Genomic DNA, 115343 nt, shown 5'->3' on the forward strand with positions numbered 1-115343 from the left:
GTCGAGATCTCCGAATTCGAGACCGCCGATCCGGCCCTGCGTGGCGAAATGACGATGACGACCACCCTCACCGACGCCCCGGGCGGCGGCACCGACGTCCTCGTCACCCACGAGGGAATCCCGTCCGCCGTCTCCCCCGCCGACAACGAACTGGGCACCCGGATGGCTCTGGCGAGTCTGGCGCGGCTGCTCGGGACGAGGCAGTAGCCGGTGGCGGTGGAACAGCGCGTACGGGTGCACCAAGTGCGCCTGGGCGCGCAGGAGTTCAGGGTGATACGGCCTGCCCCGGCACCGGCCCGACTGGTGCTCCGGGACGCACCTCACTGGCTTTCGATGTACGCCGACCGGGAGGGCGCCGAGCGGCTCGTCGCACTGTGGGCACTGGCCGCCCGGTCCGCGCACTCCCTGATCCATCTGCCGCTGCGGGCCAATCCGGCACCCGAGAGGCTCGGGGGCGGAGGCATCGCGGGCGACCCGGCGGTCGGCGCCGGATCGGTCCCGCTGGACCTGGTCCTCGTACACCACAGCCCGCAGTTCCCCACTTCGTCGTGGAAGCAGGTCGGAGCACGTCTCGGGCCCGGCCGGCCGCACACCGGGGCCCCACGGCAGGTACCGGGTGATCTGCACATCGAGTACTGCGACACCTGGCGGCTGTGACGGGCCCATGGCGGGTATCGGTCGGATCGTTTCGCCGACGGGACTTGAAGTTGCCGCTGCGGCAGCTTCTACCGTCCTGGTCAGGGCCGGAAAAGCCGGCCCGGTGAGATGCGGACGAGGGAGTCGTCGATGGACTGGCCGATCGCGGAAGTGGCCCGGATGTCGGGTGTGACGGCCCGGACGCTGCGGCACTACGACGGGATCGGGCTACTGGCGCCCGCGCGGATCGGGTCCAACGGCCACCGTTATTACGGGGAGCGGCAGTTGCTGCGGTTGCAGCAGATCCTCGTGCTGCGGGAACTGGGCCTCGGGCTGCCCGAGATCGGGCAGGTGCTTGCCGCGCAGCTCGACGAGGTGGATGCACTGCGCGGCCACCACCGCCGGCTGCTCGCCGAACGCGACCGGCTGGACGCCCTGGCGACCACCGTCTCCCGCACTCTCACCGATCTGGAGCGATCCAGGAAGGACGGGAAACCCATGAACGGCATCAACCGACCGGAGAACCTCTTCGAGGGCGTGCGCCCCGAGCAGTACGGCGAGAACCTGCGCGACTTCCCCGAGCTGGCCCAGGAGGTCGCCCGGCACACCGGGACGCTGAGCCAGGAGGAGATCGAGGCGGGGCACCGGGCCAGGACCGCGCAGATGGTCAGGTTCGCGGAGCTGATGGCCGCCGGGCTGCCCGCCGACGCCGAGGCCGTGCAGGCCGAGGCCGAGACCCAGTACCGGACACTGAGCGGCATCCGGGAGGTCCCGGCCGAGGAGTACCGCGCGATCGGGCGCTCCTGTGTGGACAACGAGCAGTGGCGGGCGGCTTACGAGGCCGTGGCGCCCGGCCTCGCCGCGTACCAGCGGGACGTGATCGAGGTGTACACGGCGGACCGGCTGAGCTGAGGGCCTGTGCCTGAACCGAGTGGATCCTTCCCGGGGGCGGGGAGTCCCGCCCCCGGGAAGGGCCTCGTCAGGACTTGGTGAGCGGTTCGCGCAACGCGTCGGTCATGGCCGCACGGAGACGGCCGTCGTGGGGGCCCTCCGCTCCGCGAGGACGTTCGCGCCGTGGTAGTCGACGCTGACCACCAGGGTGTCGGGTTCCGAGGCGACGCGGCTGCACCAGGCGTCGTACATGCGGGTGCTGCCCCTCACCAGTTTCCGCAGGCGGGGCAGCGCGCCGGGGCTGCCCCTGCCCGGCCAGTGGGCAGATCGGCGGGCCGGACGGCGGCCGGTATAGCGTCGGTGTACGGCAGGCCGGACGGGGCAGGAGCACCGCGCGTCACTGCTGCGGCGTACCACTGCTGCCGCGTACCCCTTGCTCACGTAACACCTGACCCACCCGATCCACCCGTACCGCCCGCACCACCCCGCGAGAGGAACCACCTTGACCACCGAGCTGAGCCCCGAGACCAGCAGCCCTGCCACCGGCAGTACGGCGTCCGGCGCCCCGAACCCGCTGCTCGACCGGGCGCGTCGGGACTACCAGGACCTCGCCGCGCGCGGACTCAGGCTCGACCTCACCCGGGGCAAGCCCGCACCCGAGCAACTCGACCTGTCCGAAGAACTGTTGAGCCTGCCGGGCGGCCGGTACACCTCCGTCGACGGCACGGACGTACGCAACTACGGCGGGCTCCAGGGGCTGGCCGAGATCCGGGAGATCTTCGCGCCGCTGCTCCAGGTCCCGGCCGGGCAACTGCTCGCGGCGGGGAACTCCAGCCTGGAGCTGATGCACGACTGCCTGGTGCACGCGATGCTCAGCAAGCTGCCGGGCGCCGAGTCGCGGTGGGTGGACCAGGAGCCGATCACGTTCCTGTGCCCGGTACCCGGTTACGACCGGCACTTCGCGCTCTGCGAGCGGTTCGGCATCAACATGATTCCGGTGCCGATGACGGACGCGGGCCCGGACATGGACGAGGTGGAGCGCCTCGTCGCCGAGAACCCGCAGGTCAAGGGCATCTGGTGTGTGCCGAAGTACAGCAACCCGGACGGCGTCTGCTACGACGACGAGACGGTGGCGCGGCTGGCCGCGATGGAGACCGCCGCCCCCGATTTCAGGATCTTCTGGGACAACGCGTACGCGGTCCACCACCTCACCGACGCGCCCGCCGAGCTGGCCGACCTCCTCGGTGCGTGCGAGGCGGCGGGCAACGCGGACCGCGCCTTCGTCTTCGGCTCCACCTCGAAGATCACCGCGGCCGGAGCGGGCGTCGCCTTCTTCGGCTCCTCCCCCGCCAACCTGAAGTGGCTGCTCGCCAACAACTCCAAGCGCTCCATCGGCCCCGACAAGGTCAACCAGCTCCGCCACATCCTCTTCCTCCGTGACACGGAGGGCGTGCGCACCCACATGGAGCGCCAACGCGCCCTGCTGCAGCCGAAGTTCGAGTCCGTCGCGCGTATCCTCCAGGCCGAGCTCGGCGACACCGGGCTGGCGTCCTGGACCTCGCCCCTGGGCGGCTACTTCGTCACCCTCCAGGTGCCGGACGGCTGCGCGCAGGAGGTCGTACGCCGGGCCGCCGACGCGGGCATCGTCCTCACCCCGGCGGGCGCCACCCACCCGTACGGCAAGGACCCGCGCGACTCGGTCATCCGGATCGCCCCCAGCTACCCCGGCCTGTCCGAACTGGAGCAGGCCATCGAGGGGCTCGCGGTGTGCGTGCGCCTGGTGGGTTACGAGCAGCAGGCGGCGGCCCGCACCGCCTGACCGGCCCGCATCGCCTGGTGCCGGCCCTCGCGCGGTTCGGCCCCGCCCCAGCCCCTCACCCGGCCCCGGCCCTCTCACCGCACCCTGCGCCCCAGCTCCTTCGCGGCGCGGGTGACGGTGCGGCCCTCGCGGCGGTGACCATGCCGGGTGAGGTGGTGGCCCAGCCAGTCCAGGGTTTCGGCCAGGCCCGGGATGTCGTTGCCCGCATGCATGTCGGTCAGGCCGGGCAGCAGGTCCAGCGCTTCCATGGTGGGGGCGAGCACCTCGTCGTCCCGGCCGACCCTGGCCAGACGCAGGGCGAGGTTGGACAGGGCGTGCAGATAGCCGGAGAGGTGCTCATCGGCGTCGGCCGCACCGTCCGCCCGTGCGGTTCCCGCCGTACGGGCCTTCGCCTCCGCCCGCAGCCTGCGGTAGAGCGCGACCACCTCCTGCACCGCCGCGAGCGAATCCTGGTGCCGGTCGCACCCGGTGAGCCGAATGCTGAGGTTGTTCAACACCCTTGCCAGCGAAGGAAGTTGACTGGACGGATCCGCCTGTGCCAACTGCCGGTACAGGGCCACGCACTCCTCTGCGGGAACCAGTGCGTCGGCATGGCGGCCGAGGGCGGTGAGGCGCCCGGCAAGGGTGTCGAGTGCCTCCGCGAGCAGCGGACGTATCAGGTCCGGTGCGGCGGAGAGGTTACGCCGGCTCAGGTGGACCGCCTCGTCGGCGGAGGCGAGGGCTTCCGGCTGCTGACCGTTCCAGGACTGCACCAGGCTGAGGTTGTGCAGGGAGCGGGCCAGCGCGAAGGTCATGGCGGGGTTCGTACGGACCGCTTCGCGGCAGAGGTCCACGGCGTCGCGGGCGGTGGAGACGGCGAGGCCGTGGCTGCCGTCGCGGGAGTGGTGCAGGGCCTGCGTGTTGAGCTCCTTCACCCGGGCGAGGAGTTCGGGGGCCACGGGGGCGGAGGGTGGGGGGTCTGTCCGGGTGGGGCGTTCGATGCGTCCGTCGTCGGTGATGGTGAAGCCCTGCCGTCCTACCATGCCCCCGATGAAGGTGCGGAACTCCGGGCTGGTGCGGCCGAGTTGGCGGTAGAGGACGGCCGCCTCGGCGAGGAAGGCCTGCGACTCGTCGGCGCGACCCAGCTGGGCGAGTTCGCGGGCGAGGCCGAAGAGGGCGATCCAGCGCTCGGCGAGTCCGTCGACGGGGTGGGCGGTGGCCAGCCTGCGGTACCGGTCGGTGGCGTCCCTCAGCGCGCCGACGGCCTCCTCCCGCCGCCCCATCTCGCCGAGCTTCATGCCCAACTCCACCAGTGACGAGGCGAGTTCGGGCTCTCCTTCGGCCGGATCACTGGCCGCGAGCCTCCGGCAGACCGCCACCGCCTCACGGATCCGCTCCAGCGCTTCGTGTTGCTGCCCGCGCTCCGCGAGTTGGTTCCCCAGATTGGTCAGCGCACCGGCCAGGGCGGCGAGAAAGACCCCGGGGTGGTCTCCTTCGAGACCCCGGAAGCGACTCACCGCCTCCTCCGCGAGCACATACGCCTCGTCCCTGCGCCCCAGCATCCCGACCAGCCGGGCCCGCTGGTCCAGCACCAGGGCCAGCCCCGGCAGTCCTTCACGCTCCCCCGCGGCGGCGAGGCGCCGGTAGACCTCCGCCGCCTCCGCCAGCACGCCGTCCAACTCCTCGTGCAGGTCCGGCAGCTCGGTCAGCGGCGCAGCGAGCTCCAACAGGCTCTCCCCCAACTCCCCAAGATGCGCCCCGGGCTCCTCCCGCTCCCGCCTCCGGCACTCCTCGACCCGCCTCCGGCACTCCTCGACCCGCCTGCGCGCCTCGTCGGTCATCCCGTCTCCCCCGCCTCACCGTTCAGAGCCTGTGTCAACACCAGTCACAGCAGGACCAGTTGACGCGAAGAACAACACAAGGACAACCACCCCCGGAGCCCCACCGGAACCCGGCCCCTCCCCCGGCGGGCGATCGCACCGGCCCCCTCATGGGCCGGGCCGCCTCCATCTCGGGCCGGGCCGCCTCCACCTCGCGCACGCTCACCATCCACTCGCACATTCGCACACGTGTGCGATATTGCGTGCGGCGGGCACCACCCCGCGAACCGAAAACGCCACCCGCGCACCGGCGGCGGATCAGGAGCAGCGATCATGGGTGCTGCAAGCCGGCCGCGTTTCTCGTACGGCCGGCTGGTTTTTCTCACGATCCGATGGAGGTCCGCATGACCCAGACTGTGAACTTCAAGGGCGGCCCGGTGTCCGTCGACGGCGCGTTCGTGCAGGTCGGCGCCACGGCTCCGGACTTCACCCTGGTGGCCAAGGACCTGAGCGAGGTCACCCTGGCGGACTTCGCCGGGAAGAAGAAGGTCCTCAACATCTTCCCGAGCGTCGACACCGGCGTCTGCGCCGCGTCGGTCCGCGCCTTCAACGAGCGGGCCGCCGGCCTGGAGAACACCGCGGTGCTGTGCATCTCCGCGGACCTCCCGTTCGCCCAGGCCCGCTTCTGCGGCGCCGAGGGCCTGGAGAACGTCACCACGCTCTCCACCTTCCGCACCCCCGGCTTCCGCAAGGACTACGGCGTCGACCTGGTCTCCGGCCCGCTGGCCGGCCTGAACACGCGCGCCGTCCTCGTCCTCGACGAGGACAACAAGGTGCTGTACGGCGAGCTGGTCGCCGAGATCACCGAGGAGCCCGACTACGACGCCGCCCTCACGGCCGTGAAGTAGTCCGGACCGCTCCGCCGCGCCTCCATGACCGAGGCGCCGCACGCCCGGCCGGCCTGTGCACCCACAGGCCGGCCGGGCGTCGCTGTCGGCCCCTGCCCCCTCCGCTGAGCTCCGTTGGACACGGGCTCCTACGGAAGCTCCAGCGCCGAACCCCCGTGCACGGTGATCCGTACCAGGACCAGGGTGGTGGCATCGAGGGAGGGCTCCCCGGTGCCGGAGCCGCGGGCGTAGCGCGGGTGGGCGCCGCCGCTGATCTGGAGCCGGACCCGGTGGCCGACGGCGAAGCGGTGGGCGGTGGAACCCATCGCGATCCCCAAGGGCTCGTCGGCCGTCTCCCCGGGTGCGGTACGGATCGAGGCGATGCCGTCGCAGACATTCACCGAGCGGCCCTTCGCGTCGACGTCGCAGAGCCGTACGAAGACATCGGCGAACCCGGTGTCGGTGGCGATCCGCAGCCGTGCGGAGACCGGACCCAGGACCTCCAGGGGCTCGGTCAGCGCGGGGCCGGTGAAGGTGAGTACGTCGTCCCTGGCTTCCAGCGCGGTGTTGTCGCGCGGCCCGGAGCCCGGGGACAGCACCGCCCCGCCCACGGAAGGGGTCGGGTCGGCCGGGTCGTAACGGAAGGACGCCAGGGGCTCGGTGTCCGTGGCCGCCTGTCGCAGCAGCTGCCCGTCGGGGGCGGGGAACCAGGAACGCGCACCCGGCTCGCCGCCCGGGACCGGCGGCCACTCCTCCAGATCCCGCCACTCCCCCTCCCCAGCGCCTCCGGCCTTCCCACTGCTCCCGGCCTCCCCGCTCCCTCCGACATGCACCCGCACCCCGGTCGGCCGCAGTCCGGAGGGGTCGTCGCACAGGTGGGCCCGCAGCCACCCCAGGGTCTCCGCGAACACCTCGGGCCAGCCCTGCTGCATCGCGGAGTTGTGGGTCCACGGCCCGACCAGCAACGCCGTGTCCACACCGGCCTTCCGCAGCCGGGCATACTGCTCGAAGCCCTGGTCCGCCAGTACGTCGTACCAACCGGAGACCAGACCGACCGGCACCGTCACCCGCTCCGCCGCACCGGCGAGCGAAGCCCCCTCCCAGTACGGGTCCGCCGGGTCCGGGTGGGACATCGCACCGTCGAGCCACGGCACTTGCCCCAGCGCGGCCACATGCGCTCCGCGCAACGGGCGGGCGGCGGTGATCCGGCGCAGCTGCCGCTGGAGGCGCAGCACCGCCCTGCCGAAGGCGACGGCTCCCCGGTGCTGATAGGTGATGCCCGCGCCGCCGACGAGCGCGTACTCCAGATGGAGCGCACTGCCCGTAGGGAAGAGGGCGTGCGGGTCGTGCAGCCCCACCTGTATCGCCATCGCCTTCAGCTCGGGCGGCGGATCGAGCGCCAGCGCCCACTGCGTGTAGCCGAGATAGCTCGGCCCCGCGGTGCCCAACAGCCCGTTGAACCAAGGCTGTTCACGCAACCAGACCACGGCGGCCTGCCCGTCGGCGGGCTCATTGCGCCAGAGGTCGAAGCTGCCGCCGGAGCCGGCGGTACCGCGGCAGCTCTGCAGTACGACGTGGAAGCCCTGCTCGGCGAAGAGCATTCCGTACATGGGCGACCAGGGCACGCCCCGCCCGTACGGGGAGCGCACCAGCAGGGTGGGGAACTCCCCTTCCGCGCGCGGGAAGTAGTGGTCGGTGAGCAGCGGGCTGCCGTCGGCGGCCGGCACGGCGATGCCGCGCTCGCACCCGACGTCGTACGGCCCGGCCGGGAGCTTCTTGCGCCAGGTGGCCCGCATCATCCGCGAGGCCAGGGGCGGCTCGCCGTGGGACAGGTGCGCTCTCATGGTTCTCCTCCGTTATTTTCCGTACGTTGTACGAGAATAACGGATGCTTGGATGGGCCCGATCGGAGAACCTGGCCCGACCAGGAGGAGAACCCGGATAAACCGGTCACCGGGAGGGACCGGAGAGACCGGAGAACCCGGGAGTCCGGAGAACGAGGAGCGAGCAGGCCGTGCCCCACCCCGAAGAACCGAAGAACTCCGCGAAGCCCGCCGCCACCGCCCCGGGCTTCGACCCCCAGCGCCTCTGGCTGGGCACCGGCGCACCCCGCTCCGGCCGGGGCCGCAAACCCGCCTTCACCCGGGAGGCGATCACGGCTGCGGCGGTCGCCCTCGCGGACGCGGAGGGCCTGGAGGCCGTCACCATGCGCCGGGTGGCCGCGGAGGTCGGAGCCGGCGTGATGTCCCTCTACAGCTACGCCCCCGACAAGGAGACCCTCCTGGAGCTGATGGTCGACCACGTCAGCGCCGAACTGAACCCCTCAGCCGACACGACCACACCGGCACCAGCACCTGCCTCATCACCCGCACCAGCATCAACCCCCGCCCTCACACCTGCCCCGCCGCCTCCCCCCACCGGCGACTGGCGCACCGACCTCAAGGTCATCGGCCATCTTCAGCGCGCCCTGATGCTCCGCCACCCCTGGCTGCCGACCGCGCTCACCACACGCCGCTCGCTCGGCCCGCACGCCCTGGCCTTCCTGGAGTACGCACTGGCCGCGCTGCGCCCCACCGCACTGGACGGCGCCGCGAAACTGGAGGTCTTCAGCCAGCTGACCGGCTTCGTCGCCGCGTACGTCGGCCACGAGAACGCCCAGTCCGCCGCCGCCAACCACCCCGACCGCCTCGCCGCCGAGGTCCGCTACCTCACCGCCGTCGCCACCGACGGCCACCACCCGGAACTCGCCGCGGCCCTCGCCGCCCCCGCACGCCCCCAGTCCCCCGACGCCCTGTTCACCCGCTACCTGGACCGCCTGATCGACGGCCTGGACTCCACCAGCTGACCCCGCCCCTCACACCAGCCCCGCCAGTACCTCCGCGAATTCCCGTGGCCTGCTGAAGCAGCCGACGCGGGAAGCGGCCAGCGTGCGGACGTCGAACGGATTGGACGGCGTGACGGCATCGGCCTCCGCGATCATGCGGTCCTGGTCGGCAGCCGGGTGTATCTCCTCCTCGGGTGTGGTGAATCCGGTCGGGCAGGCGGGCCGAACTGCCGTGGCCCGGCAGGTCGATGGCGTACGAGCGGTGACCGGGCAGCGCGGGTTCGTTCTGGAGAGGTCCCCATGCCTGGGCGTTGCTGGAGCCGCCGGGGAGGAAGACGAAGGTGGGGTGTGGGGTCGTGGTGCGGTTCGACTTCACTGCGGATGCCAGTCCCCTTCAGTCCCTTGGCGCGCTCGAAATACGCTGTGACCTGCACTGATCCCGAAGGGACCGAGACAGGGACCGAACCGGGAACGCGCAGGGAACACGCCTGGCGTCGCCGCGGATCCGTCCAACTCGGTCACTCTCGCAGCCACTTCGCCGGGTCCCGTGGTGGCGTCGTTCCGCTGACGCCGCTCGTCGCGTCACCCGCCCGCCTCCACCTTCTCCCACACCGAAACATGCTTCCCGCTCTCGCTGGTGAACGGCGAGCGGTCCCAGTCCTCCCAGCGGTCGCGCAGCCGCATTCCGGCGAGCTGGGCCATCAGGTCGAGTTCGGCGGGCCAGACGTAGCGGAAGGGGATGGAGCGGTAGGAGCCGCGGCCCTCGACGACCTCGATGTAGTTGGAGCTCATCGCCTGGGTGGCGACGTCGTAGCGGTCGAACGACCAGCGGGTCGGGGTGACCTGGAAGGGGACGGCCTCCTGCCCGGGCGGCAGCAGGCGCAGTACGGGGACGCCGACCTCGATCACGAAGGTGCCGCCGGGGGCGAGGTGCTCGGCGGCGTTGCGGAAGCAGGCGACCTGTTCGGCCTGGGTGGTGAGATTGTTGATCGTGTTGAAGACGAGGTACGCAACGGTGAACTTTCCCGGCGCGTAAGGGCCGTCGGCGCGCGCCGACGCGAAGTCGCCGAAGGTGACGGGGATTTCGTCGCCACCGGGCTTGGCGCGAAGCTGGTCCACCATCGCGTGGGAGATGTCGATGCCGTGCACCGGGACGCCGCGGCGGGCGAGCGGGAGGGCGATGCGGCCGGTGCCGATGGCGAATTCGAGGGCGGGGCCGCCGTCGGCGAGTTCGGCGAGGAAGGCGGCGGTGCGGTCCACCGTTTCGGGAGCGAACATGTCCGATTCCGAGGTGTCGTACGTGGAGGCGACCGACGCCCCGAAGTAGCCGTCCTCCGGGGCGTCCGCCGGTTCGGGTTCCTGCGGTGCGTTCTGCTTATCCGGTGAGTGCATCGCAGGACCGTACGACGTCACGTGAGCACCACGCACCCTGTTTTCACGGCACGTCAGTTGAGGGAGCCCGCGCGCGGGTCCAGCGGTGCCAGCACGCCCAGCCGGTCCTCGATCGCCTGTGCCGCGTCCAGGCAGAGGTCCTCGCGGAACGCCCGCCCGACGAGCTGCACCCCGGTCGGCAGCCCGTCGGCCGTCCCGGTCGGCACGGCCACCGCGGGCACTCCGACGAAGCTGGTCGCACTGCACAGCCGCATGCCCGAGGCGACCCGGTCCCGGCCTGCCCGGTCGCGCGACTCAAGCCCCGGTGCGACGGGCGGTTCGGTGAACGGGGGGCCGAGCAACAGTGGGTAGGTGTGCAGGAAATGGGCCCAGGAACGGCGGATGTTCAGCCACGTTCCCATCAGCTTGACCAGTTCGGCGGCGCTCGCGGGCGACACCTGCTCCATCGCCCACGCGATGTACCGGTCGCCGCCCTCCCCGAGCAGCGTCCGCACGGCGGGCCAGCTCGGCGCGAATTCCGTGACGGTCAGCCGCCCGTACGCCTCCAACGTCTCCTCCAGTCTCGGTACGTCGGGCACTTCACACACCTCGTACCCGGCGTCCCGCAGCGCCGCGGCCGCCCGCTCGACGGCGGCACGCACCGAGGGATGCACGCCCTTCCCGCCCGGGTCGGTGACCACGGCCACCTTCACCGGTCCCGGCAGCGGGTCACCGTACAGCGGCACCGGTACGGCGCGGGGGTCGCGCGGATCGGTGCCTGCCAGGGTTTCGTACGCCAGCCGGAGGTCGGCCACGGTGCGGGCCAACGGGCCGTCCACGACAAGAAGTTGGGAGGCGGGACCGGGGTCGTCGGGACCCAGGACACGGTGGTCGGCGGGGAAGCGGCCGGAGGTCGGCTTCAGTGCGGCCACCCCGCAGAACTGGGCGGGGATCCGCACCGATCCACCGGAGTCGTTGCCGAGCCCGAGCGCCGCCATACCGGTGGCGACGGCGACCGCGTCGCCACCGCTGGATCCACCCGGGGTGAGACTCGCGTCCCACGGGTTGACCGTGTCGCCGTACAGCTCGCTGCGGGTGTGCATGCCCGCGAGGATCAGGGTGGGCAGGTTGCTGTGCCCGAGGGGGATGGCCCCGGCGGCGCGCAGCCGGGCGACCGGGGGCGCGTCCGCCGCCGCCACCAGGTCCCGGAACCGGGGTACGCCGAAGGTGGTCGCCACCCCCTCGATCGGAGTGCTCTCCTTCACCGTGAACGGCACGCCCGCCAGTGGCCCCAACTCCGCTTTCGAGGCACGCTGTTGATCGACTCTTGCGGCGGCATCCCGGGCGCTCCCGGCCAGGAGTTGGGTGACCGCGTTCACCCCGGGGTTGACCTCGGCGATGCGCGCCAGATGGCTGTCGATCAGTTCGACGGCCGAGATCTCCCCACCGCGTATCGCCTTCGCCTGGGCCGTTGCCGGCATCTTCCACAGGGCTTCGTCGTGCATGGGGTCGCCTTTCGGATACGTACGGCACCGGCCGCGAACAGGTACTGATGCACTTGCATCGGTACGTGCCCACCGTACCCCCGTAACCGATACACTCGCATCGAATAAGCTGATGGCACTCCAGGACCCGTACTCCGGAAAGGTGACCGGGCATGCCCAAGCAGGTGGACCACGCGGGCCGACGCCGTCTCGTCGCGGAGGCCGTGTGCCGGCTCGCCGACCGGCGCGGCCTGGAAGGCGTGACCCTCCGCGATGTCGCCGCCGAGGCGGAGGTGTCGATGGGAGCGGTCCAGCGGTGCTTCCGCACCAAGGAGGAGATGCTGGTCTTCGCGCTCGGGCAGATCGGCGAACGGATCGGTGAGCGGGTACGGGCCCGGGTCCTCCGGAGCCCCGCCCAGTCGGCCGGAACGGCGCTGGGCCACGCCGTCACCGAGGTGTCACTGCTGCGAGAGGAGCACCGCGCCGAGGCCAGGGTCTGGCTCACCTTCGCCGCCCAGGCAGCGGTCAGCGAACCGCTCGCCAAGTCGCTGCGGGCGAACTACGCGGACCTGGAGGACATGTTCACCGGCCTGATCGCGGAGGCGGGTGCGGGTGCGGATACGGGGGCGAGTGCGAGTGCGAGTGCGAGTGCGGCCGAGGGTGCGGGCACGGCGCCCGGGCCGGCCGCACGCCGCCGCGCTCGCACCCTCCTCGCCCTCGCCGACGGCCTCACCACCCATGTCCTCGTCGGTCACCTCACCGCCCCCGAGGCCCAGGACATCCTGCACACCCATCTGCGTGACCTCTGGGCAGAGCGGCCAGCGCTCTAGCCGGTGCCCAGCCGGTGCCGGAATACGCCCCGGGGGCGCGGCAGTTACTACGATCATGACTCACGACGCCACCGGCTCCCGTTCCTTCCTCTTCGTCCTCGGCAGCTCGCGCACCGACGGCAATACCGAGTTGCTCGCCCGCGCCGCCGCCGCGCAACTGCCGGACGAGCACACGCAGAACTGGGTGGACCTCAGCCGGCTCGACCTGCCCGACTTCCAGGACGACCTGCACGACACCGGCAGCTACACCCCGGGCGCGACCGAGGAGGCGCTGCGCGAAGCCACCCTCGCCGCCACCGACATCGTGCTCGCCTCGCCGCTGTACTGGTACACCCTCTCCGCGCAGACCAAGCGCTACCTCGACTACTGGTCGGGCTGGCTGAACGCCCCCGGCTCGGACTTCAAGGCGCGGATGACCGGACGACGGCTGTGGGCCGTGTCGGTGATGGCGCACTCCGAGCCGGAGGTGGCGGACGGCCTGGTCACCACGCTGCGGAACTCGGCGGCGTACATGGGCATGGGCTTCGGCGGACTGCTGCACGGCAGCGCCGGGCGCCCGGGGCGGATCAAGGCGGACACCGAGGCGCTGATCCGTGCGAAGACGTTCTTCCAGGGCGAGGCACCGCCGGCGCGCTTCCCCTACGAGGAGCAGGCCGCCGCCTGACCGGGCTGAGACACAGGCTCTTACGGAGTCGCCCGCCTCAGCGCTGCGGCTGGTTCAGTGAGCCCACCACCCTGACGCGGCCGATCGACCTGAAGCCCCAGTCCAGGAGGGTGCGTGCCTCGCGGTAGACCGTGAGGCCGTTGCCCTTCTGGGGGTTGAGGACGGTGACGATCAAGGTGCGGTTGCCGCGTGTGGCGGCGGCGATGAGGGTGTTGCCGGCCTTGGTGGTGTACCCGTTCTTGACGCCGATGATGCCGGGGTAGCGGCCGATCCCGTTGGCGCCGGTGAGCAGGCGGTTGGTGTTCTGGATGGGGTACGAGGAAATGTGGCTGCCGTCGGCGCGGGTGGCGCTGGGGAAGCGGGCGTCGGCGGTCGCGGCGTACTTCGCGAACTCGGCGTTCTTGAGCCCGGCGCGGGCGATCAGTGCCAGGTCGTACGCGGTGGAGTACTGGCCCTTGGCGTCGTAGCCGTCGGCGGTGACGACCCGGGTACTGCGGGCGCCCAGGGCCCGGGCCTTGGCCTGCATCTGGGAGACCGACGACTTCCAGCCGCCGTTCATGGCAGCGAGGACGTGGACGGAGTCGTTGCCGGAGCGCAGAAAGGTGCCCCGCCACAGGTCGGCAGCCCGATAGGTCTTACCGGCCTTGACACCGACCACGCTGCTGCCGCTGCCGACCCCGGCCAGGTCGGACTTGCTGACCTTGCGCAGGGCGCCGCCCTTGACCCGGGGCAGGGCGGTGACGGCGAAGAGCGCCTTGAGGGTGCTGGCGGGCGGCAGTTTGCGGTGCACATTGTGCGCGGAGATGATCTCGCCGGTACGGGCGTCGGCGACCAGGTGGGCGAGGGCGGTGAGGGACCGGTTGGCGGCGGCCCCTGGCGCACCGGCGCCGCCCCGCACCTGCTGGGCCGGGGCGACGGAGGCGGGTGCGGTGGTTGCGCCCGACGCGGGCACGGCGAGTGCGGAGGAGCCCGGCAGCAGGAGGAGCAGGGCGGCGGCAGTGGCGGTGGTCGTGGTGACGACCCGACAGGATGCGGCGCCTGCCGCTGAAGTGACGGTCATTCAGTCACGGTAGGGACGAGCCGGGAGTTCGGCCGACCGGAATTGCGCCACCTGGGTCACCCGGGCTGAAAGTAGGACTTTCGACCGTTGTCCCCCGTAACGCCATTACCGCGTGTCTCGGTGGTGGGCCGTGATGTCTCGGTGAGGGGCGCTCACCTGGTGTCGTCCTCGACAGGGCCTCACCGAACTCCTGGATGTGTAAATGGAGTTGGGGGTGGACACGGCACTCTGGTTCACCTACGCCGGGTACGGGAGGAGCGGGCGGAAGGCGGGCAGGGCTAGGCCCCGGCCGGCCGGCCGTCCGCGTTCCCCCGCAGCAGCAGTGCGGCCAGCGCCAGGGCGTTGCCCCGGGCCGAGGCGATGTCGAGGCCGGTGAGTTCGGTGATTCTGGTCAGCCGGTTGTCCACGGTGTTGGGGTGCAGGCCGAGGTGGCGGGCGGTACTGCGCCGGTCGTGCCGGTGTTCGAGGTGGGTGCGGAGGGTCTCGATGAGTTCGGGGCGGTCGCCGACGGGGTCGAGCAGGGCGGCGATGCGGTCGCTGCTCTCGTTGCGGCGGGAGAGGTGGTACTCCAGCAGGACGTCGTCCATCCGGTGCGGGCCGGGGGGCCGTCCACAGGCGCGGGCGACCCGGACGATGTCGGCGGCGGTGCGGGCGGCGGCCGGTACGTCCCCCGCCGTGGCGGCGGTAACGGCGGCCAGCCGGACGGTGTCGCCGCAGACCTGCCGGAGCCGGGTGGCCAGTTCCTCACCGGTGCGGGTGCCGTCCGGGTCGTCGGCCCGCAGCGCGGTGATCACCTGCCCTCCGTCGACGCCCAGCAGGGACACCGCCCCGGAGCCGAACGAGCGGTCCAGGACGGTCTGGACCCGGCGGGCCCGGCGGCGGTCCGCGACGTCCGGGGCCGTGGGGACCTCCTTCGGCGGGACCTGGAGGTGGACCACGAGGGTGGGGCCTTCGAGGCCCAGCTCCTCGAAGGCCCGCAGGGGCGGCAGCGAGCCGTCGAGCAGTCCTCGGACCAGGGAACGGTGGTGTTCGCGGCGTTCGGCGAAGAGGGCAGCCTGCTCGTCCAGGTAGGTCTCGGCGACGGCGCCGATGATGGCCTCGTGTCCGCGCAGGAGGAAGTCGACGAGTTCGATGAGCGCCCCCTCCTCGCCCTCCGTGGCCTCGGCACGGAGGGCCTGCCACAGGACGTAGGCGCCCGCGGAGTGGGTGCGCAGCAGGGTGTGCAGGGGCATTCCCTCGTCGGCACGCTGGGCGGCCCGTTCGCGGAAGAGGCTGAAGTCCCCGGCGCGGCCCTGGGTGTCCCGTACCCGGCGCAGGAAGAGGCGCAGTCCGCTGCGTACCGTCGCGGCTATTTCCACGTCCTTCACGTCCGCGGGCAGATCCGCGTATCCCGGCAGCTCTTCGAAGGTCTCGCGGGCCATGTGGCGGGCGAGCTCGTTGACCCGGCTCTCGCACCGGGCGGCCAGGGCCTGCGCGGCGGGCGACAGCGGCGGGTACGCACCCTGGCGTGGGGCGCTCTGGTCGTTCGGCACCGGGTGGTTCCTCCCCCGAAGGCTGTGACGGATCACAGACTATGCCGCCTCCACCTGTGAAAGCGGAGGGTGTCTCACCGCTTGGATCCGACGCACACTCATGGCCATCAGCGGGCAGCCTCAGCGGACGGCAGAGGTGGCCCCGAGCGTGAGCACGAGGAGCCGGACACTATGACGGAACACAACTCCAGCGGTCAGCCCACATCCGGCGGCCACCACGATTCCAGCGGCTACCTCGGTTACGCGGACCGGGTCTGGACCGGCGAGGATTCGATGCTGGCCCACCTCTCGGGGAAGTTCACCGGCTCCGGTCTGGTGCCCATCGGTGAGCGGACCGGGTTCTTCCCGGCCTTCGCCAATGTGGCGGTGTTCGACACCGGGGACGGCATGGTGCTGGTCGACTCGGGCGATTTCCGTACGGCCGAGCAGTTGCACGAGTCGGTACGCGCCCGCTCGGCGTCGCCGGTGAGCGCGATCGTCTACACCCACGGCCACGTCGATCACGTCTTCGGTGTGTGGCCCTTCGACAAGGAGGCCGCCGAGACCGGCACCGCACGCCCCGAGGTCATCGCGCACGAGGCGGTCGCGGCCCGCTTCGACCGCTACCGGGAGACGGCCGGTTACAACACCTGGATCAACCGCAAGCAGTTCGGGGTGCCCTCCCTGGAGTGGCCCACCGAGTACCGCTACCCGGACACCTCCTACCGCGACCGGCTGACCATGCGCCGGGGCGAGCTGACCTTCGAGCTGGTGCACGCCCGTGGTGAGACGGACGACCACACCTATGTGTGGATCCCGGAACTGCGGACCCTGTGCACGGGCGACCTCTTCATCTGGAACTCGCCCAACGCGGGCAACCCGCAGAAAGTGCAGCGCTACCCGGTGGAGTGGGCCCAAGCACTGCGCGGCATGCAGGAGTTGGGCGCGGAGGTACTCCTTCCTGGGCACGGCGTGCCGATCCTCGGGGCCGACCGCATCAACCAGGCGCTCGGTGACACGGCGGAGCTGCTGGAGTCGCTGTGCACCCAGACCCGCGAGCTGATGAATGCCGGGGCGCGCCTCGACGAGGTGCTGCACGGGGTGAAGGTTCCGGCCGAACTCCTGGCGAAGCCGTACCTCCATCCGGCCTACGACGAGCCCGAGTTCGTCGTACGGAATCTGTGGCGGCTGTGGGGCGGCTGGTACGACCAGAACCCGGCGAACCTCAAGCCCGCCCCGGAGGCGGCGCTGGCAGGCGAGTTCGCCGGGGCGGCGGGCGGCGCGAAGGTGCTGGCGGACCGGGCCGGACAGCTGCTCGCCGTCGGGGAGCTGCGGCTGGCCGCGCACCTGGCCGAGACCGCCGCGCTGGCCGCGCCGGACGACCGCGAGGTGGCACGGATACGGGCCCAGGTCTACGCCGTACGGGCCGAGCACGAGACCTCGACGATGGCGCGTGGCGTCTTCAACTGGGCGTCCGCCGAGTCCGCGGCCGTGGCGGAGGGCACGGACGTCGCCACCGAGCTGACCCGCAGCGACGCGGGGCGGCGCCGGGCCGCCGGGGCGATCAGCGTGGGCGTCGTCGTCGACGACGACAGCTGCGGCTGCGGGGCTGCCCCGGACGGCGCCGAGGAGCTCCCGAAGCCGGGCCTCCCCAGGGACAGCACCGGCACCGGGCAAGGGTCGTGACCGTGGAGGCAGGGGCTGCCCCGACACCGTCTCCGCACAAGACTGCGTCGGCAGGCGGGCGGCAGGCCTGGAACACCACCTGGTTGCTGCTGGTCTTCATGCTGGTGAACTTCGCCGACAAGGCAGTCCTGGGACTGGCCGGGCCCGAGATCATGAAGGAATTCGATCTCACCCGCCAGGAGTTCGGCACCGCCCAGGCCGCGTTCTTCAGCCTGTTCTCGCTGTCCGCGCTGGGAGTGTCGTTCCTGACCCGCAAGGTACGCACCTCGGTGCTGCTGCTCGCGATGGGCCTGCTGTGGTCGGCCACCCAACTCCCCATGGTCTGGGGCGCGGCGGGCTTCGGCACCCTGATCGTGACCAGGGTGCTGCTCGGGTTCGCCGAGGGCCCTGCCGCACCGGTGGCCGTCCACCATGTGCACGGCTGGTTCGTGCAACGGGAACGCACCCTGCCGACCGCCATCCTCATGGTGGGCGCCGCGGCGGGGGTCGCGGTGGCGGCTCCCACTCTCGGTCTGGTGATCTCCCGGTTCGGCTGGCGCTGGGCCTTCGGAGTCGCCGGACTCGCCGGTCTGGCGTGGGCGGTGGCGTGGGCGGTCAAGGGCAAGGAAGGACCGCTGGCCCCGCCCGTGGGGCGCGGTGCCGTGGGGCGCGGTGCGGATGCGGCCGACGGCAGCGGGGAGGTCGACGGCGGCAAAGTGGCCGACGGCGGAGTGGTCGACGGATCCGAGGTCGCGGAAGTGCCGCTGCGCCGCATCTTCCTCTCCGGCACCTTCGTCACCGCCGCGCTGGGCGCGTTCGCGGCGTACTGGGTGATGGGTGCCAAGCTCACCTGGCTGCCGGACTACCTCCGGACGGTCGTCGGCTGGGACCTCGGGCAGGCGAGCGCCGCGGTCGGCGGAGGTGCCGTGGCCAACGGCGTCGTCCTGCTGGCCCACGGGCTGCTGGCCCGGCGGGCCGCCCTGCGCCCCGGCGGGGCACGGCTGCCGGACGGGGTCGGTGGCGGGCTGCTGCTGGTGGCGTCGGCGGTCGCGGTGACCGTGTTCGCCACCGTCGACACCCTGTGGATCAAGATTCCGATGATGTTCGGCCCGATGGCGGTCGCGCTCGTCATGCTCACCGTGGCGCAGACCGCCATCGCCCGGATCACACCGCCGTCCCAGCGGGGCGTCGCACTCGGCGCGCTGGTGGCGGTCTTCGCGCTGGGCGGCATCGTGTCCCCGCTGGTCCTCGGCCGGATCGTGGACGGTGCGGCGACCGCGACCGCCGGCTATCAGCACGGCTGGCTGGTCACGGCCACCCTGTTGCTGGTCACGGGCGTTCTGGCGGCCCTCTTCATGCGCCCGGAGCGGGACGCCCGGCGTTTCGGCGTCCCGGAGTCCCCGACCGCCGGGGTTCCCGTCGCCCACTGAGGCCCGCCGCCGTCAACTCCCTCTCTTGCGGCGGCAGTCCGCGCAGGGCGGGGAGCGGGCGGAAAACAAGGTCGTCGAACGGCGTGTCCTCAGGGGGACTTCGACCGTTCTTCCCTGTGTGCTGCGGCTGGCTGGCCGCAGGAATATTCAGTGAGGAACCCCCATGAGCAAGCTCAACAAGGCCGTTGCCGTCACGATGATCGCCGGTGGCATGATCGCCGCGGGCGCCGGTGCCGCCGCCGCGCACAGCGGTTCGATGGCCGAGGGCAAGGCCGTCCAGTCCCCGGGCGTCGCCTCGGGCAACCTGGTCCAGGCCCCGATCCACGTGCCGGCGAACGTGACCGGCAACTCGGTCAACGTGATCGGCCTGCTGAACCCGACCTTCGGCAACGAGTCGTCGAACGTCTGATTCACCCGTTGACGAAGGAAGAGGGCCCCCCGGCATCCGGCCGGGAGGCCCTCTTCGTCATGGAACCCGTGTCTGTCAGTCCCCGACGACCTCCGCGTCGTAGAAGCAGAAGTGCCCCTTGATGGCGGCGACTTCGGGGATCGGCTGCTGGTACGCCCACACCAGGTCCGCCTTGCCGGGCACCGACCAGTACGACGCGTCCCCCTTGAAGGGACAGCGCGTCGTGGTGTCGGACGCGGTCAGCAGCTCGGTGCGGACGTCCTCGGGCGGCAGGTAGTAGCGGACCGGCAGCCCGGTCTCGCGCAGCAGGAGCGGCCGGCGGCTCTCTGCGAGCAGCTGCCCCTCCCGTACGACACGCACATGATCCGTGCCCTGCTCCACGGTGATCCGGTGGCCCTTGGCCGTTTCGCTGTGAGAGGTCATACCGGGTACAGCGGCCGGGGCGCGCCGTTTCTTCCCCGCCTGCCGCACGATCTGCCGCACGGATCCGGGCGGGGGAGCTCCACCGTCCGGGCCGTCCGGAACCGGCAGTTCCCGCGCGCGTCGCTTCCCGCGCCGGACCCGCCCCGCGACCAGCCGCAGGACCGGCCCCGCCACGACCCGCCGGACCTAGTCGGTGCCGAACTCCATGGCCGCCCGGTCCAGCATCTCCTCGTCGCCGGAGACCTCGCCGCGCGAGGCGATGGCCTCCGCGCCGCCCTCGGGCATGGCGCCGATGAGCCCGGTCGCGGCGGCCTGGGCGGCGCCGATCGCCGGGTTGCTGTTGCCGATCAGACCGAGGCCCGCGTACTGCTCCAGCTTGGCGCGGGAGTCGGCGATGTCCAGGTTGCGCATGGTGAGCTGGCCGATCCGGTCCACCGGGCCGAACGCCGAGTCCTCGGTGCGCTCCATGGAGAGCTTGTCCGGGTGGTACGAGAACGCCGGACCCGTGGTGTTGAGGATCGAGTAGTCCTCGCCGCGCCGCAGCCGCAGGGTGACCTCACCGGTGACGGCCGCGCCGACCCACCGCTGGAGCGACTCGCGGACCATCAGCGCCTGCGGGTCCAGCCAGCGGCCCTCGTACATGAGACGGCCGAGGCGCCGTCCCTCGTTGTGGTACTGGGCGAGGGTGTCCTCGTTGTGGATGGCGTTGACCAGCCGCTCGTACGCCGCGTGCAGCAGCGCCAGGCCGGGGGCCTCGTAGATGCCCCGGCTCTTCGCCTCGATGATCCGGTTCTCGATCTGGTCGGACATGCCCATGCCGTGCCGGCCGCCGATGGCGTTGGCCTCCATCACCAGGTCGACGGGGGAGACGAACTCCTTGCCGTTGATGGTGACCGGACGCCCCTGGTCGAAGCCGATCGTGACGTCCTCGGTGAGGATCTCGACCGACGGGTCCCAGAACCGCACGCCCATGATCGGCTCGACGGTCTCGACCCCGGTGTCGAGGTGTTCGAGGGTCTTGGCCTCGTGGGTGGCGCCCCAGATGTTGGCGTCGGTGGAGTACGCCTTCTCGGTCGAGTCCCGGTACGGCAGCTCGTGGGCGAGCAGCCACTCCGACATCTCCTTGCGGCCGCCGAGTTCGGTGACGAAGTCTGCGTCGAGCCAGGGCTTGTAGATCCGCAGGTGCGGGTTGGCGAGCAGCCCGTAGCGGTAGAACCGCTCGATGTCATTGCCCTTGAAGGTCGAACCGTCGCCCCAGATCTGGACGTTGTCCTCCAGCATCGCCCGCACCAGCAGCGTGCCGGTGACGGCCCGGCCCAGCGGGGTGGTGTTGAAGTACGCCCGGCCACCGGAGCGGATGTGGAACGCGCCGCAGGTCAGCGCGGCCAGCCCTTCCTCGACGAGCGCCGCGCGGCAGTCGACCAGACGCGCGATCTCGGCACCGTACGCCTGTGCGCGGCCGGGCACCGAGGCGATGTCGGGCTCGTCGTACTGGCCGATGTCGGCGGTGTAGGTGCAGGGGACGGCACCCTTGTCGCGCATCCAGGCGACCGCGACGGAGGTGTCGAGACCGCCGGAGAAGGCGATGCCGACGCGCTCGCCGGCCGGAAGGGAAGTAAGGACCTTAGACATAGGAAGAGTATGCATGATCACGCATGGTCATGCAAAGACGGTTCGAGGAGGAACTTCGTTCGGCCCTTCCCCCCACCCCCACCCTCCCCCTTCCCAGCGGCGAACGCGCTGACCGGCGTCAGAACGCGAAAGGTTCCACGCGGACCGGCCCGCCGCACAGTCGGACGCTTGCCTCCCAGAGGGCCTGGCCGGTGGGCAGGTCGGTCACATGGGGCTGGGGGTTTTCGAGGTGCGGCTTGCCGCTGAGGCCGAACCTGCTGGGGCCCCACACCTGGCCGCCTCGTACGTCCGGGTCGAGGGTGGCGCGGACCGCGGGCCAGGCGCCGGCCTCCTTGCCCTGCACGAGCACCTTCGCGGGCAGGGTGAGCAGATGCCGGGTGCCGGAGCGCTGGTGGATGCCGGGGCGCGGTGGGGTGAGGGCGTCCAGGGCGCCGCCCGGGTGGGCGATCACGCTCATGCAGGTGCTGTCGGCAGCGCGCAGCCGACGGTCGAGCTCGAAGGCGAAGGTCATCTGGGCGAGCTTCGAGCGCCCGTAGGTGCGCTTGGGGTCGTAGTCGCGTACGGATTGCAGGTCGTCCAGGTCGAGGCGCTCGGAGCGGGCCGCGAAGCTGCCCATGGTGACGATCCGGGCGGCCGGTGCCCGCTCCAGCCAGGGCGCCAGCCAGTGCACCAGAGCGAAGTGGCCGAGGTGATTGGTGGCGAACATCAGCTCGTGGCCGTGGTGGTTCTGCTCACGGGGCGGGCTGTCGAGCGCGATGCCCGCGTTGAGGACGACGGCGTCGAGGGCATCGGTGTCCAGCTGACCGACGGACGCGCGCAGGGAGGCGGGGTCGGCCAGGTCCAGGGGTATGTGCCGGACGCGGGCCCCGTGGACGCGGGCGGTGACGGCTTCCACGGCGGCGGAGGCCCTCGCCGGGCTGCGGCTGCCGATGATGACGGTCGCTCCGGCGGCGGCGAGCTGCTCGGCGACGAAGTAGCCGATGCCGGCGTTGCCGCCGGTCACCAGCACGGTGGTGCCCTCGGCGCGCGGGGGCTTGTGAACGTTCCAGGCCACGGGGGCTCCTTGAAAGGTGTGACGGGTGGTGCCCGTGGGCGGCGGTGGGGGCGTGCTCAGACTTCGGGCCAGGCCTGCCGGAGGCGGCGGAACGCCTCGTCGAGAGTGACCATGCGGTCGGGGCGGCCCGATGCCAGGTCCGGGGTTTCCAGTACGTAGCGGGCCAGCAGGAAGAGGGACTCGTCGGGCTCGTCCCGGCCGGTGGCTTCGGCGAGCAGGGCGGCGAGCGGGGCCTGGCAGGCCACCCAGACCTGACGCGCGTAGGGCCACAGCGCCGGGGTTTCCATGATCAGCGCCGCCGCGCGCCGGTAGCGCTCGGGCAGGTCCTTCTCGTCGGCGAAAGGGGCCCGGGCGGCGAAGAAGGCGTGCAGGGCCTCCAGGGCCGAACCGCCTTCGGGCCGGTTGCGGACCGCGTCGGCGAGGGCTGCCTCCCGCTCCCCGCTGTCGTCGAGGATCAGTGCTTCCTTCCCCGCGGGGAAGTGCGCGAACAGGGTCGTGGTCGCGGTGTCCGCGGCCTCGGCGATCTGGGCGATCGTCACCTTCTCGTATCCGTGCGCCAGGAAGAGCTCCAGGGCCGCGTCGGCCAGGGCCTTGCGGGTTGCCGCCTTCTTGCGTTCGCGCCTGCCGGGCGTGGCTCCAGTGTTCGTCATACCCGAAAGGTAGCACCACACATTCCAAAATACTACTCATTACAGTTTTGGCCAGTGATGCATTTCATTGTGAATAGGAAATCCCACTCCGTTCACTTATCGACGCGACGGTCACGAACATCGCGGCGCCCACGATCGTGGCGGACATCGGCGGCGGCGCCGGTCTGATCAAATGTTCGGGCCACTCCTGGGCATCGCCACGATCGGCGGACCGGTCCTGGCCGGCTTCCTCATCGACGCCGACTTCGCCGGGCTGTCGTGGCGGCCGATCTTCCTGGTCAACCTGCTCCTGGGCACCATCGGCGTCGTTCTGGCCGCCCGGATCCTGCCCCACGACACCGCCGACCCGGCCGTCACCGTGGACGGCGTCGGCGCGGGCACCCTCGCCCTGGCCATGTTCGGGACGATGTTCGGCCTCATCGAAGGCTCCGAGTCCGACTGGAGCGCCCTCTCACTCGGCGCCCTGGCCCTCGGCGTGGTCTTCCTGTTGCTGTTCGCCCGGCGTCAGCGCACCGCCGCCGCGCCGCTCATCGAGCCCTCCCTGTTCCGCAACAAGGGCTTCACCTCAGGGCTGTTGGTCGGCCTGATGTTCTTCGCCGTCACCAACGGACTGGCCTTCGTCCTCTCCCTCTTCATCCAGCAGGCCCTGGGTGCCGACCCCGGCAGCGCCGCCGTCGGCATGCTCCCGCTGACGCTCGGCATCATCGTGGGCGCCGGCGCCGGGATGGCCCTGGCCAAGAAGCTGGGCCGCGTCCTGATCCTCGCGGGCATGCTGGTCACCCTCGCCGGCGCCGGCTGGCTGCTGGCACTCGTGATCACCAGCGGCACCGACGTCACCCTGCTCGCCCTGGCACCCGCCGGCGTCCTGGCCGGCGTCGGCATGGGCTCCTGCTTCGACACCCTCTTCGACATCACCATCGGCAACACCGACCCCGCGGAAGCCGGCAGCGCGAGCGGCACCCTCACCGCCGTCCAGCAACTCGCCACCGCCCTGGGCTCCGCCACCGTCACCACCGTCTACCTCCATGGCGGCGCCCCCGACCACGCCATGACCCTCGCCGTCATCACCGTCATGGCCGTCACCGTCCTCTGCCTCCCCTTCCTCGGCCTCCTTCCCAAGTCCGCCCCGGCCGGCAACCCGTCCTCTCCCCACTGACGCTCGATCACCCCACCCCACCCGACCGGGCCTCGCACCCGGCTGCACCCCGCCCCGCCCCACCCGGGACACCGTGCGGGCCCACCGACCTGCGATTGCGAGTGACCGTCACCTGACTGAGTGTGATCAATGAGACAGGACCTCATGGACAGATCGGCCGGTCCACCGGCCGCGCACGTCCCATCGCCGCACCACCGGAAGGAACCACCCCATGGTCCACACCGCCGCCCTCTCCGCCTCCGTCACCGTCGCCCTGTGCGGTGCGCTGACCCTGGGCCCCGCAGCCGTCGCCTCACCGGAGGCCCGGACCGCCCCGTCCGCGCCCGCCTCCGCCGCCCAGCCGGCGGACGACGGCACCAAGGACCGCGAGAAGGTCGCGTCGGCCGTCCGTACCGTCACCAAGTTCGGCGCCGCCTCGCAGAAGACGGGGAAGCTCGCCGGTCTGGCCGTCAACGGAGAGAAGGACCCGCAGAAGCTGGCCAAGGCCAAGAAGGAGTCCGACAAGAGCCTCGACAACCTGCTCGCGATCATCCCCGGCGGCTCCCCCGCCAACCCCCACGGCCGCGCCGCCACCGCCCGCGCCGACCTCAAGTCCTCCGTCGCCCTGATCAAGGCCGACACCACAGCGATGATGGAGGCCGCCCTCAAGGCCGACATCGGCGCCGCCATCACGGCAGGTGGCACATTCATCGTCCACTTGGGCCAAATGGCCGTCAGCATCTTCCTGGAGAGCGGCCTCAGCACGGTGAAGGACATCCTCCCGACGCTCCCCGTCGACCCGGCCGGCGTAAAGATCCCGGGCCTCCCGGGCGGAGAGGCGGCGGGCCACCGCTGACCGACCGGCTGTCGTCCGGCTGTCGGCTGCTGTCCGGCTGTCGGCTGCTGTCCGGCTGCCGGCTGCTGTCCGGCTGCCGGCTGCTGTCCGGCTGCCGGCTGTCGCGTACGGGGCCCGGCCCACCCCGGACCCCGTACGCCACCCCACACCTCATCACCGGAAGCTATCCCCCGACGGCATACCCCAACCCGGTCCAGACCTCTTGACCATTGGTCTGGACCTCTCTAGCGTGTGGGCGCACCGCACCCCTACTCCCCCACCGCGTCTCCCGGTCCCCACCCAGGAGGTCCCCCGCATGTCCCCCCGCGCCCGCACCACCCTGAAGGCCACCCTCGCCACCGCCCTGGCCTTACCCCTCACCATCGCCGCGGCCCCCACCGCACCCTCCTCAGCACCCGCCTCCCTCCCCGCCGCCGCCACCTGCCCGGTGAAGTCCAAGCCCACCGGCAAGGTCCTCCAGGGTTACTGGGAGAACTGGGACGGCGCCGCCAACGGCGTGCACCCGCCCTTCGGTTGGACCCCGATCACCGACCCGCGCATCCCCCAGCACGGCTACAACGTCATCAACGCCGCGTTCCCGGTGATCCGTTCGGACGGCACGGCCCTGTGGGAAGACGGCATGGACGCCACCGTCAAGGTCGCCACCCCCACAGAAATGTGCCAGGCCAAGGCCAACGGCCTGACCACCCTGCTCTCGATCGGCGGCGCCACCGCCGGCATCGACCTCAACTCCACCGCCGTGGCCGACAAGTTCATCGCCACCATCGTGCCGATCCTCAAGACCTACAACTTCGACGGAATCGACATCGACATCGAGACCGGCCTCGTCGGCAGCGGCACCGTCACCAAACCCTCCACCTCCCAGGCCAACCTCATCCGCATCATCGACGGCGTCCTCGCCCAGATGCCCCCCAACTTCGGCCTCACCATGGCCCCGGAAACCGCCTACGTCACCGGCGGCAGCGTCGCCTACGGCTCGATCTGGGGCGCCTACCTCCCGATCATCAAGAAGTACGCCGACAACGGCCGCCTCTGGTGGCTCAACATGCAGTACTACAACGGCAGCATGTACGGCTGCTCCGGCGACTCCTACTCCGCCGGCACCGTCCAGGGCTTCACCAAACAGACCGACTGCCTCAACAAGGGCCTCGTCATCCAGGGCACCACCATCAAGGTCCCCTACGACAAACAGGTCCCGGGCCTCCCCGCCCAACCGGGCGCGGGCGGCGGCCACATGTCCCCGTCCCTGGTCTCCCAGGCCTGGAAGAACTACAACAACGGACTGAAGGGCCTGATGACGTGGTCCCTGAACTGGGACGGATCGAAGAACTGGACCTTCGGTGACAACGTCAAGGCACTGCAATCCCGCTGATCAGCCGAATTACCAAACCAGCAGGTCACACGGGTCCGCCCCCTCCAGGGCGGACCCGTTCCGCGTCCCCGTGGCTGGATTTTGGCTGGATGACCTGACGGCTCGTCACCCGTCATTACCTGTCGTTCTCCACACGCTAGCTGGATCGCGGCTGGATGAGGGCGGGCGGGGCAGCCCGGCGGGCCCACGTATAAGTGAACCCCAATCGCCACGAAGAGGAGATCCCGGCCGTGGGTCTGCTGGGGCAGCGTGCGGCAGAGGGCGAGGGTGCGGATACGGATACGGGTGCGGGTGCGGGTGAGACCGGTGCGGTAGGAGTCGGGGAGTTCGCCGCACGCCTGCGCGGCAATCTGGGCGGCTTGTTCGCGGTTGCCGTCGGCTCCATCCGATCCGGACCCGAAGGCGAGCACGCACGGGCAAGACGCGACGCACCACGAGCAGGCGAGCCCCGCAGGACGCAAGCGCGTCCAGGACAGGTTCGACCGGCCGGGCCTGATGTCCCACCTCGGCGCCCTCCTCACCCGCATCGGTCCGGGCCGCGTACACATCGTGCTCCGCCCGCCCCGGGGTCATCCGGCAGCACGGCTACATCCACGCCGGCGCCACCGGCGCCATCGCCCACAGCACCGGCGGACAGGCCGGGCTACGGGTTCGCCTGCGGCCGCAGCAAGCCCCGCATCGCCGGCGAGCGCAGGCTGTGGCTGGGCCTCACCGGCGCCACTTCCGACGATCCCGTCGTGGAGGGGATGCAGCCCGTCCTGGAAACCAGCCTGAGCGAAGGCAGCGCCCACTGCTGCGGGTTCGCCCGGCCCACCGTCGGCCTGCTCACCGACGCGGAGGGGCGCCCGCAGCGCATCGACGCCGAAGGCAATCTTCTGGTCGGCCAAGCGGTCACGGGCGCCGAACGCGAGATGCAGTGCACCGACTTCGACCCCGTGCCGGGGAGTTCACCAACAGGCTCGCCGCCGAGGAACCCGTCGCGGCCCAGTGCCGGCCGGGGGGCGGGGCTTGGTCACGTCAGTCGAGGGCGTTACGCAGCGTCCCGCCCAGAGACTGCGCAGACTGCGCGCGGATGCGCGCCCCGAATGGTCCGCCGGGACCCCGGAGGCGATCATGGCCCCATGTCTGGGGCCCCGGAAGAGGACACGGCGAAATCGGCGGACGCCGCCCGCACGACGAGTACGGCCGGGGCGGCGGACACCACGGACGCGCTCCCCGAACAGGAGCTGACGGTGGAGAGCCGCCACTGGGACGCCTTCGACTCCGAGGTCCGGGCCACCGGGTACTTCACCATGGTGCGTCGGCTGCCCCGGCTGATCGGGCACGGTCTGCGGCTGTCCTGGCAGGCCAGCCGCCGGGACACGGCCGCGGCCCTGGTCGGTGGGGTGAGCGCCGCCGTGCTGACCTCGTTCGGGCTGCTCGCCACCAACGGGGCGCTGGAGTCCCTGCTGACCGGCGGACCCACCCGCGAGCGGGTCCAGGAGGCCGTCCCCTCGCTCGTCTGGCTCGCCGTGATCATCGCGGTGCGGGGGGCTCTGCAACTGGGCGTCGACTGGCTCCAGCAGCGGCTGGTCCCCCAAGTGGAGCAAACTGCCCTGCTCTCCCTCTTCACCGTCGTCGGGCGGGTCGATCTGGTCGCCCTGGACGACCCCGACTTCCACGACCAGGTGCAGCGCGCGCAGGAACGCGGGGCGAGCAGCACCGGCCGGATGGTCAGCGTGACGCTGTCCATCGCGACCTCGCTGTTCGGGATGATCGCGGTGGCGGGCACCCTGGCCCTCCTGCACCCGGTGCTGGTGCCCCTGGTTCTGCTGGCCGCGCTGCCGCCCGCCTGGGCGTCGGTGCGCTCCGCGCGCGAGAGCTACGGGATGTACAGCAGCGTCGCCGCGCTCTACCGTCGCGAGCAGGTCGTACGCCAGCTCCTGGCCGAGCGGGAACCGGCCGCCGAACTGAGGGCCTTCGGGATGCGGGACTTCCTCATGCGGGAGTTCCGCGGCGTGCAGCAGGCGGTGTGCGACCGGCTGCTGCAACTGGCCGGGAAGCAGATCCGTTTCCAGGGCCAGGGGCAGGCGCTGGGCGGCATCGCCACCTTCGCCATCTACCTGGCGCTCGGGCTGCTGCTGATCTCGGGCCGGATCCCCTTCGCCGCCGCGGGCACCGCACTGGTCGCCGTCCGCACGGCCCAGCAGATGCTCACCGGGCTCACCCACTCCGTGAACCTCGCCTACGAGGACGGGCTGTACGTGTCGGACTTCCTCGCCCTGCGGGACGAGGTCGCCCCGCGCCGCATCACCAACGGCACCCGGCCGCTGCCCTCCTCCTTCACGCAGGTCACCGCCCGCGACGTCACCTTCACCTACCCCGCCGCCGACTCCCCCGCCGTGCAGGGCGTCGACCCCGATCTGCGGCGCGGCGAGGTCGTGGCCCTGGTCGGCGAGAACGGCTCGGGCAAGACCACCCTCGCGAAGATCATCGCCGGCCTGTACCTGCCCGACGACGGCGAGGTCCGCTACGACGGCCTCTCCACGGCCGAGGCCGACCGCGACGGCCTGCCCGCCCTCGTCGCTCCCATCCCGCAGGCCTTCGTACGCTGGCCCCTCACCGTGCGCGACAACATCACCCTGGGAGCTCCCGGCGACGAGGCCCGTGTCCGCGAGGCGGCCGGGGAAGCCGGTGCGGACAGCTTCATCGAGACGCTGCCCCGGGGGTACGACACGCTCCTGGACCGGTCGTTCAAGGAGGGCCGCGACCTGTCCGGCGGCCAGTGGCAGCGGCTGGCCATCGCCCGCGGCTTCTACCGCGACACCCCGCTCCTCATCTGCGACGAACCCACGTCCGCCCTGGACGCCCGCGCGGAGCACGCCCTGTTCGAGCGCATCAAGGCACTCGCCCACGGCCGCACCGTACTGCTCATCACGCACCGGCTGGCCAGTGTGCGGATGGCGGACCGCATCTACGTACTCGAACAGGGCCGACTCCACGAACACGGCACGCACACCGAGCTCATGGCCCGTCACGGCCTCTACCACGAGCTCTACACGCTCCAGGCCTCCGCCTACCGGGCCGACTGAACGGTCGCGGACCCGCGGGACCCAACACCCTTCTTCTCGCGTGGATTTGCTCCCCCCTGAGCGTTCGCGGCGGAGCTGTGACCTCTCACTCCATACGATCCGGAAGCTCCCGTTCCGTGAGTTGTGGAGATCGCGAATTAACTTCCGGCGGCCTCCTCCTCCGGCACTTCTGCGCGCATACTTCTCGACGATTCAGACACCACCGCACGGAATCAATCACGTGCGAACACCCCTTTTCAGGAGATGTGTTGCCCAGAAGAGCAAAGAGAGCAGGCGTCGCGACGACCGTCGTGACCGCCGCCCTGGCACTGACCATGGGGACGACCTCCTCGCCGTCGGCAGCCGGGAAGCCCGCCCTGCCGCTCCCCACCCCGCTGCTCAAGGCCGACACCGCCGCACAGCGCTGGGTCACCCTCATCACCGGAGACCGGGTCGCGGTGGACGGCAAGGGAGCCGCCGTCGGCCTGGAGCGGGCCGCCGGGCGCGAGCGGATACCCGTCGAGGTCGAGGAGTTCCAGGGGCACACCCGCGTGGTCCCCGCCGATGCCGAGCGGCTCATCGTCGACGGCACGCTGGATCCCCGGCTGTTCGACGTGACCGAACTGGCCGGGGCCGACTACCGCGAGGTGCACCCCGACGGGCTCGGGCTGATCGTCTCGTACGCGGGCGGCAAGCCGGCGGCCAAGGCCGCGCTGCGCGGGGCCGGCGGCTCCCGGGTCACACGCGGCTTCCAGAAGCTGAACGCCGAGGCCGTCACCGTGCCTGCGAAGGGCGCGGCCCCGGCGTGGCAGGCCCTCACCGACGCCACGAAGTCCGGCGTACGGTCCGCCGCTCCCGGTGTGCGGAAGGTGTGGCTGGACGGCCGGGCCCGGGTCTCCCTGGACGTGAGCGTGCCGCAGATCGGGGCCCCCGACGCCTGGAAGGCGGGTTACGACGGCACGGGCGTCAAGGTCGCCGTGCTCGACACGGGCGTCGACAGCACCCACCCCGACCTCGCCCAACAGGTCCTGGACGCGCAGAACTTCACCTCCGACGCGAGTGCCGTCGACGGCCACGGCCACGGCACGCACGTGGCCTCAACCGTCGCCGGTACGGGCGTCAAGTCCGACGGGAAGTACAAGGGCGTCGCGCCCGGCGCGCAACTCCTCGTGGGCAAGGTCCTCTCCGACACGGGCAGCGGTGCCGACTCCTGGATCCTGGCGGGCATGGAGTGGGCCGCCGAGCAGGGCGCGGACATCGTGTCGATGAGCCTCGGCGCCAATGACAACGTTGGCACCGACCCGCTCGAAGAGGCCGTCGACACCCTCTCGGCCGGCGACGGCCCGCTGTTCGTCGTCGCGGCGGGCAACGCGGGCCCCAACGCGTCCGGCACGATAGGCACGCCCGGCAGCGCGGACGCGGCGCTGACCGTGGGCGCCGTCGACAAGAGCGACCGGATGGCGTCCTTCTCCAGCAGCGGTCCGCGCCTGGGCGACGGCGCGATCAAGCCGGACGTCACCGCCCCGGGTGTGGGCATCGTCGCCGCGCGGGCCGCGGGCACCACCATGGGAACGCCGGGACCGGACGGATACACCGCCGCGAGCGGCACTTCCATGGCCACCCCGCACGTCTCGGGCGCCGCCGCGCTGCTCAAGCAGCAGCACCCCGACTGGACGGGTCAGCAGCTCAAGGCCCTCCTCTCCTCGGCGACCGCCCCGGGCAACTTCCCCGGATACCAACAGGGTTCCGGCCGTATCGACCTCACCAGGGCGATCGCCACGCAGGTCGTCGCGGAGTCCGGCAGCGTCAACTTCGGCACCCAGACCTGGCCGCACGAGGACGACCAACCGGTCGCCCGCAAGATCACCTACCGCAACCTCGGGACGCAGCCGGTCACTCTCGACCTCACGGTCGCGGGCACCGCACCGGGAGGGACTCCGGCTCCGCAGGGGATGTTCGCCCTCGGCTCCCCGAAGCTCACCGTCCCGGCGGGCGGCACCGCCGAGGCGACGGTGACGGCCGACACCAGGCCGGGCGGCACCGTGAACGGCGTCTACGACGCCCGCGTCACCGCGACGGGCGGCGGCCAGGTCCTGCACACCGCGGCAGTCGTGCAGCGTGCCACGGAGTCGTACGAGGTGACGTTCGCGCACCTCGGCCGTGACGGCGGCCCCGCGCAGCAGTTCCGCACCCGCGTCCAGGGTCTCGAAGGGACCTCCTTCGGCGTCTCCGCCGAGCTCACCGAGGCCTCACCCTCGGCCAAGGTCCGCCTGCCCAAGGGCCGTTACTACACCACCCACAGCTTCCAGGTCGTCGAGGACGGCCGGATCACCGGCGTCGACGCACTGTTCCAGCCGGCCCTGAACGTCGACAGGGACCAGACCCTCACCGTCGACTCGCGCGCCGCCAAGCCGGTCGACATCACCGTGCCCGACCCCGCTGCCGCGCCCCAACTGGTGCGCGTCAGCACCGAGTTCCAGTGGCTGCTGCCGCTCCACCACTACATTCTGGCCAACTCCTTCGACCAGATCCGGGTCGGGAACCTCGGCGGAGCCGGCAAGCCGGGCGAGATCCGCCAGGAGTTCCACGGCACCTTCGAGAAGCCGGACCGTACGCAGTACAACGTGGTGTACGGGACCTCGGGCGACCGGGTGTCGGACGGCTTCACCCGGCATCCGGACCAGGACGCCTTCGCCGCGGCCGACGTCCGTGTGGGTTCGCCGGCCGCGGGCAAGAAGGGCGCTCTGGCCGTACGGCCCGACACCGGGATGAGCGTGGGCATGACCTTCACGCCCATCCAGGACATCCCCCGCGACTTCCGGATGTACCTGTCCGCGGACGACGGGCAGCAGTGGAACATCGGACTCCAGCAGCGTGATTCCGCCGGAGCGGTCATCGAGGGCCGGCAGGAGGACGCCACGCGCGGATATCGGGCGGGCACCACGTACCGGCTCGACTACAACATCGGTGTCTTCGGCCCGCAGGCCGACGGCAGGTCGACCGGGGCTGTCCGCTCGGGCAACCTGCTCACCGCCGCGGTGCCGCTGTTCTCCGACAGTGCCGGTCACAGCGGGGCGTCCCTGGTGGACTCCGCGCGTACCAGCCTGTACCGGGGCGGTGAACTGGTGGAGAGCAGGGACCAGATCGGCGGATCCTTCACCATCCCCGCGGAGAAGGCCGGCTACCGGCTGACCTCCACCGCTTCGCGCAGCGGCGTCTGCGACGTGTCGAGCCGGGTCAGCGCCGAGTGGACGTTCTCCTCGCAGAACACCGCGCAGCAGACCTTCCTGCCGCTGTCCGTGGTGCGCTTCGCGCCGAAGCTGGCGCTCGACTCCACCACTCCCGCGCACCGCCTGCTCAGGGTGCCGGTGTCGATCGTGGGCGCGGCCGCCGGGGACAACCTCAGGTCGCTGAAGGTGTACGCGTCGTACGACCGGGGCACGCACTGGATCCGGACGCCCGTGGTGGCCGGGCACGTTCCCGTGCTCAGCCCGGCGGCCGGCAGGAGCGTCTCGCTCAAGGCGGCGGCCACCGACAAGCAGGGCAACACGGTGACCCAGGAGATCACCGACGCCTACCGCGCGAAGTAGGCCCACCGCACGCAGCGGTGGGCCGGCCGGGGGGGGGGGGGGGGGGGGGGGGGGGGGGGGGGGGGGGGGGGGGCCCGCCCCGGCCCCCCCCGCGCGCGGGGGGGGGGGGGGGGGGGGGGGGGGGCGCGGGGGCGGGGGGGGGCCCCCCCCCCCCCCCCCCCCCCCTCTCGCGTCGTCGGACGGTCGTCAGACGCCCGTTGTGCCGGTGCGCAGTCCGGCGAGGGAGCGGCGCTGGATGCCCTGCTCGTCGAAGTTGTCGGGGGCGAGCCAGGCCTGGAAGGCCTGTCTGGCCTCGGGCCATTCGGTGTCGAGGAGGGAGTACCAGGCGGTGTCGCGGTTACGGCCCTTGTAGACGACCGCCTGGCGGAAGATGCCTTCGAAGGTGAAGCCGAGACGTTCGGCCGTGGTGCGCGAGGGGGCGTTGAGGCTGTCGCACTTCCACTCGTAGCGCCGGTAGCCGAGTTCGTCGAAGACGTACGTCATGGCCAGGAACTGGGCCTCGGTCGAGATCGGGCGGCGCTTCATGACCGGCGAGAACATGACGTTGCCGATCTCGACGACTCCGTCGTCCGGGTCCTGCCGCATCAGCGCGAGAGTGCCGACCGCGGTGCCGTCGGCGAGGTCGATCACCGCGTAGTGCCGCGGGTCGCTTCCGGCCGCGGCCGCTTCCGCGTACCGGCGGTAGTCCCGTACGTCCTCGAACGGCCCGGAGAACATGTAGGTCCAGTCCCGCTGGTCACCGCCGCTCCGGTAGGCCGCGTGGAGTTCGGCGGCGTGCCGCTCGGCGTTCAGCGGCTCAAGACGGCAGTACTCGCCCTTGAGCGTGACCTCCGCCGGCAGCGGGCGCGGTGACCAGCCGGGTACCGGCTCGCCGACAGGCTGGTCGTACTCGTTGACGCGGACAGACATGGTGACTCCCGGGTTGCGTGTGGTGCCGGCTCAGCAAAGCACGTGGTCCCCCGGGCTGCCGCCCCTCCCCCGGTCGCGGGGCGGCCCGGGGTGTCCGTTCGGACTCTGCGGGCCGCCCCGTACTCCTCCTGCCCCTCAGGCTCGTCCGCCGCCGGGCGGCGTGCCCGGCCGTCAGGTGCCCGACCTGTCGCGCCTCCGTCGCGTCAGGAACATCAGAGCGCCGCCGAGGAGCGAAGTGCCCGCCGCCACTGCGATCAGCTGTCCGTCGGAGCCGGTCTCCGGGAGCGACGGGCCGGGGTTGCCCGTGGGCTTGTGACCCGTGGGCTTGTGGCCCGTGGGCTTGCCCGGCGGCTGCTTCGGCGGTTCGGGCTTGACCTTGGGCAGGCTTCCCTTGGGGTCGTTGGTGTTGTTGCCCGGGTCTCGGTCCTTGGTGTCGCCGGTGACCTTGGCCTCGTTGCGGATGTCGGTGCCGTTGCCCTTGTAGGACGGAGCCAGCCTGACGGTGAACCGCCAGGACTTCGACTGGCCGGGCAGCAGGGCGGCCACCGGACCGCAGTTCACGGTCCGGCCGGATGCGGTGCACCCGTCGGGCGAGGAGACGAAGCCGACCTGGCTGGGCAGCGGGTCGCTCGCCTTGACGTTGACGGCCGTGGAGGGGCCGTTGTTGGTGACGGTGAGGACGTAGTCGAAAGTGCCGCCCGGCTTGACGGCGCCCCCTGCGGGCATCCGGGCCGACTTCTTCAGGACCAGGTCGGCGTCCGCTTCGGACGTCTGGCCGCCGGGGGGCGGGGTCGGGTCGCTGGGGTTGTTGCCCGGGTCGGGATCGCCGGTGACGGCCTCGACCGAAGCGGTGTTGGCCAGGTCGTCACCGCGACCGAGGTACGAAGGGTCGAGCCTGACCTTGAAGACCCACGCCTTGGACGCGCCGGTGGCGATGTCGTCGGGGCCGCAGGTGACGGTCTGCCCGACCGCGGTACAGCCGTCCGGCGAGGACACGAACGACAGGCCCTCGGGCAACTCGTCGGCGGCCTTGGCGCCCTTGGCCGTCGAGGGACCGTTGTTGGTGGCGGTCACCCGGTAGTCGAAGGTCTCGCCCGGCTTGACCGGCTCGTTCGTGACCGTTTCCTTCTTCGTGGTCAGGTCGGCGCTGGGGTCGCCCGCGCCGCCGCCGGGCAGCCCCGCGACCGCGACGTCGTTGTCCGGGTTGGGGTCGGCGTTGTCCGCGGTGACCTTGGTGGTGTTGAGGATGTCCTTGCCGTCGCCGGTGTAGTCCGCGGCGAGCCTGACCGTCAGCAGGTACTCCTGGCTGCCGCCGACCGGCAGTGGGGTGGGCCGCTTGCAGCTGACCTGCTGGCCCGTGGCGGTGCAGCCCTCGGGCGACGAGGAGACGAACGTCAGTTGCGCGGGCAGGCTGTCGCCGACCTTGACGTTGTACGCGTCGGCGGACGGCCCGTCGTTCGTGACGACGATGCGGTAGTCGAAGGTGGTGCCCGGCGTCGGCCGGGTGTTCCCGACAGGGGTCTTCGTCACCCCGATGTCCGCCTTCGGCAGGGCAGGCCTCCCGCCCGGAAGCGGAGTGCCGGGCCGCGGGTTGGTGTTGTCGTCCGGGTTGTCGTCGTCGGTGTCGGACGTCGCGGTCACCAGGTTCAGCGCGTCCGAACCGTCACCGGTGTAGTCCGGGTCGAGCCGGACCGTGAACGTCCAGGTCTTGGAGGCACCCGGTGCGAGCGTCGCCTCGGGGCCGCAGGTGACGGTCTGTCCCGCGGCGGTGCAGCCGTCGGGCGACGACACGAAGCTCAGCGCGGCGGGCAGCGGGTCGCTCGTGGTGACGTTCACCGCCGTTGAGGGGCCGTTGTTCGTCACGGTGACCCGGTAGTCGAACGTCTCGCCCGGGGAGACCGGCGTGTCCGTGGTGGTGACCTTGGTGGTAGCGAGGTCGGCGTTCGGCTTGGCGACGGTGTCGCCCGGGGGCCGCGCCGGCGGGCTGTCGTTGTTCCCGGGATCGGAGTCGGAGGTGTCCGAGGAGGCACTGGCCACGTTGCCCAGGTCGCTGCCGTCCCCCTCGTACGAGGGGTCGATCCTGACGCGGATCGTCCAGTTCTTCGTGGCACCGGCCGCGAGCGAGGCTTCCGGGCCGCAGGTGACGACCTGGCCCGCCGCCGAGCAGCCGTCCGGCGAGGAGACGAACGTCAGCCCGGTCGGCAGGGTGTCCGACACCTTCACGTTGTCCGCGTCGGAGGGACCGTTGTTCTTGACGGAGACGAGGTAGTCGAACGACTCGCCCGGCCGCTTCGGGGTGGTGCCCACGGCCGTCTTCGTGGTCGCCAGGTCCGCCTGCGGGGTGTACGGGCCGGGCGGCAGGACGGGGTCGGTTCCGTCGTTGCCCGGGTCCGGGTCGTCGGCGTCGGACTTGCCGGTGGTGACGTTGCCCAGGTCGCTGCCGTCGCCCTTGTACGAGGGCTTGATCCGCGCGGTGAAGGCCCATGTCTTGGTCGCACCGACTGCCAGCGTGGGCTCGGGCCCGCAAGTGACGACCTGGCCGGCCGCGGTGCAGCCGTCGGCGGAGGACACGAACTCGATGTTCGCCGGCAGCGTGTCGGTCGACGTCACGTTCCGGGCGGTCGAGGGCCCGTTGTTCTTCGCCGACAGCGTGTACGTGAAGGGCTGGCCCGGCGGCACGGCGCGTCGCGACGAATTCCGGGGGCCGCCGGTCGTGCCGTACGTGAGCTGGGCCTGCCGCGCCTTCGGGAGGTCCTTCGGAGCCACGCCGGCAGTCGTCGTGGGCGTCGGCGCCGCGCCCTTCGCCGGTACCGCGGTCTGGCCGTTCCTCGCGGCCGGGCGGGTCTTCGCCGCCGGGCGGGCGTTCGGAGCCTCCTCACCGGCTCCCGGGGCGGCGAACGCGTGCGCGGGCACCACCGGAAGGGCCGGCAGCAACGCCACGGCCATGGCGCCGGGCGCGATCCAGCGTCGCTTGTTCTTGCTCATGTGTGAAACCGTTTCCTTCGTTGCGAGCGGCCCGTGACGGTGCTCGCCGACCTACCGGGACAGTTGAGGCGCACGCGGACGTCAGATGACTGGTCGTCAGGCGTATTTACGTACAGCGGTGTCCAGTAACGGCTGGCGTGGGCGCGCAACTCGTACGGCAGTCCCAGTCACCTGTAAGGAGTAAGGCGTGCTCGGGAAGTGCGACGCCGTTCCGGTGCGCCGGACTTCGCCGCTCACCAAGCGATCCGCGTGCTCTCGACCCCTGCACAGGAGAGAGCAGGCCCGACGCGCCGACGCGGCAGGTCGCGGCCTCACGTAAAATTCCCCTCCGCACGTGCGGAGACCGCACGTCCACGTGTCGGCCCCGGGCCGGTTCGGGTGGCCGGGAGCGCAGGGCACGAGAGGAGGCTGCGGCCCCCGGCGGGGGCCGCAGCCTCTCGGTTGCTCTTGTTTCCTTCCGGATCAGGAAGGGCGGACCAGCCGGTTCACGAAGCCGTCTTGCCGCTTTCGATGTCCGCCTTGGGGTCGGCGGGGCCGCCGCCCGGCAGTCCGGCGGGATCGTTGGAGTCGTTGTCCGGCGCGGAGTCGCCGGTGTCCGCGGTGGCGGTGGCCACGTTGCCGATGTCGGAGCCGTCACCGGTGTAGGCGGAATCGAGGCGGACGGTGAACCTCCACGTCCTGCTCGCGCCGACGGCCAGCGTCGCCTCGGGACCGCAGGTGACGCGCTGCCCGGTCGCGGTGCAGCCGTCGGGCGAGGAGACGAAGCCCAACGGTGCCGGGAGCGGGTCGCCGGCCTTGACGTTCCTCGCGACGGAGGGGCCGTTGTTCTTGACGGTGAGCTGGTACTCGAAGGTCTCACCGGGCGCCACCTTGGTGGCGTTCGCCGTCCTCTTCGCCATCTCCAGGTCGGCCTCCGGTGCCACCGTCACGTTGTCCGGTGCGCTGGAGGGGTAGTTGGCGTCGGGCGCGTCCGGGTCGACCGGAGTCGCGGTGAAGCTGTTGGGACCGGCCGGGATCGGCGTCGTGGCGGTGCAGGACCAGGTGCTGTCGGGTTGCACCGTGGCGGTGCAGACGGGGCTGTTGTTCTTGTCCCTGACGGTGATCACGGTGCCTGGCTCCCCGGTGCCCGTGATCGTGGGGGTCTCGTCGCCGACGGTGCCGGTCGGCCCCGTGATGGTCGGAGCGGGAAGCGTGAACTGGAGTACGACTTCACCGTTGCCGCCCTTGCCCTGAGCCCCGCCGCCGCCGATCCCGGAGGCCCGCAGGGGGTCGGCTGCTCCGGCCGCCGCACCGCCCGTACCGGGGCCGGCCGCCACACCGCCCGCGGTGGTGGTCGCCGCGCTGACGCCGGCACCGCCGATGTACGCCGATCCGCCGCCACCGCCCGCCCCCTCGGCACCCTGACTCGGGCCGCAGACTCCACCGCCGCCTCCGTACCAGCCGCCGCCACCGCCGCCGCCGCTGTTGGTGGAGGCACCTCCGAAGGGTGCGGAGCCTGCGTTGCCGCCGCGGAACTTGGTGCCCGCAGTGGCGGGTGTCGGGCAGCTCGTGCCGCCTCCGGGCAGACCGCCGGTGCTCTGCTGGCCGGGACCCCCGCGTCCCGGGTCGGCCACCCCGGTGTCCGAAGCGGTCGCGCCACCGCCACCCCCACCCCCGGACCGGGTCGAGGTACCGGCCAACAGCACCGAGCTGCCTCCGCCGCCGCCCGCGATGAGCAACGGCGTCGTGCCGTAGGCCCCGGCCCAGATCGCCGACATGCCGCCACCGCCGCCGCCGAAGTTCTGGCCGGTGCCGCTGAGTCCGCCGCCCCCGTATGCACGGTTCACCGTCTCGGCCGGAACGCCACCGCCGCCGGAGGTGACGGTGAGCTTCTGACCTGCCGTCAGGAGTCCGACGGTGCCCTGGGTGAATCCGCCACCGCCGCCGCCCCGGCTGGACGCGCTGCGTCCGGCGCCGCCGGCTCCCCACAGCTTCGCCCGGACGGGGGACGACCCCTTGGGCACGGTGAAGGTCTGGTCACCACCGCTGAACGTGTAACGGAGGCAGTTGTTGAAGCCTGCTCCCGGGGTGCACTGGGTGGTCGCGGCAACTGCCGGGCCGCCCGTGAAGGCCACCCCGGCTGCCGCTTGCAGGGCAACCATGGCGGTCGCGAGGAAGACGGACGCGAACCGGCGATCACCGGTGCGTCGTGCACCCGTACGCCATGCCGAAGTCCCTGCGGGACAGCAGGGTTCGCCGCCAAGACCCTCGCGCGTCGCCGGGCTCGCTGGCTGATGCATCTCCATCGCACCTCTCTCTCAGGCGGTATGACAATGCGTCACCCGCATGCTCCGTAGCGAAAGGAAGTCGTCACCGGTCGGCACGCAGCCGCTCAGAACCACATCAGCCCATAGATGCCCAGATCACGCGAAGTGTTGATCGCACTTTCAAACTCGCTCCGTATGGCGTACGCCTCGGAGCCGCGGGACGGCGTACGCCCGCAGCACTGGGCCGGCCCGAACAGCGGCGGCGGTCGCTTTCCGCCCCGGAGACCGAGGGGCCGGTGTCGCTCCGTCGTGAGGTGGCGCGCGGTTGGGCAGCACGTGAGCGCATCCACCGAGTCAGGGGGACTCCATTGCTGGCGGACCGCACTTTCTCCGTAGGTGTCGTGCTCCGTTGCGGCACGGGAGCCGTTCGGACCCGTGAGGGGGGCCGCGGAACGCATGCGGAGGCCAAACGGCAGGACCAGGACCGTGCCGAGCGCGACGCGCCCCGGGAAGTGGAACGGAAGAAACGACTGCGGCAGGTGGCGGAGGAACGGACCCGGGCCACCACCGCTGGATCCTGGGCTGGATCCGCCCCGGCCTCACGGCATGCGCGCAGGTAGAAACCCCGCCCCCCCCACGTGCGGTAACAACGTCAAGGCACTGCACGGACGTTGACCGTCCGACGCGGCAGACCGGCAGGTCACACGGGTCCGTCCCCTCCGGGGCGGCCCCGTTCTGCTCCTTCCCGAGCTTCCTGAGGGGGTACGTGGCCTTCCTGAGGGAAAACATGGCCCAGCGTCGGCCGTAGGAGCGGTGCATGGCGGGCCAGGAAGCCCCACAGCTGTTCGGCGACCGGCCCGTGCGGCCGGTCGCGGCGGCGGGCTGCCGAGAGTTCCTCGACCACACCGGGAAAGTGCCGTCCGGCGATGGAGAGCAGGCGTCCGTCACGCAACTCGTTCTCGATCATGAACCGCGGCACGTGTCCCCACGCCATGCGGTGCAGGATCAGCTCCTTCTTCATGAGGTGGTCCGGAACGGAGCTCCGGGGCGCGCCTTCGACCAGAAAATGGCCCTGTTCGGACGGCTGTCGCGCCGAATCCCGGACCACGCACTGGGTGAAGGCCCGCATCCGCTGCGGTGTGATGCCGGTGTCCGGAGCGAAGGGCAGGAACCCGGGCGCCACGACGGGCACCAGAGCGACGCGGCCGAGATCGATCCACTCCATCCGCACATCGCTCTTGGGGACGCGGTGCACGATGAGGTCTGCCTCGTCCTCCAACAGCCGCTCCCAGGGGCCGGTGACCGTCTCGAACTGCAGGTGCAGCCGTGTCTGCGGGCACTGCGCGAAGAAGCGGCTGAGCAATTCCAGCACGGGTGGAAGTGGGCACAGGTCGCCGAGCACGACGCGCAGTTCGGCCTCCTCGCCCATCGCCAACTGGGCGGCGTAGGTCCGCAGTTCCTCGGCGTCGTGCAGCAGGAGACGCACCTTGCGGTGGAAGGCGTGCCCGGCCTCGGTGAGCTGAACCCGATAGCCCGAGCGGTCCAGCAGCTCCAGGCCCAGTTGGCGCTCCAGCTTGGCGACCGCTGCGAACACGGAAGGGTGCGAGCGGTGCAGCCGCTCGGCGGCGGCCTGGAAACCGCCTTCGCGCACAACGGCGTTGAAGCACTGCAACTCGTGGAGCGTGAAGTTCGACATTGTCCAGTCAACGTACAGACCTCGTCCGATCTTTGTAATGGAAGTCTGCAAGGGGCGTTCATAGGCTGAGCGCACAGCCGCTGGATCACTGGATCTCTGGGTCACTGGAGTTGACATGACTTCTCAAGCTCGTACCGCCATCACCGCCATCACCACCGGCGACGGCGTCCGCATCGCCTACCGCTTCGACGGTGACGAGAACAAGCCGGTGCTGCTGCTCTCGAACTCCATCGGTACCGATCTCCACATGTGGGACGGCCAAGTGCCGGTCCTGAGCGAGCACTTCCGGCTGCTGCGCCACGACGCGCGGGGCCACGGTGCCTCCGGTGTTCCGAGCGGCCCGTACTCCCTGGACCGGCTGGGGCGCGATGTGGTGGAGCTGCTGGATGCGCTGGGCCTGCGGCGGGTGCACGTGCTGGGCCTGTCTCTGGGCGGAATAGTCGCGCAGTGGCTGGGGATTCACGTTCCGGAGCGCGTCGACCGTCTGGTGCTCTCCAACACCGCCGCACATCTCGGCCCGGCGAATCAGTGGGACCGGCCGATCGCCGAACTGCTGGCAGCACCCGACATGCAGGCCACCGCGGAGATGTTCCTGCACAACTGGTTCCCGGCCCACATGCTGCGAGGCGACGACGAGATCGTCGAGGGCTTCCGCCGCACTCTGCTCGCCACGCGGCGCGAGGGCGTGGCCGGGAGCTGGGCCGCTGTGCGTGACTACGACCTGCGCCGCACGGCCACGCTCATCGACAACCCGACCCTGGTCATCGCGGGCGAGCACGACACCGTCACGTCCGCCGACCATGGGAGGGAGCTCGCCAGGACCGTCCCCGGCGCGCGGTTCACCCTGCTTCCCACGGTGCACATGGCGAATGTCGAAGGACAGGCGGAGTTCCTGGACGCCGTGGTGGGCTTCCTCAAGGAACAGTCCTGACGGCCGGCGCGGGACGGTCCCCGGGGGGCGCGCCGGCCCCCGACGGCAGGCCGCCCCCCGAGAGCGAGAAGCCCGCGTACGTGTACGTCACCAAGGTCGCCCCCCGCCGACGGCCGCCCCGCGGTGTTCGGCGGCGGCTTCTACGCCTCGCTCGGGTATCCCGGTGCGGACACCTTCGCCGGGCACCAGACCATGAGGGGCGCCGACTTCAGCCGGGTGACCGTGGCACGGCCGGCCGAGCACCTGGACGAGGTCACCGAGGCGCTCCGGGACGCCGGGGGCCGGGCCCAAATCCTCGACGGCAAGCCCCTGTTGATGGTCGACGACGCCGTCCTCGTGCACGACACCCCGGAGGCCGACCCGGGCATCCAACTGGAACGCGTCGGCCCGCCTGGAGGACATCGGCCTCGACGCCCTGCTCTCCGTCGCCCGTACCGTGCGCGCGGTGGCACCGGTCGCGCGGGTCATCGCGGTGGGCGGGCACGCGGACCGAACGACCCGACGATCGCCGTCGGGACTGGCGAACGGGACCCGGATCACGCCGCTGACGAACGGAGCGTGGCGGAAAGGCGCTTGAACTCCCGCGCCGCCCACAACGCGACGGCGATGGGGAGCAGTTGCTCGGGGACCCGGAACCACAGGGGTGAGTGAGGCGGGACAAGTCGCGTGTCGTAGGAGCGACATGTCGTAAGTGCGGCATCGAAAAGGCTGGCGCGGCGATCATGGGGGCCCGAGTCTGGTGCCGCACCGCGTGTCCGTTTCCTTGCCCCCTGGAAAGGTTCCGATGCACAGAAGACTTCGCCCTGCCGCCGTTCTGGCGGCAGGTGCCCTCCTCGCCACCCTGGCCCCCACCTCCTGGGGCGCGAGCGCCGCCCCAGCGCCCGCCACCTCCCAAATGAACGCCGCCGCCCGCCCGCAGGTCACCTCCGTCACGCTGGTGACCGGTGACCGGGTGCGGCTGGAGACCTTCCCCGGCGGCCGGAAGACCGTTTCCGTCGAGCCGGCCCCGGGCGCCTCGGAGGCCGACTTCAGCCAGTTGGAGATCGACAAGCAGCTGTACGTGCTGCCCCGGACCGCGCTCCCGTACCTCTCCTCCGGCAAGCTGGACCGGCAGCTGTTCAACATCACCGCCCTCATCGAGCAGGGATACGACGACGCCCACACCTCCGCCATCCCGCTGATCGCCCGCTACACCAGCAAAACGGACCCCAAGTCCAAGGGTGCGCCCACCGGTTCGCGCAAGGGGCTGGTCATCAAGAGCCTGCGCGGCTCGGCACTCAAGGCGGACAAGAAGCAGGCCGGGCGGTTCTGGAAGGCCATCGACGACGACGCGCTCGCCCCAAGCAGCGCGAAGGGCGCCGGCACGGGAGCTTCTTCCAGGAACGCCGCTTTCGAGGGCGGCGTCGAGAAGCTGTGGCTGGACGCGACGGTGCACGCCTCCCTGGACCGCAGCACCGCGCAGATCGGTGCGCCGGAGGCGTGGCAGGCGGGCTACGACGGCAAGGGCGCGACCGTCGCCGTCCTGGACACCGGCGTCGACGCCACCCACCCCGACCTGGCCGGAAAACTCGGCGAAGTACGCAACTTCACCACCGACCCCACCGCGAACGACGGCCACGGCCACGGCACCCACGTCGCCTCCACCATCGCCGGCAGCGGCGCCGCCTCGGACGGCAAGCGCAAGGGCGTGGCGCCGGGGGCGAAGCTGCTGATCGGCAAGGTGCTCGACGACAAGGGCTCCGGCCCGTACTCCGCCATCCTGGGCGGCATGGACTGGGCCGCCCGCTCGGGCGCGGACATCGTCAGCATGAGCCTGGGCGGCAGTCCCACCGACGGCACGGACGTACTCAGCCAGATCCTCAACGGCCTCAGCGAGGAGACCGGCACCCTCTTCGTCGTCGCGGCGGGCAACACCGGCGCCGACTACACCGTGGGCTCCCCGGGCACCGCGGAGAAGGCCCTGACCGTGGGCGCCGTCGATCGCGACGACAAGCTGGCCGCCTTCTCCAGCCGCGGCCCGCGCGTCGGGGACAACGGCGCCAAGCCCGACCTCACAGCTCCCGGCGTCGGCATCGCCGCCGCCCGCGCCGCCGGTACGTCCATGGGCAGCCCGGTGGACGCGTCCTACACCGCCGCCTCGGGTACGTCCATGGCGACCCCGCACGTGGCGGGCGCGGCGGCGATCCTGGCCGGGCGGCACCCCGGCTGGAGCGCCCAGCAGCTCAAGGACGCGTTGATGAGCACGACGCGTACCGCCGGCGACCGGACGGTCTACGAGCAGGGCACCGGCCGGGTGGACGTGGCCCGTTCGGTGCGCCAGCAGGTGCGCGCCACCGGCACGACCACCTTCGGAATGCTGGCCCCGGACGCGGGCGGGCAGAAGGTGAACGTCACCTACACCAACGACGGCGACGCGCCGGTCCCGCTCTCCCTGGCCACCACCTTCGACAAGGTCTACGGCTCCCCGGCCCCGGCAGCTGCGATAGGCGCCCCCACGCAGGTCACCGTGCCCGCGCACGGCACCGCCGACGTGACCGTGACCCTCGACGCGCCCGCGCTGCCGGAGGGCGTCTACGGCGGACGCCTCACCGCCACCTCGGCCGACGGGCAGTCCGTCGCGCACACCGTCCTCTCAGCGACGAAGGACCCGGTCACCCACAAGGTCACCGTGCGCGGCATCGACCGCGCCGGGCAGTCGGCGACCGTCTCACCGCTGATCATGCTGGGTCCCGCAGGCCGCTTCGACGTCCTCCAGGAGGTGCCTGCGGGGCAGAGCGTGACGGTGAACCTGCCCGAGGGCAACTACTACCTGCACGGCGTCATCACGCAGCACTCGGAGAACAACGTCATCAACAGCCTGGTGGTCGACCCGCAGTTGCGGGTGAGCGGCGCCACCGACCTGGTGCTCGACGCACGCAAGGCCGTCCCCGTGGAGATCCGTACCCCCCAGCGGGCCGAGCAGCAAGGTCCGCTGGTCTTCTCCACCCGCTGGAAGAGGGCCGACCGGGAGTTCGTCAGCTACTTCACCAGCTCGCACAGCGGCGGACAGCCTCTCTACGTCACGCCCACCAAGGAGTTCACCGAGGGAACCTTCGAGTTCTCCTCCCGCTGGCAGCTGGCCGCACCGATGCTCGGCGTACGCGCGCTCTCCGGCAACGCCGCGGCCGGTGTCCCCGTCCGCCTGCTGCACAACTCCCCCGCCGTGGAAGGTGTGCGACGCCTGCGGGTGGTGGACGCCGGTCAGGGACGCGCCGAGGACTACGCGGCGCTGCGCGCACGGGGCGTGGACGTCCGTGGCGCGGCGGTGCTCGTGGAACTGGAAGGGGTGGAGTACGACGACGCGGTGACCGCGGCAGCCGGAGCCGGAGCCGCGGCTGCCGTCACCACCGCGGGCGGCAACAGGTACGCGGCCACGCCCTGGCAGCCGGTGAGCCAGCGGCTGCCGGCCATCGGGCTGTACGCCACCAGCGCCGCGATGCAGCGGCTGCGAGTACCGGGAACCAAGCTGGAGTTGAAGGGGACCCCGGAGAGCCCCTACCTCTACGAGGTCGTACAGCTCTCCGAACAGCGCGTTCCCGAGCGCGTGGTCCACAAGGTCGAGCCGGGGAACACGGCCACCGTGACCTCGCGCTACCCGGACACGGGCGGGGCGCGCCACGTCACGGAGAACCGGGAGTCCTGGCGTCCGTGGGAGGACGCGTCCCTCGCCCTGCGGTCCCGGTACGTGCGCACCGGGCAGATGCGGACGGAGTACCTGAGCGGTCCCGCCGACACCAGGTGGCTGCACTGGGTCAACCCCCGCAACACCTGGGCGTTCCAGGCACTGGGGACGGGCATGTTCGGCCCGCTGCGCACCTACCGGCCCGGTGAACGCGTCACGGAGAGCTGGTACGCCCCCGTGGTGCGCCCGGCGATCCCCCGAGGCGTCGAAGGGCTCGCTCTCCGTAAGGGCGACCAACTGACCATAGGGATACCCGAGTTCACCGACACCGCGTCCGGCCACTACGGCTACGCCCTGCCCCGCAAGGACGCCGCCACTCCGCATCCCGACGAGACCCACGCCGTACTGCGTCGCGACGGCGAGATCCTGGCCGAAGGCCCCCGGGCGTGGGGCACCTTCCCCGCGGGCGGGGACGGCGGCCGCTACCGGTTGGACCTGGACGTGAAGCGCACCAGCCCCGAGGGCACCCTCTCGCGGGCCACCAGCACCGGCTGGTCGTTCACGGCCCCTCGCCCGGGTGAGGGCAAGGAGTCCCTGCTCCCCCTCCTCCAGCTCGACTACGACGTGGCCACCGACCTCCGGGGCGCCGCCCCCGGCTCCGGGTCCTTCACGTTCAAGGTGAGCGCCCGCCACCAGGACGGTCTGAAGGGCCGTTCAGTGAAGGGCATGCAGGTGTCCGTCTCGTACGACGACGGCAAGCACTGGCGGGCGGCGACGGCCTCCGGCCGCGGCGACGGTGCCTATCGGGTCCGGGTCAGCCACCCCACGGCCGCCCGCACCAGCGGGTACGTCACACTGCGGGTCCGCGCCTGGGACGACGCGGGCAATGAGGTGACGCAGCAGATCGAGCGGGCGTACGCGCTGAGGTAGTACGCGAGCTCCGGAAGCCGCGACCGAACCCGGTCGCGGTTTCCGCACGTCCCCTCCGCACGCCCTATGCCTCACGCCTCACGACAGCCAGTTGCGTCTCGCCGCCTGCCACACCAGCTGGGTGCGCGTCGTCGCGCCCGCCCGCTGCATCAGTGCGGTGATCCTGCGCTGCACCGTGCGGTGACTGACACCCAGCTGGGTGGCGATCGCCTTGTCCGCCACGCCCGCCACCACCAGGGAGAGCAGATAGCGCTCGTCGTCGGCGACACTGCCGCCCGGCCCCATGCCGCCGGCGAAGTCGGCCAGCTTCCCCTCCTCCGTGACGTGCAGCGGGGTCCCCGCCGCCCATTGGCTGTCGAACAGGGCGACCAGTGCGTCCAGGAGGCTGCTGCTGCGGATCACGGCGGCGGTCGGCTCACCCGGGGCGGCGGTCGCGCCACCCGGCATCAGCGGGCAGACGGCGACGGAACTGTCCACGATGACCATGCGCACAGGCAGGGTGCTGGTGGCACGGGCGACTTCACCGGCGCGGATGCCCTGGGCAACGTTGTCGACCATGCCGGGCTGTTCCAGGCAGGCCCGTTCGTAGATCGCCTCGTAGCGGATGCCCTGGGCGAGCAGCTCGAACTCCTCGTCGTTGTCCTGGGCGCGCAACGCGACGGGATCGGCCTTGCAGAACCACCGCAGGTCGCTGCGGGCCCCGTAGGCGAGTTGGCGGAGCTGCCGGCGGATGGCACCACTGCCGGTGATCACCTCGACCAGTTGCCCGGCGTCATGGCGCCGGCCGCCCGCCCGGTACTCCTCGGTCAGCTGCTCCACTCCACGCCGCGCCCACTCCAGCGCCTCCTGGCCGCGCGCCAGCATGGGTTGCAGCGCCACGTCCGGCGGGACGGGCACGTACCGCATGCCGCCGTCGGCCGAAGGCCGTTCGACCAGACCCTTGTCGTGCAGGGAGGACAGCAGCAACGCCGCCTCGCGTTCCTGGATGTGGAGCCGTTGGACGATCTCGTCCATACCCGCGTCCCGGACCTCCACCAGGAGGCGGTAGACCCGCTCCTCCGCTGCCCCGATCCCCGCTATCTCCAGCATGCGCCCTCTCCCTCGCCCCAGCCCGCCCCGAGCGGACGCCCACGGTGACCTCCATGATCGAACCGGATGCGAGCGGCCCTGCCAAGCGATCCGGAGACATCGCGGTACCGGGGGGAGGGTCAGGGCTCCGCCGGGGCCCGGGTGTGTGGGACGGGGGCGGGCAGGCTAGGTTGCTCGGGTGAGTCTCCTTGATGATGTGGCCGCGCGCGACGGCTGGCAGTGCTGGGTATGCGACGAACCGGTCGACCCCGACGAGTCGGTGAACGACGCGCGGGGGCCGAGCGTGGACAGCCGGACCGCCGACCGGAAGGCCAAGGTCGTCGAGCGGCTCGCGCACCGCGGGTGCAACTCCCGCAAGGGCGCGGTCAAGGTGGTCATCGCCTGGCCGGACCGCCTGTACGTGGTCGAACCCGCGCCGCTGATCACCGTTGCCGCGAGGCTGGAGCGCAAGGGAGGCCGCGAGATGGTGGGCCGTTGTCCGACCAGGCGGGACGCCCAGGAGGCGGCGGACTGGGTGGTGGACCGGTTCTCCCGACTGGTCCCTGGGCTGCCGGTGACCGCCGGCATCGAGCCGGGCGGCGGCCAGTTCCTCGTCGTCCTCTCCGCCGGCCGCCGCTGACCGGGAATCACCCCCGCGCTGCGATGATCCGGATCGACGACCTCCTCGAAGCCCCTTGCTGATCGCGGCCTCGCACAGGCCCTAGCGGGAAGGGCGGGGTTCCCCCTGTTCCCGTCCGGGCACGTCTTCTTCCCGTACGGGCACGCCTTCTTCCCGCACAGGCCCGGCTGCACCCTCCACCGGCTCCGTGTCGCGCCTGCGGTCGAGGCGGGCGACCACCGGGCCCGAGGTGATGCCGTGCAGGACCACCGATATCAGCACGGTGAAGGTCACCACCGCCCACAACTCGTCCGGCGGTACGGGAAATTCGGTCTGGCCCAGCGCATACGCCAGGTAGTACAGCGAGCCGATGCCGCGGATCCCGTACCCCGCGACCACCCAGCGTTCCCGTCCCCGCAGTCCGCCGCCGAGCAGGCCCGCCCAGCCGGTCAGCGGCCTGATCACCAGCAGGACGGCCAGCGCGGTGAGCGCGCCCTGCCAGGTCAGCGCGGCGAGACCGCCCGTCGCGAGGAAGGCGCCGAGCAGGAACAGCACCGCCGCGGTGAACAGGCGCTCGACCTGCTCCACGAAGTCGTGCAGCACGTTGTGGTACCCGTGTGCACGCTCCGCGGACCGGATCGTGCAGGCGGTGATGAACACGGCGAGGAAGCCGTAGCCGCCGGCCAGTTCGGTGGTCCCGTACGCGAGGAAGGTGGCACCGATCGCGACGAATCCCTCGCGGTGCGCGGACAGCCGCAGGACCGACGAACGGGGGCGGAAGAAGAGCCAGCCGAGGAGTCGTCCGATCAGCAGCCCGCCCACCACGCCGACGACGCCCTTGACGGCGACATCCTCCACCGCCCAGGCGCCCACCCAGCCGGCCGACCAGCCGGCGCCCGCGGCGACGGCCAGGGCCACCGCCGCGTAGACCAGCGGGAAGGCGAGTCCGTCGTTGAGGCCCGCCTCGCTGGTCAGGGCGAACCGGACCTCGTCCTCGTCGTGCTCCTCCGCCGTGGGCTCCCCCACCCGCACCTCGGAGGCGAGCACCGGATCGGTCGGCGCGAGGACGGCCGCGAGCAGCAGGGCGGCGGCCGGCGGCCAGTCCAGCAGCCACCACGCCACCAGCGCGGTGGCCAGCACGGTCAGAGGCATCGTGAGTCCGAGCAGGCGCCAGGTGGTCCCCCAACGGCGCCACCCCACCGGCCTGTTGAGTGCCAGGCCCGCCCCCATCAGCGCGATGACCACGCCGGTCTCGGTGAAGTGCTCGGTCAGCCGCCGGTCCTCCACCGGGTCGATCACCGGCAGCGGCAGGGGAAGCAGATACACGCAGAAGCCGCCCACCAGGAAGATCAGCGGCAGCGACACCGGCCGCCCGGCCACCACACGCGGCAGCATCGCCGCGAGCAGCGCCCCCACTCCCGCACAGGCGAACACTCCGTCGGCGAGGGTCACTTGGCTCCGTCCTTCCTCCTGCTGCGGCCATGGGGCGCGATGCATATGTGCGAATGGAAATCCGCGAACTGTCTCGTACGGGCTGCCCTGTACGAGCTGTCTCATGCGAGCCGTGTCAAGCGACCTGTCCGAAGCGACCTGTCTCATGCGAGCGGATGGGTGACCACGGACTCCAGCGTTCCGATGACCTCCTCGGCGAACAGCAGTCCGGCCAGGCCGTGGCCGTGCTTTTCGCGGCGGACCAGGGAAAGGATGTTGTTGCTGAAGGCCCGGTCGCGAACCGGGCGGAATACCAGAACTCCGCTGTTCCGCTCTTCGGCCATGTCGAATTTGCTGAGAAAGGCGATGGCGTCGCCAAAGACGGCGAGCCGCTTCATTGTTTCGATGGAGTTGGTGCGAAACGCGGGTTCCACTGTGATTCCGGCTTCGCTGAAGGTGTCCGCGATGATTCCGTGGATCACCATGGACCGGTCGGCGAAGATGAGCGGGTGGGCCGCGCAATGAGCCAGCGGAATGGACTCCATCGAGGCCAGCGGGTGCGTCGGCGCGAGGACCGCACCGAGCCGGGTGGCCAGCTGCCAGCAGATCTCCAGCTGGAGGGATGACGGGACGTTGAAGCCCAGTCCGAGATCGGCTTCGCCGTTCAGCACGGCCCGCAGGATGTCGTGGCCGGACATCGCCCGGATCGAGATCCGGACCTCGGGGTACCGGGCGGAGAAGCTGGCCGTGGCGGCAGCGACGAGCCCACTGGCCAGGCCGGTCATGGTGGCGATCACCACCTCCCCGCTCGGCTGCGCGTGCAGGTCGCGCATCGTGGCCACGGCCTCGCGGTAGTCCTGCATGGTCCTGCGCGCGTGCGCCAGGAGGACCTCGCCGGCCGGGGTCAGCCGCATGCCGCGCGGCATGCGCTCGAACAGCTCCTCGCCGAGCTCCTTCTCCAGGAGCAGCAGTTGCCTGTTGATGGCCGACGGTGCGACGTGGAGCCTCGCCCCCGCCGCCCGGATGGACCCGCAGCGGGCCACTTCGTCGATGTACCGCAGCAAACGTGAGTGAAGCATGACGGCCTCCCGGTCCGGACCGTACACAACCTGACCGTGCGCAAAAAGAGAACGGTCCGTGCGAAAACGGCTGCTTGTCAGCAACGGCCGCCTGCAATTCCATGTCCTCAGCGCACAGCAGCGACTGCCGCGCCCAGCCGGGCAGTTGGCAGCGGACAGCGATGGGGCGAGGAATTCATGATCAAGCAAGAGGCGACGAGTCAGGCCGGCACCACTCAATCCGTGCCCGTTCACGACGAGTACGTCCGGACGATTTTCGGCATTCTGCAAGGGGAGCGGACGGCCGATCTGCTGCTGCGGAATCTGAACGTTCTGGATGTGCACAGCGAGACGGTCTTCCAGGGGTCGATACTCGTCCACGGGCAGCGCATCATCGCGCTGGATCCCGATGAGTCGATCGTGCAGGCCCGTGAGGTGTTCGACGGGCAGGGGCTGTACGCCATTCCCGGGCTGATCGACGCACATCTGCACTTCGACGCGCAGTTGGCCCACCCGGCGGCGTTCGGGGAGGCGATCGTTCCGAGCGGTACGACGACCATTTTCGCCGAGACCCTGGATTTCGCGAGTGCGGCCGGTGACGAAGCGATCGAGGCGGCCCACGCCCTGTTCAAGGACTACCAGGAACTGCCGTACCGGATATACGCGTTCGCGCCCGGGAAGAAGACGTCGGTCGAGGTGACCGAGGCCATGCTGAAGATGGACCCGGTGATCGGGCTGGGCGAACTCGCCCACCTGTCGTACATGACGGGCAACGACGACGACTTCCGCAGGTCCGCCCTGGGACGCGCCAACGGTGGCTGGGTGAACAGCCATTGGGGGGTGACGGCACTTTCGGACATGCTGCTGAACTACATGCCGGCGATCGGCGCCCACAACAATCACGATGTCTGGAACGAGGACGACATCGAGAAAAGCGTCCGGTACGGCATGCGGACCCAGATCAAGTTCGGGGTGGGCAGTCCCGAGGTGATCAGGACCATGCTGCGCGCGCTGGTGAAGCGCCGTTGGCCGGCCGAGAACTTCCAGCTCTGCGCGGACAACATTTCGGTCGACCGGGTCCTGAAGAGGGGGCACATCGACTGGGTGATCTCGCTGGCCGTCGAGATGGGGATGAACCCGATCCAGGCGATCAAGATGGGCACGCTGTACGCCGCCAGGTCCTTCGGCATGGACGACGAGTTCGGCTCCCTCGCCCCCGGCCGGTTCGCCGACATCGTACTGACCGACAGCCTTTCCAGGATCAATCCGCGGTACGTCTTCAAGGGCGGCGAGCTCGTCGCCCAGGACCGCAAGCTCCTCAAGGCCGTCGACCTGGACTACTCGGGCATGGTGAAGGAGCCCCGGCCGGGTCTCGCCGATCTGGCACCCGAGCAGTTGGACCTCACCCCGATCGAGGTCTCGGACGACGGGACCCGGGCCAAGGTGCTGCTCTTCGACGTCTACGGGCGCGGCCACCTCAAGTTCGCCCAGGAGGTGTGGGTTCCGTTCCGGGACGGGCGGGTCGTGCCCGAGGTGGACGGCGTCGCGCTGAACCGGATCTCGGTCGTGCAGCGCTATGCGGAGGGTGAGCGCCATGTGGTCAACGGGTTGTTCAAGGGTGTGTCGATCGACCGCGGTGCGGTCTCGACGTTCTGGCCGGCGCCCTTCGCCTATTTCGTGGTCGTCGGCACCGACAGTGCCGAGATGCGTGCCAACCTCCAGCGGCTGGACGCCTCCGTGGGTGGCTGTCTGGTGACCGAGGACCGGCGGACGAAGGCCCAACTGGCCCTGGACATCTACGGTGTCATGGCCGATATGGAGCTGTCCGAGCTGGTCACCGCGACCCGGGAGATCGACGCGGCGCTGGAGAAGCTGGGCAATCGCAACGAGGGCGAACCTGTCGTCAACAAGCTGCTGACGCTCTTCATCTCGCTCGACCGCTTCGGATTCATGGTCTGACGAACGCCTCCCATCCGGTCAGTAGTCAGAGGAGAAGCCCGTGTCGCAGCACGAAGAAGAAATCGGAGTCGTTGATACCGGGAGCCTGGTGCGGCGGTGGATCACCTATGCCGTCGGTATCTACCTGCTGACGCTGGGTGTCAGCCTGGCCATCAAGGCCAGTATCGGAATCTCACCGCAGAGCAGCCTCACCCGCACCATGACCCTGGTGTTCCCCTCGATGAGTCAGGGGACGTTCAACTTCGTCCTCGAACTCATCATGCTTCTGCTGACCTATCTGGTCATGCCGAAGGCCTTCAGGCTCAAGAACTTCCTGTCGTTGGTCCCGGCCTTCGCGCTGGCCACGTTCCTCGACCTGAATCTGAAGCTGACGCACTGGATCGTGGTGGATGCCTACGCCGCGAAGTTCCTGCTCCTGGTTTTCGCGGACGCGACGCTGGCATTCGGCCTGTTCCTGATGATCCGCGCCAATCTGGTGCTGATGCCGATCGACATGTTCGTGCACACCATCTTCAAGCGAACGGGCTGGAAGTGGGGCAACATCAAGACGGCCTTCGACTGCACGTTGCTGGTGACCTCGGCGGCGGTCGGTCTGGTCTCCCTCGGCTCACCGCACTTCATCCGGGAGGGCACCCTCATCAACGGCATCCTCGTCGGACAGTACATAAGGCTCTACTTCTTCCTGTTCAAGCACTTCTCCGGGAAGCGTGAGCGGGCGGGCCTCGGGTGAGCTCGTCCCGTCCACGGCGCGGCCGCGCAGCCAGATGGCGGTGTCCCGCGGTAGCCGGCCCCGGGAGTCGAGCGGGGCACTGCTCAGGAGGACCGTGTGATGGGCGGGCAGTTCCAGTGCGGACTCGGCCAGGTTGACCAGGCACAGGAGGTTGCCGGGGCGGGCGAAGGCGAGGGTTCCGGGTGGGGTGGGGAGCCAGCTCAGGGGGCCGTCGCCGAGGCCGGGTTCGGTGCGGCGCAGGCGCAGGGCCTCGCGGTAGAGGGTGAGCATGGAGTCGGGGGCGGCGCTCTGCCGGTCGACCGCGTAGGCCGGCCAGCCCTCGGGCTGGGGCAGCCAGGGCTCGACGGTGGAGCCGAAGCCGCAGTACGGGGCGTCGGCCGCCCAGGGCAGGGGGACCCGGCAGCCGTCCCTGCCGGGGTCGGTGCCCTGGGAGCGGAAGTGCATGGGGTCCTGGATGCGGTCGCGGGGGATCTCGGCTTCCGGGAGGCCGAGTTCCTCGCCCTGGTAGAGGTACGCCGAGCCGGGGAGGGCCAGCGTCAGCAGGGCGGCGGCGCGGGCGCGGCGGGTGCCGAGGGCCAGGTCGGTGGGGGTGCGGTAGGTCTTGGTGGCGAAGTCGAACGAGGTGTCGCTGCGGCCGTAGCGGGTGACGGTGCGGGTCACGTCGTGGTTGCACAGCACCCAGGTGGCGGGGGCGCCGACGGGGGCGTGCTCGGCGAGTGTGTCGTCGATCGAGCGGCGCAGCCGGTCCGCGTCCCAGGGGCAGGCGAGGAAGCTGAAGTTGAAGGCGGTGTGGAGTTCGTCGGGGCGCAGATAGCGGGCGAACCGCTCGGCGTCGGGGAGCCAGACCTCGCCGACGAACACGCCGTCGTACTCGTCGGCGATCCTGCGCCAGGCACGGTAGATGTCGTGCAGTTCGTCCTGGTCGATGTACGGGTGGGGGTCGACGCCCTCGACGAAGTCGGGCAGTGCCGGGTCCTTGGCGAGGAGGGCGGCGGAGTCGATCCGTACCCCTGCCACTCCTCGCTCGAACCAGAAGCGCAGCACGTCCTCGTGCTCCTGGCGGACGGCCGGGTGGGCCCAGTTGAGGTCGGGCTGCTCGGGGGCGAACAGGTGCAGGTACCACTCGCCGTCGGGTACGCGGGTCCAGGTGGGTCCCGCGAACTGGGAGGGCCAGTCGTTGGGCGGGAGTTCGCCGCGCTCACCGCGTCCGGGGCGGAAGTGGAAGAGCTCGCGCTCGGGGCTGCCGGGGCCCGCCGCGAGTGCGGCCCGGAACCAGGTGTGCTGGTCGGAGACGTGGTTGGGGACGATGTCCACGATCGTCCGGATGCCGAGTCCGTGTGCTTCGGCGATCAGCTTCTCGGCCTCGGCGAGGGTGCCGAAGGCGGGGTCGACGGTGCGGTAGTCGGCGACGTCGTAACCGCCGTCGACCAGCGGGGAGACGTACCAGGGGGTGAACCAGACCGCGTCGACGCCGAGTTCGGCGAGGTACGGGAGTCGGGCCCGGACCCCCGCGAGGTCCCCGGTGCCGTCGCCGTCGCCGTCGGCGAAGCTGCGCGGGTACACCTGGTAGATGACGGCGTCGCGCCACCAGTGGGCGGGGCGGGGCGGGCGGGGCTCAGCCACGTGAAGGTCCTTTCGGGCAGGTCGGATCCCGCTGCGGAGGTCTGGGGGGGGGCGGGGCGGGCGGGCAGGGCGGGCGGGCAGGGCGGGCGGGGCTCAGCCCTTGAGGCCGCCTGCCGTGAGGCCGCTCATGATGTTCCGCTGGAAGATCAGGAAGATCAGGAGGGTCGGGATCGACGCGATGGTGAGGGCGGCGATCAGTACGTTGACCGGGACCCCGTTGGACAGTGAGTAGATGCCGACGTTGAGGGTCTGTTTCGAAGGGTCGGGCAGGGTGAGCAGCGGCCAGAGGAAGTCCTTCCAGACGCCCACCACCGCGAAGATGGACACCACGCCGAGGATCGGCCGGGAGATCGGCAGGACGATCGAGCGCAGGGTGCGCATCGGGCCGGCGCCGTCGATGGAGGCGGCGTCGAGGAGTTCCCCGGGGATGGAGTCGAAGAAGCGCTTCAGCAGGAAGATGTTGAAGGCGTTGGTGACCGACGGCAGCCAGATCGCCCAGGGCGAGTTGAGCAGGTTGCGTTCCACGACGGGCACGTCGAGGACGGTCAGGTACTGCGGTACCACCAGGACCGTGGCCGGGATCATCAGTGTCGCCAGCATCATGCCGAGGACGGCCTTGCCGAAGATCGGCCGGAGCTTGGAGAGCGAGTAGGCGGCGGCGACGTCCAGGACGAGCTGGAAGGCGAGCGCGCCGAAGGCGTAGTAGAGGGTGTTGAAGAGCAGGGTGGCGAGGTCCATGACCTCCCAGGCACGGGTGTAGTTGGCCGCCTCGAAGGAGTGCGGGACCAGCGTGGGCGGGGTCTGGATGACTTCCTGCGGGTCCTTGAAGCCGCTGGAGACGAGCCAGTACAGCGGGCCGAGGAAGACCAGGGTGAAGCCGCCGATCACGACGGCGAACGTCACCCAGTAGAGCAACTTCCCACGGGGCCTGGCGAGTTGGGCGGGCGAGATGAGCGTGCGTGTGGACATGGCGGTCTCTCCGGTCCCTACTCGTCCTCGGCGCGGCTGAGTTTCACGTACGCCGCCGAGAATCCGGCGAGGAGTACGAGCAGCAGCAGGCCGAGGGCCGCGGCGGCGCCGTAGTTGTTGAAGTTGAAGGCGTACTGGTAGATGAGGTGCACGACGGTGGTGGTGGAGCCCTCGGGGCCGGCGCCGCCGGTCAGCAGGAAGGGCTCGACGAAGACCTGCATGGTGGCGATGACCTGCATCAGCAGCATCAGCGACAGGATGAGCCGGGTCTGCGGGACGGTGACGTGCCAGATCTTGCGGAGGATGCCCGCGCCGTCCAGCTCGGCCGCCTCGTAGAGCTCGCCGGGGATGCCCTGGAGCGCGGCGAGGTAGATGAGGGTGGCGCCGCCCATGTTCATCCAGGTGGAGGCGACCACGACGGCGAGCATCGAGAGGTCCGGGTCCTGGAGCCACTGCTGGGCGGGGATGCCGAGGAAGGCGAAGAGTTCGTTGAGGAGGCCGTAGCCCGGGTCGTACAGGTACTTGAAGAGCAGGACCGAGGCGACGGGCGGCAGCATCACCGGCAGATAGACCAGCAGCCGCAGATAGCCCTTGCCGTGCCGGAACTCGTTGATGGTGATCGCGACGAGGAACGGCACCACGAAGCCGAGCAGCAGGGCCAGCGCGGTGAACAGCAGGGTGTTGCGCCAGGCCTGCCAGAACGCCGGGTCCTGGAAGACGGTGCGGAGGTTGTCCAGGCCGACCCAGGTGACCGTGCCGTTCTCGGTCTTCTGGAAGGCCAGCAGGAACTCCCGGATCATCGGGTACCAGGAGAACACCGCGAAGCAGAGCACCGCGCCGATCAGGAAGCCGTGCGCGGTGAGGTTGCGGCGCAGGCTCCTGGCGAGGCGGCCGTCGCCGTCCGCGCGCCGGGGCCGTTGCGGGTGGGGCGCGGGAGTGCGGGGCTTCTCCAGGGGGATGGTGCTGGGGGCCGGCATGGGTGCTCCTCGGGTGCGTTCTGTTGTGCGTGCGCTCCGTACGTGCGCGCGGGGTGTGTGTACGTGCGCGGGGAGGCGGCGGGGACGGGGGTGCGGCCCGTCCCCGCCCGAGGGGCGGTCACTGGGTGGCGAGTACCTGGTTGACCTGGGTCTCGGCGGTGGCGAGCAGCTTGGCGATGTCGGCGTCCTTGTTGGTGAGGAGGCCGGACATCACGTCGTCGAGGACCTTGTAGACCTCCTGCGCCTTGGGTGGCTCGGTCTTGCCGGCGACCGGGTTGTCCATGTACGCCTTGAAGTTGGCGATCGGCATGGTGGCGTGCTGGACGCGGGCCGCGTCATCCTTGGTCTTGGAGGCGTTCAGCCAGAAGTTCGGCTGCGGTACGCCGACGGGGAGGTTGTCCGCCTTGGTGCGGGACCAGTCGAACTGGCCCTTGCCGACGGTGAGGTTCTTGAAGTTGAGCCAGGCGACGGCCGCCTTGACCTTGTCGGCGGAGATGCCCTTCTTCACCATGTAGCTGTTGCCGCCGGCCAGGGTGCTCTTCTCGCCGGGTATCGGGCCCATCCCGAAGTTCTCGTACTTCGCGCCCAGTTGCTGGACCATGTACGCGATGTCGTCGGGCGCGGCGAGGAACATGCCGAGCTTGTCGGTGGCGATCTGCTTCTGGAGGTCGCCCCACTTCAGCAGCTGAGTCTTGCCCATGCTGTCGTCCTGCCAGCGCATCGCGTGCAGGTTGGTGGCGACCTGCTTGCCCAGGTCGTTGTTGAACGCCGCCTTCTTGCCGCTCGCGTCGACGACTTCGCCGCCGATGCTGAACATCTGCGCGGTGAAGTGCCAGCCACCGGTGTTGCCCGCGCTGTACTCGCCGAAGCCCGCGACGCCGTTGCCGAGGCCGGCGATCTTCTTGGCGGCGGACCTCACCTCGTCCCAGGTGCGGGGCGGGGTGTCGGGGTTGAGGCCCGCCTGCTGGAAGAGCTTGCGGTTGACCAGCAGCCCCATCCGGTAGTTACTGGTCGGCAGTCCGTACAACTTGCCGTCCTGCTTGAGGGAGTTGAGGACGTCGGGGTCGATGTCCTTCAGCAACGGCACCGTCTTGTCGGTGACGTACGCGGAGATGTCCTGGGCGCCGTCGTTGTCGAGCACCTGGGGCAGGTCGGTGAAGTACGTGTAGAACACGTCGGGCTGGGACTTGGCCTTGAGCATGGCGGTGAAGCGCGGGGGCTCCAGGCACTGGCCGGCGGTGGAGCGGCCCTGGATGGTGATGTTCGGGTACGTCTTGTTGAACGCGGCGACGTCCTCCTTCCACTCCTTCAGCTCGGCCGCCTTGGCCGTCGGAGGCATGCAGTCGATGGTGAGCGTGACCTTGGTCTTCGGGTCCAGCGGGGCGGCGGGGTCGGAGTTCCCGCTGCCCTGGGAACCGGTGTCCCCGTCGTTGCTGCTGCTCGTGCCGCAGGCGGAGAGGGCGGTGAGCGTCAGGGCGGAGACGAGCGTCAGTGCGCTTGCGGTGCGGGCGCGACGGAACCGAGCACTTCTCATGGGTGGACCCCTTCGGGCATGAACGTGGAAGGCGCCCCACCGCCGATGCGTTGTGGGGCGCCGCTCACTCAACCACCGCGAACATGTGGGCGCAAGATTTCGCGCAGTTTTCGTAATTGATTGACAGACAGCTGGAGTTCAGGAGCAGAGCGGCGTTAAATCGTGACCTCCAGAGGGCCCTTCAAAGGTTCTACTTCGGGGCCGCCGTCACCCCGGAGGGCTGTGCGGTGGAACCCCTGACCACCAGTTCGGGGTCGAAGAGCAGCTCGCTGTGCGGTACGTCGCGGCCCTGGATCTGGAGGATCAGCAGCTCGACGGCCGCCCGCCCCATCGCCTCGATCGGCTGGCGGACCGTGGTCAGCGGCGGTTCGGTGCACGTCATGAACGCCGAGTCGTCGTAACCGACCACGGAGACGTCCCTCGGCACCCGCAGGCCCAGCCGGCGGGCGGCCCGCACCGCCCCGAGGGCCAGCGGGTCGCTCGCGCACACGATGCCGGTCGCGCCGCGCTCCAACAGCTGGGTGGCGGCCGCCTGGCCGCCCTCCAGCGAGAACATCGACCGCTCCACGAACTCCTGCGGCAGCGTGCCGCCCGCGGCCTGCTCGGCGGCCTTCAGCCGGCGCCGGGAGGGCATGTGGTCGGCGGGGCCGAGCACCAGGCCGATCCGCTCGTGGCCCAGCGACTCCAGGTGCCGCCACGACTGCTCGACCGCCACCGCGTCGTCACAGGCCACGCACGGGAAGTCGAGTCCCGCGATGGAGGCGTTCATCAGCACCACGGGGATCTGCCGCTCGGCCAGCAGCCGGTAGTGCTCGTGCGGGGCGTCGGCCTGCGCGAACAGGCCTCCGGCGAACACCACACCGGAGACCTGCTGCTGGAGCAGGAGGTCGACGTAGTCCGCCTCCGAGACGCCCCCCTTGGTCTGCGTGCACAGCACGGGGGTCAGCCCCTGCTGCGCCAGCGCGCTGCCGATGACCTCGGCGAACGCCGGGAAGATCGGGTTCTGCAACTCCGGCAGCACCAGCCCGACCAGCCGCGCCCGTTCCCCGCGCAGTTGGGTCGGGCGCTCGTAGCCCAGCACGTCCAGGGCGGTCAGCACCGACTGCCTGGTCGCCTCGGACACTCCTTGCTTGCCGTTGAGCACCCGGCTGACCGTGGCCTCGCTGACCCCAACCTTTTTCGCTACCTGAGCAAGTCGTCGCGTCATGGACGCAAGAATAGCGCAAGCCCTGCAAGGCGCTTGCGCTATTCGGACAGGCCGGATGCGCTGACCGGACACCTGGAGAGGAGCCGGGCGACCCCTCTCCAGGTGTGCCGTCAGGGGTTGTTGACGATCTTCAGGGTGGACGTGGTGTTACGGATGTCCACCGCGTTGCCGCTGAGCCTGAGCCCGTTGAAGACGACCTCGCCGACGGCCGGCCCCTGGCCCGCCTCCGGCAGCTCGTTGGCCCACAGCCCGAAGCCCGACTTGGCATCGTAGGCGTCGCCGCTCTTGCGTGCCCCGGTGACCGAGACATCCGTGAAGACGGTGTCCTTGATGGGGAACTGCGGTTGCCCGCCCACGTAGTTCGTCTGGAACATGATCCCGCTGTAGGTGGGATCGACGATGTCCACGTGGTTCACCCGGATCCCCTGGAAGACCTTCGAGGCGGAGAACACCCAGATGCCGGGGAAGGTCTGACCGCCCCAGAAGTGTCCGCCGGCCCGGACCACCGAGATGTTCTCGAAGACCGTGGGGTCGGTCCCGAAGCCGTTCATCGGGTACCCGAAGTCCAGCGAGGAGATGGTGATTCCGGAGTAGACCAGGGTGTCGGCGATGTGGATGTTGCGGAAGGTGTTGTGGTACCCGCCGTACACGGCGACTCCCGCCGCCCGCCAGGTCAGCGTCGACGTCAGGTTCTCGTAGACGTTGTTCTTCATGTCGGCGCCGCCCGCGTCGATCGCCGAGAACAGCGCGAAGCTGTCGTCACCGGTGGCCCGGGCGTCGTTGTTGGTGACGAGGTTGTCCGTCGACCCGTTGGTCATGTTGATGCCGTCGGCGAACATGTTGCGGATACGGGAGTTCTTGATGGTCATCGAGTCGGTGTTCGCGCCCCAGTAGAGGCACACCATGTGCTCGTTCCAGATGTTGTCGATGACGATGTCCGACACGTTGGAGAAGTCGAAGACCTTGCCCGGTCCGTCGATCCGCGAGGTGTAGTTCCCGAAGTACGCGAAGTTCGAGAACGACGACCCCTTGGCCGCCGCCTCGGCGCGGAACCCGACGTCCGTGTTCTCCTGCCCGGCGGGCGCGTGGAACTGGGTGTACCAGGGCCCCGCCCCGACGACCTTGACCGCCTTGCCGTACACCTGGAACTTGCTGGACGTCTGGTAGTCGCCGGGCGGCAGGTACACGCCGACCAGCTTCCCCGTCGTGTCCATGCGCACCTTGTCCAGGGCGTTCTGCACGTCCTGGTGGCCGAATCCGGCGGGCACGGCGTACGTCGCCGGGTCCGGGTTCGCCACCGGCGCCACCTGCTCCGTGTTGACGAAGTCGATCGCGTACGTGGAGGTGTTCGCGGCGTCCTTCTGGAGCCGTATCCTCGCGCCCGCCGGAACGGTCTCGCCGAGCAGCAGGTGCGCCTCGTCGTAGATGTGCCGGGGCGCGCCGGACCCCGGCGAGTTGCCGGGCGCGGTCTCGTTCCCGTACAGCCAGGCGTAACGGGAGGTGAGCGGGAACGCCTTCTTCATGACGCCGTTGACATAGACGTTGATCGTCGAGTCGATGCCTCCGCCGCCCGGGGCGTCCGGGATGGAGAAGCGGGTGACCAGGGTGTTCGTGCTGGCCCTGGTGGTGAACTCGACGTACTCGCCGGTCGCGTCCAGGTTCACCGCCTTGCGCCCGGAAGCCTCGCCCGCGATGTCGCCGACGGTGCGGTTGGGGCCGACGACCTGGGCGCCGCCACCGGCGGTGCCGTCCTCCGCCTCGTACATGTCGTACGGCATGTTCGCGCCGCGCCCCACGAAGAGCGGCTGGGTGGAGGTGTTGTTCTCGCGCTTGACCGGGAGCTCGGCCGCGTCAGGAGCGACGGTGATCTTCGCGGTGTACGAGCCGTTGGCGGCCTTCCAGGTGCCGAGCGCGACCGGCACGGTGGTCGCGCCCGCCGCGATGGCTCCGGAGTGGTTGCCGGTCAGCGTCTTGACGACCGCGCCCTTGGCGTCCGTCAGCGTGACGGTGACCGCGTGGTCGCCGCCCGAGGAGGCGACGGTGCCCTGGTTCTTGAGGGCCACCTTGAAGGTGACGTCGTCACCGGCGGCCGGGGAGGACGGTGTGGTGGTCACCGAGGCGGCCACCAGGTCCGCGCTCGCGACGGGCTTGACGACCAGCGGGCTCGGGGTGGTCAGGGTGTTGTTGGACTCGTTCTGCTCCAGCACCTCGTTGCTGTCGTCGGCGACCGCGCTGAGTTCGTAGGAGCCCGCCTCGCGCTGTCCGAGCGAGGCGGTGACCGTGGCCTGCGCGCCCGCTGCGAGGGCGGGGATCTGCGCGGTGGCGACCTTGGTGCCGCCGAGCCGCACTGCGGCCTTGCTGGCGGCAGCAGCGGCAGGACCGCTGTTGCGTACGGTCACCGAGGCGGTGACCGTGTCCGTCTCGACGGGTGCTGCGGGCGATGCCGTCAGTGCGGTGACTTCGAGGTCGGGGTTGGGTGCTGCCACTCCGATCACCTGGAACTCCGCCAACTGGCCTGCTCCGGAACCGGAGTTGGCGGTGAAGCGCAGCTGGACATCGGCGACGCGCCTGCCGACGGGGACCGCGACGGTGTTCTGCCCGCTCCCCGGGTCGAAGACGTACTCCTTGGAGGCGACCAGCGAGGTGACCGCGGACGCACCCTGCTCGCGGCCCAGCACCTCGATGGTCTGGGTGCGCCGGCCCCAGGCGGAGTCGGGGTTGAGCTTGAGGACGAGCCGGTCGACGTCGGCGTTCGCGCCGAGCTTGACCGTGAGGGTCGCGGGGTGGCCGGTGCCCTCCCAGTAGGTGGCCGTGCTGTCGTCGTTGGCGTTCTCCGCGACGAAGGTGTGGATCACGGAGGAGGCGGAGATCGGCTTCCCGACGGCGAGGTTGCTGCCGCCCCCGGAGCCGGTTCCGTTGCGGGTGACGGTGTTGCTGTTCGCCGACTGGTTCCCGGCCGCGTCCTTCGCCCGTACGTAATAACTGACGGTCGCGGACGCCGGACGGTTGTCCGTGTACGTCGTGACGCCCGCGCCCACCGAGGTCAGGAGCGATCCGTTGGCGTAGACGTCGTAGCCCGCCACGCCTGTGTTGTCCGTGGACGCGCCCCAGGCCAGCTTGATCTGGCCGCTCGCGGGCTCGGTGTACGCGAGGTTCGCCGGGGCGGTCGGGGCCTGCGTGTCACCGGTGTCGCCGGTACGGGTGACGGTGTTGCTGTTCGCCGACTGGTTCCCGGCGGCGTCCTTGGCCCGTACGTAATAGCTGACGGTGGCGGAGGCGGGGCGGTTGTCCGTGTACGTCGTGACGCCCGCGCCGAGGGAGGTCAGCAGGGTGCCGTTGGCGTAGACGTCGTAGCCGGTGACGCCGATGTTGTCCGTGGACGCGCCCCAGGTCAGCTTGACCTGACCGGTGGCGGGCTCCGTGTGGGCCAGGTTCGCCGGGGCGGTCGGGGCCTGCGTGTCGCCGGTGGCCGGACCGTAGACCTCCAGCTCGCTCAACTGGGCTGCGTTCTGAACGCTGTTGGCGGTGACCAGGGCGCGGACGTAACGGGTGGTGGTGGCGTCGAAGGTGAGGGTGGTGGAGTTCTGGCCGGACGCGTCGAAGGTGTACGCCTTGGAAGCGGTGAGGTCGGTGAAGTCGGAGCCGTTGGTGCTGCCCTGGAGCTTCAGGGTCTGGGTGCGCGCTCCCCAGCCGTCGGGGAGGCGCAGGACCGCGCGGTTGACGCGCACGGAGGCTCCGAGGTCGGCCTGGAGCCACTGCGGGAGCGCGTTGTTGCGGCTCTCCCAGTAGGTGGCCTTGTTGCCGTCGGCGGCGTTGCCGGGTGCGTACACCTCGGTCTGGCTGCTGGCGGTGAAGGCCTTGCCGCGGGCCAGGTTGACCGAGGACTCCCCCGCGCCGTGCACCTGAAGTTCGGACAACTGCCCAGCCTGCCAGACGGTGTTGGCGCTGATCGCGATCCGTACGAACCGGGTCTGCGTCGCGGGGAAGCCCACCGTGACGGTGTTGCCCGAGCCCGGTGCGAAGGTGTACCCGGCGGACGCCTTGAGGGTGGTGAAGCTGGTGCCGTCGGCGCTGCCCTGCACGGCGAGGGTCTGGTCGCGCTGTTCCCATCCTGCGGGCAGTTTGAGCACCACCTCGTCGACCCGCTGCGAGGTCCCGAGGTCGGTCTGCGCCCACTGCGGGAGTCCGGTGCCCGCACTCTGCCAGTACGTGGACTGGTTGCCGTCGGTGATGTTCGCCGCGCCGTACTCGCTGTGGGAGCTGCTCGCCGAGGCGGGGTCGCCCACGGCGATGTTGGGTCCTTCGGCAGCGGATGCCGAGGTCAGGAGGGGTCCGGCCAGCAGGAGGAGGCTGGTGGCGAGCGTGGCGCTGAGCACGCCTCTCGCCACGCGCTGTCTCGATCTCATGCGTCCCCGATCTCGTGCCGCCGCGCTTGCGGCGGGGCACGTCAGTGGGATGGGTGGGGGGCGGTGCGCCCGGCGGGGAGGCCGGGCGCACCGGTCGTACGGGAGGGTGCTGCGGCGATCAGCGGCGACGGGCCTGCGCGCCCGCCGCACCGTTGATCACGAACTGGGAGCCCGGCTCGATCAGGACGTTGCCCTGGGCCGAGTTGGTGATGGTCACGCCGGTGAGGGTGGCGCTGCCGCGCGCCCCGCTCATGGCGAGGATTCCGGAGCCGTTGACCGACTTGTCGATGGTGACGTTCTTGATCTGCACGCCCGGCATCTCGCCGCCGCCGGTCTTGAACTGGATGCCGTCGTACGTCGAATCATGGATGTCGGTGTCGCGGATGGTGACACCGGGGATCGGCTGGCCCTGGGCGAACAGGGTGATCGCACCGAACTCCTGGTCCTCGTTCCAGAACGCGCCGCCGGTGCGGTACAGGCCGTTGCCCGCGATCAGGGTCTGGCCGGAGAAGGGCAGCGGGTCGTGGTCGGTGGCCAGCATGATGCCCGGGTAGTTCATGGTGTCGGAGATGAGGTTGTTCTCGATGGTGTTGCCGTAACCGCCGTACACCGCGATGCCGTTGGCGCGCCACGGCAGCTGGATGGTGTTGTTGCGGAAGTGGTTGTCGTGGCCGACGTCGACCGAGGTGTCCTTGACGTACTTGCTCGCCCACACCGCCAGCGCGTCGTCGCCGGTGTTGCGGAAGGAGGAGTTGAAGACGGTCGAGTTGCGGGTGCCGTTGGCGAAGTTGACGCCGTCGGCGTAGGTGTTGCGGATGCGGACACCGTTGAATTCGAGGCCGTCGCCCGGTCCCCACAGCTCGGGGATGTTGGAGTAGTCGCGGCCGACCCAGGCGCCGACGTTGGCGTGCTCGATCCAGACGTTGCTGATCTTCGTGTTCTTGCCGAAGCGGCCGTTGAGCGCGACACCGCCCTCGGCGTTGCCGTCGCCGCCCCGGATGGTGCCGGAGCCGAAGATCGCGATGTCGGAGATCTTGGTGTTGTCGTCGATGTCGAAGCCGAAGTTGCCCTCGTGCGGGTGGTTGATGCCGCCCGCGTCCTGCGGGGCGATCAGCGAGTAGAGCTGGGAGTGCCACATGCCGGCGCCGCGGATCGTGACGTCCTTGATTCCGACCTGGTTGAACTGCCCGCGGTTCAGCGGGTCGTCGGTGAGGATCTTCTTCTCCTGCCGCCACTGGCCCGCCGGAATCCATACGCAGGGGATGTCGCCGTTCTGGTCGGCGGTCACCGCGCGCTGGATGGCGTCGGCGTCGTCGATGCCGTCGCCCGGGACGGCTCCGTAGGCGGTGATGGAGGCGCACTCGGCGGGTTTGGCGGCGGGGGCCGCGACCTGCTCCAGGTCGATCAGGTCGACGACGTAGAAGGAGGCGTTGTCGCCCGCGTCGCGCTGGAGACGGAAGACGGTGCCCGCCGGGTAGGTCTGGGTGAGCAGGACGTTCGCCTCGTCGAAGAGGCGGCGGGCGTCACCGCCGGGCTTGTTGGTCAGGCCCTCGGGGTCGTCGGTGCTGCCGTACAGCCAGCTGTGCTTGGAGGACAGGTTGACCTTGCGGACGAACTGGCCGTTGGCGTAGAGGCTCAGCGTCGCCTCCTGGCCGCCGCCCGCCGCCGCGTCCGGGATCGAGTTGCGTACGACGAGGGAGTTGGCGGGGCTGGTGGCGGTGACCTCCACGTACTGGCCGGTGGCGGTCAGCCGGACCGACTTGCGGCCGGAGGACTCGGTGGCGAAGTTGGTGTGGCCGAAGGTGCGCAGGGCGTCGGACTCCAGGAGGGAGCCGTTGTAACGGCCGTCCTCGGCCTCGTACTCGGTGTAGGGCACGGCCGCGCCCCGGCCGACGACCAGGGAGCGGGCGAAGGTGTTGTTGTTCTCGTTGGTCTCGGTGACGACGCCGGTGGCGTCGGCGGTCGCGGTCAGCACGGCGCCGCCGCTGGTGGCGGTCCAGCTGCCGGTGAGGGCGACGGTGGCGGAGCCGCCCGCGGCGATGGCCGGGGTGGTGCCGTTGAGTGTGGTGGAGCCGACGGTGAGGCGCGTGACCGATCCGGACGCGACCGGGCTGGTACCGCGGTTGCGCACCGAGACGGTGAAGCCGACGGGCGAGCCGACGGGCGGGGCGGCGGGGCTGCTGGTGATCCCGGTGACCTCCAGGTCCGCTCCGGGAGCCTGGCCCACGATCAGCTTGGCCGCTGCCGTACGGCCGTTGTTGCTGTTGTCGAGTTCGGCGACCGTGTCGGTCGGGTCGACGACCGCCGACACCGTGTAGCTGCCCGCGGCCCGCTTGCCGATCTGCACGGGGACCTTCGCCGACGCGCCGGGGGCGAGCGCGCCGACCGCGGCGCTGCCCGCGACGGCCCCCTCGACGCCGATGTCGACGGTGCTGGCGGGGGACGCGGCGGTGCCGGTGTTGCGCACGGTGGCGTCCACGGTGACCGGGTCCGACTCGGACGGCGCCGCGGGCGACCAGCTCAGGTCGGCGACGGTGAGGTCCGGGGCGGGTGCGGCCGCGCCGACCACCTGGAACTCGGCGACCTGTCCGCCGCCCGCGCCGGTGTTGCCGAAGAACTGCAGGCGTACGTCGGCGTAGCGGCCGGAGAGGGGGATGTTGACCGTGTTGGTGTTGCCGGACGGACTGAAGGTGTAGTCGGCGCGGGCCTTGAGCGAGGTGAAGCCGGACGCACCGGCCGCGCGTCCCAGCACCTGGAGGTTCTGGGTGCGCGCTCCCCAGGCGGCGTCGGGGTTGACCTTGAGGACGACGCCCGAGAGGTCGGCGTCGGCGCCCAGCTTGACGGTGAGGGTGGAGGAGGCGCCGCCCGCCTCCCAGTAGGTGCTGGTGCTGTCGTCGTTGGCGTTGGCGGGCACGTAGTTCTGGGTGACGGAGGAGGCCTCGATCGGCTTGCGCAGGGCGAGGTTGGTGCCGGTGGGCGGGGTGCCGGGGTCGGTTCCGCCGTCCTTGCCGTACACCTCCAGTTCGCTCAACTGCCCCGCGTCCCAGCCGGTGTTGGCGGTGATCTGGACGCGTACGTAGCGGGCCTTGCCGGTGACGGTGAGCGGCACCCGGTTGCCGGACGCGGACGTGAAGACGCGGCCGGTGGAGGCGGACAGGGTGCTGAAGGCGGCGCCGTCGGCGCTGCCCTGGACACTCAGGGTCTGGGTGCGGGCCTCCCAGGACGCGGGGAGTTTGAGTACCACCTCCGTGACGTCGACGGCACTGCCGAGGTCGATCTGCACCCACTGCGGGAAGGTGCCGGAGCCGCTCTCCCAGTAGGTGGCCTGACTGCCGTCGGTGACATTGCCCGCCGGGTACGCACCGTGCGCGCCGGAGGCGGTGGCGGGGCGGCCGAGCGCGAGGTTGGGGCCTTCCAGCGCACGCGACGGGGCCTGCGCGGCGGCGCGGGCGGTCGGCGGGGTCTGACCGGTGGCGCGGGCGGTCGGCGAGGTCTGCCCGTCGGCGCGGGCGGTCGCGCTGTCCTGCACGTGGTGACGGTCGGCGGCGTACGCCGCCATCGGCAGCAGCCCGCCGGCCAGCAGTCCCGCCGCGGTCAGTCCGGCGAGCAGCCGCCGGTTGCGAGGTCTCTCGGTTCTCTCACTCATGAAGCCCTCTCGATCCCTTCCCTGGGCACCCGGGCGCCGTCCCGCCGCGCGGTTTCCGGGCGCGAGGGACTGCCGAGGGCCTGGTGATATCGGATAGCGAACGCCGAGAATCAAAAAATTGAGTAGATCCGTCAATCTTTTGCAGCGTTGAGCAGACAGGTTTCTACCAGGTATCGATTTTGTCAACGGAGCCCGTGCCACGGAGTGCGGCTTTCCCGTAGCCCCGTGAAGCCGAAGGGAGTTGAATGGGTCCTGCTCCACCACGGCGCGGTCGGCGGTCAGGGGTGGGCCGGTACGAGGTGGCGCAAGCAGCCCCGCGACTCCCTGCGGCTGCGGCAACTCGTCCTGGGAACAAGGGCCCAGGAGCTGTACGACCGGGCCAGGGACGCCCGGGACCTCGCCGTACTGGACGAGAGCATCGCGCTCACCGGGCGGGCGGCCGCCCTCGAACCGCCGGACGGCTCCGCCGTCCACTGGCACGCGGCCCTGGGCCACCAGTTCCGGGACAGGTACGAGTGGACGGGCGAGCCCGGCGATCTCGGCGCAGCCCTCTCGTGGGCCCAACTGGCCGTGCGGTCAGGCTCGTTCGATCCGGCGACGAACTTGGACGCCACGGATCTCCCGGCCACGGCGTATGACCCCCAGCGCCCTTCTCGACGCGCTGCGGCTCCCCGGTCGTACCGCCTCACTTTTGCCCGTCGTCATGTGCGGCGCCTTCCTGCTGCTGGTCCTGGCGTCCGGAGCACCGGGCGCCCCACCCGATGCCGGACGGGCCCGGCGCGCCGTCGAGGGGCTCGGTGCCGGGCCGACCGTCCTGATCCTGAGGGGCCCGCTCCTGGTGGCTCTGCTCCTGGACCCCCTGCAACTGCGTCTCGTCCGCTGGCTGGAAGGGGACTGGCGCCCGGGCCCTGCCTTCCTGACCAGGTGGTTCACGGACCGTCGGCGCAGGCACCGCGCCGAGTTGGCGAGTGCCGTACGGCCCCGGAGCGGTGTGCGTACGGAGGTCCCCGTACGCACACCCGCCGGACGCCTCCTGAGATAGGGATCAGCCGTTACGGAGCGCCTCCGCCACCCGTTGCGCCTGCGCGCCGACGCCCGTGATGCCCGCGGTGATGAAGGAGCCGCCACCGGTGAGGTCCCCGACCACGTGCACGCGTGGGTCGGCGGGGAGCAGGCCGCCGCCCGGGTGCGGTGCGGTCAGGCCGGCGGTGGTGAGGGAGTGGACCAGTTGCCGGGCCGCGTCCGGGACCGCATGCGGCGGCGGGTTCACGGCATTGACGACGACGTCCGCGGTGCGTTCCGTGCCCTGGGTGGTGTGCACCCGGAAGCTTCCGTTCGCCCGGTTGATCGACCGGAGGCCGGGGACGACCGAGAGCTGGCCCGAGTCCATGAGCCGCATCAGGGTGGCCGCGTTCACCGGGACCATCGGTGCGGCCGCGCTGACGGCGAGGCGTGAGTGCTTCCGCAGCCGGGTGCGGTCGGCCTCGGGCAGCAGGCGCCAGGCGTAGGGGCCGACGGCGTGTGCCGCTTCCTGGAGCATCCGGCGCCCTGTCCGCGGGTCGTCCACGGCGGCCAGCTGACCACGGAGCCACTGGGCGGGCGCCTCGGTTCCGGCTGCCGTCAGCTCGGCCGCCAGGACGTCGAAGTCCTCGTCGCCGTCGTCCAGTTCGGCGTGCAGGAGCCCGCAGAGGTCGTCGAGCGTGAGGCTGCCCGAGCGTCGCTGGTGCAGCTCGGTGACCCGCTCCACTGTGAGGTGCCGGGGGCGGCGGTCGAGCGGACGCTGCCAGACGTGGGGCAGGAGCCCGCTGCGGGAGAGCAGCGCGATGCGTCCGGTGTGCCCGCGTGCGGCGAGCGACACCACGACGTCCACGGCGGTCAGTCCGCTGCCGATGACCGCCACGTCATCGGTGACGCGGACGGCTTCGAGGGTGCCGCTCAGCGGGTACGGGTCGGCCGTGTATCCCGGGCTTCCGGCCAGTCCGTACAGGTCGGGCGGCGTCCCACTGCCCACGCACAGCGCCAGGTGGGTGGCCGTGTACGTCCGCCCGTCCGCGCCGCGCAGCGCGAGCCGGCCGCCGGAGCGGGTGGCCCCGGTGATGCGCGCCGCCTCGATCCGCACCCGGCGGCCCGACTCCTCCAGCGCCGCCACCGCCTTCTCGGCGGTGTGCACCAGGTAGTGGCCGTACAGGGCGCGCGGAGCCAGCGGCTGTCCCAGGAGGGGGGCGAGGTGTGCGGCACCCCGCTCGCCCAGCCAGGCCGCGTAGTGGCCGAGGTCTCCGTACCGGACGGACATCAGGCCGGGCGGTGCGTTCACCAGCACCGCGTCCAGGTCGGGGCCGTAGGGGCGTCCCCGCCACAGGTGCGGTGACGGTTCGAAGACCGTGACCGTGCCGGGCTCGGCGTCCCGCGCGGTGGCGAGTGCGTCCAGCAGGGCGACCGCTGCCGCGCCGCCTCCGATGATGGCGATGTCCATGGCTTTGCCTCTCGATGGATCGATGGGTTTGCACTGCTCGCCGGGTCTGCGCCGGTCCGGGATCGCGCTGATCCGGGTGAACTCGACCTTCGCCGTCCGGGGGTGCCCGGCCCCATCCCCCACCTGCGGGCAATCGGCCGGGCGTGACCCCCTCGGATGGGGGGTTGGTGGATGCGCGGGGAACGGGCAGGGTGGGCTTCCGGAGGGGTGCACATGAGGAACGGGGTACTGGCGGCCGCTGAACGGGCCACCGACGCATACGAGTTGTTCGGCCGGGTCTCGGCGGGCCTGGGACGGCAGGTGCCGTTCGACGCGGCGGTGTGGACGGCGGCCGACCCGGAGACGGGTCTGATCACCGCGCCGATGCGGGTGGAGAACCTCGGCACCGGTGAGGGCTGCGCGGAGTACTGGGAGAGCGAGCTCCTGGAGGAGAACGTGCTGCCGTTCCGCGAGCTGGCCAGGGCGACGGTACCCGCGGCCGGGCTGCGTGCGGCGACCGGTGATCTGCCCGCGCGCAGCTCCCGGTTCCGGCGCCTGCTGCTCGGCCTGGGGGTGCACGACGAACTGCGGGCCGTGCTGCGGATCGGAGAGCGGCCGTGGGGGCTGGTGAGCCTGCTCCGTACCGCGCGGACCCCGCAGACCGCGGCGGCGTTCGGCCCGGACGAGGTCGCGCTGGTCGCCGGTCTGTCGCGACCGCTGGCCGAGCGGCTGCGTACGTTCGCGCGGCCGCGCGGGGTCGGGCCCGCGACGGGCCGGCCCGGCCCCGGGCTGATCCTCTTCGACGCGTCGGGCGAGGCCACCTCCATCAACGACGAGGCGCGACAGTTGCTCGCCCTCCTCCCGGACGGGCCGTCCTTCCCCACCCCGCTGGGGCTGCGGCTGCCCATCTGGGTGATCGGCACGGCCTTGCAGGCGCGGGCGGTGGCCGGCGGCCACGACCGCGGCGAGGCCCGGGTGCGCATCCGGACCACCGAGGGCCGGTGGCTGACCTGTCACGCCTCCGCCCTCACTGCGGCCGGCGGCCGGCCGGGCCCGGTCGCGCTGGTCATCGAGCCCGCGGGCCCCGCCGACCTGGGGGTCCTGGTCGCCCAGGCGTACGGACTGACCTCGCGCGAGCTCCAGATCACCCAGCTGGTCGCCCGCGGCACGACCACCACCGAGATCGCCGCGACGCTGTTCATCTCGCCGCACACGGTCCGGGACCACCTGAAGACCGTCTTCACCAAGGCGGACGTCTCCACCCGGGGCGAGCTGACGGCCCGCCTCTTCACCGAGCACTACTGGCCGGTCGCGGTGGCCGGTCGGCGCTCGGCCTGAGAACTCCACTACGTTGGTGCCACCCCCTTGATTCGGAGCCCACCGTGCCGCACCTTTCCCCCCGCCGCCTGGGTGCCGAGTGGGAGAGCCACACGCGTACGTTCATGTCGTGGCCCGCCCTGGTGTCGGTGTGGGAGGACGGCCTGCGCCACGTACGCGAGGACGTCGCCCGTATCGCCCGTGCCCTCGCGGAGTACGAGGACGTCGTGCTGATGGCGCGGCCCGACCAGCTGAAGGCCGCCCAGCAGGCGTGCGGGCGCGAGGTCGAGGTCATCCCGCTGGCCGTCGACGACCTGTGGGCCCGTGACACCGTGCCGGTCTTCGTGGAACAGGACGGCAAGGTCCTGGGGGTCGACTTCCACTTCAACGGGTGGGGCGACAAGCAGGGGCACACCCATGACGGCCGGGTGGGCCTGCACCTGCTCGCCAGGTACGGCATTGCGCGCACCGAGGCCCCGTTGGTGGCCGAGGGCGGTTCGTTCGAGACCGACGGCGAGGGCACGCTCCTGGTCACCGAGAGCTCGCTCGTCAACGACAACCGCAACCGCGGCAAGAGCCGGGAGACGATCGAGGCGGAGCTCAAGCAGACCCTGGGCGTCCAGAAGGTGATCTGGCTGGCCGGTGTGCGCGGCGAGGACATCACCGACGCACACGTGGACAGCCTGGTGCGCTTCACCGAGCCGGGCGTGGTGCTCCTGGACCGGGCGCACCCCGACACCCCGGCCGACTCCTGGTCACGCGCGGCCGACCAGGCGAAGTCCGTCCTGAGCGAGGCGACCGACGCCAGGGGCCGGCCCTTCGAGATCGTCGACCTGCCGCAGCCGGACCTGTACGAGATCACCGGCGAGGGCGACGACTTCGTGGCGACGTACGCGAACTTCTACGTGGCCAACGGCTCGGTCCTCATCCCTCGCTTCGGCGACCGCAAGGCGGACCAGCGGGCCAGGAGCATCCTGCGGGAGCACTTCCCCCAGCGGGATGTGGTGCAGGTCGAGATCGACACCATCGCCTCCGGTGGCGGCGGTATCCACTGCTCGACCCACGACGAGCCCGGCCGTCCGGCGGGTGCTAGCGGGTGGCGGTCCGGTGGTCGTCCTTGAGGTGGGTGAGGAAGAAGTCGCGGATGTCCTCGGCGAGCAGCTCCGGCACCTCCATCGCGGCGAAGTGGCCGCCGCGTTCGAACTCCGACCAGTGCCTGATGTCGTACAGCCGCTCGGCCAGCGGTCGCACCGACTGGGTGATGTCGTGCGCGAAGACCGCGACGCCCATGGGTACCGGGCACGGCTCGCTCCCCCTCGGGGCCTCGTGGTGCAGCCGCGCCGAGGAAGCCGCGGTGGCGGTCAGCCAGTACAGCGAGATGTCGGTGAGCATCCGTTCGTCACTGATCGGCGAGCGAGGGTCCGTCCACTGCGCGAAGCGCTCGGCGATCCAGGCCAGTTGGCCGACCGGTGAGTCGGTCAGCGCGTAGCCGATGGTCTGCGGGGTGGTGGCCTGGAGAGTCTGGTACGGAGGGCGATTGGCCATCAGATGCCGGATCTTGTCCAGTCGCGCCTCATCCGTTGCGGACAGTGCGATGCCTGCGTCCGGATCCGGCCGGGTCGGCAGGTAGTTGACGTGCACCCCGACGACCTGCTCGGGTGCCACCGCGCCGAGCGCCGTGGAGATGCCTGAGCCGAAGTCGCCACCCTGCGCGCCGTAGCGCTCGTACCCGAGACGGCGCATGAGCTCGGCCCAGGCCCGCGCGACCCGGACCATGTCCCAGCCGCGTTCGTGGGTCGGCCCGGAGAAGCCATAACCCGGGAGGGACGGAATCACCAGGTGGAAGTCGCGTGCCAGCGGTTCGATCACGTCGAGGAATTCCAGGAACGAACCGGGCCAGCCGTGGGTGAGGACCAGCGCGAGCGCGTCCGCTTTCGGAGAGCGGACATGGACGAAGTGGATGTTCTGCCCGTCGATCTCGGTGGTGAAGTGCGGAAGTTGGTTCAGCTCGGCCTCATGCGCGCGCCAGTCGTAGCCGGTGCGCCAGTAGGCGGCTAATTCCTTGAGCCGCGCGAGCGGGAAGCCGTAGTCCCACCCGGCGTCGGCGACCTCGTTGGGCCAGCGGGTGCGGGAGAGCCGGTCGGTCAGGTCGTCGAGGGCGGCCTGTGGGATGTCGATGCGGAACGGCTTGATCATGGTCTGCACTCCCTTGAATCGTTCGTCACACTAACGCTGCTCTCGGCGGCGAGGATAGTTTGTTAGTGAGACTAACGCAACGTACGATCGCGGTATGAACAGCGGCATGGACAACAGCACGCCCGGCCCGGCGCGCGCGACCGAACGCCCGGTCACCGCCGCCCGGTTGCGGAATCTGGGGAGCCGGCTGCTGTCGCTGGCCGCGATCCAGTCGGACCGCCTGGTGAACGAGGAGTTGGCGCGCGCGGGCGCCCGTAAGTGGCATTACGCGGCGCTCGCCACGCTGGACGAGTTCGGACCCGCCAGCCAGGCGGAGTTGAGCCGCCGCACGGGGATCTATCGCAGCGACATGGTCACAGTGATCAACGAACTGGCCGATCGCGGACTGGTGGAGCGCTCACCCAACCCAGCCGACCGCCGACGGAACACCATCACGGTCACCCAGCAGGGGCACCGGCAACTGTTGAAGCTGGACAGACTGCTTATCGAGGCGGAAAACGAGGTGCTCGCCCCACTGACCCCGCCGGAACGCGAGGAGTTGACCCGGCTTCTAGCTGCCCTGGTGGATCACCACGGCCAGAGCATGTGAACGGGCCTCCCGTCACGCGGGCGGAGGGGGAAGTTTGGCGGCCACGGCGTCAAGGACCCAGTCCAGGCCGTTCGCGAAGGACGTTTCGGCGTCCACGTCGGTGCCGTCGTGCACGGCCCTGGCCGGGGCCGGGAAGCGGCCCGTGGCCAGCATCTTCGTCAGATGCGGGCCGGAGGCGCGCTGCCAGTCGTGCTTGGAGAGGCCCGTGGCGCGCTCGGCCCGCAGGTTCGTGATCTCGCGGCGGATCGCGCCGTTGAAGTAGGCGCTGACGGTCTCGACGGCACGCATGGCGGTGTCGACGTCGGCGAGGCCGTCGAGGGCGGACAGCGCGGCCTCGGCGACGGCGAGGCCGTTCGGGCCGAAGGCCGGGCGGCCGCCGAGCAGGTCGGCCAGCCATTCGTGCCGGAGCGCGGCCCGCCTGGTGCGGTGGGCGAGGACGCTCAAGGCCTCCCGCCAGTCACCGGGCTGCTCCTCGGGGAGGATCTCGGCCTGGACCTCGTCCACCATGAGGTCGAACAGTTCCTCCTTGGTGGAGATGTATCGGTACAGCCGCATCGGGCCGGCGTCCAGACGGGCGGCGACCTTGCGCAAGGACACCGCCCCCAGCCCGCCCTCATCGGCCAGCGCGACAGCCGCGGCGACGATCCGCTCCCGGTCGAGCGGTACGGGTTGAGTCGGCGGCTCCGGCCGGTCCCACACAGTCATGGTCACACCGTCACCGTCTTCGAACGTGATCCCGGCCCCGATGCCCGCCCCCCGGGCGGCACCTTGGACCTGCAAGAAGGGCTCGGCCAGCGCGCGCTGGACAAGGCGGGGCTGCTGGCGGAATTCCAGGCGCTGTCCCGCCCCGAGGGGCAGGCCATGCGCATCCTGGACACGGACGGGACCGTACTGCGCGACTGGCAGCCTCGGCCGGACGACCGGGCCAAACCCGAGATCGACCGTGGGCAACTCCGTGATCTGCCGCTCGGCCCTCTCGACATTCAGTGGGGCAGGGACGTGACGCAGGTGGTGCCGAGGATCCGGGAGGGCGCACTGGTCCACTTCGCGGACGAGCGGCAGGAGGCATTCGACCTGGTGATCGGCGCTGACGGTGCCCGGTCCCGGGTGCGCCCCGCGGTCTCCTCGACGACACCGGCGTCACCTATGTGGAGACCTCCCTCGACGACATCGACACCCGCCACCCCCGCCTCGCCCAGCTGATCGGCGACGGTTCCGTACCGGTGTACGGCGTGAAGCGCGCGCTCGTCGCCCAGCGCAACAGTGGCGGCCACGTCAAGGTGTACGCCCAGTTCCGCGCGCCGGAGGACTGGCACGCGGACCTGGACCTGGCCGACGTCGAGGCCGTACGAGCGAGACTGCTGGCCCTGTTCGAGGGCTGGGCAACTCCTGTTCTGGAACTCCTCCGCCACGGCACGACGTTCGTCCACCGCCCGCTCTACGTCCTGCCCGTGTCCCACACCTGGGCCCACGTCCCCGGGGTGACGCTCCTGGGCGACGCCGCCCACCTGATGCCCCGCTGGGGGCGGGCGCGAACCTCGCGATGCTGGAGGGCGCCGAACTCGCGGAGTCCCTCGCCACACCGTCAAGCGCGAGAGCACGTTCCGGGCGCTCCTCGGCTACGCCCGGCCCGGGGGCACCGTCCGCTTTCTCCGGGGTGAATGGCTGTGGCGCCCGATTCCCCAGGTCATCTCGTGCCCGTGCGGTCTTCGCTCCGGGCTGGGCGGTCCATCGTCATCAACGCGCGCAGCCCGTCCTTCAGGACCTCGCTCGACGCCTCGCCGAACAGGGCCTGCTGTGCGATGAACCCCTGCGCCACCGCGATCATCGTCCGCGCCACATGGTCCGCCGGTACGTCGTCGGCCATCAGCCCGGCCGCGCGGTAGGCCTCCACCAGCCGCACCCAGGCTCCCCGCATCTCCACGTACCCCTGCCGCAGCAGCGCGGCCAGCCGTTCGTCCCGCAGCGTCTCCGTCCACACCTGGAGCACCAGGCCGGGAAAGGCGGGGCGGCCGTCGACACGCAGACCGTCGCGGGCCGCCATCACCTGGCCGACCACCTGGGCCAGCAGTTCGTCAGGCAGCGGCGGCGGGCTCTGCCGTGCGGCGGCGTCGAAGGCACTGCGGACGTCCCGGAACACCTCTGCCGCGATGGCCGCGATCAACTCGTCCTTGCTGCCGAAGTACCGGTAGACGGCACCCGGCGAGAGGCCGATCTCGCGCAGTACGTCCTGCATGGAAGCGGCGTGGAAGCCCGAGCGGGCGAAGCAGCGCGTCGCACCGTCCAGGATCTGGCGGCGGCGGGCGTCGAGGTGTTCCTGGGATACACGAGCCATGTCCTCAAAGTAAAACGAACATTCCTTCTTGACAAGCGCGCCAGAAGGGTCACCATGGGAATCAGAAAAACGAACGATCCTTCTCTTTAAATTTCCCGGGAACGAGGGACCCCATGTCCACCCCACTCACCCCATCTCGCCGCACACTCGCGGCCCTCCTGCTCGCCCCCGTGGTGGCGGCCCTCGCCCTGTGGGCGTTCGCCTGGCCGGCCGCCCGGATCGCCCCGCACGACCTGCCCCTCGGCATCGCGGGCCCGACCGCCGCTGCCGACCGGCTCCAGCAGGGCTTCACCGAGACCGAGGGCGCCTTCGAGGTGCACCGCTACCCCGACGCCTCCAGCGCCCGTACCGCGATCGAGAACCGGGAGGTGTACGGCGCGCTCGTGGCGTCCCCGCAGGGAGTGGAGGTCCTGACCGCGTCCGCCGCGAGCCCCGTCGTCGCCCAGATGCTGCGGGAGGCCGCGATCTCCCGGGCCCCCGCCGGAACCCCGCCGCGGGTGACGGATGTGGTGGCCGCACCGGCCGGCGACCCCCGGGGCAGCGCGCTGGGCGCGAGCCTCCTGCCGCTGGCCCTCGCGGGAGTGGCCGCCGGAGCCCTGGTGACGCTGCTCCAACTGCGCGGCGCACGCGGCGTCCTCGTCCTGACCGGCGCCTCCGCACTGGTCGGCATCGTGGCCGCCGCACTCGCACACAGCTGGCTCGGCATTCTGGGCGGCAACTGGTGGGCGGTGGCAGCCACCCTCGCACTGACCGTGCTGGCCGTCGGCGCGGCGATCGCGGGCCTGGCCGCACTGCTGGGCCGGGCGGGCCTGGCACTCGGCGGCCTGCTGATGGTGCTGCTCGGCAACCCCTTCTCCGGGGCGACGAGCGCCCCGCAACTGCTGCCCGAACCCGTCGGATTCCTCGGCCAGTTGCTGCCCCCCGGTGCCGGCGGGTCCCTCCTGAGGTCCGTCTCCTCCTTCGACGGCGCGGGCGCGGGCTCCGCCCAGCTCACCCTGACCCTCTGGGCCGGCCTCGGCCTGCTGGCCGTGCTGGTCGCCAAGGGACGTCAGGGGCAGGAGAGGCATGAGGGGCAGGAGGGCCATGAGGAAGCCGAGGGGATCGAGAAGGCCCCGACCGAAACACAGCCTCAGCCACAGGCCCGAACACAGGCACAGGCCGACCTCCTCCCCACCAGGAACTGACGTCGGCCTGCCGCGCGCTTCACGTGCCGGACTTCACATGCCGGACCAGCCACCTCAACAGGTCGTCCAGGTCGGCGGCGGCCGAAAGGACGCGGCCGACCGCCTCGGGTGTGTGCAGCCATTCCCCGCAGCCGAGCGGGCGGGCCGCGGTCAGCGAACGGTGGCGAAGCAGCTCCGTACGGGAGTGACCGGCCGGATGGCCGCGCGGCGGACGTTTCATCACGTCCCCGGAGACGTCGTAGCCCTTCTCCTTCAGCTCCTCCACGAGGAATGCCAGTTCGCGTCCGCTCCCCTCGGCCGCCACGGCTCCGCGGAACGTTTCCACCTGGCCGGGATCCGGGTACCACCAGGCGCCCTGGATCCACAGGCCGTCCAGGGAGAACCGGAGACTGATCTCGATCTTGCGGCCGAGCCGGATCACCGCGCTCTGGTGCTGCCACCACCAGGAGCCCGTGCGGTAGTGCCAGACAGAGAAGTCCTCGTACCGGGGGTCGGTGTCCGCGACACCGTTGAGCAGGTCGATCATCGGCTGCCGGACCAGCCGTTCGCGGTCCGCGCGGCAGCGCTCGCGGACCGCCTGGGCGGGTTCGCCCTGGAGCTGCAACAAAACGTCCATGGCCTGCTCGGGCCAACCGGTGAACTTTCCATGCATGCGCCGAGGTTAGAGCCTGTGTCCACGAGCCTGGTCCACGAGCCTGTGTCCAAGTTCAGGACAGCAGCTCGATGTAACCGTCGGTTCCGTGGACCCGGATCCGTTGGCCGTCGCGGATCAGCCGGGTGGCCTGTTCCACGCCGACGACGGCGGGCAGGCCGTACTCCCGGGCGATCACCGCGCCATGGGTCATCAGGCCGCCGACCTCGGTGACCAGGCCCGCGATGCCGACGAACAGCGGTGACCAGCTGGGGTCGGTGAAGGTGGTGACCAGGATGTCACCCGCTTCGAGGTCGGCCTGGGCCATGTCGAGGATGACGCGGGCCCGGCCCTCGATGGTCCCGGCGGAGACCGGGAGTCCGATCAGGGCGCCGTCCGGTGCGTCACCGCGGCGGTACGCCCCGGTGACGGCCTCGCCGTCCGAGGTGAGTACGCGGGGCGGGGTGAGCGCCCGGTACGCGCGGAAGTCGTCCTTGCGCCGCTGGATGAGTCCGGCGTCCACCCGGTGCGTGCGTACGACGTCGTGGAGTTCCTGGAAGGTGAGGTGGAAGACGTCCTCCCGGTCGGTGAGCACGCCGGCCTCCACCAGACTGTCGGCCTCCCGCATCAGGGCCTGCTTGTAGACGGCGTAGCGGCTGATGATGTTGTACTTCGGGTACTCGCGGTAGCCGATGAAGGTGCGCACCCGTTCGATCATCCTCCGGGTCTCGTCGGCCTTCCGGCCGCCGTCCGGCAGGGCCCGCAGCCGGGCGAGCACCTCCTGTTCCTTCTGCTGCGCCTTCTGCCGCCCCTCCTCGAAGCGCCGTCCTGCGGCACCCGGTTCGAAGATCCTGACGTTGTCGAGGATCACGGGGACGAGGGTGCTGGGGCGCTCGCTCCAGCGCGGCCTGGTGATGTCGATCTCGGCGACGCAGCGCATGCCGTACCGGCCGAGGTACTCCTCGATGGCGTCGCGTGCCTCGGTTCCGCCCGGGAGCTTCGGCAGTTCGTCCAGGAAGCTCCCGTCCGTGACGCCCTGGAGGAAGGCCACCACCTCCGGATGCGGGCGGATCACGTCCGCGACGTCGAGCAGTGCGAGGCCCATCTCCGAGGTGATGTTGTCGGGGGCGGACAGCGTCAGTGTGTCGGCCGCGTTCTTCTCGCCCAGCCACTCCTGGAGCTTCTCGTTGAGCCACCAGGTGGCCTCCATGCCCGCCATGATGGCTTGCAGGCTCAACGGGTCGCTCAGCACCCGCTTGTGCTCCTCGAAGGCCTCCAGCAGGAAGTCGAACAGGGCGGGCCCGCTCTTCGCCCGGATGCCGCGCTCCAGGTCGGCGACGGATGCCTCGCTGCGCTCGATCAGCCCGGTGACCAGCGCCGGATCGTTCTCGATCGGGGCGGGCGCGGCGCCGCGCGGTGGCCCGCCGGGGCCCGCGTCCGGGAGCGGAGGGACGAAGCCCTCGCGGTCGAGGACGGTCTCCAGCGCGTCCCTGACCAGCGGATCGCCCTTCCCCATCATCTCCAGGAGACCGGCCCGGCTCGCGGGCGAGGCCAGCCGCGCGGTGACGTCGACGAACAGCCGTCCGCCCGCCTCGTGCATCGCCACCATGGCCGTCAGCTGCCACATGGAGAACCCGAGGGGCTTCATGGCGTCGGTCATCATCTGCTGGTGGCCCACGGAGACATAGACGTGGTTCTCCGTGTCACCGGGCTCAAGGGCCGGGACCGGGAACAGCGTGGTGACCGGCCTGCTCTGCACGATCCGGAAGTCGCCGTCGACCAGGCACCACTCGATGTCCTGCGGGCACCCGAAGTGCGCCTCGATACGCCGCCCGAGCCCCACCAGCCGTACGGCCTGCGCATCCGTCAGAGCAGGCTCGTCCTGCTCCTTGGCGTCGACCGCCACCGTCTGCGTGCCGCCGTCCGGCAGGGCGTACATGGCGTGTGCCTTGGCGGCGATCACCTTGTCGACGACTTCGCCGTCGCGCACCTTGAGGACGTCCGGGTTCACCAGTCCGGAGACCAGTGCCTCTCCGAGTCCGAACCCGGCGTCGACGGTGGCGACCTTCCGGTTGCCCGTGACGGGGTCGGCGGTGAACAGGATGCCGGACGCCTGCGGGAAGACCATCCGCTGTACGACGACGGCCATGTGGACCGTGCGGTCGTCGATGCCCTGGCGCCGGCGATAGGTCACGGCCCGCTCGGTGAACAGCGAGGCCCAGCAGCGGCTGATGTGCCGGAGGATCTCCGCCGGGCCCACCACGTTCAGATAGGTGTCCTGCTGTCCTGCGAAGGAGGCCGTCGGCAGGTCCTCCGCCGTGGCGCTGGAGCGGACGGCGTAGGCGGCGTGTGCGCCGTGCCGGCCGAGTGCGCGGGTGATCGCGGCCGCGAGGTCGTCGGGGACGGGGATGCCTTCGACGGTCCGGCGGAGCTCCGCGCCGATCGTGCGGATCGCCTCCCGGTCGTCCGGGTCGGTCCCGGCCAGCCGGTCGAGCAGTTCGCCGGCCGCCGGCGCCTGGGCGATCGCCTGCTGGAAGGCGTCCGTCGTCACACAGAAGCCGGCCGGCACCTGAACGCCTTCGATGCGTGAGAGTGCGCCCAGGTGGGCGCCCTTGCCGCCGACGGCCGCGAGCTGCGTCTCGTCAACCTCCGGAAGGTCCCACACGTACTGCTCGATCACTGCGATACCTCCGAGGTACGGAAAGCCTGTGTCTGAACCCCGGCCCGGCGCCCCACCAGCGCCTGCGGCCAGGTCGCACATCTTCCGTCACCACCAGGGCCTTGCCGCAAGCCCCCCGGTGGGCTATAAGTTGAGAAGGGCAGGGAGAGAGATCTTCCTGCCTTTGCTTATGCCCTCAAAAGCCGCTGGGCCCGTTGCTTCTCATGGTCTCGCTCGGGCCCTCACTTACTGATCTGCTGCTGGAACTCGCGCAGGCGCTCGCGCGTGGTGGGCAGGCCGAAGGACCACATCTGTTCGCGGGTCTCCTCGTGCAGGACTTCCTCGTGGCCGCGTCCGTCGCCCGCGGTGCGCAGGGTCTGCTTGGTGCGGCGGACGAGTTCCGGTTCGACGCCGTGGGTGCGGGCGGCCAGGGCGTGTGCGGCGGGCAGCAGTTCGTCGTCGGGTACGCAGCGCAGGGCCAGGCCCGCGGCGGCCGCGGCGGCGCCGTCGAGACGCTCTCCGAAGAGCACCATGGCGGCGGCGGTCTGCGGCCCGACGAGGCGTTCCAGCATCCAGGTGTGGCCGCCACCGGGGTGCAGGCCGATCTTGAGGAAGCGGGTGTCGAACCAGGCGGAGGCGGAGGCGATCCGGACGTCGCAGGCCAGCGCGAGGTTCAGACCGGCGCCGACCGCGGGCCCGTTGACGGCGGCAATGGTCGGCAGCGGGGAACGCGCGACGCGCAGGAAGCCGTCGTAGACCCGCCGTACCCCGGACGCGTCGTCGTCCGTGGCCGCCACCAGGTCCGCCAGGTCGGCCCCGGCACAGAAGGCCGGGCCCGCACCGGTGATGACCACGGCGGTGACAGCGCTCCGGGCCTCCAACTGGTCGAAGGCGTCGACGATGCGGTCGACGAGGGCACCGGAGATGACGTTGCGCCGGGCGGGGTCGTTGAGGGTGAGGGTGGCGGTGCCCTGCTCCACCGTCATGTCGAGGAGGTCGCTCATGGCTTCCTGCTTTCTCCGGTGGGTGCCGGTGCCGTCTGGGTGTCGGAGGTTACTCGGGTGCGTCCGGGGTTACGGAGCCGCGGTCCTCGAAGAGCTTGCGCCGAGGCGCCTTTGCCTTCAGCAGGCCCGGCTCACTCGTGGGGGTGAAGCGGGGAGGCCGGTATTTACTCCGACAGGTCTGCGCATCACGCCCTTTCACCAGGCAGGGTTCCGTAAGTCGGGGGTACGGGGAGGGCTCCGACACGGCCGTTCCCGACAGGGAACTTACGCGGTTGCTTGACTACGTTCTGTGTCCATGGCGGTGCTGTCGGGACATCCTCGCAGCCGCCCCGGGAGCTGGTCCGGGGCGGCTCTTGTGCTTGTGCTGGTGGGGTTTATGCACATGTTGGGGTGTGCGCACGGGCCGGTGGGGTCCGGGGTGGAGCGGATCGATTCGCTGGTGGCGGTGGTCCCGGGGGCGGAGGAGGCGGCCGCCGGGCTGTCGGGGGGTGAGCCGCACGGGGTCGCGGAGTGCTGGGGGGACGATGCGTCGCCGGTGCAGCCGCCCCGGGATGTGGTCGCGCCGGTGGAGGGGGCGCGGGATGTGCCGGGGGTGGTGCGCGAACCGGGCTGTTGGCGCGGTGCTGTTGGGCGCTGCCGGGTGGCCGCGGTGGCGAGGGCGGGAGTGGGGGCGGGGGGCGGTTCCGAGGAGCGGGCCGTGCTGAGCGTGTGGCGGATCTGAGCGGGTCGGTCGTCGAAGTCGCAGTCGAATGCGGATCAGGCCGATCCATTCCCTTCACTTGAAGGCCCGTGGGCCGCCCAGCGGTGTGCGGGTCGGAGGAGCAGTTCGCCATGACGTTTTCTCACTCTGACATCTGTGTGACCCATGTGGCCGAGGGGGCCGATATGGGCGAGGTGACCGAGGTGGGCCGTGTGGGCCATGTGCCGGACTCACCCGCCCTGTTGACGGCCGGGGCCAAGCGGCCGGCGCGTACGGCCGCCGAGCTGGTGGGCGATACGCCCGTGCTCTGGATCGGGGAGCCGTTCACCGCTCCCGGCCGGGGGTACTGGGCCAAGCTGGAGGGGCACAACCCCGGTGGGATCAAGGACCGTACGGCGCTGTACATGGTGCGGGCGGCGCGTGAGCGGGGGCAGTTGGCGCCCGGGGCGCCGATCGTCGAGTCCAGTTCGGGGACGCTGGGGCTCGGACTCGCGCTGGCGGGGACCGTGTTCGGGCATCCGGTCACGGTGGTCACCGATCCGGGGATGGAGCCCCTGATGACGGGGCTGCTCAGGGCGCACGGTGCCGGGGTCGACGTCGTACGGACGCCGCATCCGGCGGGCGGCTGGCAGCGGGCCCGGCAGGAGCGGGTCGCCGAGCTGCTGGCCGCGTCGCCGGGGAGCTGGTGCCCGGACCAGTACAACAATCCGGACAACATCGCGGCGTACCGGCCGCTCGCCCATGAACTCGTCGCGCAGCTCGGGCGGATCGACACCCTGGTGGTGAGTGTCGGCACGGGCGGTCACTCGTCGGGGGTCGCGTCGGTGCTGCGCGGGTTCTTCCCCCGGCTGCGGGTGGTGGGCGTGGACACCCCCGGCTCCACCCTCTTCGGCCAGCCCGCCGCGCCCCGGCTGATGCGCGGCCTGGGCAGCAGCATCCATCCGCGCAACGTCACCCACCATCTCTTCGATGAGGTGCACTGGGTGGCGGCGGCGGAGGCGGTGTGGGCCGCGCGCACCCTGGCCCGCACCTGTTACGCGACCGGCGGCTGGAGCGTGGGCGCCGTCGCGCTGACCGCGCGCTGGCTGGCCCGTACGCTGCCCGCCGAGGACCGTATCGTCGCCGTGTTCCCCGACGGGCCGCAGCGCTATGTCGGGACCGTCTTCGACGACACGTACTGCCGGGAGCACGACCTCCTGGGCCGGGTACCCGCCGAGGACCCGGAGGAGATCGGCGACACCGGGGAGAGGGTCGTGGAGCGCTGGACGCGGTGCACCCGGGTGGCCGGTCCGCTCGCCCGGGACGCCGATCCGCTCGCCCGGGAGGCCGATCCCGTCGCGCCGCACCCGCACCCGCTGACGGGGGCCGGTCGATGAGGAAGCTGTGGCGTCGTACCGCTGAATTTCCTTTTGCGGTGCGACTTCTGATGGTCAATCAGTTCGCCATCAATCTGGCGTTCTACATGCTGATGCCCTATCTGGCCGCCCATCTGGCGGGCACGCTCGGGCTCGCGGCGTGGGCGGTGGGGCTGGTGCTGGGCGTACGCAATCTGTCGCAGCAGGGGCTGTTCCTCGTCGGCGGCACGCTCGCCGACCGGTTCGGCTACAAGGGGCCGATCATGGCCGGCTGTCTGCTGCGGACCGGCGGGTTCGCGCTGCTCGGGTGGGTGGACTCGCTGCCCGCGCTGATCGCGGCGTCCGCGGCCACCGGGTTCGCCGGGGCGCTGTTCAATCCGGCGGTACGGGCCTATCTGGCCGCCGAGGCGGGCGAGCGCCGGGTCGACGCCTTCGCCATCTTCAATGTGTACTACCAGGCGGGGATGTTCCTCGGTCCGCCGGTCGGACTCGCCCTGCTGGCGGCGGACTTCGGGGTGGTCTGCGCGGCCGCCGCGCTGATCTTCGCCGCGCTGACCGTGCTCCAGTGGCGGGCGCTGCCCGCCCGCCGGGGCGACGCGGCTCCGGAGCCCGGCCGGGACGGGGTGCTGGCGCAGTGGCGCACGGTCGTCGCCAACCGGCCTTTCCTGCTGTTCGCGTGCGCGATGGTCGGCTCGTACGTCCTGGGGTTCCAGGTGTACCTGGCGCTGCCGCTGGCCGCCACGGACGCCCTGGGCAGTAGCGGTACGGCTGCCACGAGCGGGTTGTTCGTGGTGTCGGCGGCGGTGGCCGTCGCGGGTCAACTGCGGATCACCGACTGGGTGAAGCGGCGGTGGACCCCGGCGGAGGCGCTGGTGCGCGGGCTGTGCGCGATGGGGCTGGCGTTTCTGCCCGCGGCGCTGGTCCCGGCCCTGTTCCCATCCGGTGCCCCGCTGGTGACGTTCGCTGCGCTGGTGCTGGCCGTGGTGCTGCTCGCGGTGGGGAGTGCCGTGGTCTATCCGTTCGAGATGGACACGGTGGTGGCCCTGTCCGGGGGCCGGCTGGTGGCCACGCATTACGGCTTCTACCACACGGTTTCGGGGCTCGGGATCACCCTGGGGAACCTCGGGGTCGGGGCCCTGTGGGACGTTGCCCGCCGGCACGGCATGCTCTGGCCGGTCTGGGCGACGCTGCTGCTCACCGGGCTGGCCTGCGCGGGGGCGGTCGCGGGGCTGGCCCGGTCGGGGCGGCTCGGGGTGTCCGGGTGCCGGGTGGGGGGTGTGGTCGGGGCGTGAACGTGCGGGGTGAGCAGGGATCCGTGCGGGGCGGGCAGAGATCCGTGCCGGGTGAGCAGGGGTCCGTGCCGGGTCCGGCAGGGAGCCGAACCCCCGCTCCCCCACTCCCCCGCCCCCTCTCCGCACACACCTCAGTGCCCGTGTCCCGGAGCCTCCTCCTCCGGCTGGCCGGTGGGCGGCGCGGTCGTCCCGGCGCCCGCGCCGCTCCCCTGGCCCGCCTCCACCGTGAAGGCCGCCGTGCGCACCTTGCCGTTGTGCTGGAAGTCGAGGAAGAGGCGGTACGTCCCCGAGCTGGGGACCGCGGCGGTGAAGGAGACCTGGGGGCCGGGCTTGGTGGCGCCGTCGCCCGGAGCGCCGTTGGGGTGGACGTGCAGATAGGCGAGGTCGCCGGAGCGGAGGGCCACCAGGTGGCCGTACGCACCGAGGTAGGGCTGGAGGTCGGTGACCGGCTTTCCGTTCCTGGCGACCTTCAGCTTGAGCTCGCTGTTCTTTCCGGGGTTCAGCCCGCCGTCGAGGGTGACCTGGTATCCGTCGACCTCCGCGGTGCGGGCGACCGCGGGGAGGGCGACCGGGTTGTAGTCGCCGGACACCGCGAGGTCGGCCCCGAGGGTCAGCGCCTCGGCGCCCTTCTTCGCGGGCTTGAAGTCGGCGAAGGCCCGGTAGCCACCCGCGGCCGGGAGGTCCGCGGTGGTGCTCCAGGTGCCGTCGGCGGCGCGGGTCGGGTGCAGGTGACGGAAGACGGTCAGATCGCGCGAGGCGACGATGAAGTGCAGCTCCTTGTCGTGCTCGCGGGTGTACGCGGTGACCTTGCGGCCGTCGGCGTCCCTGATGGAGAAGCGGAGCCGGGTACGGTCCCCGGCGTCGACCCGGGGTGTCTCCAGGGCGAGGGTGTAGCCGCTCTCGGAGATCTGGAGGCCGCCGGGGACGGGCGCGGCCCCGCCTCCCCCGCCGCCTGCGGGTTCCTTCGCCCCGTTCGTCGATGGGTGCCCGCCGTGCGCGGCCGCCTTCTCGTCGGCACCGAGGGGGCCGACCCCCTTGCCGACACCGTAGGCCGCTCCGAAGGTGGCGGCGACGGCGGCGGCGTACGCGGTGATCCTGAGTCCCGTGTTCATGACGCTCCTCTGAAGGGTGAGCTGCGGGCAGTGCGGTGACTATGGACTTCACCATACCCCTAGGGGGTATTGCGTCAAGCCTTCGGATCCATGACTTGAATAGGGGTGGGGGGTATGACTGGCCAGGAGTGTGCGAGATCCGGAGGCATCGGCCGCCGGTCTCGGGAAGGATGCGGACACACTGCTCACACTTGGAGGTCCTGATGTCCGTCCGCCGTGTCGTGCCCAACATCCAGTCCCCGGACATGCGGGAGAACCGGGAGTTCTACGGCCTGCTGGGCTTCGAGGAGGTCATGAACCACGGCTGGATCATGACGCTCGCCTCGCCTTCCGCCCCGACCGCCCAGATCAGCGTCATGACGGACGACAGAACCGCGCCGGTGGCCCCGGACCTGAGCGTCGAGGTGGACGACGTGGACGCGGCCTACGCGCTCGTCCGCGACAGCGGCGCGGAGATCGTGCACCCGTTGCAGGACGAGGAGTGGGGGGTACGCCGGTTCTTCGTCCGGGACCCCGGCGGGCGGGTGATCAACGTACTGGGGCACCGCCGGCCGTAATCACCGGCCGTCAGCGCTCGTCGCCCGTCGGGTCGAGGCGCTCCCCCGCCGCGATGCGGGCGACCAGCGTGGTGGCCTCCTCGATGTGCGGGTGGAGCGGGTGCAGTCGCCGCTCACCGGCCGACAGCGACTCCCGGGCCGCCTCCAGCGCCTCCTGGTGGTGGCCCAGGCCGTACAGGGCGGTGGCCGTGGCGATGCCCAGGGCACCGGTCGAGATGACACCTGCTTCCGGCGACTGCTCCGCGACGGCGCGGGCCTCGGTCAGGGCCTCCTGGTATCGGGCCTGGCCGTTCAGGCTGTGCGCCAGGACGAGGCGCAGGAGGGGCGCCATCCCCTTTCCCGCGCGAGGCAGGTTGCCGCGGGCGATGGCCTCGGCGTCCTGGTGCCGTCCCTGCCCGTGCAGGGCTTCCGCCAGGTTGGTCAGGGCCCCGAGCTGCATGATCAAAGCGCGTTTCGGGTACGGGCGGGCGAGCGAGTTCAGGGCACGGAGGTTGCCCTCCGCCTCCGGCTGGGCCTGCGCGTAGTGGCCCTGCTGGAGCAGGATGTCGACCCGGGTGCCCCGCGCCATCTGGTGGAACAGCCGTACGGAGCCGCCGAATTGCCGCAGTTCCGCTATCAGGGCCTCCACCTCGTCCCGCACCTCGCTCCCGCGCCCGTGCTCAACTGCCGCGGTGGTGGCGACGATGCGTCCCACCCAGTTCGTCATCGGCCCCCTGGACCACGGCCGGCCGGGCAGCGCGGCGAACGCCCGCGCGTCGCGCTCGGCCACTTCGTACGCACCGTCCTCCAGCAGCCCGGCGAGACGCCTGAACTCGGCCCCCCGGGCGGGCGACAGCTCATGCTCGGCCCAGCCGGCCCGCACACCCGTCCACGACTTACGCAGAAGCTTCACAGCCGGTGAGGGTACGGGGCCGCGCGCGGCGCCCGCGCGCCGGGGGCGGTGCGTGCGGACATGGGTGGTCGCGGGGGCAGGACCGGCGCGTGATCTGATCATCACGTCCCGTCCGACGAGGTGAGGATGCCGGAATGACCGGAGTGAAGGGGTCTGCGCACCGGGTGCCCCATGCCGATCCGGGGGTGCCCGACCATCGCGGTCCGGCACGTTTCCTGTGGTGGCTGGTCAGGATGCAGCCGGGACGGGTGCTGCTCGGGGCGCTGTGGGGCAGTTCGTGGATGTGTGCGCTGATGTTGCCGCCGTATCTGATGTCCCGGGCGATCGACAGTGGGCTGCGGGCCGGGAACACCGGGGAGTTGGTGCGCTGGGTCGCGCTGATCGTGCTGGTGGGTGCGGTGGTGGCCGTTCTCGGGATCCTGCGGCACCGGACGATGACGCTGCTCCGGGTCGACGCGGCGTACCGCACGGTGCAGGTGGTGGTGCGGCAGGTCGCGCGGCTCGGTTCGGCGCTGGAGGGCAAGGTGTCGGCGGGGGAGCTGACGCACCTTCAGGCCGGGGACACCGCGCGGATCGCGCAGACCCTGACCATCACCGGGCCCGGGGTGGGTGCGGTGATCGCGTACAGCGCGACCGCCGTGCTGCTGTTCCGGATATCCGCCCTGCTGGCGCTGGTGGTGCTGCTGGGGGTGCCGTTGCTGGCGGTGACCGTGGGGCCGCTGCTGGGGAAGCTGCACGGCGCCGAGGGGGCGTACCGGGAGAAGCAGGGGGAACTCACCGCGCAGGCGGTGGATGTGGTCACCGGGCTGGGCGTGCTCAACGGGATCGGCGGGAAGCCGGTGTTCGCCCGCCGCTACCGGGAGCGGTCCCGGGCCCTGGTGTCCGACGGCTACCGGGTCGCCTCGCTGACCAGTTGGGTGCAGTCCCTGGGGGCCTGCCTGCCGGTCCTCTTCCTCGCGCTGGTCACCTGGATCGCCGCGCGGATGGCGGCCAGTGGCACGATCACGGTCGGTGAACTCGTCGCGGTGTACGGGTATGTGGCGGCCCTCCTGGCGCCGGTGGCGTTCTTCGTCGAGGGGGCCGACGACCTGCCGCGCGGGCTGGTCTCGGCGCGGCGGGTGACCGGCATCCTGGCCATGAAACCCGATGTCGAGGACCGCGAGGCCTTGCTGCCGGGGCCGGGCGGTCCGGCGGAACTGCACGATCCGGTATCCGGTCTCGTGCTTCCTGCGGGCAGTACGACAGCCCTGGCGAGCGCGCGTTTCGACGAGGCGCGTGCCGTGGTCGACCGGCTGGGCCGGTACACGGACTCCGAAGTCACCTGGGGTGGCGTGCCGTTGTGCGACATGGAGCTGGCCGAGGTGCGGCGGCGCATTCTGCTGGCCGACAACGACACGTACCTCTTCGGCGGTTCGGTCCGTGAGGCGGTCTCGGTGGGGGTGCACGGCGAGCGGGAGATCGAGCGGGCGGTGCGCGCCGCGGTGGCCGAGGACATCGTCGGGGCGCTGCCCGAGGGGCTCGGCTCCCGGCTGGGCGACCGGGCGTCCCATGTGTCCGGCGGTCAGCGCCAGCGGCTTCGACTGGTACGTGCGCTGCTGGCCGACCCCGAGGTGCTGTTGCTGGTGGAGCCGACGTCGGCGCTGGACGCGCACACCGAGGCGACGGTCGCGTCGCGGGTGACCGCCGCCCGCGAGGGACGCACCGCCCTGTTCGTCAGTACGTCGCCGCTGCTGCTCGGCCGGGCGGACCGGGTGTCCTTCCTGGTGGACGGCCGGGTGGTGGCCGTCGGAACCCACGGTGAGCTGCTGGAGCGGCAGCCCGAGTACCGGGCGCTGGTCTTCCGGGGCGCCGAGAAGAACGAACCGAGCACGCGGACAGCGCGCACCGAGGCCCGGGTCGAGACCGGTACCGAGACCCGTACCGAGACCCGGACCCGTACCCAGGAAGGAACCCGCCGATGAGCAGCGTGCAGGAGCGGCTGCCGGTCGCCGACCGCGGCACCGCGCGCCGGGCCAGTTGGGGGCTGCTGAAGGACGACGGGCGGGCGATGGTGTGGATCATCGCGCTGACCTGTCTCGCCTCGCTGGCCGGACTGGCGAGCCCGTGGCTGCTCGGCCGGATCGTCACCGGGGTCGAGCGGGGGAACATCACCACCGACCGGGTCGATCTGCTGGCCATGGGCGTACTCGGCTTCGCGCTGGCCCAGTTGGTGCTGTCCCGCTTCGCCCGCTACCACTCGCACCGCTTCGGCGAGCGGGCGCTGGCCCGGCTGCGGGAGGAGGTCGTGGAGGCGACGCTCGCGCTGCCCGCCCGGGTGGTCGAGCGGGTGGGCACCGGTGATCTGGTGACCCGGGCGTCGGTGGATGTCGGCACGGTGGCCTCGACGCTGCGCAACGCGGCGCCGGAGGTGTTCATGGCCGGGGTGCAGGTGCTGTTCGTGCTGGTCGCGGTCTTCGTGCTGCATCCGCTGCTGGGGCTGTGCGCGCTGGTCGGGCTGCCGTTCCTGTGGTGGACCGGCCGCTGGTACCTGGCGCGGGCCAGGGACGCGTATCTCGCCGAGGGGGCGGCCTCGTCCGAGGTAGCCGAGGCGTTGAACGCCACGGCGCAGGGCGCCCGTACCGTCGAGGCGTTCGGCCTGGGCGGGGCCAGGGTGGCGCACGCGGACCTGGCCATCGACGCGGCGTACCGCGCGGGCAGGCGCACCCTGTTCCTGCGGACGGTGCTGTTCCCGGTCACCGGGTTCTCGCACACCCTGCCGATGGCGCTGATCCTCCTGGTCGGCGGCTTCGCCCATCTGGACGGGTCGGTCGGCCTGGGCGTGGTGGTGGCGGGCAGCCTGTACATGTGGCAGCTGGTCGACCCGCTCGACCGGATGCTCACCTGGGTGGAGCAACTCCAGCGCAGCGGCGCCTCGTTCGCCCGGATCAAGGGCGTCGGCCTGGTCGCCGACGAGACCGTACCCGCCACCGGCCGGCCCGTCGACGACCGCATCGAAGTGTCCGGGGTGCGTTACGCGTACGTCGGCGACCACGACGTACTGAACGAGGTGGAACTGTCGGTGCGGCCAGGTGAGCGGCTCGCCGTGGTGGGCGCCTCGGGAGCGGGCAAGTCCACGCTCGGCAAGCTGATGTCGGGGGTGGGGGTTGCGCGTACGGGGTCGATCACGGTCGGCGGGGTGCCGGTGGCGGCGCTGGCCGCGGCCGGGACGCTGGGCAACCGCATCGTCCTGATCACCCAGGAGCACCACGTGTTCCTGGGAACCCTCCGGGAGAACCTCGCGATGGCGGCCCCGGACGCCGACGACGGCGCCATGCTGGCGGCGCTGGCCATGGTGGAGGCCGACTGGGCCCAGGAGCTGCCGGACGGTCTCGGCACCCGCCTGGGCGCGGGCGGGGTCCGGCTGGACGCCGCACAGTCACAGCAACTCACCCTGGCCCGCGTACAGTTGGCCGACCCGCACACCCTGATACTCGACGAGGCGACCGCCCTCCTCGACCCCACCACCGCCCGGCACGCCGAACGCGCCATGGCCGCCGTACGCGCCGACCGCACGGTCATCTCCATCGCCCATCGCCTCCAGACCGCGCACGACGCGGACCGGGTAGCCGTGATGGAGGAGGGCCGCATCGTGGAGCTGGGCACCCATGACGAGCTGGTCGCCGCAGGGGGGACATACGCGGCGCTGTGGGGGTCCTGGAACGGTGCGGGGTCGTGACGGGCGAGGGGGCGCCCGGTCAGCCCTCGCGGCGGCGTACCAGTTCCGTGATCCAGGCCGGGGCGTAGGGGGAGGTGCAGTTCGGGGGCGTGGGGTAGTCCTTGAGGACTCCGAGGCGTTCGCCGATGGCGAGGGCGCGGGCGCGGTACTCGGCGTGCTCGATGCCGATCTGGGCGAGGCAGTGGTTCATCGCCCACTGGAGGCGGTCGGGGGCGTCCTTCATCTCGGCCTCGATGGTGTCGAGGAGCCCGGGGAGGTCGAGGCCCTCGGGCTTCTTCGCGACGCGGTCGGTGGTCAGCGCCCAGCCCGCGCCGGCCACCACCGGGTCGGGGTCGGCGAGCCAGGCCAGTCGCAGCTCCTCGGTGTGCCGGTTCTTCTTCACCACGTAGTTCACCAGCCAGTCGTGCACCTTGGGGGCACGCGTCTCGCGGATCATCACGTCCAGCTCGTCGCGGGTGAAGGCCTTGGGGCGGCAGACCAGGAGGGCCAGCAGGCGGGCGGCGGTGTCGTCGGTGGCCCAGAGCTGCTGGGCGAGCTCGTGCTGGGTCCTGAGGCGTTGGGCGATCGCGCGGAGCTTGCCGAGGTTCACGCCGTGGTCGTCACCGTGCTTCTCGTTGACCGCGCGCGCCTTGGGGTCCTCCAGACCGGCCAGCTCGGCCATGACCTCTGCCACCGTCGGTTCGGTCATCATCGGCCTCCTGTCCGCAGTGCTGCTCGGTGCCTTGTCTGCTGTGCTGTCCGCAGTGCTGCTCGGTGCCTTGCCTGCTGTCCTGCCCGCAGTGCTGCTCGGTGCTGTCCGTGGTGCTTGGGAATCACCCTATTCGTTCGGTGGCTTTCAGAGGCCGTCCTGATCGTGCCAGTGGTTCTGCCAGCGGCCGTCGATCGGCTCCCCGGCGGCCTGGTAGCGGATGTCGGTGGACAGCCGGAAGGCGCCGGAGGGGTCCTTGTTGTCCAGGGAGGCGTGCACGATGTGCGCGTTGTGGACCATCAGGTCGCCCGCTGCGAAGTCCGTCACCAGCCAGCGGGCGTCGTACTCCTCGGCCAGCGCGGGCAGGTCCGCGGTGATCGAGGCGGCGGGCCGCTTCAGCGTCCCGGCGGCCTCCTGCCGCTTGACCCGGTGGTGGCTGCCCTCCAGGTAGATCAGGGGTCCGCGTTCCACGGGGCAGTCCCCCAGCGGGATCCAGGAGGAGACCACCCGGTCGGTGCCCCCGCGCAGATAAACCAGGTCGTAGTGGGCCTGGGTCGCAGTGCCTATTCCGCTCTCGCCGGGTGCCACGTGCCGGATGATTTTGCGACGGTGCAGATGCAGTTCCTCGGAGCCGAGGAACCACCGGTAGAACGCGACCAGCGCGGGATGCCTGCACAGGGCCTCGTACGCCCGCCCGGGGACGATCTCCTTGAACAGGATCTCGCGCAGTCGGCCACGGTCCAGGCCCGCTTCCGGCCCGGCCAGGCCCTCGACCGGATCGGCGTCGGCCCTTACCAGGCCACTGGGCAGCAGGCGGGAGAAGTAGTGTCGGCGGAAGGACAGCACGGTCGCCCGGTCGAAGAACCCGGGGAGGAAGAGGTAGCCGTCGCGGTCGAACCGCTCGCGCAGTGCGGCCAGGTCGGTGCGCTGTGCCTCGGGTACGGCTTCGAGGCGGCCGAGACGGCGGGGGCCGGGCGAGAGCCGGTGGCCGTTGGAGGTGAGGACGTCGGTCGAGGGTGCTGATCGGTACGGTGCCGTGGGCGTCATCGGTGTCATGGGGGTCATGGGGGTCATGGGTGTCATCGTGCTGGCTGGACCGGCCGGCCGCCATGAACAGATTCCGGCACCTCTTGGACGATTGTCGTCAGTCGGCAGACGGCTGACGGCTGACGGCTGTTGATGGGAGCGGTCTGGTGAGTTCCACCGCTCAGCAGCGGGCGGGTCCGGGGCCGGACTGCTCGGGGCCTGACTGCTCGATGCCGGATCGAGGTACGTCGGCGAAGGCGGCGCCCGTCTCCAACAGGCGCTCGACCGCGTAGGCCGGGTCGACCAGAGCCTCAGGAGTATGCAGGCCCGGTGGAACGGCCGCCCCGCGCAGGGCGAGGAGGCGCTCGACGCCGAGGGCGATACCGACGGCGGTCAGGGGCCGTTGGCCCGCCGGGTGGACGAGGTAGCGGCTGGTGCGCAGGGGGGCGCCGGCGGGGCCCGATCCTTCGAGGTCGATCCGGGCCTCCAGGGAGGCGCCTTCGCCCCGGCGGCCGGCCGGGGACTCGCCGATCGCCATGTCGAAGCGGACGTTCGCCGCACCCGTGGCGAGGGCGAGGCTCGGTACGTCGAGGATGGCGATGGCCCGACCGGGCAGGGCGACACCGTCCGCGCCGGGCACCTCCGCCTCCGCCTCGGGCCCGTTCACCCAGGTGAAGACGCCGTCACGACGTACCAGACCCGCCGAGGTGGCCGTCGCCCACCGCTCCAGGTCCGCCGCTCCGGCGGGCCCGCCGGTGTCCGACTCGTCGAGTACGACACGGATGCGGAGGGTGTCGACCCGGTCGAACTCCCGGGCAAGTTGCAGCGTCGCCAGGACGACGGCGCCCGCGCACCAGTGGCTGGCCACCAGAACCGGTGAGGCACTCGCCTGCCGGGCCCCCAGGATGACTTCGGGGGCGATCTCCACCAGGCCGCTGGAGATGCTGAGGTACGGCAGTCCGTGATGCTGCGCGTAGTGCAGTCCGTTGAGGTGGCTGTCCCGGAGTGCGGCGACCACTGCCGAGTGGTGGCGGCCGGGCGGCAGGCCGAGATCGGCGCGCCGCAGGTCGATGGTGGTGGCGGTGGCGGTGCCCAGTTCGTCGGCCACCTTCTGCGCGCGCGGGAGGTCACGGCCCGCGAGGGTCAGTGGCAGATCCGGGTGCCAGCGGCGTAACAGCGCGGCGGTGTCCGAGCCTGCCTGACCGGAGCCTCCGAGGATGAGCACCGGCTTCAACTCCCTTTGGGGCATGGCAAGTTCCTTCCATATTCACGAAGCTACATTTTGTAGCCTACGTTTTGTAACATAGCTTGGAAGGCGACAGCAAGAGACACAGGGGGAGAACCATGGCGGCCACATCGACCCGTCTGTCCAAGCCGGCCAGGCGGGAGCAACTGCTCGACACCGCCGTCCGGATCGTGCGCACCCGTGGCGCCGACGGGCTGACCCTGGTCACCCTCGCGGAGGCGGCCGGGGTGAGCAGGCCGATCGTGTACGACCACTTCGGCACGCGCCCCGGCCTGCTGCTCGCGCTCTACCGGCGGCTCGACGAACGCCACCGGGCCGCCATCTCAAGGGCGTTGCAGGACTCCGCACCCTCCGCCGGCGAGGTCGCCCGCGTCATGAGCTCCGCGTACTTCACCTGCGCCGCGGACATGCCGGAGCTGGGCGCCGTCTCCGCCGCACTCAAGGGGAACCCGGAGGTGGAGGCGGTCCAGCGTGAACTGCTGGACGGCTACACGGACTTGATGGCCGGCGCGCTGGTGCCGCACTCCGCCCTCACTGCCGGAGCGCTCCGGCTGCGGTGCGTCGGCGTGCTGGGCGCGGCCGAGGGAATCGCCGCCGAGCTGAACGGCGAGCGGACAACGCTCGGCGACGCTGTCGCCGCGCTGGCCGATCTGATTCTGGGGGCTCTGGGGGCTCTGGGGGCTCTGGGGGATCCAGGGGATTCGGGAGGCCGGAAAGATCCGAGAGGCGGGGCCGGGCGTTAGGCGCGGGTTTCCCGCTCGACCTCCTCGACCCCAACGGTCAGATACGGACGGGCATTTCGAGCACGACGGTGGTCGGGCCCTGGCGGGGGCTGTGGAGGTTGAGGGTGCCGTCGACCGCTGTCAGCCGTTCCCGCAGGCCCGGCAGGCCGCTGCCCGCGCCGAGTTCGGCGCCGCCGGTGCCGTTGTCATGGACGGCGATCCGCAGCTTCTTGCCGGTGAGATGGGCGTCGACCGAGGCCCGGGCCGCTCCGCTGTGCTTGACGATGTTGGTGAGCAGTTCGGCGACGCAGAAGTACGCCACGCGCTCGATCACCGGGTCCGGGCGGTGCGGTACGTCCACCTTCAGGGCGACAGGAACGCCTGCCCGGGCCGCCAACTGCGGGAGGGCGTCGGCGAGTCCGAGGTCGAGAGCGGCGGGGCTGATGCCGTCGATGAGGCGGCGGAGTTCGGCGAGGGCGGCGTCGGTCTGGGTGCGGGCGCGGGCGACGAGGGCGCGGGGGCGGTCGAGGGGCACGTTGGTGTCCGGTACGTCGTCGTCCAGTGCGTCGGCGGTCAGTACGTCGGCGGTCAGGGACAGGGTGATGGCGAGGGCGACGAGTTGGGCCTGGGTGCCGTCGTGCAGGTCGCGTTCGACCTGGCGGAGGTCGCGGTCGCCTTCCGTGAGGGCTGTGCTGCGGGCCCGTTCCAGGGAGCGCACCCGTAGGTGGGAGGCACTGGGGCCGAGGAGGGTGCGGGCGAGGAGTCGGTGCAGGTCGGCCATGGTGCGGGCCGCGGTCGGGGCGAGCGCCAGAACGGTCGAACCGGCCAGGACGGCGGCGGCCGACAGCCACCACACCTGGCCGGTGGCCACTGCCCAGGCCGCGCTCCACACGCCGAACACCGGCAGCCCGAGTGTCGTGACGAGGGCGAGCAGGTCGACCGGCAGGCGGAGCAGCAGATAGAGCATGCTGCGCCAGGCGGTGACGTCGGACAGGTTGCCGCGGATCCAGGGGATCGCGCCGGTGGCGGGCGGCGGGGGCGCGGGGATGTCGATGTCCTCGCCGAGCAGCGTCCGGGCCAGCCGGACGTGCGCCCGGCCGAGACGGCGGGCGCCCCGCAGGCCGACCGCGAGGAGGGGCAGCCCGATCAGCGTGAGGGAGAGCAGGCCGCCGACGTAGAGGACGAGAAGGACGTAGGCGACGCCGAGCAGGGACAGCGGGAGGCCGATGACGGCGAAGGCGGCGGCCTTCGGCGGCAGCCCACGGCGGCGACCGCGAGCGCCGGCCGCCCGCTCCTCGCTGCCCTGCTCCGGCCGCCCCGCGCCGGCCGCGCCCGCCCGCTCCTGGCGCTCACCGTCCCCGCGCCCCTCCCCCGTCACGCCGCCGCCGCAGCGGCAACGGCCGGTTCCGAGGTGGCTCGGAAGCCTGTGGAGAGGATCGTCAGTACGGTCAGCGCGACCGCTGCGAGCACCAGCGGCAGGTACGACTGGAGGGGGACGGTGGGGAGTGCGCTGCCTGTGGCGGCGACCGCGAAGGCCATGCTCATGGGGGCCGCGACCAGCAGTCCGAGGAGTACTCCCGCCAGAGCGGTCAGGGTCGCCTCCGCCAGGAGCATCCGCATCAGTTGTCGGCGGGTCGCGCCGGTCAGGGCGAGCAGGGCGTACTCCCGTCGCCTGGCCACGGTCAGCGAGGCGAGGGTGTTCACGGTGGCGACCGCGCCGAACCCGGCCAGCATGGCGAGTTCGACCCCGCGCAGCCAGACGTCGCTCTCGGCGTACGCCCCTGGCGGGGCCACCTGTTCCAGGGTGCCGGTGACGGCGGCGAAGGTGAGCGACAGCCCGACCAGCAGGGCGATCGGAACCAGTGCGGAGGACAGCCGGTGGGCGTTCCCGCGCAGGTTTTCGGCGGCGAGGGCGCCGCCGCCGTCCCCCCTGTGCCGGGCGCCCACCAGCCTGACCGGCAGACCGAGCAGCAGCACCGCCGTCCGGGCCAACGCGGGCCCCAGCAGTCCGGCCGCGAGCATGAGGACGAGCGAGCCGAGCAGGGCCAACTGGGCCGACTTGTCGACCGGCAGGCCGGTGGCGAGCACCACCAGGGGCACCGCACCGCCGAGGACGAGCAGGCCCGCGAGGCTGCGAAGCGGGCCCGGTCGGCCTTCTTCGGTCGTCTGCGCCATCGCGGCGGACGGCCTTCCCCGTACCGTCCGGCGGGCGGCGATCTTCGTCGCGCCGACCCCGACGAGCAGCGTCACCGCCGTTCCCGCCACCAGGGGCCATGGCGAGAACGGCACGCTCGCACCGGCCGGGACGATGTCCCGGGCGGCCAGCCCGGTCAGGAACCACCGCGCGCCCCAGCTCCCGAGCAGCCAGGCCGGCGGCGATACCAGCAGGGCCACCAGCAGCACCTGGCACCGGACCAGCCGCTTGATCTGCTGGGGTGTCGCCCCACTGGTCCGCAGCAGCGCCATGTCACGGGCCTGCTGCCGTACCGAGAACGACAGCGTGTTGGCCACCACGAACAGCGCCATCAGCATCGCGATCTCGCCGAACGCACCACCGATCATCGCCAGCCGGTCGCCGCCGCTGCCGCCGATCGCCGTGGCGATGAGCGAGCCGAAGAGGGTGATGACGGTGACGGCCAGCAGCAGCGCCGCGCCCAGCCCCGCGAAGGAGGCGGGCCGGGCCCGCAGCGTCCCCAGCGCGAGCCTCAGCATCCCGGCCCGCACCACTCCCGCGCGCACCGTGTCCGCCCGAACCCCGCCCGTCCCCGCCCTCAACACGCCGCACCGCTCAGCTTGTCCGCGATCCGGGCGGCCGACGGACGTACCAGATCGTCGACCACCACACCGTCGGCGAGGAAGAGCACCCGGTCCGCGAAGCTCGCCGCGAGCGGGTCGTGGGTGACCATCACACAGGTACGTCCCTCCTGCTCGACGCCCGCGCGCAGCATCCGCAGTACGTCCGTGCCGGTGGCCCGGTCGAGTGCGCCGGTGGGTTCGTCGGCGAAGAGGACGCGGGGGCGGGCGTACAACGCCCTTGCCACCGCGACGCGTTGCTGCTGTCCGCCGGAGAGCCGGCCCGGCCTTTCCCTGCGCCGGTCCGCGAGGCCCACCCGTGCGAGGGCCTCGGTGACGGCGGCGCGGTCGATCCGCTCGCCCGCGAGGCGGGCGGGGAGGGCGACGTTCTGCTCGACCGTCATGGCGGGCATGAGGTTGTACGACTGGAAGATGAAGCCCGCCTCCGACCGCCTCAGCTGTGTCAGCCGCCGTTCGGAGAGTGCGGTGATCTCGGTGGGCCCCCAGTGGACGGTGCCGGAGGTCTGCCGGTCCATTCCGGCGACGCACTGGAGCAGGGTCGACTTGCCCGACCCGGACGGGCCCATCACCGCGGTGAAGGTGCCGGGGGCGAAGGCGGCGTCGACGCCGCGCAGGGCGTGCACGGCGTCGCGGCCGCGGCCGTAGGACCGGTGCAGGTTCTCGGCGCGGAGGCCCAGACCTGGTGCGGCCTGGGGGCGGGCGGGGATCTCGGTGCTCGGTGACATGACTCGATTGTTGGCCGCACGGCCCTCGGGGACCACGGTGGTAGCGCCCGTCCTGGGGGTTCGGATATCCGCCCCCTCGGACCGGGCGCTACGTCCCGACCGCCTGCAAGTACGCCACCACGGCCTTGACCCGCCGGTTGTCCACGTCGGTCGGCGGCAGGTCGAACTTGGCGAACACGGAGGCAACGTGCTTCTCCACCGCCCGTTCGGAGATGGTGAGCAGTCCGGCGAGGGAGCGGTTGGAGTGGCCCTGGGCCATCAGATCGAGCACCTCCCGTTCGCGGGCGGTCAGCCGGTCGAGGGGGCGGGTGCCGTTGTTGAGCATGCGGCTGACGATCACCGGGTCGAGGGCGACACCACCGGCGGCGACTCTGCGCAGCGCCTCGATGAAGTCGGCGGTGGCGGAGACGCGCTCCTTGAGCAGATAGCCGACGCCCGCCGCCTCGCCCGCCAGCAGCCTGGCCGCCCACGAGGGCTCCGCGTGCTGGGAGAAGACCAGCACCCCCAACTCCTTGTATTCCGTGCGTAGTTGCACGGCAGCTCTGATGCCTTCGTCCGTGTGTGTCGGGGGCATCCGGATGTCGACCACGGCGACATCGGGGCGGTGTTCGGCCACCGCCGCCAGCAACCCGTCCGCGTCACCCGCGGTGGCGACGACCTGGCAGCCGCGGGCGGTCAGCAACTCCACCATGCCCTCACGGAGAATGACCGAGTCCTCGGCGATGACCACTCGCACTGCGTGTTCCCTCTCTCCGCTCACGGTCTCTCCGCTCACGGTCTCTCCGCTCACGGTCTCTCCGCCCACGGTCAGCCCTTCGTCGTCGACCAGGTCCGGAAAGAGGCTCTCATTCAATCAGCGGGGTGCGGAAATGCGCTTGATCCTTGATCATGGGCGGCCCGGGGTGGCCCGTTCTGGTGGCGTCTGCCTCTCCTCCCTTCCCGCTCTTCCCGCTCTTCCCGCCATGGAGGCACAGTGTTCGCTCGTACGACTTTCCGTCGCACCGTCGAGGCCGACCTCGACCGTCTCCTTCCGCTCGTGGTGGCGGATCCGGCCAGCACCATGCGGGCCGACATGTATCTGAGCAAGCTCGCAGACGGTCAGTACCGTCGCGAGTGGACCTGGATCGCCGAGAACCCGGCGGACGGTGACGGTGCGCCGCTCGCGGTCGCCGTGTGGTGGGGGCCGTTGACGGAGACCACGCCGGGTGCGCTGGATGCGGTGTACGTCGACGGGGCGCGCGTACCGGAGGGTGAACGAGTCGCGCTGGCAGCCGAGTTGCTCACTGCGGCGCACGCGGCGTTCAAGGAGGCGGGGGCGGCCGAGGCCCCCGAGTTCCACATCTTCCTGCCCGGGGACTTCCGGGAGCGGCCCGAGGTGGTCGAGGCATTGGCCTGGCGGCAGGAGGCGGCCAGGGCTGCGGGGCTGGTGGGGTTCGTGGAGCGGCTGAGGTACGAGTGGAAGCCGGAGGACGTGGCGCCGGTGGACGGGGCCCGGGAGCCGGCCCCGAAGCAGCTGACCTTCGCGGCCGAACCCGATGACGAGGTCTTCGTCGAGCTGTTCCGCCAGGTGCTGGAAGACACTCTCGACGCGGGCTCCCGGGTGGAGGCCGAGCAGATAGGGGCCCTGGCGCAGGCCCGTAACGATGTGGCGTTCTACCGGGACCAGATGCTCGGCGAGCGGTCCTGGTGGCGGGTGGCCCGCAATGCGGCGGGCGAGGTGGTCGGCTTCGGTCTCCCCTCGCGCAACCACGCGAGCCCGGTGGTCGGTTACCTCGGCGTACTGCCCCAGCACCGGGGGCACGGATATGTGGACGAGATCCTCGCCGAGATCACCGGGCTGCTGGCCTCGGAGGTCCTGGCGGTGGAAGCCGATGCGTCGCAGATCCGTGCCGACACCGACCTCGGGAACGGCCCGATGGCTGCCGCCTTCGAGCGCGCGGGCTACCGCAACCACAGCCGCCGCCTGGTGCTGTCGGAACACATGTAGTCGGCAATCGAGGGGTGGGATGACCGGGGCGCCCCCACAGGCCCGCAGAAGCCGGGGTGCCGGGGCCACGACCGAGCACTCACCTCACGCCCGCAGGAACGCCAGCACCGCCAGCACCCGCCGGTGGCCCTCGGTGGCCACCGGCAGGTCGAGCTTGGTGAAGATGTTGCCGATGTGCTTGTTCACGGCGGCTTCGCTGACGAAGAGCTGGGCGGCGATGGCGCCGTTGGTGCGGCCCTGGGCGATCAGACCGAGGACTTCGCGTTCGCGCGGGCTGAGGTGTTCCAGGGGGTCCTTGCGGAGGCGTACGAGCTGCTGGATGACCTCCGGGTCGACGACGGTTCCGCCCGTGGCGATGCGTTCGATGGCGGCCATGAAGTCGGTGACCGCGCCGACGCGTTCCTTGAGGAGGTACCCGACGCCGGCGCCGCCGCCGGAGTCCAACAGGCCCAGCGCGTAGGAACGTTCGACGTACTGGCTGAGCACGAGGACCGGCAGGCCGGGGATTTCCTCGCGGAGCTGCACGGCCGCCCTGAGGCCGTCGTCGCTGAGGGTCGGCGGCATCCGTACGTCGGTGACGATGAGGTCCGGCGGGTCGGCGCGCACCGCCTCGATCAGCGCGTCGGCGTCACCGACCGACGCGATGACCTGGTGGCCGACCCGCTGCAACAGGCCGATGAGGCCTTCGCGCAGCAGTACGGCGTCTTCGGCCACGATCAGGCGAAGCGGCACGGCACCTCCACATGGAGCAGGGTGGGACCACCGACGGGGCTGGACACCCGCATCCGGCCGTCGAGTGCGGTGACCCGGTCGGCGAGCCCGGTCACTCCGGTGCCCGCCTCCGCGTCGACGCCGCCGTGGCCGTCGTCCGTGATCTCCAGGATCAACAGGTCGGAATGGTAACGGCCGTGGACGGTGGCGCTGGTGGCGCCACTGTGTTTGGCGATGTTCGTCATGGCTTCGTTGATGAGGTAGTACATGGTCGTCTCCAGCTTGCGCGCGAGCCTGGCGGGGAGGACCAGGTCGACCGTGACGGGGACGGGGAAGCGGCCCGCGTAGTCCTCGATGGCGGCGACCAGGCCGTGGTCGGCGAGGACGGGCGGGTTGAGACCGCGGATGAGGGCTCTCAACTCCTGTTGAGCGATGGCGAGTTGGGCTTCGGCTTCGGCGAGGAGGCCGGACTGGGGGGAGTCGGGCGGGGTGTCCAGACGGAGCATGCCGAGGGTCATTCCGAGGGAGACCAGGCGCTGTTGGGCACCGTCGTGGAGGTCGCGTTCGATGCGTACGCGCTCGGCGTCGAAGGAGTCGAGGAGGCGGGCCTGGGAGGCGCGGACCTCGCGGAGTTCCTCGCCGAGTTCCTGGTCGCGGGGGGCGAGGAAGGTGCGGGTCAGGGCGGCGCGGGCGCCGGCCCAGGAGGTGACCGTGTAGGGGGAGGCGAGCAGGACGCACGCGGAGAAGACCGTCCAGAGCCAGGTCTCGCCGTCTATGGAGGCGATGAGGACGGCGGGCAGGCCGAAGGAGAAGAGCAGGACGAGGAGGTCCAGCCACCACAGGGCGGCGGCGGAGATGAGGGTGAACGTCAGCTCGCGCCAGGTGACTTGCTCCTTGAGGCGGCTGGTGATCCAGGCTTTGGCCCCGGGGGTCTCGGGGCGGCGGTGCGGGTCGGGTACCGGGTCGAGGTCGACGAGGCGCAGCCGGGCGCGTTCCAGTGCGGCGACCTCGGTGGAGCCCAGCACGACGCCGGCCAGGATCGCGACGCCGACCACTGCCACCGCGAAGACGAGTCCGGCCGCCAGGCCGACGGCGAGCAGCGCCGTCACCACCGCGCCGGCCACCACGCCCCCGGCCAGATAACCCAGGGACCTCCAGGGCCAGCTGGAGGTCAGGAAGCTCAACGGGCTCTGGACCATGGCCTGCCAGGCGGTGGTGGGACGCATGGGGGCACCGTAACCCGTTCGCCCCGGGGGGCGGACGGTCAACTGCCCCTGGCGTACCGCCCCGGTGTCGTTCCGACCACCTTCTTGAAGTGGCGGGTCAGGTGGGGCTGGTCGTAGAAGCCGAGGGTGGTGGCCACCTCGCCCGGGGGCCGGCCGTCGAGGAGGAGGCTGCGGGCGCGGTCGATGCGGCGGGACATCAGGTACTGGTGGGGGGCGATGCCGTAGGCGGCGCTGAAGGCGCGTACCAGGTGGGTGGGGTGGGCGTGGATCAGGCGGGCGGCCTCGTCCAGGGTGAGGCCCTCGGGGAGACGGGCGTCGAGGAGTTCGCGGAGGTGGCGGGCGACCCGGCGGTCGGGGCCGGGCGGGGCGGGGCCGGGAGGGCGGGTGCGGGGGTGGAAGTGGGTGCGGAGGCGTTCGGCGATGAGGGCGAGACGGGATTCGGCCTCGAACTCGTCGCCGGGGTGGGTGAGGGCGGTGTGCAGCTGGCCGACCCGGGTGCGCAGGAGGGGGTCGGCCAGGTCGGGGGCGTCGACGGCCGCGCCGATGAGGGTCTCGTCGAGCTGGGTGGTGTCGAGGTAGAGGACGCGCTTGCGGAAGCCCTGGTCGGTGGCGGGCGAGCCGTTGTGGGGGACGTGCGGGGGCAGCAGGCTCACGGTGTCGCCGGGGGTGCCGCGCTCGAAACGGTCCAGGTCGTAGCGGACCGCACCGTCGTCGACGATGAGGAGGGTCCAGGCGTCGTGGACGTGCATGGGGTACGTGTGCTCGGTGAAGCGGGCGTGGAAGACCTCGACCACGCCGGGGACCGAGGGGCGCCAGGCGGAGACTTCCTGCCGGGGCCGGGGCGGCCGGGGCTCGGCCGTCCACCCGGTCCGTGATGCTGCGGGACTCACGCAAGGAACGTACAAGACGGGGAAACTGTCGGCGAGGGAGTCTCGCAGCATGAGAAACGACGAGAACCCCTCCCCCGCCCCCGTCCGCTTCGACACCAAGATCGCCGTACTGCTGCGCGAGGACCTGGAGACCTGGCAGCGGCTGAACGTGACCGCTTTCCTGGTCAGCGGCCTGGGCTCGGCCGTCCCCGAGGTGGTCGGCGAGCCGTACGCGGACGCCGACGGCACCGCGTACCTGCCGATGTTCCGCCAGCCCGTGATGGTGATGGAGGGCACCAAGGAGAACCTGACCGCCACCCACAGCCGCGCGCTCTCCCGGGTACTGACCACGGCCGTCTTCACCTCGGACCTGTTCACCACCGGCAACGACCGCGACAACCGGGATGCGGTACGGGCCGTCGGCAGGGACGGTCTCGACCTGGTCGGCATCGCGGTGTACGGACCGCGCAACGCGGTCGACAAGGCCCTCAAGGGTGCGCGTATGCACCCTTGAGTCCGGAAGATCCGGGAGGTATGCGGCCTTCTTTCGGTCGAGGAGCTCGACGATCCGCTCGAAGGGACTCAAGGGACTCGGCCCCGGAATCGACTCGGGCCTCGGCCCAGAGGGACTGAAGGGACTGAAGGGACTCAACGGGGCGTCCTGCGGGCGGGCATGTCCGTGCGTACTCGGGGGACCCGAGGCACCACGGGCCGATGTGCGGCAGCGTGCGCGAGGCAGCACTGTGGAGACAGTGAGCGGTGGCCATCGTGAACGGCGGACGGCAGGAAGTGGGACGACGACATGGCACGGGCGGCACTCTTCGACGTGGACGGCACCCTCGCCGACACCAACCATCTCCATGTGGTGTCGTGGTGGGAGGCGCTCAGGCAGGCCGGGCACCAGGTGCCGATGCGGGCGGTGCACCGGGCGATCGGGCTCGGTTCGCAGGACCTGATCGCGCATCTGCTCGGCGACGATCACGACACCGACGAGGACGACGGCCTCAGTGCCGCGCACAAGGCGCTCTACGGCCAGTACTTCGATCGGCTGCCCGCCTTCGACTCCGCCGCCGACCTGCTGCGCGAGCTGGACGGGCGGGGCTGGAGCATCGTCCTGGCCACCTCGGCCGGTGGCCCCGAGCTGAAGGCGCTGCGCCGTGCCATCGACGCCGACGACGTCATCCGCGACACCGCGAGCGCCGATGACGTATCGGAGGGAAAGCCCGCACCGGAGCCCGTGGAGCACGCGCTGGAACTCGCCGGGGTGGACGCCGGTCAGGCGGTCTTCGTCGGCGACACGGTGTGGGACATGAAGGCGGCGACCCGCGCGGGGGTACGGGCCGTCGGCCTGCTCTCGGGCGGCATCCCGCGCGCCGACCTGGAGGAGGCCGGGGCGAGCGAGATCTACGAGGACGTCGCCGACCTGCTCGCCCGGCTGGACTCCAGCGCTTTCGGGAAGTCCCCCTAGCGACGCGGGACGTACCCGGCACTACGTCAGGGCTTCCCGGCGTGGGTGCGCGGCAGCCTGGTGGCGCCCGCGGCGGCGAGCAGGCAGAAGCCGAGGACCCACCAGAAGGTGTCGGCGAAGGCCTGGGAGACGTCGGTGCCGCGCGCGGTCAGGCGGCTCTGGAGGATGACGGCGAGGGCGGCGGTGCCGAGTGATCCGCCGACCACGTTGAGGAGGTTGAGAGCTCCGGCGGCGCGGGGAAGCTGGGCGGGTTCGATGCGGGTGTAGACGATGTTCATCACGGGGGCGCCGACCATGGCCATCCCGATGCCGCGGGTGGCGAGTGCGGCGATGAGGAGCACGTCCGGTGGCTGGTGGCCGAGTTGGGTGAAGGGGACCGTACCGAGGAGGATCAGGGCGATGCCGGTGACGACCAGGGTGCGGGGGGCGACCTGGTCGATGGTGCGGTTGACGAGGACGGATCCGGCCGCCGCGCCCAGCCCCTGCGGGGCGAGCAGCAGTCCGGCTTCCCAGGCGGTGAGGCCGGGGCCGGTCTGGAAGTAGAGGGGGAGCAGGAACATCGTGCCGAAGACCGAGGCTCCTAGGACGACGAGAGCGAGGGCGGCGGCGCCGAAGGGCGGCCGGGTGAAGAGCCGGGGGTCGACCAGCGGGGTGGCGCGGGTACGCAGGCCGTGGACGGTGAAGGCGATCAGCATGGCGGTGCCCGCGGTGATGCCGAGGACGGCGGGGAGGGTGCGGCCGTGGGCGACCTCGGTCAGGCCGTAGACCAGTACGGCCAGACCGGGTGAGAGGAGGGCAGCGCCGCGCAGGTCGAAGGCGGTGCGCCGGGGCGCGGGCGGGACCACCGGGACGTAACGCCTGGCGAGCAGGATCGCCGCCGCGCCGATCGGCAGATTGACCAGGAACAGCCAGGGCCAGGGGGCCACCGCGAGGATGGAGCCGCCGGCCAGGGGCCCGAGGACGGGTGACAGCAGGGGTACGACGCCGACGATGGCGATCACCCTTCCAGTACGTCCGGGACCGGCGGCCCGGGCGAGCAGTGCCTGGCCGGTGGCGGGCAGCAGTCCGCCTCCGAGGCCCTGGACGACGCGGAAGACGATCAGGCTGTTCGCGGACCAGGCGAGGGCGCAGAGCACCGAGCCGAGGAGGAAGATCCCGATGGCGACCAGCCAGGTACGCCGGCCGCCGAACCTTCCGGCCAGCCAGCCGGACGCGGGGACGGCGGCCACCACCGCCAGCAGATAGGCGGTGGATATCCACTGGATCTCGGCGACCGAGGCCCCGAACTCTCCAGCCAGCGTGTCGATTCCGACGCTGACGATGGTGGCGTCGATGGTGGCCATGAAGGTGCCGAGGACCAGGATGAAGGCGATCCGCAGCAGCTTGGCGTCGACGCGGCCGGCCGCGGGTGCGTCGGGCGGGGCGCCGGTCGGTGTGTCCGTCGGGTCGGCTTTCTCGCTCACCGGTGCTCCAGGGGTTCGGTACGTCGGTCTCCAAGGCACAGGCTCTGAGCGCCTTGCAGGGTGGGGACGATCATCGGGGTGTTCGTCACCGGGTCCGGCACGATGATGCTCGGCAGGTCGAACACCTCCTTGATCAGCGCGGCGTCCACCACCTCCGAGGGAACGCCCTCGGCGATCACCCGGCCGCTCTTCATCGCCACCAGGTGGTCGGCGAACCGGCACGCCTGGTTGATGTCGTGCAGGACGGCGATCACCGTGCGGCCCTGGTCGCGCAACTGCGCGAGCAGGCCCAGGAGTTGGTACTGGTGGGTGATGTCGAGGAAGGAGGTGGGTTCGTCGAGCAGGAGGTACGGGGTCTGCTGGGCGAGCACCATCGCCATCCAGACACGCTGGCGCTGACCACCGGAGAGTTCCTGTACCGGGCGGTCGCCGAGGTCGGCGACACCGGCCGCGGCCATCGCCTCGTCGACCGCCCTGCCGTCCTCGGGGGACCACAGGGCCAGCAGCGACTGGTGCGGGAAGCGTCCCCGGCCGACCAGTTGGCGGACCTTGATGTCGTCCGGGGCGAGGGGGTCCTGCGGCAGGAAGCCGAGTTGCCTGGCGAGCGCCTTGGCCGGGTAGTCGCCGACCCCGCGGCCGTCGAACTCCACCTGCCCCGATTCGGGGCGCAGCAGCCGTACCAGCGCACGCAACAGGGTTGATTTTCCGCAGGCGTTGGGGCCGACGATGGCGGTGAACGCACCGTCCGGGACGTCGAGCGTCAGCCGGAGGGAGACGATCCGGTCGCCGTAGCGCAGGGTGAGGTCGCGGGCGGTCAGGCGGGCGGTGGCGGCAGAGTCAGCAGGTGTGGCCGGGGTGGCGCCCGTGGGCGTCCCTGCGGTGGTCTCACTCATGATGCTCGCCTCACTTCCTTGGTCAGCAGCCAGATCAAGTAGCAACCGCCGATCGCGGTGCTCACCACGCCGACGGGCAGCGCGACGGGTGCCAGCAACAGCTGGGCGAGCAGGTCGGCGCCCAGCAGCAGCACCGAACCGGTGAGTGCCGCCGGGAGCAGCGGCACTCCGGCCGCGCCGGCCAGTCGGCGGCCGATCTGCGGGGCGGCCAGCGCGATGAACGCGATCGGCCCCGCCACCGCGGTCACGGTGGCCGTGCACTCGACGCCGACCAGCACCATCAGCAGTCGCAGCCGGTCGAGCCCGACCCCGGTGGCCACGGCGACCGCGTCACCGAGCGAGGCCTGGTGCATGGCGTGTGCGCGGGTGGCCATCAGGATCAGCAGGACGGCGATGAGGGTGAAGGGGATACCGAGGTCGTCCCAGCCGACCCCGTTGAGGGAGCCCGCGTTCCAGCCGACGGCGGCGATCGCGACTTCGAGTTCGGCGCGCAGGATCATCCAGGAGTTGACCGCGGTGACCGTGGCGTTGAGTGCGATGCCGATCACCACCAGACGCATGCCGGAGAAGCCCCGGTCGTACGAGAGGAGATAAATGACCGCCGCGACGAGCAGGCCGCCGAGCACCGAGCCGCCTGCCAGCTGCACCGACGTACCGGAGAGGACGGTCATGGCGATCAGGGCGCCGAAGTAGGCACCCGCACCGCGGTCGCCGCCTTCGCCAGTGCGTCGCCGGTGCCCGCCGGGCTGCCGCCGCGGTGCAGCCAGTGCACCTCGAAGCCCTCGGGGGCGTCCAGGTCGATCTCCTCGCCCGCGTCGGCGACTTCGACGAACGCCCAGCCCTTCGCGGCCCTCGGGAGTTCCTCCAGCCAGCGCGCGACGGCGGGCAGCGCGGTGAGGTCGGCGGCGAGGAGATAGCGGTCGTACGCCGGGACGATCCGCCCGCCGGGCGGTCCCGCGACGTGCATGACCTCCCCCGCCGACACGGCGGTTGCCCACTCGGAGGCGAGTCCGCCCTCGTGCAGGGCGATGTCGATGTCGATCTCGCCGGCGACCGGGTCGTACCGGCGCACGGTGTACTGCCGGGTGAGGCCCACCGTCCCGGCCCACTGCAACATCAGCCCCTTGGGCTCGGGCGGCCGCAGCTCACCGTCCTCGGGGAAGAACAACTTCACGTGCTCGTCCGGCGCGTGGGACTCGAAGCCCTCGGTGCCCGCGCCGCCCAGGGTCACCCGCACCAGCCCCGCGCCGACCATGGCGGTCCGCAGGACCTCGGTCTCGCGGATCCGGATCGGGTAGGCCACATCCACCGCACCCACTCCGGCCCTGACCTCGGCGATCCGGTCGAGGTGGCGGTGCCGGTGGTCCTCGCGGCTGCTCATGCGTCGCCCTTCGGGGTCTGGTTCGTCGGTGGCTGTGGTCACGACGGCATGGCGCGCATGACTTCGACACCCGCTCCCCCGTACGACAAGGTAAGGCTAACCTAACCAGCCCGTGCTCTCCGCACAAGCAACCCGCATACCCTCCGACCTCGCAGAACTCGACCTCAAATTCCTTTGCCCAGAAGCCCTGAACCGGATGGTTCGGGGTACTCGCGGCTCAGTGGACTACGGGGACGAACAGGACGACCCGGATGGGAGGTGAGCGTCGTGTCGCAGACGCAACCAAGGAGCCACGGCCGCGACCAGGAGACAGCGGGCACACCGGCGAACGAACCCGTGGGCGAGCTGGTGCAGCGTGCGTCACAGCAGCTGACCGAGCTGGTGCGGGCCGAACTCCGTCTGGCCCAGGCGGAGATGAAGGAGAAGGGCAAGCGGTACGGCAAGGGCGGCGGCCTGTTCGGCGGTGCCGGGCTGGTCGGATTCCTCGCGCTGCAGGCCCTGGTCGCCACTGCGATCGCCGCGCTGGCGGTGGCCCTGCCGGTGTGGGCGGCGGCGCTGATCGTCACCGCGGTACTGGGAGTCATCGCCGCCGTACTGGCGAAGAGCGGCAAGAAGCAGGTCGGCCAGGCCGCGCCGCCCGCACCGCAGCAGACCATCGAGAACGTCAAGGCCGATGTGGCCGAGATCAAGGAGAGTGCGCACCGATGACCCATCCGCCCGACGACGAGCAGACCGCCGCGAGCCCCGAGGAACTGCGCGACCACATCGAGCAGACCCGGGCCGAACTCGGCGAGACGGTCGAGGCGTTGGCGGCCAAGGCCGACGTCAAGGCCCGCGCCCAGGAAAAGGCGACGGAGGTGAAGGAGCAGGCGGTGGTGCGGACCGGCGTGGTGATGGAGCAGGCCGCCGCCAAGGCCGACGAGTTCAGGACCAGGGCCGGCGATCTGGCCCACCAGGCACAGGACAAGCTCCCCGCCCCGGTCAAGGAGAAGGCGGCCGAGGCCGCCGGTCAGATGCGCGAGACGGCGACCCGGGCCGGCCACCTGTGGGAGGACAAGGCCCCGGAGCAGGTGCGCCAACGCACCGCCCAGGGAATGCAGTTGGCCCGCGACCACCGGGGGCTGCTGCTCGCGGGGACGGGGGTCGCCGTGGCGACGTGGTGGGCGGTACGCCGGCAGAAGAGCTGAGACACGGGCCCTCACGCCGACGGAGGGCCGATCCGGGCCGGGTCGGGTCACGGTGTCGATCCGGCCCGGATCGCCGGCTCGCGGGGGGCCGGCCCGGATCGCGGGCCCGCCGATGGGTCGGCCCGCAGCAGGCTCGCGGTTCGCCGGGGCGGTTACCCCAGCTCCCGTACGTACGTGACGGTTTCGCGTTCCACCACGAACCCCGTCTGCTCGTAGAAGCCCAGCGCCCCCGAAGGGTTGGCCGTGTCCACGGTCAGCGACGCCGTGTCGTACCCGGCCTCGCTCGCGGCCCGCAGCAGGTCCGCCAGCAGGGCGGGCGCCGCGCCCCGGCCCCGGTGGGCCCTGCGCGTACCGAGGAAGCCGACATGGCAGTCCCTGCTGCCCGTCGCGGCGGTCTCGGCCTCGCTCTCCTCCGCCAGGAGGTACGCCGTCACCTCGTCCCCGGCGACCAGCAGCCGCGACATCGCGGGGCGGAAGGAGGAGACGCCGGTGACCCAGGTGTCCCAGTCGGTGCGGTCGATCGGCACGTAGTTCCAGTGGTCCCGGAACGCGTCGTTGTGCGCGAGGCGGGTCGCCTCGTCGTACTCCGGCCCGTATGTGACCAGCCGCATCCCCTCGGGGGCCGGACGGACGTCCGCACCCTCTTCGCCCAGCCCGTGCTTCATCCGGAACCACCACCGGCCGGGCGCGTACCCACACTTCTCCATCAACTTCCGCACACCCTCGTCCCCAGCCTTGCCGTCGAGCAGCAACTCCCCTTCCAGCGCCGCCAGTTCGGGAACCTCCGTGTGCCGGGCCCGGGCACGCTCCTCCAGCCAGCCGACCAGCTCCGCCCCGATCCCACGCCGTCGCCACCGCGGGTGCACCGTCGCCTCGCCGTGGAAGCGCGCCACGTCCGGCGCCCCGTGCGGTGTGTGCAGCACGGCGTACGCCACCATCCGCGGCCCGTCCCACCACGCCAGGGTGTCCGCCTCAAGCTTCAGCTTGGGATCGTCCAGCACTTCTGCGAGCTCCTGGGCGTCCGCGTGGTCACCACTGCGATCGACCGCCTCAACCGCTTCGTGCAGCTCCAGCCAGGCGGAGACGGAAGCCTTGTCCAGAGGCCGGGCCTCCAGCCCCTCCGTGCCACGGTCTCCCGCGCTGCGGCCTTCGGTGCCGCGTCCCTCCCCGCCCGGACCCCCGGTTTCCGGGCTCTCGGTGGTGTCCTGTCCGTTCATGGCTGCTGCCGTCCTTTCGCAGGTCACGCCTGGTCTGTCTACAGACCAAGATCCCCTGCCGCGCCTACCCTCGCCTCCTCAGCCGCACGCACCCGCCCCACCAGCCCCACTCACCCGTCCCGCCTCCACAGCCGCGCCCCGCCCCCCGCCAGCGCACCCGCCGACCAAAGGGCCAGTACGCCCAGGCCCTGCCACGGGCCGATCGGGAGCGCGTCGAGGTGGACGGTCGACTGGACGGAGAGGCCGGCCGGCATGGGGGCGATCTGCTGGAGGAGGCGCTGCCAGGCGGGGTCGGGGAGGACCTGGGCGAGGAGCGGGAAGAGGAAGAGGAGGCCCAGGACGATACCGATGGCGGTGGCGGAGTCGCGGACCAGCAAGGCGGTGCCGAGGCCGAGCAGGGCTATCAGGGCCAGGTAGAGGACGGTTCCGGCGGCGGCGCGCAGGGTGGCGGGGTCGGTGAGGGACAGGGCGGCGTACCCGTGGGCGGGGGTGAAGCCGCGGCCGGGTTGCAGGGGTCCGGCGACCAGCAGGGCGGCGAGGACGCCGAGGGTGCCGGTGAGGAGGGTGACGGCGGTGAGGACGGCCGCCTTGGCGAGGAGGACCGTCGGGCGGTGCGGGACGGCTGCGAGCGTGGTGCGGATCATGCCGGTGCCGTACTCGTTGCCGACCGCCAGCACCGCGAGGACCGCGACGATGACCTGGCCGACCAGGACACCGGTGAGGGCGAGCCTCGTGGCGTCCGCCCCGCAGCCCACCGCGTCGCAGCGGGCGGTGGCGGCCACCGCCGCGCCGACCCCGGCGGTCAGGGCGACGACGGCGAGCAGCAGCCACTGGTTGGCGGCGTCGGTGCGGAGCTTGGTCCATTCGGCGCGGCCCGCGTACCGCAATCCCTGGAATGCCGTGCTCCTCATGCCTCCCTGCCTCATGCCTCCCTGCCTCACGCTTCCCTGCCTCATGCCTCCCTGCCTCATGCGTCCCTCCGGCGGACCAGGACCTGGGCGGCGACGTACGCGGCCACGGCGTATGCGCAGAGGACGGCGAGGCCCGCCCAGGGAGGCAGCGGGAAGTAGCCGTGCATGGGTGAGTAGACGGTGGCGACCTGGTCGTAGTGGCCGACGGTCTGCTGGATGGCGAATCCGGCGGCCGGGGTGAGGGTCAGCAGCCAGTCGGAGGCGGCGGGCGGCAGGACGGAGGCGGTGGCCAGGAGGTACGGCAGGACCATGGCGACGACCACCACGGTGATGGTCACCGCGCTGCGGCGCAGGACGGCTCCGACGGAGAGGGCGAGCACGCTCGCCACCGCCAGCAGCAGGCCCGTACCGACGATGACCCGCAGCTCGGTCGTGGTCGGCACGGTCAGGACAGGGAAGCCGTTCGCGGCCGACCGGGCCCCTCCGAAGGGCACCATCACGGCGGCCGAGACCGTCCCGACGAGGAAGGCCGTACCGCCCACCACCAGGGCTTTCGCCGCCAGCACCCGGCCCCTGCCCGGGCTGGCCGCGAAGGTTACGCCGATCAGTCGGCGCCGGTACTCGACGGTCATGCAGCCGGTGGCCACGACCACCAGCATGATCAGCCCCGCGAACGCGCCGACCAGGAAGTTCGACACGATGCGTACGCCGGCGGCGGCCGGTCCGCCGACCATGGGGGCGATGTCACCGGCGCCGGTGATGCGGTGTCCGGCACCTGCCGCGACCGCCGCCCCCTCGGTGGACCGGCTGTAGCTGCCGGACGTGCCCGCGTTGCCGCTGACCTGCCGGTCCTGCCAGGCGGCGGCGCGCCATCCGCCGGACAGCACCGGCGGGCCGAAGGTGCCGGTGGCGACGGCGGGGATGAATCCGGTTCCGGTCCCCTCCATCGCCGAGGGAGAGGCGGCGAACAGTCCGACCTGCACGGACTCCGGGAGGCCGGTGAGTTTCGCTCTGCCGACCTCGGTCCACTTGGTGCCGTCCTGCGACTGGAGGCCGGTGACGGTGTCGCCGGTACGCCGCAGCCGGAGCCAGCGCGGTGCGTCCGGCGACGCCTTGCCGGGCAGTCCGGCGAGGTCGTGCGTGTAGTCGTACTGCATCCGTACGCCGTGGGCGCCGGTGACCATCATCGACGCGTACGAGGAGCCGGGTTCGAGGGAGGCCTTGAGGATGATCCCGGCCTTGGCCCAGGGGGCGAGCCCGGGCTTGTCGGCCGTGGGGGTGGTGGCGATACGGCCGGTCAGTGAGGAGAGGGGGACGGTGAGGGTGCCGTCGCCCTTGAGGGGCTGGTGCAGGAAGTAAAAGCTGTCGTTGACGGCGCCGCCGCCGGGGCCGACCGGCACTTCCGCCGCCTGCCCGCCCCGGTCGTTGCTCTGCGCCGTGGCGAGCAGGCCGACCAGGCAGATCACGGCCAGCGCGCCGACCGTGCCGAGCACCCAGCCCCGTACCGTACGGAACTTCGTCCATTCCGCGTGCAACACCCTCCCGAATCCTCCCCGTTCGGGCCGCTCGGGCCGTTCGGGCCGTTCGGCGACCGGGGAAGGTCCCGGCGGAAGCGCCGTGGTCATCGGGTGACCTCCTCGTCCACGATGCCGCGGTACTGCACCGCGTCCCTGGTGAGTTCCATGTACGCCTCTTCCAGCGACGCCCGGTGCGAGGACACTTCGGAGAACGGCACCGTGTGCGCCCCGAGCACCGCCACCACCTCCTCGGCCGGCAGCCCGAGCACGCCGACCGTGTCGGCGTCCGTGGAACTCACCGTCGCTCCGGCCCTCGCCAGCACCGTCATCGCCTCCTGACGGGCCGTGGTCCGCAGCGTCACCCGCCCTCGCGACACGGAAGCCAGCAGCTCAGCCACGCTGGTGTCAGCAACGACCCTGCCGCGCCCGACGACGATCACATGGTCGGCGGAATCCTGCAGCTCACCCATCAGATGGCTGGACACCAGCACCGCCCGCCCCTGCTCGGCGAGCGACGCCAGAAACCCCCGCATCCACCTGAACCCCTCAGGATCGAGCCCGTTGAACGGTTCGTCCAGCATGAGCACCGGCGGATCCCCGAGCAGTGCCGCCGCGATCCCCAGCCGCTGCCGCATTCCCAGCGAGAACCCGCCCGCCTTCCGCCGGGCCACCTCCTGGAGCCCCACCCTCCGGATCACCGCGTCGACCTCGGCGGTCCCGAGCCCCTGCGAGTGGGCCAGCCACAGCAGATGGTGGCGGGCCCTGCGGCTCGGCTGCACGGCGGCGGCGTCGAGCAGGGCGCCGATGTGCTTGAGCGGGGTGCGCAGGCCGGCGTACGGGCGTCCGCCGACGAGCGCGCTGCCCCGGTCCGGCCGGTCCAGTCCGAGGACGACCCGCATCGTGGTGGACTTGCCGGCCCCGTTCGGCCCGACGAAACCGGTGATCTGCCCCGGCCTGACGACGAACGACATCCCGTCCAGCGCCTGTGTGCCGCCGAACCGCTTGTGCACATCACGGACTTCGATGGTGGCATCCGATGTGTTCTCCATGGCAGGAGGCTACGAAGCGGGAGGGCTGCGGGTCGTCACGGCGGGGAGCGAGGTCGCGCGGTGCTCCTGAGAGGGAGGCGGCGGGCGCCGGTCCCCCGCGCGAGGGAGAAGCATGGGGGAGAAGCATGGGGGAGAAGCAACGGGAAGAAGCGTGACGCGTGGGCGGGCACTCAGTGGGCGCCCCACCTGCCTCCCGGCACCACAAGTCCCGTTTCGTACGCGGCAATCACCGCCTGGGTGCGGTCCCGCAGCCCCAGCTTGGCCAGGGTGCGGCTGACATGCGACTTCACCGTCTCCTCGGTGACGACGAGCCGGACGGCGATCTCCCCGTTGGAGAGCCCTTCGGCGACCAGCAGCAGCACCTCGTTCTCCCGCGCCGTGAGCGTCTTCAGGCCTGGTGGCGGCGGGAGTTGGGTCCTTACGGGGTGCTGGGTGAACTCGCTGATCAGCCGCCGGGTGATCCCCGGGTCGAGCAGCGCGTCCCCGTCCGCGATGACCCGCACCGCGTCGAAGAGCCGCTCGGCGGTGGCGTCCTTCAGCAGAAACCCGCTGGCCCCGGCGCGCAGCGCGTCGTAGACGTACTCGTCGAGATCGAACGTCGTCAGGATGAGCACACGTGGCACCTTC

At 71.2% G+C, this 115343-nt stretch carries 89 protein-coding genes and 6 pseudogenes (2 of these 95 cut by a window edge); 41 read left to right on the forward strand and 54 right to left on the reverse strand.

From position 1 onward, the window contains the following. The 3 genes from ACIA73_RS01580 to ACIA73_RS01590 form a co-directional block, all read left to right on the forward strand. Positions 1-207, forward strand: partial view of an SRPBCC family protein gene (locus ACIA73_RS01580; protein WP_399436204.1) — the 3' end only. It extends 261 nt beyond the left edge of the window; the window shows 207 of its 468 coding nt (coding positions 262-468); its start codon lies beyond the left edge, outside the window; the stop codon is at positions 205-207. Between the two features lie 63 nt (positions 208-270). Further along, positions 271-657 (forward strand): hypothetical protein, encoded by a 387-nt coding sequence (locus ACIA73_RS01585; protein WP_399436205.1) that lies wholly within the window; start codon positions 271-273, stop codon positions 655-657. Positions 658-786: 129 nt separating this feature from the next. Beyond that, entirely contained in the window at positions 787-1548 is a 762-nt protein-coding gene (locus tag ACIA73_RS01590; RefSeq protein WP_399436206.1) for a MerR family transcriptional regulator, read from the forward strand. 102 nt (positions 1549-1650) lie between these two features. On the opposite strand, the gene ACIA73_RS01595 is transcribed toward ACIA73_RS01590, so the two are convergent. Further along, positions 1651-1797 (reverse strand): hypothetical protein, encoded by a 147-nt coding sequence (locus ACIA73_RS01595; RefSeq protein WP_399436207.1) that lies wholly within the window; start codon positions 1795-1797, stop codon positions 1651-1653. Positions 1798-2101: 304 nt separating this feature from the next. On the opposite strand from ACIA73_RS01595, the gene ACIA73_RS01600 reads away from it, so the two are divergent. Further along, positions 2102-3346: an aminotransferase gene (locus ACIA73_RS01600; protein ID WP_399436740.1), complete on the forward strand. Its 1245-nt coding sequence runs from the start codon at positions 2102-2104 to the stop codon at positions 3344-3346. 74 nt (positions 3347-3420) lie between these two features. On the opposite strand, the gene ACIA73_RS01605 is transcribed toward ACIA73_RS01600, so the two are convergent. Next, positions 3421-5166, reverse strand: coding sequence for a tetratricopeptide repeat protein (locus tag ACIA73_RS01605; protein ID WP_399436208.1), 1746 nt, complete (start codon positions 5164-5166; stop codon positions 3421-3423). A 383-nt stretch (positions 5167-5549) separates the two neighbouring features. On the opposite strand from ACIA73_RS01605, the gene tpx reads away from it, so the two are divergent. Further along, positions 5550-6053: a thiol peroxidase gene (tpx, locus tag ACIA73_RS01610; RefSeq protein WP_399436209.1), complete on the forward strand. Its 504-nt coding sequence runs from the start codon at positions 5550-5552 to the stop codon at positions 6051-6053. Positions 6054-6181: 128 nt separating this feature from the next. Here tpx and ACIA73_RS01615 read toward each other — a convergent pair whose 3' ends face one another. Continuing rightward, the gene (locus ACIA73_RS01615; protein WP_399436210.1) at positions 6182-7876 is read right to left on the reverse strand and encodes a CocE/NonD family hydrolase; all 1695 of its coding nucleotides are present in this window, start codon (positions 7874-7876) and stop codon (positions 6182-6184) included. A gap of 169 nt (positions 7877-8045) precedes the next feature. On the opposite strand from ACIA73_RS01615, the gene ACIA73_RS01620 reads away from it, so the two are divergent. Continuing rightward, positions 8046-8876: a TetR/AcrR family transcriptional regulator gene (locus tag ACIA73_RS01620; protein ID WP_399436211.1), complete on the forward strand. Its 831-nt coding sequence runs from the start codon at positions 8046-8048 to the stop codon at positions 8874-8876. Positions 8877-8885: 9 nt separating this feature from the next. On the opposite strand, the gene ACIA73_RS01625 is transcribed toward ACIA73_RS01620, so the two are convergent. From ACIA73_RS01625 to ACIA73_RS01635, 3 genes are all read right to left on the reverse strand, one after another. Next, a complete protein-coding gene (locus ACIA73_RS01625; RefSeq protein ID WP_399436212.1) occupies positions 8886-9011 on the reverse strand; it encodes a hypothetical protein in 126 nt (41 codons plus the stop codon). A gap of 426 nt (positions 9012-9437) precedes the next feature. After that, on the reverse strand, positions 9438-10247 hold the full coding sequence (locus tag ACIA73_RS01630; RefSeq protein WP_399436214.1) for a class I SAM-dependent DNA methyltransferase: 810 nt from the start codon (positions 10245-10247) through the stop codon (positions 9438-9440). A 53-nt stretch (positions 10248-10300) separates the two neighbouring features. Then, complete coding sequence (locus ACIA73_RS01635) at positions 10301-11731, reverse strand: amidase (RefSeq protein ID WP_399436215.1); 1431 nt, start codon at positions 11729-11731, stop codon at positions 10301-10303. Positions 11732-11883: 152 nt separating this feature from the next. Here ACIA73_RS01635 and ACIA73_RS01640 point away from each other — a divergent pair, with 152 nt between their 5' ends. Together ACIA73_RS01640 and ACIA73_RS01645 are read left to right on the forward strand one after the other, a co-directional pair. Further along, positions 11884-12540 (forward strand): TetR/AcrR family transcriptional regulator, encoded by a 657-nt coding sequence (locus ACIA73_RS01640; protein WP_399436216.1) that lies wholly within the window; start codon positions 11884-11886, stop codon positions 12538-12540. Between the two features lie 55 nt (positions 12541-12595). Continuing rightward, a complete protein-coding gene (locus ACIA73_RS01645; protein WP_399436217.1) occupies positions 12596-13204 on the forward strand; it encodes a flavodoxin family protein in 609 nt (202 codons plus the stop codon). A 37-nt stretch (positions 13205-13241) separates the two neighbouring features. Here ACIA73_RS01645 and ACIA73_RS01650 read toward each other — a convergent pair whose 3' ends face one another. Then, positions 13242-14264 (reverse strand): D-alanyl-D-alanine carboxypeptidase family protein, encoded by a 1023-nt coding sequence (locus ACIA73_RS01650; RefSeq protein ID WP_399436218.1) that lies wholly within the window; start codon positions 14262-14264, stop codon positions 13242-13244. 278 nt (positions 14265-14542) lie between these two features. After that, positions 14543-15796, reverse strand: a complete 1254-nt coding sequence (locus ACIA73_RS01655) for a helix-turn-helix domain-containing protein (protein ID WP_399436219.1) — start codon at positions 15794-15796, stop codon at positions 14543-14545. A gap of 171 nt (positions 15797-15967) precedes the next feature. Between ACIA73_RS01655 and ACIA73_RS01660 the strand changes: the two genes are divergently transcribed. The 3 genes from ACIA73_RS01660 to ACIA73_RS01670 all read left to right on the forward strand — a co-directional run bounded on the left by ACIA73_RS01660 (position 15968) and on the right by ACIA73_RS01670 (position 19279). After that, a complete protein-coding gene (locus ACIA73_RS01660) occupies positions 15968-17461 on the forward strand; it encodes an alkyl sulfatase dimerization domain-containing protein (RefSeq protein WP_399436220.1) in 1494 nt (497 codons plus the stop codon). A 2-nt stretch (positions 17462-17463) separates the two neighbouring features. Continuing rightward, the gene (locus ACIA73_RS01665) at positions 17464-18870 is read left to right on the forward strand and encodes an MFS transporter (RefSeq protein WP_399436221.1); all 1407 of its coding nucleotides are present in this window, start codon (positions 17464-17466) and stop codon (positions 18868-18870) included. Positions 18871-19033: 163 nt separating this feature from the next. Next, positions 19034-19279: a chaplin gene (locus ACIA73_RS01670; protein WP_399436222.1), complete on the forward strand. Its 246-nt coding sequence runs from the start codon at positions 19034-19036 to the stop codon at positions 19277-19279. Between the two features lie 75 nt (positions 19280-19354). Here ACIA73_RS01670 and ACIA73_RS01675 read toward each other — a convergent pair whose 3' ends face one another. The 4 genes from ACIA73_RS01675 to ACIA73_RS01690 form a co-directional block, all read right to left on the reverse strand. Continuing rightward, on the reverse strand, positions 19355-19702 hold the full coding sequence (locus ACIA73_RS01675; protein ID WP_399436223.1) for a DUF427 domain-containing protein: 348 nt from the start codon (positions 19700-19702) through the stop codon (positions 19355-19357). 186 nt (positions 19703-19888) lie between these two features. Further along, positions 19889-21334 carry an argininosuccinate synthase gene (gene argG, locus ACIA73_RS01680; RefSeq protein ID WP_399436224.1) on the reverse strand — a complete coding sequence of 482 codons (1446 nt, stop codon included), beginning with the start codon at positions 21332-21334 and terminating at the stop codon, positions 19889-19891. A gap of 118 nt (positions 21335-21452) precedes the next feature. Beyond that, complete coding sequence (locus ACIA73_RS01685; RefSeq protein WP_399436225.1) at positions 21453-22388, reverse strand: SDR family NAD(P)-dependent oxidoreductase; 936 nt, start codon at positions 22386-22388, stop codon at positions 21453-21455. Between the two features lie 56 nt (positions 22389-22444). Beyond that, positions 22445-23038, reverse strand: a complete 594-nt coding sequence (locus tag ACIA73_RS01690; protein ID WP_399436226.1) for a TetR/AcrR family transcriptional regulator — start codon at positions 23036-23038, stop codon at positions 22445-22447. Positions 23039-23210: 172 nt separating this feature from the next. Here ACIA73_RS01690 and ACIA73_RS01695 point away from each other — a divergent pair, with 172 nt between their 5' ends. The 6 genes and pseudogenes from ACIA73_RS01695 to ACIA73_RS01720 all read left to right on the forward strand — a co-directional run bounded on the left by ACIA73_RS01695 (position 23211) and on the right by ACIA73_RS01720 (position 33041). Then, the gene (locus ACIA73_RS01695) at positions 23211-24194 is read left to right on the forward strand and encodes an MFS transporter (RefSeq protein WP_399436227.1); all 984 of its coding nucleotides are present in this window, start codon (positions 23211-23213) and stop codon (positions 24192-24194) included. Between the two features lie 211 nt (positions 24195-24405). Beyond that, a complete protein-coding gene (locus ACIA73_RS01700; RefSeq protein WP_399436228.1) occupies positions 24406-25029 on the forward strand; it encodes a hypothetical protein in 624 nt (207 codons plus the stop codon). A 295-nt stretch (positions 25030-25324) separates the two neighbouring features. Beyond that, a complete protein-coding gene (locus ACIA73_RS01705) occupies positions 25325-26401 on the forward strand; it encodes a chitinase (protein ID WP_399436229.1) in 1077 nt (358 codons plus the stop codon). Between the two features lie 492 nt (positions 26402-26893). Beyond that, positions 26894-27041, forward strand: a pseudogene (locus ACIA73_RS01710) (DUF4442 domain-containing protein); the annotation flags it as partial. A gap of 481 nt (positions 27042-27522) precedes the next feature. Next, complete coding sequence (locus ACIA73_RS01715) at positions 27523-29472, forward strand: ABC transporter ATP-binding protein (protein WP_399436230.1); 1950 nt, start codon at positions 27523-27525, stop codon at positions 29470-29472. 248 nt (positions 29473-29720) lie between these two features. After that, positions 29721-33041, forward strand: a complete 3321-nt coding sequence (locus tag ACIA73_RS01720) for a S8 family peptidase (protein WP_399436741.1) — start codon at positions 29721-29723, stop codon at positions 33039-33041. 186 nt (positions 33042-33227) lie between these two features. Here the strand turns inward: ACIA73_RS01720 and ACIA73_RS01725 are convergent, their stop codons facing one another. From ACIA73_RS01725 to ACIA73_RS01740, 4 genes are all read right to left on the reverse strand, one after another. Further along, positions 33228-33950 carry a GNAT family N-acetyltransferase gene (locus ACIA73_RS01725; RefSeq protein ID WP_399436231.1) on the reverse strand — a complete coding sequence of 241 codons (723 nt, stop codon included), beginning with the start codon at positions 33948-33950 and terminating at the stop codon, positions 33228-33230. A gap of 171 nt (positions 33951-34121) precedes the next feature. Beyond that, entirely contained in the window at positions 34122-36935 is a 2814-nt protein-coding gene (locus tag ACIA73_RS01730; RefSeq protein ID WP_399436232.1) for an LPXTG cell wall anchor domain-containing protein, read from the reverse strand. Between the two features lie 485 nt (positions 36936-37420). Next, entirely contained in the window at positions 37421-39214 is a 1794-nt protein-coding gene (locus ACIA73_RS01735) for an Ig-like domain-containing protein (RefSeq protein WP_399436233.1), read from the reverse strand. Between the two features lie 667 nt (positions 39215-39881). Then, positions 39882-40877: a LysR family transcriptional regulator gene (locus ACIA73_RS01740; RefSeq protein WP_399436234.1), complete on the reverse strand. Its 996-nt coding sequence runs from the start codon at positions 40875-40877 to the stop codon at positions 39882-39884. Between the two features lie 115 nt (positions 40878-40992). Between ACIA73_RS01740 and ACIA73_RS01745 the strand changes: the two genes are divergently transcribed. The 3 genes and pseudogenes from ACIA73_RS01745 (at position 40993) to ACIA73_RS01755 (ending at position 46399) form a co-directional block, all read left to right on the forward strand. Next, a complete protein-coding gene (locus tag ACIA73_RS01745; RefSeq protein ID WP_399436235.1) occupies positions 40993-41808 on the forward strand; it encodes an alpha/beta fold hydrolase in 816 nt (271 codons plus the stop codon). A gap of 144 nt (positions 41809-41952) precedes the next feature. Further along, positions 41953-42298: pseudogene (locus tag ACIA73_RS01750) on the forward strand (phosphopentomutase); the annotation flags it as partial. 294 nt (positions 42299-42592) lie between these two features. Further along, positions 42593-46399, forward strand: a complete 3807-nt coding sequence (locus tag ACIA73_RS01755) for a S8 family serine peptidase (protein ID WP_399436236.1) — start codon at positions 42593-42595, stop codon at positions 46397-46399. Between the two features lie 78 nt (positions 46400-46477). Here ACIA73_RS01755 and ACIA73_RS01760 read toward each other — a convergent pair whose 3' ends face one another. Beyond that, a complete protein-coding gene (locus ACIA73_RS01760) occupies positions 46478-47488 on the reverse strand; it encodes a helix-turn-helix domain-containing protein (protein ID WP_399436237.1) in 1011 nt (336 codons plus the stop codon). Positions 47489-47666: 178 nt separating this feature from the next. Here ACIA73_RS01760 and ACIA73_RS01765 point away from each other — a divergent pair, with 178 nt between their 5' ends. After that, positions 47667-48107 carry a hypothetical protein gene (locus tag ACIA73_RS01765; protein ID WP_399436238.1) on the forward strand — a complete coding sequence of 147 codons (441 nt, stop codon included), beginning with the start codon at positions 47667-47669 and terminating at the stop codon, positions 48105-48107. 81 nt (positions 48108-48188) lie between these two features. Here the strand turns inward: ACIA73_RS01765 and ACIA73_RS01770 are convergent, their stop codons facing one another. Together ACIA73_RS01770 and ACIA73_RS01775 are read right to left on the reverse strand one after the other, a co-directional pair. Then, the gene (locus ACIA73_RS01770; RefSeq protein ID WP_399436239.1) at positions 48189-49538 is read right to left on the reverse strand and encodes a cation:proton antiporter; all 1350 of its coding nucleotides are present in this window, start codon (positions 49536-49538) and stop codon (positions 48189-48191) included. 143 nt (positions 49539-49681) lie between these two features. Continuing rightward, a complete protein-coding gene (locus ACIA73_RS01775; RefSeq protein ID WP_399436240.1) occupies positions 49682-50596 on the reverse strand; it encodes a LysR family transcriptional regulator in 915 nt (304 codons plus the stop codon). 177 nt (positions 50597-50773) lie between these two features. On the opposite strand from ACIA73_RS01775, the gene ACIA73_RS01780 reads away from it, so the two are divergent. Beyond that, positions 50774-52534: an adenine deaminase C-terminal domain-containing protein gene (locus tag ACIA73_RS01780; RefSeq protein WP_399436241.1), complete on the forward strand. Its 1761-nt coding sequence runs from the start codon at positions 50774-50776 to the stop codon at positions 52532-52534. Between the two features lie 40 nt (positions 52535-52574). After that, positions 52575-53264, forward strand: coding sequence for a YitT family protein (locus tag ACIA73_RS01785; protein ID WP_399436242.1), 690 nt, complete (start codon positions 52575-52577; stop codon positions 53262-53264). A gap of 24 nt (positions 53265-53288) precedes the next feature. Here ACIA73_RS01785 and ACIA73_RS01790 read toward each other — a convergent pair. The 7 genes and pseudogenes from ACIA73_RS01790 to ACIA73_RS01820 form a co-directional block, all read right to left on the reverse strand. Then, positions 53289-54887 (reverse strand): annotated as a pseudogene (locus tag ACIA73_RS01790) (alpha-amylase family glycosyl hydrolase); the annotation flags it as partial. 93 nt (positions 54888-54980) lie between these two features. Further along, positions 54981-55856: a carbohydrate ABC transporter permease gene (locus tag ACIA73_RS01795; RefSeq protein ID WP_399436243.1), complete on the reverse strand. Its 876-nt coding sequence runs from the start codon at positions 55854-55856 to the stop codon at positions 54981-54983. Positions 55857-55873: 17 nt separating this feature from the next. Next, on the reverse strand, positions 55874-56833 hold the full coding sequence (locus tag ACIA73_RS01800; protein ID WP_399436244.1) for a carbohydrate ABC transporter permease: 960 nt from the start codon (positions 56831-56833) through the stop codon (positions 55874-55876). A 118-nt stretch (positions 56834-56951) separates the two neighbouring features. After that, the gene (locus ACIA73_RS01805; RefSeq protein WP_399436245.1) at positions 56952-58367 is read right to left on the reverse strand and encodes an ABC transporter substrate-binding protein; all 1416 of its coding nucleotides are present in this window, start codon (positions 58365-58367) and stop codon (positions 56952-56954) included. A gap of 190 nt (positions 58368-58557) precedes the next feature. After that, positions 58558-59574 (reverse strand): LacI family DNA-binding transcriptional regulator, encoded by a 1017-nt coding sequence (locus ACIA73_RS01810; protein WP_399436246.1) that lies wholly within the window; start codon positions 59572-59574, stop codon positions 58558-58560. A gap of 110 nt (positions 59575-59684) precedes the next feature. Then, positions 59685-63980: a discoidin domain-containing protein gene (locus ACIA73_RS01815; RefSeq protein ID WP_399436248.1), complete on the reverse strand. Its 4296-nt coding sequence runs from the start codon at positions 63978-63980 to the stop codon at positions 59685-59687. A gap of 118 nt (positions 63981-64098) precedes the next feature. Further along, positions 64099-67626 carry a CARDB domain-containing protein gene (locus ACIA73_RS01820; RefSeq protein ID WP_399436249.1) on the reverse strand — a complete coding sequence of 1176 codons (3528 nt, stop codon included), beginning with the start codon at positions 67624-67626 and terminating at the stop codon, positions 64099-64101. 634 nt (positions 67627-68260) lie between these two features. Here ACIA73_RS01820 and ACIA73_RS01825 point away from each other — a divergent pair. After that, complete coding sequence (locus ACIA73_RS01825) at positions 68261-68668, forward strand: hypothetical protein (RefSeq protein ID WP_399436250.1); 408 nt, start codon at positions 68261-68263, stop codon at positions 68666-68668. 3 nt (positions 68669-68671) lie between these two features. On the opposite strand, the gene ACIA73_RS01830 is transcribed toward ACIA73_RS01825, so the two are convergent. Next, entirely contained in the window at positions 68672-70099 is a 1428-nt protein-coding gene (locus ACIA73_RS01830) for an FAD/NAD(P)-binding protein (protein ID WP_399436251.1), read from the reverse strand. 213 nt (positions 70100-70312) lie between these two features. Between ACIA73_RS01830 and ACIA73_RS01835 the strand changes: the two genes are divergently transcribed. Then, complete coding sequence (locus ACIA73_RS01835) at positions 70313-71416, forward strand: LuxR C-terminal-related transcriptional regulator (RefSeq protein WP_399436252.1); 1104 nt, start codon at positions 70313-70315, stop codon at positions 71414-71416. A gap of 44 nt (positions 71417-71460) precedes the next feature. Next, on the forward strand, positions 71461-72516 hold the full coding sequence (locus ACIA73_RS01840; RefSeq protein ID WP_399436253.1) for an agmatine/peptidylarginine deiminase: 1056 nt from the start codon (positions 71461-71463) through the stop codon (positions 72514-72516). Here the strand turns inward: ACIA73_RS01840 and ACIA73_RS01845 are convergent. Beyond that, positions 72485-73591 carry an epoxide hydrolase family protein gene (locus tag ACIA73_RS01845; RefSeq protein ID WP_399436254.1) on the reverse strand — a complete coding sequence of 369 codons (1107 nt, stop codon included), beginning with the start codon at positions 73589-73591 and terminating at the stop codon, positions 72485-72487. The two genes, ACIA73_RS01840 and ACIA73_RS01845, sit on opposite strands and share 32 nt — an antisense overlap. A 94-nt stretch (positions 73592-73685) precedes the next feature. Between ACIA73_RS01845 and ACIA73_RS01850 the strand changes: the two genes are divergently transcribed. Then, positions 73686-74180: a MarR family winged helix-turn-helix transcriptional regulator gene (locus ACIA73_RS01850; RefSeq protein WP_399436255.1), complete on the forward strand. Its 495-nt coding sequence runs from the start codon at positions 73686-73688 to the stop codon at positions 74178-74180. 12 nt (positions 74181-74192) lie between these two features. Here ACIA73_RS01850 and ACIA73_RS01855 read toward each other — a convergent pair whose 3' ends face one another. After that, positions 74193-74885: a TetR/AcrR family transcriptional regulator gene (locus tag ACIA73_RS01855; protein ID WP_399436742.1), complete on the reverse strand. Its 693-nt coding sequence runs from the start codon at positions 74883-74885 to the stop codon at positions 74193-74195. On the opposite strand from ACIA73_RS01855, the pseudogene ACIA73_RS01860 reads away from it, so the two are divergent. Continuing rightward, positions 74850-75762 (forward strand): annotated as a pseudogene (locus ACIA73_RS01860) (FAD-dependent oxidoreductase); the annotation flags it as partial. The gene ACIA73_RS01855 and the pseudogene ACIA73_RS01860 overlap by 36 nt on opposite strands. Positions 75763-75867: 105 nt before the next feature. Here ACIA73_RS01860 and ACIA73_RS01865 read toward each other — a convergent pair. Continuing rightward, a complete protein-coding gene (locus tag ACIA73_RS01865; protein WP_399436256.1) occupies positions 75868-76515 on the reverse strand; it encodes a TetR/AcrR family transcriptional regulator in 648 nt (215 codons plus the stop codon). A 113-nt stretch (positions 76516-76628) separates the two neighbouring features. On the opposite strand from ACIA73_RS01865, the gene ACIA73_RS01870 reads away from it, so the two are divergent. Continuing rightward, positions 76629-77699, forward strand: a complete 1071-nt coding sequence (locus ACIA73_RS01870; protein ID WP_399436257.1) for an ABC transporter permease — start codon at positions 76629-76631, stop codon at positions 77697-77699. A gap of 19 nt (positions 77700-77718) precedes the next feature. Here the strand turns inward: ACIA73_RS01870 and ACIA73_RS01875 are convergent, their stop codons facing one another. The 3 genes from ACIA73_RS01875 to ACIA73_RS01885 all read right to left on the reverse strand — a co-directional run bounded on the left by ACIA73_RS01875 (position 77719) and on the right by ACIA73_RS01885 (position 81993). Then, entirely contained in the window at positions 77719-78351 is a 633-nt protein-coding gene (locus tag ACIA73_RS01875) for a DUF2461 family protein (RefSeq protein ID WP_399436258.1), read from the reverse strand. Positions 78352-78406: 55 nt separating this feature from the next. Beyond that, positions 78407-81010 carry a rifamycin-inactivating phosphotransferase gene (gene rph / locus ACIA73_RS01880; RefSeq protein WP_399436259.1) on the reverse strand — a complete coding sequence of 868 codons (2604 nt, stop codon included), beginning with the start codon at positions 81008-81010 and terminating at the stop codon, positions 78407-78409. A gap of 221 nt (positions 81011-81231) precedes the next feature. Beyond that, the gene (locus ACIA73_RS01885) at positions 81232-81993 is read right to left on the reverse strand and encodes an enoyl-CoA hydratase (RefSeq protein WP_399436260.1); all 762 of its coding nucleotides are present in this window, start codon (positions 81991-81993) and stop codon (positions 81232-81234) included. Between the two features lie 418 nt (positions 81994-82411). Here ACIA73_RS01885 and ACIA73_RS01890 point away from each other — a divergent pair, with 418 nt between their 5' ends. The 3 genes from ACIA73_RS01890 (at position 82412) to ACIA73_RS01900 (ending at position 85340) form a co-directional block, all read left to right on the forward strand. After that, positions 82412-82714 (forward strand): hypothetical protein, encoded by a 303-nt coding sequence (locus tag ACIA73_RS01890; protein ID WP_399436261.1) that lies wholly within the window; start codon positions 82412-82414, stop codon positions 82712-82714. A 164-nt stretch (positions 82715-82878) separates the two neighbouring features. Next, complete coding sequence (locus ACIA73_RS01895; protein WP_399436743.1) at positions 82879-84069, forward strand: PLP-dependent cysteine synthase family protein; 1191 nt, start codon at positions 82879-82881, stop codon at positions 84067-84069. Then, positions 84066-85340 (forward strand): MFS transporter, encoded by a 1275-nt coding sequence (locus tag ACIA73_RS01900; RefSeq protein ID WP_399436262.1) that lies wholly within the window; start codon positions 84066-84068, stop codon positions 85338-85340. The genes ACIA73_RS01895 and ACIA73_RS01900 overlap by 4 nt, the downstream gene beginning before the upstream one ends. A 131-nt stretch (positions 85341-85471) precedes the next feature. On the opposite strand, the gene ACIA73_RS01905 is transcribed toward ACIA73_RS01900, so the two are convergent. Then, positions 85472-86452, reverse strand: a complete 981-nt coding sequence (locus ACIA73_RS01905) for a hypothetical protein (RefSeq protein ID WP_399436263.1) — start codon at positions 86450-86452, stop codon at positions 85472-85474. A gap of 203 nt (positions 86453-86655) precedes the next feature. Between ACIA73_RS01905 and ACIA73_RS01910 the strand changes: the two genes are divergently transcribed. Continuing rightward, positions 86656-87009 (forward strand): VOC family protein, encoded by a 354-nt coding sequence (locus ACIA73_RS01910; protein WP_399436264.1) that lies wholly within the window; start codon positions 86656-86658, stop codon positions 87007-87009. A gap of 10 nt (positions 87010-87019) precedes the next feature. On the opposite strand, the gene ACIA73_RS01915 is transcribed toward ACIA73_RS01910, so the two are convergent. Beyond that, positions 87020-87901 carry a hypothetical protein gene (locus ACIA73_RS01915; protein WP_399436265.1) on the reverse strand — a complete coding sequence of 294 codons (882 nt, stop codon included), beginning with the start codon at positions 87899-87901 and terminating at the stop codon, positions 87020-87022. Between the two features lie 134 nt (positions 87902-88035). On the opposite strand from ACIA73_RS01915, the gene ACIA73_RS01920 reads away from it, so the two are divergent. Together ACIA73_RS01920 and ACIA73_RS01925 are read left to right on the forward strand one after the other, a co-directional pair. Beyond that, the gene (locus ACIA73_RS01920) at positions 88036-89862 is read left to right on the forward strand and encodes an ABC transporter transmembrane domain-containing protein (RefSeq protein ID WP_399436266.1); all 1827 of its coding nucleotides are present in this window, start codon (positions 88036-88038) and stop codon (positions 89860-89862) included. After that, complete coding sequence (locus tag ACIA73_RS01925) at positions 89859-91616, forward strand: ABC transporter ATP-binding protein (RefSeq protein WP_399436267.1); 1758 nt, start codon at positions 89859-89861, stop codon at positions 91614-91616. The genes ACIA73_RS01920 and ACIA73_RS01925 overlap by 4 nt, the downstream gene beginning before the upstream one ends. A gap of 19 nt (positions 91617-91635) precedes the next feature. Here ACIA73_RS01925 and ACIA73_RS01930 read toward each other — a convergent pair whose 3' ends face one another. From ACIA73_RS01930 to ACIA73_RS01940, 3 genes are all read right to left on the reverse strand, one after another. Next, positions 91636-92304, reverse strand: coding sequence for a DNA alkylation repair protein (locus ACIA73_RS01930; protein ID WP_399436268.1), 669 nt, complete (start codon positions 92302-92304; stop codon positions 91636-91638). Between the two features lie 147 nt (positions 92305-92451). Then, positions 92452-93378 carry a phytanoyl-CoA dioxygenase family protein gene (locus tag ACIA73_RS01935; protein ID WP_399436269.1) on the reverse strand — a complete coding sequence of 309 codons (927 nt, stop codon included), beginning with the start codon at positions 93376-93378 and terminating at the stop codon, positions 92452-92454. 133 nt (positions 93379-93511) lie between these two features. Continuing rightward, on the reverse strand, positions 93512-94579 hold the full coding sequence (locus ACIA73_RS01940) for a saccharopine dehydrogenase (RefSeq protein ID WP_399436270.1): 1068 nt from the start codon (positions 94577-94579) through the stop codon (positions 93512-93514). Positions 94580-94674: 95 nt separating this feature from the next. Between ACIA73_RS01940 and ACIA73_RS01945 the strand changes: the two genes are divergently transcribed. Continuing rightward, entirely contained in the window at positions 94675-95319 is a 645-nt protein-coding gene (locus ACIA73_RS01945) for a TetR/AcrR family transcriptional regulator (protein WP_399436271.1), read from the forward strand. Positions 95320-95356: 37 nt separating this feature from the next. On the opposite strand, the gene ACIA73_RS01950 is transcribed toward ACIA73_RS01945, so the two are convergent. From ACIA73_RS01950 to ACIA73_RS01965, 4 genes are all read right to left on the reverse strand, one after another. Beyond that, positions 95357-96676, reverse strand: a complete 1320-nt coding sequence (locus tag ACIA73_RS01950) for a sensor domain-containing protein (RefSeq protein ID WP_399436272.1) — start codon at positions 96674-96676, stop codon at positions 95357-95359. Then, positions 96673-98010, reverse strand: coding sequence for an FtsX-like permease family protein (locus ACIA73_RS01955; RefSeq protein WP_399436273.1), 1338 nt, complete (start codon positions 98008-98010; stop codon positions 96673-96675). The genes ACIA73_RS01950 and ACIA73_RS01955 overlap by 4 nt, the downstream gene beginning before the upstream one ends. A gap of 59 nt (positions 98011-98069) precedes the next feature. Continuing rightward, positions 98070-98837, reverse strand: coding sequence for an ABC transporter ATP-binding protein (locus ACIA73_RS01960; RefSeq protein ID WP_399436274.1), 768 nt, complete (start codon positions 98835-98837; stop codon positions 98070-98072). Between the two features lie 88 nt (positions 98838-98925). Continuing rightward, positions 98926-99612 carry a response regulator gene (locus ACIA73_RS01965; RefSeq protein ID WP_399436275.1) on the reverse strand — a complete coding sequence of 229 codons (687 nt, stop codon included), beginning with the start codon at positions 99610-99612 and terminating at the stop codon, positions 98926-98928. 198 nt (positions 99613-99810) lie between these two features. Here ACIA73_RS01965 and ACIA73_RS01970 point away from each other — a divergent pair, with 198 nt between their 5' ends. Further along, positions 99811-100824, forward strand: coding sequence for a GNAT family N-acetyltransferase (locus ACIA73_RS01970; RefSeq protein ID WP_399436276.1), 1014 nt, complete (start codon positions 99811-99813; stop codon positions 100822-100824). A gap of 84 nt (positions 100825-100908) precedes the next feature. Here the strand turns inward: ACIA73_RS01970 and ACIA73_RS01975 are convergent, their stop codons facing one another. Genes ACIA73_RS01975 through ACIA73_RS01985 form a run of 3 tightly spaced genes read right to left on the reverse strand, consistent with a single transcriptional unit; the run spans position 100909 to position 103702 of the window. Then, on the reverse strand, positions 100909-101556 hold the full coding sequence (locus tag ACIA73_RS01975; protein WP_399436278.1) for a LuxR C-terminal-related transcriptional regulator: 648 nt from the start codon (positions 101554-101556) through the stop codon (positions 100909-100911). Continuing rightward, positions 101541-102761, reverse strand: coding sequence for a sensor histidine kinase (locus ACIA73_RS01980; protein ID WP_399436279.1), 1221 nt, complete (start codon positions 102759-102761; stop codon positions 101541-101543). Before ACIA73_RS01980 ends, ACIA73_RS01975 begins: the two co-directional genes overlap by 16 nt. Before the next feature lie 38 nt (positions 102762-102799). Then, positions 102800-103702: a helix-turn-helix domain-containing protein gene (locus ACIA73_RS01985; RefSeq protein ID WP_399436280.1), complete on the reverse strand. Its 903-nt coding sequence runs from the start codon at positions 103700-103702 to the stop codon at positions 102800-102802. On the opposite strand from ACIA73_RS01985, the gene ACIA73_RS01990 reads away from it, so the two are divergent. Both ACIA73_RS01990 and ACIA73_RS01995 read left to right on the forward strand, forming a co-directional pair. Continuing rightward, positions 103701-104144 carry a DUF2000 family protein gene (locus tag ACIA73_RS01990; protein ID WP_399436281.1) on the forward strand — a complete coding sequence of 148 codons (444 nt, stop codon included), beginning with the start codon at positions 103701-103703 and terminating at the stop codon, positions 104142-104144. The genes ACIA73_RS01985 and ACIA73_RS01990 overlap by 2 nt on opposite strands. Before the next feature lie 288 nt (positions 104145-104432). After that, the gene (locus tag ACIA73_RS01995; RefSeq protein WP_399436282.1) at positions 104433-105098 is read left to right on the forward strand and encodes an HAD family hydrolase; all 666 of its coding nucleotides are present in this window, start codon (positions 104433-104435) and stop codon (positions 105096-105098) included. A gap of 26 nt (positions 105099-105124) precedes the next feature. Here ACIA73_RS01995 and ACIA73_RS02000 read toward each other — a convergent pair whose 3' ends face one another. From ACIA73_RS02000 to ACIA73_RS02015, 4 genes and pseudogenes are all read right to left on the reverse strand, one after another. Next, positions 105125-106561, reverse strand: a complete 1437-nt coding sequence (locus ACIA73_RS02000) for an MDR family MFS transporter (RefSeq protein ID WP_399436283.1) — start codon at positions 106559-106561, stop codon at positions 105125-105127. Further along, positions 106558-107454: an ABC transporter ATP-binding protein gene (locus ACIA73_RS02005; RefSeq protein WP_399436284.1), complete on the reverse strand. Its 897-nt coding sequence runs from the start codon at positions 107452-107454 to the stop codon at positions 106558-106560. The genes ACIA73_RS02000 and ACIA73_RS02005 overlap by 4 nt, the downstream gene beginning before the upstream one ends. Continuing rightward, positions 107451-108155, reverse strand: a pseudogene (locus tag ACIA73_RS02010) (FecCD family ABC transporter permease); the annotation flags it as partial. The gene ACIA73_RS02005 and the pseudogene ACIA73_RS02010, both read right to left, overlap by 4 nt. After that, positions 108146-108835 (reverse strand): annotated as a pseudogene (locus ACIA73_RS02015) (siderophore-interacting protein); the annotation flags it as partial. The pseudogenes ACIA73_RS02010 and ACIA73_RS02015, both read right to left, overlap by 10 nt. A 336-nt stretch (positions 108836-109171) precedes the next feature. On the opposite strand from ACIA73_RS02015, the gene ACIA73_RS02020 reads away from it, so the two are divergent. Both ACIA73_RS02020 and ACIA73_RS02025 read left to right on the forward strand, forming a co-directional pair. Next, the gene (locus tag ACIA73_RS02020; RefSeq protein WP_399436744.1) at positions 109172-109543 is read left to right on the forward strand and encodes a phage holin family protein; all 372 of its coding nucleotides are present in this window, start codon (positions 109172-109174) and stop codon (positions 109541-109543) included. Then, positions 109540-110022 carry a DUF3618 domain-containing protein gene (locus ACIA73_RS02025; protein ID WP_399436285.1) on the forward strand — a complete coding sequence of 161 codons (483 nt, stop codon included), beginning with the start codon at positions 109540-109542 and terminating at the stop codon, positions 110020-110022. Before ACIA73_RS02020 ends, ACIA73_RS02025 begins: the two co-directional genes overlap by 4 nt. Positions 110023-110174: 152 nt before the next feature. Here the strand turns inward: ACIA73_RS02025 and ACIA73_RS02030 are convergent, their stop codons facing one another. The 5 genes from ACIA73_RS02030 to ACIA73_RS02050 form a co-directional block, all read right to left on the reverse strand. Next, the gene (locus ACIA73_RS02030) at positions 110175-111239 is read right to left on the reverse strand and encodes a GNAT family N-acetyltransferase (protein ID WP_399436286.1); all 1065 of its coding nucleotides are present in this window, start codon (positions 111237-111239) and stop codon (positions 110175-110177) included. Positions 111240-111349: 110 nt separating this feature from the next. After that, positions 111350-112150, reverse strand: coding sequence for an ABC transporter permease (locus ACIA73_RS02035; protein ID WP_399436287.1), 801 nt, complete (start codon positions 112148-112150; stop codon positions 111350-111352). Between the two features lie 56 nt (positions 112151-112206). Further along, positions 112207-113775 carry a hypothetical protein gene (locus ACIA73_RS02040; RefSeq protein ID WP_399436288.1) on the reverse strand — a complete coding sequence of 523 codons (1569 nt, stop codon included), beginning with the start codon at positions 113773-113775 and terminating at the stop codon, positions 112207-112209. Then, on the reverse strand, positions 113772-114716 hold the full coding sequence (locus ACIA73_RS02045; RefSeq protein ID WP_399436289.1) for an ATP-binding cassette domain-containing protein: 945 nt from the start codon (positions 114714-114716) through the stop codon (positions 113772-113774). The genes ACIA73_RS02040 and ACIA73_RS02045 overlap by 4 nt, the downstream gene beginning before the upstream one ends. A gap of 170 nt (positions 114717-114886) precedes the next feature. Beyond that, a protein-coding gene (locus ACIA73_RS02050) for a response regulator (RefSeq protein WP_399436290.1) crosses the window boundary here: on the reverse strand, positions 114887-115343 show its 3' portion. It continues 248 nt past the right edge of the window; 457 of the gene's 705 nt are visible here — the last part of the coding sequence; the start codon falls outside the window, past its right edge — the gene reads right to left on this strand; its stop codon occupies positions 114887-114889.

Source organism: Streptomyces sp. NPDC051561 (assembly GCF_044454195.1).
Lineage (GTDB): Bacteria > Actinomycetota > Actinomycetes > Streptomycetales > Streptomycetaceae > Streptomyces.

Coding starts and splice junctions, on each gene's coding strand:
- ACIA73_RS01590 (WP_399436206.1), top strand. CDS start 787: ATGGACTGGCCGATCGCGGAAGTGGCCCGGATGTCGGGTGTGACGGCC.
- ACIA73_RS01605 (WP_399436208.1), bottom strand. CDS start 5,166: ATGACCGACGAGGCGCGCAGGCGGGTCGAGGAGTGCCGGAGGCGGGTC.
- tpx (WP_399436209.1), top strand. CDS start 5,550: ATGACCCAGACTGTGAACTTCAAGGGCGGCCCGGTGTCCGTCGACGGC.
- ACIA73_RS01615 (WP_399436210.1), bottom strand. CDS start 7,876: ATGAGAGCGCACCTGTCCCACGGCGAGCCGCCCCTGGCCTCGCGGATG.
- ACIA73_RS01625 (WP_399436212.1), bottom strand. CDS start 9,011: ATGATCGCGGAGGCCGATGCCGTCACGCCGTCCAATCCGTTCGACGTC.
- ACIA73_RS01630 (WP_399436214.1), bottom strand. CDS start 10,247: ATGCACTCACCGGATAAGCAGAACGCACCGCAGGAACCCGAACCGGCG.
- ACIA73_RS01635 (WP_399436215.1), bottom strand. CDS start 11,731: ATGCACGACGAAGCCCTGTGGAAGATGCCGGCAACGGCCCAGGCGAAG.
- ACIA73_RS01640 (WP_399436216.1), top strand. CDS start 11,884: ATGCCCAAGCAGGTGGACCACGCGGGCCGACGCCGTCTCGTCGCGGAG.
- ACIA73_RS01645 (WP_399436217.1), top strand. CDS start 12,596: ATGACTCACGACGCCACCGGCTCCCGTTCCTTCCTCTTCGTCCTCGGC.
- ACIA73_RS01650 (WP_399436218.1), bottom strand. CDS start 14,264: ATGACCGTCACTTCAGCGGCAGGCGCCGCATCCTGTCGGGTCGTCACC.
- ACIA73_RS01660 (WP_399436220.1), top strand. CDS start 15,968: ATGACGGAACACAACTCCAGCGGTCAGCCCACATCCGGCGGCCACCAC.
- ACIA73_RS01670 (WP_399436222.1), top strand. CDS start 19,034: ATGAGCAAGCTCAACAAGGCCGTTGCCGTCACGATGATCGCCGGTGGC.
- ACIA73_RS01675 (WP_399436223.1), bottom strand. CDS start 19,702: ATGACCTCTCACAGCGAAACGGCCAAGGGCCACCGGATCACCGTGGAG.
- argG (WP_399436224.1), bottom strand. CDS start 21,334: ATGTCTAAGGTCCTTACTTCCCTTCCGGCCGGCGAGCGCGTCGGCATC.
- ACIA73_RS01690 (WP_399436226.1), bottom strand. CDS start 23,038: ATGACGAACACTGGAGCCACGCCCGGCAGGCGCGAACGCAAGAAGGCG.
- ACIA73_RS01695 (WP_399436227.1), top strand. CDS start 23,211: ATGTTCGGGCCACTCCTGGGCATCGCCACGATCGGCGGACCGGTCCTG.
- ACIA73_RS01700 (WP_399436228.1), top strand. CDS start 24,406: ATGGTCCACACCGCCGCCCTCTCCGCCTCCGTCACCGTCGCCCTGTGC.
- ACIA73_RS01705 (WP_399436229.1), top strand. CDS start 25,325: ATGTCCCCCCGCGCCCGCACCACCCTGAAGGCCACCCTCGCCACCGCC.
- ACIA73_RS01715 (WP_399436230.1), top strand. CDS start 27,523: ATGTCTGGGGCCCCGGAAGAGGACACGGCGAAATCGGCGGACGCCGCC.
- ACIA73_RS01725 (WP_399436231.1), bottom strand. CDS start 33,950: ATGTCTGTCCGCGTCAACGAGTACGACCAGCCTGTCGGCGAGCCGGTA.
- ACIA73_RS01730 (WP_399436232.1), bottom strand. CDS start 36,935: ATGAGCAAGAACAAGCGACGCTGGATCGCGCCCGGCGCCATGGCCGTG.
- ACIA73_RS01735 (WP_399436233.1), bottom strand. CDS start 39,214: ATGCATCAGCCAGCGAGCCCGGCGACGCGCGAGGGTCTTGGCGGCGAA.
- ACIA73_RS01740 (WP_399436234.1), bottom strand. CDS start 40,877: ATGTCGAACTTCACGCTCCACGAGTTGCAGTGCTTCAACGCCGTTGTG.
- ACIA73_RS01745 (WP_399436235.1), top strand. CDS start 40,993: ATGACTTCTCAAGCTCGTACCGCCATCACCGCCATCACCACCGGCGAC.
- ACIA73_RS01755 (WP_399436236.1), top strand. CDS start 42,593: ATGCACAGAAGACTTCGCCCTGCCGCCGTTCTGGCGGCAGGTGCCCTC.
- ACIA73_RS01760 (WP_399436237.1), bottom strand. CDS start 47,488: ATGCTGGAGATAGCGGGGATCGGGGCAGCGGAGGAGCGGGTCTACCGC.
- ACIA73_RS01775 (WP_399436240.1), bottom strand. CDS start 50,596: ATGCTTCACTCACGTTTGCTGCGGTACATCGACGAAGTGGCCCGCTGC.
- ACIA73_RS01780 (WP_399436241.1), top strand. CDS start 50,774: ATGATCAAGCAAGAGGCGACGAGTCAGGCCGGCACCACTCAATCCGTG.
- ACIA73_RS01795 (WP_399436243.1), bottom strand. CDS start 55,856: ATGTCCACACGCACGCTCATCTCGCCCGCCCAACTCGCCAGGCCCCGT.
- ACIA73_RS01800 (WP_399436244.1), bottom strand. CDS start 56,833: ATGCCGGCCCCCAGCACCATCCCCCTGGAGAAGCCCCGCACTCCCGCG.
- ACIA73_RS01805 (WP_399436245.1), bottom strand. CDS start 58,367: ATGAGAAGTGCTCGGTTCCGTCGCGCCCGCACCGCAAGCGCACTGACG.
- ACIA73_RS01810 (WP_399436246.1), bottom strand. CDS start 59,574: ATGACGCGACGACTTGCTCAGGTAGCGAAAAAGGTTGGGGTCAGCGAG.
- ACIA73_RS01815 (WP_399436248.1), bottom strand. CDS start 63,980: ATGAGATCGAGACAGCGCGTGGCGAGAGGCGTGCTCAGCGCCACGCTC.
- ACIA73_RS01820 (WP_399436249.1), bottom strand. CDS start 67,626: ATGAGTGAGAGAACCGAGAGACCTCGCAACCGGCGGCTGCTCGCCGGA.
- ACIA73_RS01825 (WP_399436250.1), top strand. CDS start 68,261: ATGACCCCCAGCGCCCTTCTCGACGCGCTGCGGCTCCCCGGTCGTACC.
- ACIA73_RS01830 (WP_399436251.1), bottom strand. CDS start 70,099: ATGGACATCGCCATCATCGGAGGCGGCGCGGCAGCGGTCGCCCTGCTG.
- ACIA73_RS01835 (WP_399436252.1), top strand. CDS start 70,313: ATGAGGAACGGGGTACTGGCGGCCGCTGAACGGGCCACCGACGCATAC.
- ACIA73_RS01845 (WP_399436254.1), bottom strand. CDS start 73,591: ATGATCAAGCCGTTCCGCATCGACATCCCACAGGCCGCCCTCGACGAC.
- ACIA73_RS01850 (WP_399436255.1), top strand. CDS start 73,686: ATGAACAGCGGCATGGACAACAGCACGCCCGGCCCGGCGCGCGCGACC.
- ACIA73_RS01855 (WP_399436742.1), bottom strand. CDS start 74,885: ATGACTGTGTGGGACCGGCCGGAGCCGCCGACTCAACCCGTACCGCTC.
- ACIA73_RS01865 (WP_399436256.1), bottom strand. CDS start 76,515: ATGGCTCGTGTATCCCAGGAACACCTCGACGCCCGCCGCCGCCAGATC.
- ACIA73_RS01870 (WP_399436257.1), top strand. CDS start 76,629: ATGTCCACCCCACTCACCCCATCTCGCCGCACACTCGCGGCCCTCCTG.
- ACIA73_RS01875 (WP_399436258.1), bottom strand. CDS start 78,351: ATGCATGGAAAGTTCACCGGTTGGCCCGAGCAGGCCATGGACGTTTTG.
- ACIA73_RS01885 (WP_399436260.1), bottom strand. CDS start 81,993: ATGAGCGACCTCCTCGACATGACGGTGGAGCAGGGCACCGCCACCCTC.
- ACIA73_RS01895 (WP_399436743.1), top strand. CDS start 82,879: ATGGGCGAGGTGACCGAGGTGGGCCGTGTGGGCCATGTGCCGGACTCA.
- ACIA73_RS01900 (WP_399436262.1), top strand. CDS start 84,066: ATGAGGAAGCTGTGGCGTCGTACCGCTGAATTTCCTTTTGCGGTGCGA.
- ACIA73_RS01905 (WP_399436263.1), bottom strand. CDS start 86,452: ATGAACACGGGACTCAGGATCACCGCGTACGCCGCCGCCGTCGCCGCC.
- ACIA73_RS01910 (WP_399436264.1), top strand. CDS start 86,656: ATGTCCGTCCGCCGTGTCGTGCCCAACATCCAGTCCCCGGACATGCGG.
- ACIA73_RS01920 (WP_399436266.1), top strand. CDS start 88,036: ATGACCGGAGTGAAGGGGTCTGCGCACCGGGTGCCCCATGCCGATCCG.
- ACIA73_RS01925 (WP_399436267.1), top strand. CDS start 89,859: ATGAGCAGCGTGCAGGAGCGGCTGCCGGTCGCCGACCGCGGCACCGCG.
- ACIA73_RS01930 (WP_399436268.1), bottom strand. CDS start 92,304: ATGACCGAACCGACGGTGGCAGAGGTCATGGCCGAGCTGGCCGGTCTG.
- ACIA73_RS01935 (WP_399436269.1), bottom strand. CDS start 93,378: ATGACCCCCATGACCCCCATGACACCGATGACGCCCACGGCACCGTAC.
- ACIA73_RS01940 (WP_399436270.1), bottom strand. CDS start 94,579: ATGCCCCAAAGGGAGTTGAAGCCGGTGCTCATCCTCGGAGGCTCCGGT.
- ACIA73_RS01945 (WP_399436271.1), top strand. CDS start 94,675: ATGGCGGCCACATCGACCCGTCTGTCCAAGCCGGCCAGGCGGGAGCAA.
- ACIA73_RS01955 (WP_399436273.1), bottom strand. CDS start 98,010: ATGCTGAGGCTCGCGCTGGGGACGCTGCGGGCCCGGCCCGCCTCCTTC.
- ACIA73_RS01960 (WP_399436274.1), bottom strand. CDS start 98,837: ATGTCACCGAGCACCGAGATCCCCGCCCGCCCCCAGGCCGCACCAGGT.
- ACIA73_RS01980 (WP_399436279.1), bottom strand. CDS start 102,761: ATGCGTCCCACCACCGCCTGGCAGGCCATGGTCCAGAGCCCGTTGAGC.
- ACIA73_RS01990 (WP_399436281.1), top strand. CDS start 103,701: ATGAGAAACGACGAGAACCCCTCCCCCGCCCCCGTCCGCTTCGACACC.
- ACIA73_RS01985 (WP_399436280.1), bottom strand. CDS start 103,702: ATGCTGCGAGACTCCCTCGCCGACAGTTTCCCCGTCTTGTACGTTCCT.
- ACIA73_RS01995 (WP_399436282.1), top strand. CDS start 104,433: ATGGCACGGGCGGCACTCTTCGACGTGGACGGCACCCTCGCCGACACC.
- ACIA73_RS02005 (WP_399436284.1), bottom strand. CDS start 107,454: ATGAGTGAGACCACCGCAGGGACGCCCACGGGCGCCACCCCGGCCACA.
- ACIA73_RS02025 (WP_399436285.1), top strand. CDS start 109,540: ATGACCCATCCGCCCGACGACGAGCAGACCGCCGCGAGCCCCGAGGAA.
- ACIA73_RS02030 (WP_399436286.1), bottom strand. CDS start 111,239: ATGAACGGACAGGACACCACCGAGAGCCCGGAAACCGGGGGTCCGGGC.
- ACIA73_RS02035 (WP_399436287.1), bottom strand. CDS start 112,150: ATGAGGAGCACGGCATTCCAGGGATTGCGGTACGCGGGCCGCGCCGAA.
- ACIA73_RS02040 (WP_399436288.1), bottom strand. CDS start 113,775: ATGACCACGGCGCTTCCGCCGGGACCTTCCCCGGTCGCCGAACGGCCC.
- ACIA73_RS02045 (WP_399436289.1), bottom strand. CDS start 114,716: ATGGAGAACACATCGGATGCCACCATCGAAGTCCGTGATGTGCACAAG.